At 66.9% G+C, this 112107-nt stretch carries 102 protein-coding genes and 4 pseudogenes (1 of these 106 only partly in view); 57 read left to right on the top strand and 49 right to left on the bottom strand.

The window, feature by feature from the left end; translation table 11 throughout:
• The first annotated feature begins 251 nt into the window (after window positions 1-251).
• Complete coding sequence (locus AC5Y4Z_RS16370; protein ID WP_499965523.1) at window positions 252-896, top strand: DUF5343 domain-containing protein; 645 nt, start codon at window positions 252-254, stop codon at window positions 894-896.
• Window positions 893-1471 (top strand): Swt1 family HEPN domain-containing protein, encoded by a 579-nt coding sequence (locus AC5Y4Z_RS16375; protein WP_499965524.1) that lies wholly within the window; start codon window positions 893-895, stop codon window positions 1469-1471. The genes AC5Y4Z_RS16370 and AC5Y4Z_RS16375 overlap by 4 nt, the downstream gene beginning before the upstream one ends.
• 329 nt (window positions 1472-1800) lie before the next feature.
• Here AC5Y4Z_RS16375 and AC5Y4Z_RS16380 read toward each other — a convergent pair whose 3' ends face one another.
• The 7 genes from AC5Y4Z_RS16380 to AC5Y4Z_RS16410 form a co-directional block, all read right to left on the bottom strand.
• Window positions 1801-4536, bottom strand: coding sequence for an ATP-binding protein (locus AC5Y4Z_RS16380; protein ID WP_499965525.1), 2736 nt, complete (start codon window positions 4534-4536; stop codon window positions 1801-1803).
• Window positions 4537-5171: 635 nt separating this feature from the next.
• Window positions 5172-5567, bottom strand: a complete 396-nt coding sequence (locus AC5Y4Z_RS16385) for a nitroreductase family deazaflavin-dependent oxidoreductase (RefSeq protein WP_499965526.1) — start codon at window positions 5565-5567, stop codon at window positions 5172-5174.
• 43 nt (window positions 5568-5610) lie between these two features.
• A complete protein-coding gene (locus tag AC5Y4Z_RS16390; RefSeq protein ID WP_499965527.1) occupies window positions 5611-6024 on the bottom strand; it encodes a limonene-1,2-epoxide hydrolase family protein in 414 nt (137 codons plus the stop codon).
• A 66-nt stretch (window positions 6025-6090) separates the two neighbouring features.
• Window positions 6091-7206, bottom strand: coding sequence for an NDMA-dependent alcohol dehydrogenase (locus AC5Y4Z_RS16395; protein ID WP_499965528.1), 1116 nt, complete (start codon window positions 7204-7206; stop codon window positions 6091-6093).
• Complete coding sequence (locus AC5Y4Z_RS16400) at window positions 7203-7403, bottom strand: ferredoxin (RefSeq protein ID WP_499965529.1); 201 nt, start codon at window positions 7401-7403, stop codon at window positions 7203-7205. The genes AC5Y4Z_RS16395 and AC5Y4Z_RS16400 overlap by 4 nt, the downstream gene beginning before the upstream one ends.
• Window positions 7404-7406: 3 nt before the next feature.
• Window positions 7407-9755 carry a CaiB/BaiF CoA transferase family protein gene (locus AC5Y4Z_RS16405; protein ID WP_499965530.1) on the bottom strand — a complete coding sequence of 783 codons (2349 nt, stop codon included), beginning with the start codon at window positions 9753-9755 and terminating at the stop codon, window positions 7407-7409.
• Between the two features lie 210 nt (window positions 9756-9965).
• Entirely contained in the window at window positions 9966-10655 is a 690-nt protein-coding gene (locus AC5Y4Z_RS16410; protein ID WP_499965531.1) for a TetR/AcrR family transcriptional regulator, read from the bottom strand.
• Between the two features lie 199 nt (window positions 10656-10854).
• On the opposite strand from AC5Y4Z_RS16410, the gene AC5Y4Z_RS16415 reads away from it, so the two are divergent.
• The 5 genes from AC5Y4Z_RS16415 to AC5Y4Z_RS16435 all read left to right on the top strand — a co-directional run bounded on the left by AC5Y4Z_RS16415 (window position 10855) and on the right by AC5Y4Z_RS16435 (window position 18728).
• A complete protein-coding gene (locus tag AC5Y4Z_RS16415) occupies window positions 10855-12081 on the top strand; it encodes a cytochrome P450 (RefSeq protein ID WP_499965532.1) in 1227 nt (408 codons plus the stop codon).
• Between the two features lie 65 nt (window positions 12082-12146).
• The gene (locus tag AC5Y4Z_RS16420) at window positions 12147-13352 is read left to right on the top strand and encodes an amidohydrolase family protein (RefSeq protein ID WP_499965533.1); all 1206 of its coding nucleotides are present in this window, start codon (window positions 12147-12149) and stop codon (window positions 13350-13352) included.
• Between the two features lie 31 nt (window positions 13353-13383).
• Entirely contained in the window at window positions 13384-14907 is a 1524-nt protein-coding gene (locus AC5Y4Z_RS16425; RefSeq protein WP_499965534.1) for an aldehyde dehydrogenase family protein, read from the top strand.
• A gap of 17 nt (window positions 14908-14924) precedes the next feature.
• Window positions 14925-16097, top strand: coding sequence for a CaiB/BaiF CoA transferase family protein (locus AC5Y4Z_RS16430; protein WP_499965535.1), 1173 nt, complete (start codon window positions 14925-14927; stop codon window positions 16095-16097).
• A 96-nt stretch (window positions 16098-16193) separates the two neighbouring features.
• Window positions 16194-18728, top strand: coding sequence for an excinuclease ABC subunit UvrA (locus AC5Y4Z_RS16435; RefSeq protein WP_499965536.1), 2535 nt, complete (start codon window positions 16194-16196; stop codon window positions 18726-18728).
• A gap of 53 nt (window positions 18729-18781) precedes the next feature.
• On the opposite strand, the gene AC5Y4Z_RS16440 is transcribed toward AC5Y4Z_RS16435, so the two are convergent.
• From AC5Y4Z_RS16440 to AC5Y4Z_RS16450, 3 genes and pseudogenes are all read right to left on the bottom strand, one after another.
• A complete protein-coding gene (locus AC5Y4Z_RS16440; RefSeq protein ID WP_499965537.1) occupies window positions 18782-20863 on the bottom strand; it encodes a serine/threonine-protein kinase PknH/PknJ in 2082 nt (693 codons plus the stop codon).
• A 196-nt stretch (window positions 20864-21059) separates the two neighbouring features.
• Entirely contained in the window at window positions 21060-21422 is a 363-nt protein-coding gene (locus tag AC5Y4Z_RS16445) for a DUF732 domain-containing protein (RefSeq protein WP_499965538.1), read from the bottom strand.
• 191 nt (window positions 21423-21613) lie between these two features.
• Window positions 21614-21694 (bottom strand): annotated as a pseudogene (locus AC5Y4Z_RS16450) (hypothetical protein); the annotation flags it as partial.
• Between the two features lie 329 nt (window positions 21695-22023).
• Between AC5Y4Z_RS16450 and AC5Y4Z_RS16455 the strand changes: the two are divergent.
• From AC5Y4Z_RS16455 to AC5Y4Z_RS16470, 4 genes are read left to right on the top strand one after another with little or no spacing between them, the layout of a single operon-like run.
• On the top strand, window positions 22024-22899 hold the full coding sequence (locus AC5Y4Z_RS16455; protein WP_499965539.1) for an alpha/beta fold hydrolase: 876 nt from the start codon (window positions 22024-22026) through the stop codon (window positions 22897-22899).
• Window positions 22886-23110 carry a hypothetical protein gene (locus AC5Y4Z_RS16460; RefSeq protein WP_499965540.1) on the top strand — a complete coding sequence of 75 codons (225 nt, stop codon included), beginning with the start codon at window positions 22886-22888 and terminating at the stop codon, window positions 23108-23110. The genes AC5Y4Z_RS16455 and AC5Y4Z_RS16460 overlap by 14 nt, the downstream gene beginning before the upstream one ends.
• A 22-nt stretch (window positions 23111-23132) precedes the next feature.
• Window positions 23133-23621 carry a hypothetical protein gene (locus AC5Y4Z_RS16465; RefSeq protein WP_499965541.1) on the top strand — a complete coding sequence of 163 codons (489 nt, stop codon included), beginning with the start codon at window positions 23133-23135 and terminating at the stop codon, window positions 23619-23621.
• Entirely contained in the window at window positions 23618-23956 is a 339-nt protein-coding gene (locus AC5Y4Z_RS16470) for a hypothetical protein (RefSeq protein ID WP_499965542.1), read from the top strand. The genes AC5Y4Z_RS16465 and AC5Y4Z_RS16470 overlap by 4 nt, the downstream gene beginning before the upstream one ends.
• Here the strand turns inward: AC5Y4Z_RS16470 and AC5Y4Z_RS16475 are convergent.
• Complete coding sequence (locus AC5Y4Z_RS16475) at window positions 23953-24957, bottom strand: glycoside hydrolase family 6 protein (protein ID WP_499965543.1); 1005 nt, start codon at window positions 24955-24957, stop codon at window positions 23953-23955. The genes AC5Y4Z_RS16470 and AC5Y4Z_RS16475 overlap by 4 nt on opposite strands.
• Window positions 24958-25633: 676 nt before the next feature.
• Window positions 25634-25984, bottom strand: a pseudogene (locus AC5Y4Z_RS16480) (PE family protein); the annotation flags it as partial.
• 134 nt (window positions 25985-26118) lie between these two features.
• On the opposite strand from AC5Y4Z_RS16480, the gene AC5Y4Z_RS16485 reads away from it, so the two are divergent.
• From AC5Y4Z_RS16485 to AC5Y4Z_RS16500, 4 genes and pseudogenes are all read left to right on the top strand, one after another.
• Window positions 26119-27015, top strand: a complete 897-nt coding sequence (locus AC5Y4Z_RS16485; RefSeq protein ID WP_499965544.1) for a TPM domain-containing protein — start codon at window positions 26119-26121, stop codon at window positions 27013-27015.
• Window positions 27016-27222: 207 nt separating this feature from the next.
• Window positions 27223-29688 (top strand): SpoIIE family protein phosphatase, encoded by a 2466-nt coding sequence (locus AC5Y4Z_RS16490; protein ID WP_499965927.1) that lies wholly within the window; start codon window positions 27223-27225, stop codon window positions 29686-29688.
• Window positions 29688-30005: an STAS domain-containing protein gene (locus AC5Y4Z_RS16495; RefSeq protein WP_499965545.1), complete on the top strand. Its 318-nt coding sequence runs from the start codon at window positions 29688-29690 to the stop codon at window positions 30003-30005. Before AC5Y4Z_RS16490 ends, AC5Y4Z_RS16495 begins: the two co-directional genes overlap by 1 nt.
• Window positions 30006-30014: 9 nt before the next feature.
• Window positions 30015-30344 (top strand): annotated as a pseudogene (locus AC5Y4Z_RS16500) (type II toxin-antitoxin system VapC family toxin); the annotation flags it as partial.
• Between the two features lie 21 nt (window positions 30345-30365).
• On the opposite strand, the gene AC5Y4Z_RS16505 reads toward AC5Y4Z_RS16500, so the two are convergent.
• The 5 genes from AC5Y4Z_RS16505 to AC5Y4Z_RS16525 all read right to left on the bottom strand — a co-directional run bounded on the left by AC5Y4Z_RS16505 (window position 30366) and on the right by AC5Y4Z_RS16525 (window position 43285).
• Entirely contained in the window at window positions 30366-40034 is a 9669-nt protein-coding gene (locus tag AC5Y4Z_RS16505) for an ATP-binding protein (protein WP_499965546.1), read from the bottom strand.
• A 179-nt stretch (window positions 40035-40213) separates the two neighbouring features.
• Window positions 40214-40840 carry an RES family NAD+ phosphorylase gene (locus tag AC5Y4Z_RS16510; RefSeq protein WP_499965547.1) on the bottom strand — a complete coding sequence of 209 codons (627 nt, stop codon included), beginning with the start codon at window positions 40838-40840 and terminating at the stop codon, window positions 40214-40216.
• Window positions 40837-41337, bottom strand: a complete 501-nt coding sequence (locus tag AC5Y4Z_RS16515) for a hypothetical protein (RefSeq protein ID WP_499965548.1) — start codon at window positions 41335-41337, stop codon at window positions 40837-40839. The genes AC5Y4Z_RS16510 and AC5Y4Z_RS16515 overlap by 4 nt, the downstream gene beginning before the upstream one ends.
• A gap of 58 nt (window positions 41338-41395) precedes the next feature.
• Window positions 41396-42313 carry a DMT family transporter gene (locus AC5Y4Z_RS16520; RefSeq protein WP_499965549.1) on the bottom strand — a complete coding sequence of 306 codons (918 nt, stop codon included), beginning with the start codon at window positions 42311-42313 and terminating at the stop codon, window positions 41396-41398.
• 102 nt (window positions 42314-42415) lie between these two features.
• On the bottom strand, window positions 42416-43285 hold the full coding sequence (locus AC5Y4Z_RS16525; RefSeq protein WP_499965550.1) for an oxidoreductase: 870 nt from the start codon (window positions 43283-43285) through the stop codon (window positions 42416-42418).
• Window positions 43286-43475: 190 nt separating this feature from the next.
• Here AC5Y4Z_RS16525 and AC5Y4Z_RS16530 point away from each other — a divergent pair, with 190 nt between their 5' ends.
• Window positions 43476-44474, top strand: coding sequence for a diacylglycerol/lipid kinase family protein (locus tag AC5Y4Z_RS16530; protein ID WP_499965551.1), 999 nt, complete (start codon window positions 43476-43478; stop codon window positions 44472-44474).
• Window positions 44475-44478: 4 nt separating this feature from the next.
• On the opposite strand, the gene AC5Y4Z_RS16535 is transcribed toward AC5Y4Z_RS16530, so the two are convergent.
• Complete coding sequence (locus tag AC5Y4Z_RS16535) at window positions 44479-44787, bottom strand: hypothetical protein (protein ID WP_499965552.1); 309 nt, start codon at window positions 44785-44787, stop codon at window positions 44479-44481.
• Window positions 44788-45356: 569 nt separating this feature from the next.
• Here AC5Y4Z_RS16535 and AC5Y4Z_RS16540 point away from each other — a divergent pair.
• Genes AC5Y4Z_RS16540 through AC5Y4Z_RS16555 form a run of 4 tightly spaced genes read left to right on the top strand, consistent with a single transcriptional unit; the run spans window position 45357 to window position 51528 of the window.
• The gene (locus AC5Y4Z_RS16540; RefSeq protein ID WP_499965553.1) at window positions 45357-48596 is read left to right on the top strand and encodes a thioester reductase domain-containing protein; all 3240 of its coding nucleotides are present in this window, start codon (window positions 45357-45359) and stop codon (window positions 48594-48596) included.
• A gap of 1 nt (window position 48597) precedes the next feature.
• Window positions 48598-49518: a metal-dependent hydrolase gene (locus AC5Y4Z_RS16545; protein ID WP_499965928.1), complete on the top strand. Its 921-nt coding sequence runs from the start codon at window positions 48598-48600 to the stop codon at window positions 49516-49518.
• Window positions 49519-49537: 19 nt separating this feature from the next.
• Entirely contained in the window at window positions 49538-50443 is a 906-nt protein-coding gene (locus AC5Y4Z_RS16550; protein ID WP_499965554.1) for an alpha/beta fold hydrolase, read from the top strand.
• A 5-nt stretch (window positions 50444-50448) separates the two neighbouring features.
• Window positions 50449-51528, top strand: a complete 1080-nt coding sequence (locus tag AC5Y4Z_RS16555) for a PDR/VanB family oxidoreductase (RefSeq protein WP_499965555.1) — start codon at window positions 50449-50451, stop codon at window positions 51526-51528.
• 2 nt (window positions 51529-51530) lie between these two features.
• On the opposite strand, the gene AC5Y4Z_RS16560 is transcribed toward AC5Y4Z_RS16555, so the two are convergent.
• Window positions 51531-52538 (bottom strand): YihY/virulence factor BrkB family protein, encoded by a 1008-nt coding sequence (locus AC5Y4Z_RS16560; protein WP_499965930.1) that lies wholly within the window; start codon window positions 52536-52538, stop codon window positions 51531-51533.
• Between the two features lie 149 nt (window positions 52539-52687).
• Between AC5Y4Z_RS16560 and AC5Y4Z_RS16565 the strand changes: the two genes are divergently transcribed.
• The 3 genes and pseudogenes from AC5Y4Z_RS16565 to AC5Y4Z_RS16575 all read left to right on the top strand — a co-directional run bounded on the left by AC5Y4Z_RS16565 (window position 52688) and on the right by AC5Y4Z_RS16575 (window position 54666).
• Window positions 52688-52954 carry a hypothetical protein gene (locus AC5Y4Z_RS16565; protein ID WP_499965556.1) on the top strand — a complete coding sequence of 89 codons (267 nt, stop codon included), beginning with the start codon at window positions 52688-52690 and terminating at the stop codon, window positions 52952-52954.
• A gap of 146 nt (window positions 52955-53100) precedes the next feature.
• Window positions 53101-54034, top strand: a pseudogene (locus AC5Y4Z_RS16570) (SAM-dependent methyltransferase).
• Window positions 54031-54666 (top strand): class I SAM-dependent methyltransferase, encoded by a 636-nt coding sequence (locus AC5Y4Z_RS16575; RefSeq protein WP_499965557.1) that lies wholly within the window; start codon window positions 54031-54033, stop codon window positions 54664-54666. The pseudogene AC5Y4Z_RS16570 and the gene AC5Y4Z_RS16575 overlap by 4 nt, the downstream one beginning before the upstream one ends.
• On the opposite strand, the gene AC5Y4Z_RS16580 is transcribed toward AC5Y4Z_RS16575, so the two are convergent.
• Window positions 54663-55151 (bottom strand): hypothetical protein, encoded by a 489-nt coding sequence (locus tag AC5Y4Z_RS16580; protein ID WP_499965558.1) that lies wholly within the window; start codon window positions 55149-55151, stop codon window positions 54663-54665. The two genes, AC5Y4Z_RS16575 and AC5Y4Z_RS16580, sit on opposite strands and share 4 nt — an antisense overlap.
• A 1-nt stretch (window position 55152) precedes the next feature.
• Complete coding sequence (locus AC5Y4Z_RS16585; RefSeq protein WP_499965559.1) at window positions 55153-55473, bottom strand: helix-turn-helix transcriptional regulator; 321 nt, start codon at window positions 55471-55473, stop codon at window positions 55153-55155.
• Window positions 55474-55538: 65 nt separating this feature from the next.
• On the opposite strand from AC5Y4Z_RS16585, the gene AC5Y4Z_RS16590 reads away from it, so the two are divergent.
• Window positions 55539-56459 carry a TIGR03619 family F420-dependent LLM class oxidoreductase gene (locus tag AC5Y4Z_RS16590; RefSeq protein WP_499965560.1) on the top strand — a complete coding sequence of 307 codons (921 nt, stop codon included), beginning with the start codon at window positions 55539-55541 and terminating at the stop codon, window positions 56457-56459.
• Window positions 56460-56521: 62 nt separating this feature from the next.
• Here the strand turns inward: AC5Y4Z_RS16590 and AC5Y4Z_RS16595 are convergent, their stop codons facing one another.
• On the bottom strand, window positions 56522-57181 hold the full coding sequence (locus AC5Y4Z_RS16595; RefSeq protein ID WP_499965561.1) for a chitin-binding protein: 660 nt from the start codon (window positions 57179-57181) through the stop codon (window positions 56522-56524).
• 181 nt (window positions 57182-57362) lie between these two features.
• On the opposite strand from AC5Y4Z_RS16595, the gene AC5Y4Z_RS16600 reads away from it, so the two are divergent.
• The 3 genes from AC5Y4Z_RS16600 to AC5Y4Z_RS16610 all read left to right on the top strand — a co-directional run bounded on the left by AC5Y4Z_RS16600 (window position 57363) and on the right by AC5Y4Z_RS16610 (window position 60498).
• Window positions 57363-58076: a VIT1/CCC1 transporter family protein gene (locus AC5Y4Z_RS16600; RefSeq protein WP_499965562.1), complete on the top strand. Its 714-nt coding sequence runs from the start codon at window positions 57363-57365 to the stop codon at window positions 58074-58076.
• Between the two features lie 128 nt (window positions 58077-58204).
• Window positions 58205-58987: an acyl-CoA thioesterase domain-containing protein gene (locus AC5Y4Z_RS16605; protein WP_499965931.1), complete on the top strand. Its 783-nt coding sequence runs from the start codon at window positions 58205-58207 to the stop codon at window positions 58985-58987.
• Window positions 58984-60498: a class I adenylate-forming enzyme family protein gene (locus AC5Y4Z_RS16610; RefSeq protein WP_499965563.1), complete on the top strand. Its 1515-nt coding sequence runs from the start codon at window positions 58984-58986 to the stop codon at window positions 60496-60498. Before AC5Y4Z_RS16605 ends, AC5Y4Z_RS16610 begins: the two co-directional genes overlap by 4 nt.
• On the opposite strand, the gene AC5Y4Z_RS16615 is transcribed toward AC5Y4Z_RS16610, so the two are convergent.
• The gene (locus tag AC5Y4Z_RS16615) at window positions 60493-61113 is read right to left on the bottom strand and encodes a TIGR03085 family metal-binding protein (RefSeq protein WP_499965564.1); all 621 of its coding nucleotides are present in this window, start codon (window positions 61111-61113) and stop codon (window positions 60493-60495) included. The two genes, AC5Y4Z_RS16610 and AC5Y4Z_RS16615, sit on opposite strands and share 6 nt — an antisense overlap.
• Window positions 61114-61206: 93 nt before the next feature.
• Here AC5Y4Z_RS16615 and htpG point away from each other — a divergent pair, with 93 nt between their 5' ends.
• Complete coding sequence (gene htpG / locus AC5Y4Z_RS16620; protein ID WP_499965565.1) at window positions 61207-63132, top strand: molecular chaperone HtpG; 1926 nt, start codon at window positions 61207-61209, stop codon at window positions 63130-63132.
• 60 nt (window positions 63133-63192) lie between these two features.
• Window positions 63193-63408: a hypothetical protein gene (locus tag AC5Y4Z_RS16625; RefSeq protein ID WP_499965566.1), complete on the top strand. Its 216-nt coding sequence runs from the start codon at window positions 63193-63195 to the stop codon at window positions 63406-63408.
• 18 nt (window positions 63409-63426) lie between these two features.
• On the opposite strand, the gene AC5Y4Z_RS16630 is transcribed toward AC5Y4Z_RS16625, so the two are convergent.
• Window positions 63427-64176 carry a sensor domain-containing protein gene (locus tag AC5Y4Z_RS16630; RefSeq protein ID WP_499965567.1) on the bottom strand — a complete coding sequence of 250 codons (750 nt, stop codon included), beginning with the start codon at window positions 64174-64176 and terminating at the stop codon, window positions 63427-63429.
• A gap of 155 nt (window positions 64177-64331) precedes the next feature.
• Between AC5Y4Z_RS16630 and AC5Y4Z_RS16635 the strand changes: the two genes are divergently transcribed.
• Window positions 64332-64691 (top strand): bleomycin resistance protein, encoded by a 360-nt coding sequence (locus tag AC5Y4Z_RS16635; RefSeq protein WP_499965933.1) that lies wholly within the window; start codon window positions 64332-64334, stop codon window positions 64689-64691.
• Here the strand turns inward: AC5Y4Z_RS16635 and AC5Y4Z_RS16640 are convergent.
• From AC5Y4Z_RS16640 to AC5Y4Z_RS16650, 3 genes are read right to left on the bottom strand one after another with little or no spacing between them, the layout of a single operon-like run.
• Entirely contained in the window at window positions 64677-65588 is a 912-nt protein-coding gene (locus AC5Y4Z_RS16640) for a DMT family transporter (RefSeq protein WP_499965568.1), read from the bottom strand. The two genes, AC5Y4Z_RS16635 and AC5Y4Z_RS16640, sit on opposite strands and share 15 nt — an antisense overlap.
• Window positions 65589-65645: 57 nt before the next feature.
• On the bottom strand, window positions 65646-66035 hold the full coding sequence (locus AC5Y4Z_RS16645) for a DoxX family protein (RefSeq protein ID WP_499965569.1): 390 nt from the start codon (window positions 66033-66035) through the stop codon (window positions 65646-65648).
• Between the two features lie 53 nt (window positions 66036-66088).
• On the bottom strand, window positions 66089-67216 hold the full coding sequence (locus AC5Y4Z_RS16650; RefSeq protein ID WP_499965570.1) for an NDMA-dependent alcohol dehydrogenase: 1128 nt from the start codon (window positions 67214-67216) through the stop codon (window positions 66089-66091).
• Between the two features lie 114 nt (window positions 67217-67330).
• Between AC5Y4Z_RS16650 and AC5Y4Z_RS16655 the strand changes: the two genes are divergently transcribed.
• Window positions 67331-68506 carry a thiolase family protein gene (locus tag AC5Y4Z_RS16655; protein WP_499965571.1) on the top strand — a complete coding sequence of 392 codons (1176 nt, stop codon included), beginning with the start codon at window positions 67331-67333 and terminating at the stop codon, window positions 68504-68506.
• Between the two features lie 52 nt (window positions 68507-68558).
• On the opposite strand, the gene AC5Y4Z_RS16660 is transcribed toward AC5Y4Z_RS16655, so the two are convergent.
• Window positions 68559-69113 carry a hypothetical protein gene (locus tag AC5Y4Z_RS16660; RefSeq protein WP_499965935.1) on the bottom strand — a complete coding sequence of 185 codons (555 nt, stop codon included), beginning with the start codon at window positions 69111-69113 and terminating at the stop codon, window positions 68559-68561.
• A gap of 161 nt (window positions 69114-69274) precedes the next feature.
• Between AC5Y4Z_RS16660 and AC5Y4Z_RS16665 the strand changes: the two genes are divergently transcribed.
• On the top strand, window positions 69275-70003 hold the full coding sequence (locus tag AC5Y4Z_RS16665; protein WP_499965572.1) for a 3'(2'),5'-bisphosphate nucleotidase CysQ: 729 nt from the start codon (window positions 69275-69277) through the stop codon (window positions 70001-70003).
• Window positions 70004-70076: 73 nt separating this feature from the next.
• Here the strand turns inward: AC5Y4Z_RS16665 and AC5Y4Z_RS16670 are convergent, their stop codons facing one another.
• Window positions 70077-70970 (bottom strand): haloalkane dehalogenase, encoded by an 894-nt coding sequence (locus AC5Y4Z_RS16670; protein WP_499965573.1) that lies wholly within the window; start codon window positions 70968-70970, stop codon window positions 70077-70079.
• A 109-nt stretch (window positions 70971-71079) separates the two neighbouring features.
• Between AC5Y4Z_RS16670 and AC5Y4Z_RS16675 the strand changes: the two genes are divergently transcribed.
• Window positions 71080-71808 (top strand): DUF2652 domain-containing protein, encoded by a 729-nt coding sequence (locus tag AC5Y4Z_RS16675; RefSeq protein WP_499965574.1) that lies wholly within the window; start codon window positions 71080-71082, stop codon window positions 71806-71808.
• A 30-nt stretch (window positions 71809-71838) separates the two neighbouring features.
• Here the strand turns inward: AC5Y4Z_RS16675 and AC5Y4Z_RS16680 are convergent, their stop codons facing one another.
• A complete protein-coding gene (locus tag AC5Y4Z_RS16680) occupies window positions 71839-72975 on the bottom strand; it encodes a MalY/PatB family protein (RefSeq protein ID WP_499965936.1) in 1137 nt (378 codons plus the stop codon).
• 67 nt (window positions 72976-73042) lie between these two features.
• Window positions 73043-74137, bottom strand: a complete 1095-nt coding sequence (locus tag AC5Y4Z_RS16685; protein ID WP_499965575.1) for an NAD(P)H-dependent amine dehydrogenase family protein — start codon at window positions 74135-74137, stop codon at window positions 73043-73045.
• Between the two features lie 90 nt (window positions 74138-74227).
• On the opposite strand from AC5Y4Z_RS16685, the gene AC5Y4Z_RS16690 reads away from it, so the two are divergent.
• From AC5Y4Z_RS16690 to AC5Y4Z_RS16705, 4 genes are all read left to right on the top strand, one after another.
• Window positions 74228-75187, top strand: coding sequence for an LLM class flavin-dependent oxidoreductase (locus AC5Y4Z_RS16690; RefSeq protein ID WP_499965576.1), 960 nt, complete (start codon window positions 74228-74230; stop codon window positions 75185-75187).
• Window positions 75188-75198: 11 nt separating this feature from the next.
• Window positions 75199-76260 carry an NAD(P)H-dependent amine dehydrogenase family protein gene (locus AC5Y4Z_RS16695; protein ID WP_499965577.1) on the top strand — a complete coding sequence of 354 codons (1062 nt, stop codon included), beginning with the start codon at window positions 75199-75201 and terminating at the stop codon, window positions 76258-76260.
• 69 nt (window positions 76261-76329) lie between these two features.
• Window positions 76330-77325 carry an LLM class flavin-dependent oxidoreductase gene (locus AC5Y4Z_RS16700; protein ID WP_499965578.1) on the top strand — a complete coding sequence of 332 codons (996 nt, stop codon included), beginning with the start codon at window positions 76330-76332 and terminating at the stop codon, window positions 77323-77325.
• Window positions 77322-78518: a cytochrome P450 gene (locus AC5Y4Z_RS16705; protein ID WP_499965579.1), complete on the top strand. Its 1197-nt coding sequence runs from the start codon at window positions 77322-77324 to the stop codon at window positions 78516-78518. The genes AC5Y4Z_RS16700 and AC5Y4Z_RS16705 overlap by 4 nt, the downstream gene beginning before the upstream one ends.
• Before the next feature lie 66 nt (window positions 78519-78584).
• Here the strand turns inward: AC5Y4Z_RS16705 and AC5Y4Z_RS16710 are convergent, their stop codons facing one another.
• Window positions 78585-79370 carry a spirocyclase AveC family protein gene (locus AC5Y4Z_RS16710; protein ID WP_499965580.1) on the bottom strand — a complete coding sequence of 262 codons (786 nt, stop codon included), beginning with the start codon at window positions 79368-79370 and terminating at the stop codon, window positions 78585-78587.
• Window positions 79371-79503: 133 nt separating this feature from the next.
• Between AC5Y4Z_RS16710 and AC5Y4Z_RS16715 the strand changes: the two genes are divergently transcribed.
• Window positions 79504-80154 (top strand): TetR/AcrR family transcriptional regulator, encoded by a 651-nt coding sequence (locus AC5Y4Z_RS16715; RefSeq protein ID WP_499965581.1) that lies wholly within the window; start codon window positions 79504-79506, stop codon window positions 80152-80154.
• Between the two features lie 13 nt (window positions 80155-80167).
• A complete protein-coding gene (locus AC5Y4Z_RS16720; RefSeq protein WP_499965582.1) occupies window positions 80168-81355 on the top strand; it encodes a cytochrome P450 in 1188 nt (395 codons plus the stop codon).
• Window positions 81356-81423: 68 nt separating this feature from the next.
• On the opposite strand, the gene AC5Y4Z_RS16725 is transcribed toward AC5Y4Z_RS16720, so the two are convergent.
• Genes AC5Y4Z_RS16725 through AC5Y4Z_RS16745 form a run of 5 tightly spaced genes read right to left on the bottom strand, consistent with a single transcriptional unit; the run spans window position 81424 to window position 86626 of the window.
• Window positions 81424-82410 (bottom strand): alpha/beta fold hydrolase, encoded by a 987-nt coding sequence (locus AC5Y4Z_RS16725; RefSeq protein WP_499965583.1) that lies wholly within the window; start codon window positions 82408-82410, stop codon window positions 81424-81426.
• Between the two features lie 21 nt (window positions 82411-82431).
• Window positions 82432-83442, bottom strand: a complete 1011-nt coding sequence (locus tag AC5Y4Z_RS16730; protein WP_499965584.1) for a zinc-dependent alcohol dehydrogenase — start codon at window positions 83440-83442, stop codon at window positions 82432-82434.
• Window positions 83439-84632 (bottom strand): sulfotransferase family protein, encoded by a 1194-nt coding sequence (locus AC5Y4Z_RS16735; RefSeq protein ID WP_499965585.1) that lies wholly within the window; start codon window positions 84630-84632, stop codon window positions 83439-83441. Before AC5Y4Z_RS16735 ends, AC5Y4Z_RS16730 begins: the two co-directional genes overlap by 4 nt.
• A gap of 3 nt (window positions 84633-84635) precedes the next feature.
• Entirely contained in the window at window positions 84636-85385 is a 750-nt protein-coding gene (locus AC5Y4Z_RS16740; protein ID WP_499965586.1) for an SDR family NAD(P)-dependent oxidoreductase, read from the bottom strand.
• On the bottom strand, window positions 85382-86626 hold the full coding sequence (locus AC5Y4Z_RS16745) for an alkyl sulfatase dimerization domain-containing protein (protein ID WP_499965587.1): 1245 nt from the start codon (window positions 86624-86626) through the stop codon (window positions 85382-85384). Before AC5Y4Z_RS16745 ends, AC5Y4Z_RS16740 begins: the two co-directional genes overlap by 4 nt.
• Window positions 86627-86668: 42 nt before the next feature.
• On the opposite strand from AC5Y4Z_RS16745, the gene AC5Y4Z_RS16750 reads away from it, so the two are divergent.
• Window positions 86669-87439 (top strand): SDR family NAD(P)-dependent oxidoreductase, encoded by a 771-nt coding sequence (locus AC5Y4Z_RS16750; RefSeq protein WP_499965588.1) that lies wholly within the window; start codon window positions 86669-86671, stop codon window positions 87437-87439.
• On the top strand, window positions 87439-88059 hold the full coding sequence (locus AC5Y4Z_RS16755; protein WP_499965589.1) for a TetR/AcrR family transcriptional regulator: 621 nt from the start codon (window positions 87439-87441) through the stop codon (window positions 88057-88059). Before AC5Y4Z_RS16750 ends, AC5Y4Z_RS16755 begins: the two co-directional genes overlap by 1 nt.
• A gap of 23 nt (window positions 88060-88082) precedes the next feature.
• On the opposite strand, the gene AC5Y4Z_RS16760 is transcribed toward AC5Y4Z_RS16755, so the two are convergent.
• Genes AC5Y4Z_RS16760 through AC5Y4Z_RS16770 form a run of 3 tightly spaced genes read right to left on the bottom strand, consistent with a single transcriptional unit; the run spans window position 88083 to window position 90138 of the window.
• Window positions 88083-88583 (bottom strand): lipoprotein LpqH, encoded by a 501-nt coding sequence (locus tag AC5Y4Z_RS16760; RefSeq protein ID WP_499965938.1) that lies wholly within the window; start codon window positions 88581-88583, stop codon window positions 88083-88085.
• Window positions 88584-88628: 45 nt separating this feature from the next.
• On the bottom strand, window positions 88629-89351 hold the full coding sequence (locus tag AC5Y4Z_RS16765; protein WP_499965939.1) for a hypothetical protein: 723 nt from the start codon (window positions 89349-89351) through the stop codon (window positions 88629-88631).
• A gap of 7 nt (window positions 89352-89358) precedes the next feature.
• On the bottom strand, window positions 89359-90138 hold the full coding sequence (locus AC5Y4Z_RS16770; protein ID WP_499965590.1) for an SDR family NAD(P)-dependent oxidoreductase: 780 nt from the start codon (window positions 90136-90138) through the stop codon (window positions 89359-89361).
• Between the two features lie 35 nt (window positions 90139-90173).
• On the opposite strand from AC5Y4Z_RS16770, the gene AC5Y4Z_RS16775 reads away from it, so the two are divergent.
• Window positions 90174-91004 (top strand): 5'-methylthioadenosine/S-adenosylhomocysteine nucleosidase, encoded by an 831-nt coding sequence (locus AC5Y4Z_RS16775; RefSeq protein ID WP_499965591.1) that lies wholly within the window; start codon window positions 90174-90176, stop codon window positions 91002-91004.
• A gap of 8 nt (window positions 91005-91012) precedes the next feature.
• On the opposite strand, the gene AC5Y4Z_RS16780 is transcribed toward AC5Y4Z_RS16775, so the two are convergent.
• Window positions 91013-91867 carry a sulfurtransferase gene (locus tag AC5Y4Z_RS16780; protein ID WP_499965940.1) on the bottom strand — a complete coding sequence of 285 codons (855 nt, stop codon included), beginning with the start codon at window positions 91865-91867 and terminating at the stop codon, window positions 91013-91015.
• 192 nt (window positions 91868-92059) lie between these two features.
• Between AC5Y4Z_RS16780 and AC5Y4Z_RS16785 the strand changes: the two genes are divergently transcribed.
• Window positions 92060-92386 carry a DUF732 domain-containing protein gene (locus tag AC5Y4Z_RS16785; RefSeq protein WP_499965592.1) on the top strand — a complete coding sequence of 109 codons (327 nt, stop codon included), beginning with the start codon at window positions 92060-92062 and terminating at the stop codon, window positions 92384-92386.
• A 33-nt stretch (window positions 92387-92419) separates the two neighbouring features.
• On the opposite strand, the gene AC5Y4Z_RS16790 is transcribed toward AC5Y4Z_RS16785, so the two are convergent.
• Window positions 92420-94012: a Na+/H+ antiporter gene (locus tag AC5Y4Z_RS16790; protein WP_499965593.1), complete on the bottom strand. Its 1593-nt coding sequence runs from the start codon at window positions 94010-94012 to the stop codon at window positions 92420-92422.
• Between the two features lie 167 nt (window positions 94013-94179).
• Between AC5Y4Z_RS16790 and AC5Y4Z_RS16795 the strand changes: the two genes are divergently transcribed.
• Window positions 94180-94614: a protease inhibitor I42 family protein gene (locus AC5Y4Z_RS16795; protein ID WP_499965594.1), complete on the top strand. Its 435-nt coding sequence runs from the start codon at window positions 94180-94182 to the stop codon at window positions 94612-94614.
• A 2-nt stretch (window positions 94615-94616) separates the two neighbouring features.
• Here the strand turns inward: AC5Y4Z_RS16795 and AC5Y4Z_RS16800 are convergent, their stop codons facing one another.
• Window positions 94617-95891, bottom strand: a complete 1275-nt coding sequence (locus AC5Y4Z_RS16800; protein WP_499965595.1) for an alpha/beta hydrolase fold domain-containing protein — start codon at window positions 95889-95891, stop codon at window positions 94617-94619.
• Between the two features lie 38 nt (window positions 95892-95929).
• Between AC5Y4Z_RS16800 and AC5Y4Z_RS16805 the strand changes: the two genes are divergently transcribed.
• From AC5Y4Z_RS16805 to AC5Y4Z_RS16815, 3 genes are all read left to right on the top strand, one after another.
• Window positions 95930-96559 (top strand): TIGR03085 family metal-binding protein, encoded by a 630-nt coding sequence (locus AC5Y4Z_RS16805; RefSeq protein WP_499965596.1) that lies wholly within the window; start codon window positions 95930-95932, stop codon window positions 96557-96559.
• Window positions 96560-96653: 94 nt separating this feature from the next.
• A complete protein-coding gene (locus AC5Y4Z_RS16810; protein WP_499965597.1) occupies window positions 96654-96884 on the top strand; it encodes a FitA-like ribbon-helix-helix domain-containing protein in 231 nt (76 codons plus the stop codon).
• A complete protein-coding gene (locus AC5Y4Z_RS16815) occupies window positions 96838-97278 on the top strand; it encodes a type II toxin-antitoxin system VapC family toxin (RefSeq protein ID WP_499965598.1) in 441 nt (146 codons plus the stop codon). Before AC5Y4Z_RS16810 ends, AC5Y4Z_RS16815 begins: the two co-directional genes overlap by 47 nt.
• On the opposite strand, the gene AC5Y4Z_RS16820 is transcribed toward AC5Y4Z_RS16815, so the two are convergent.
• Complete coding sequence (locus tag AC5Y4Z_RS16820; RefSeq protein ID WP_499965599.1) at window positions 97275-98657, bottom strand: FAD-binding oxidoreductase; 1383 nt, start codon at window positions 98655-98657, stop codon at window positions 97275-97277. The genes AC5Y4Z_RS16815 and AC5Y4Z_RS16820 overlap by 4 nt on opposite strands.
• Before the next feature lie 72 nt (window positions 98658-98729).
• Between AC5Y4Z_RS16820 and AC5Y4Z_RS16825 the strand changes: the two genes are divergently transcribed.
• Entirely contained in the window at window positions 98730-99011 is a 282-nt protein-coding gene (locus AC5Y4Z_RS16825) for a type II toxin-antitoxin system Phd/YefM family antitoxin (RefSeq protein WP_499965600.1), read from the top strand.
• Window positions 99004-99243, top strand: a complete 240-nt coding sequence (locus AC5Y4Z_RS16830) for a type II toxin-antitoxin system Phd/YefM family antitoxin (protein WP_499965601.1) — start codon at window positions 99004-99006, stop codon at window positions 99241-99243. Before AC5Y4Z_RS16825 ends, AC5Y4Z_RS16830 begins: the two co-directional genes overlap by 8 nt.
• On the opposite strand, the gene AC5Y4Z_RS16835 is transcribed toward AC5Y4Z_RS16830, so the two are convergent.
• A complete protein-coding gene (locus tag AC5Y4Z_RS16835) occupies window positions 99240-100097 on the bottom strand; it encodes a phytanoyl-CoA dioxygenase family protein (RefSeq protein WP_499965602.1) in 858 nt (285 codons plus the stop codon). The genes AC5Y4Z_RS16830 and AC5Y4Z_RS16835 overlap by 4 nt on opposite strands.
• A gap of 187 nt (window positions 100098-100284) precedes the next feature.
• Between AC5Y4Z_RS16835 and AC5Y4Z_RS16840 the strand changes: the two genes are divergently transcribed.
• From AC5Y4Z_RS16840 to AC5Y4Z_RS16855, 4 genes are all read left to right on the top strand, one after another.
• Complete coding sequence (locus tag AC5Y4Z_RS16840; protein WP_499965603.1) at window positions 100285-100494, top strand: helix-turn-helix transcriptional regulator; 210 nt, start codon at window positions 100285-100287, stop codon at window positions 100492-100494.
• Window positions 100491-101720: a type II toxin-antitoxin system HipA family toxin gene (locus tag AC5Y4Z_RS16845; protein WP_499965604.1), complete on the top strand. Its 1230-nt coding sequence runs from the start codon at window positions 100491-100493 to the stop codon at window positions 101718-101720. The genes AC5Y4Z_RS16840 and AC5Y4Z_RS16845 overlap by 4 nt, the downstream gene beginning before the upstream one ends.
• A 217-nt stretch (window positions 101721-101937) precedes the next feature.
• Window positions 101938-102234, top strand: coding sequence for a FitA-like ribbon-helix-helix domain-containing protein (locus tag AC5Y4Z_RS16850; RefSeq protein WP_499965605.1), 297 nt, complete (start codon window positions 101938-101940; stop codon window positions 102232-102234).
• The gene (locus AC5Y4Z_RS16855) at window positions 102231-102665 is read left to right on the top strand and encodes a type II toxin-antitoxin system VapC family toxin (RefSeq protein ID WP_499965606.1); all 435 of its coding nucleotides are present in this window, start codon (window positions 102231-102233) and stop codon (window positions 102663-102665) included. The genes AC5Y4Z_RS16850 and AC5Y4Z_RS16855 overlap by 4 nt, the downstream gene beginning before the upstream one ends.
• On the opposite strand, the gene AC5Y4Z_RS16860 is transcribed toward AC5Y4Z_RS16855, so the two are convergent.
• Window positions 102662-103924: a cytochrome P450 gene (locus tag AC5Y4Z_RS16860; protein ID WP_499965607.1), complete on the bottom strand. Its 1263-nt coding sequence runs from the start codon at window positions 103922-103924 to the stop codon at window positions 102662-102664. The genes AC5Y4Z_RS16855 and AC5Y4Z_RS16860 overlap by 4 nt on opposite strands.
• An 88-nt stretch (window positions 103925-104012) precedes the next feature.
• On the opposite strand from AC5Y4Z_RS16860, the gene AC5Y4Z_RS16865 reads away from it, so the two are divergent.
• Window positions 104013-104465: a VOC family protein gene (locus tag AC5Y4Z_RS16865; RefSeq protein ID WP_499965608.1), complete on the top strand. Its 453-nt coding sequence runs from the start codon at window positions 104013-104015 to the stop codon at window positions 104463-104465.
• A gap of 31 nt (window positions 104466-104496) precedes the next feature.
• Here the strand turns inward: AC5Y4Z_RS16865 and AC5Y4Z_RS16870 are convergent, their stop codons facing one another.
• A complete protein-coding gene (locus tag AC5Y4Z_RS16870; RefSeq protein WP_499965609.1) occupies window positions 104497-104997 on the bottom strand; it encodes a hypothetical protein in 501 nt (166 codons plus the stop codon).
• A gap of 549 nt (window positions 104998-105546) precedes the next feature.
• Here AC5Y4Z_RS16870 and AC5Y4Z_RS16875 point away from each other — a divergent pair.
• Window positions 105547-108651, top strand: coding sequence for a DEAD/DEAH box helicase (locus AC5Y4Z_RS16875; RefSeq protein WP_499965610.1), 3105 nt, complete (start codon window positions 105547-105549; stop codon window positions 108649-108651).
• 231 nt (window positions 108652-108882) lie between these two features.
• Here the strand turns inward: AC5Y4Z_RS16875 and AC5Y4Z_RS16880 are convergent, their stop codons facing one another.
• Entirely contained in the window at window positions 108883-109080 is a 198-nt protein-coding gene (locus AC5Y4Z_RS16880) for a hypothetical protein (protein WP_499965611.1), read from the bottom strand.
• Window positions 109081-109835: 755 nt separating this feature from the next.
• Here AC5Y4Z_RS16880 and AC5Y4Z_RS16885 point away from each other — a divergent pair.
• Window positions 109836-110003, top strand: a complete 168-nt coding sequence (locus tag AC5Y4Z_RS16885; RefSeq protein WP_499965941.1) for a DUF3761 domain-containing protein — start codon at window positions 109836-109838, stop codon at window positions 110001-110003.
• 699 nt (window positions 110004-110702) lie between these two features.
• Here AC5Y4Z_RS16885 and AC5Y4Z_RS16890 read toward each other — a convergent pair.
• Entirely contained in the window at window positions 110703-111857 is a 1155-nt protein-coding gene (locus AC5Y4Z_RS16890; RefSeq protein ID WP_499965612.1) for an FIST signal transduction protein, read from the bottom strand.
• Between the two features lie 65 nt (window positions 111858-111922).
• On the opposite strand from AC5Y4Z_RS16890, the gene AC5Y4Z_RS16895 reads away from it, so the two are divergent.
• A protein-coding gene (locus AC5Y4Z_RS16895) for an SMP-30/gluconolactonase/LRE family protein (protein ID WP_499965613.1) crosses the window boundary here: on the top strand, window positions 111923-112107 show its start. Its footprint extends 775 nt past the window's final position; the window shows 185 of its 960 coding nt (coding positions 1-185); the start codon lies at window positions 111923-111925; the stop codon falls past the right edge of the window.

Here is a 112107-nt window from a genome sequence, read left to right on the forward strand (position 1 = left end):
CCCCACAACCTAAAAGCCCCACAACCTAAAAGTCCAGCTCAAGGGGCTAAAAGTGCTGCCAGACAGTTGCGCTTCCACGGCCAGAAAGGCCCACGTCCACATAGTGTCCACATTTGAAGGTGGCCTACGCCAAGCATGCTGTCACGCTGCTGGCGGTGTGGCGTGGCATCTTGACTCATCGAATGAACACGTAATGATGGGGAGCCTAGGGGCGGACTTGTCGCCACGCCCAAATACGCAAAGGCAGGCTGATGCCAGCGGACATCCCGTACATGGCGAGCGTTAGCAACATCGCTGAGATCATGGCCAAGATCAAATCAGCCGGTACACCTCCCAAGTTCACCCATGACTTCCTTAAGTCAAACCTGGGTTTTGCTTCGTCCAATGACCGCGCCGTGATCAAAATTCTCAAGTCGCTAGGTTTCCTGACGTCGGACGGCACACCCACTGCGAGATACAACGCCTACCGGGGGCATGAGTCCGGCAAGGCCTTGGCGGCCGGACTGCGCGAGGGATGGGATTCGTTCTTCCTCAGTGATCAAAGCGTCTATGAAAAGAACACTGGTCAGATCCAGGGAATCGCGAAGAACGTCACAGGTGCTGGTGACGCGGTCGCCATGAAGATGGCGTCGACATTCAAGGCACTCGCGGATCTTGCCGACTTCACTGGGCCCATCGCATCGACCTCCGCACCGTCCGAAGGGCACCCGACAGAGTCTGAGCGCGAGAATGTCGCGGACGGGCGGGTCGCGCCGCTGTCGGCGCCGGAATCCGGGGATCAAGAGCAGCGCGGGATTCTTACGCTGAGCCACGATATCCACCTACACCTTCCACCAACTTCAGATGTGAGTGTGTATCGCGCCATCTTCCAGGCGATGAAGAGCGAGCTGATGTGAGCCAACAAGCTACATTGCGCGAGTTCCTGTTTAAAGGTCTTGCCGTCGAAGACGCCCTGAACGAACTTGAAAAGGAAGGCCTCGGCGTCCGTGCGCCGACAGACACTCAAGCGCTGCAACGGGTTGTATCACTCGAAGACTTTCCTGCGAGCTTGCGCAATGCTGCGATGCAAGCGCTGCCAGCGTACTTGGCGTTCTTCTGCCTAGAAAATTCTGCGAGGGAACTCATCAGCGAGAGGATGGCTGAGCGTCACGGCCCCGATTGGTGGAACCACGTGTCACGGGGCATCCAGGACAAGGTGGAGGGCCGACAGAACAAGGAAGGTAAAGACCGCTGGCACATGAAACGTGGTGCTACGCACATTTATTACACTGACTTTGGTGACCTCAAGGCGATCATCCAGCAGAACTGGCCGGACTTTGAAGACCTGTTTCCAGACGTCAACTGGGTGATAACTCGGTTCACCGAGCTGGAGGCGTCGCGTAACATCGTCGCCCACAACAACGTCCTGGAAAAGAACGAAATTGACCGCATCAAGATGTACCTAGTGGATTGGGTGCGCCAGGTCGGCTAATCACTATCTCTTCAGTGGACACCATCATGTCTTGGCTTGAGTTTGGCGTTCAGGTGTCGCAGGCGTGGGCCTGCCCTGCCGTCACGACTGGTGCGCTCATCTTGGCTCCAACTACTAGCTTGCATTCTGAAGTCCGTTGTTGAGCACCAAAATATCAGCGTTATTGAAAATACACGACAATCGCCGTGTGCGAAATGCGTTGATCGCGGGTTCGGGGCCCGCCTTCAGTTCTAAGCAATTTTGCGCCATGAGTGATTAGAGATAGAGATACTTCTCGCCGCACTTGTTAGCGCGTGCTACCGCGCCACCGGATCCTCTTTAGCAGCCCTTTAACCCATGCCGAGTGAAGCTTTGATTGCGGCCACTGCCAAGCCCGCGCCAATCGATGTAGCCACTCCTGCCGCCCAGCCGCCAGCCCGCGCTAGCTTGCCCTTCGTTTCGTCGGCATCCTGTCGATCAGCGGCGTCGATCGCGGCGTCTACTTCGCTAAGCGACGCGAACTCCTCGTCAGTCCGAGCCTTCTCCGCCATGGCCGCGCGCACACTGCGCAGTTCGTTCGCCAATTGGCTTAATTGAGCATCAGCAGGCCCCTGCAGAAAGACCGGATTGTTGGCGATCGCGCCATCACCCACCGCCCCAGCTTGCCCAACATTGTATTCAGCCATTCTATCTCCTACTTGTATCGTCACTAGGGGTTTATGCATATCGTCGACCACAAGTTCGTCATTGGGTTCGATGTCATGCCTGGTATTGTGCGGAAACCATACGTTGCTAGCATCCAGACCTCCAAGCGCGCTATAGCTACTAAAGGATTTACGCAGATCCCGATCGAGTCCGGTCAGTGAGCTGGGCAGGGTGGGGAAGTAGAACGAGGGGTGCGCATTTCCGTACCCTCCATGCTCGTCCCATATTGATACGAGGTAACCAGGAATGTCGGTATCGGCAATGTTAACGGTTCGGCGCTCCAATTCTTCTAACATCTCGCGACACAGCTCCTTGCGGTAGCCGCAATAGTAGACGCACGCTCTCAGCCATGTACTAGCCGAATTATTCGGCAATGAAATATTTGATACTGCAATCTCTGCTTCTTTTACTTCCCCACAACACAACCAGCAGAACGCTTCCTGACCTGCCAGGGCTGGGGATTTTTTGGATGCGGTCCGCGCGTGCTGGCGTGCCGATTCCGCAGCGGCACGATAGTTGCTAGACTGCTGATGTAGCAAGCATTGAACAAGCGCTCTGAAAGAATCGGCGAATTCAGACGGGAGTATCGATTCTTTCACGTGGTTTAGCAAAGTAGAGTCACCCTGAGCGTGTGCAATAAATAAGGCTTGTTCAATCGGTCGCCAATAGAAAGGCACATTACTGCTATGCGCACTAACTGCTTCTTGGTAGATCAACACCAACCGCTTAACGGCTTCCGCGGACCGACCAGACCGTGACAGTAATCTGCCGAGAACCGGTGACAAGAACACTTTGGCCGCAATGTCGAGCGACTCCAGGCCCTCATCTAAAAACCGGAGAGCATCGGGCAGCATATCTTCACGGCGATAGGCTTCGACTACGGGCTCGTACAGATTCGCGTGATGCATGTCCGTAATAACCGCAAACCCCCGTCGGGCGGCACTTTCTGCCGCGTGGGCACCGTCCAGCCTAGCTGTCAAATCCACGTACATCTTCCATACATCGTGGTGACGAGATTGCTGGACAGCCACTCGAAGGTGACGAAGTGCTAGCCTATCGTCATCCCTCGAGTTCCGCTCGATTAATAGTTTCGCAAGTATTCCTCGAAGGGTATGATAATCGCCTTCCTGGCCGGCTAATGCGCCGTTAATCATTGTTAGCAGCTGCATCCGCTCTTCCTTCTTGCGAGGAAGGCGGGGGGTGGGGCCCAACGATCGCACGATCTGGCGACGGAAGTTGCCTGCAACGTTTTCAAATTCGTCGATTCTATCTGCAAACCACAGGTGGTATCGCGCTTCAACGAATTCCATAGAATGGTTGGTCAATGATTGGTTAGGGTTGACATTCTTGAAATGACGAACATAGTGGTCGGCGGCTCGATTGTGAGCGAAAGTTTTTCTGCGGCCGCTGGCGCTTATATTTTGTAGGCATAATTCTCGTATTACGGAATTCATCCCATACCAATTTTTCCGCCGATGAAGCAAGAAACGTGCAACAAGCTCGTTACGAATAGAGCCGACATCGACTACTTCCGAAGACAGGCGCTCTATCGCGTCCATTCGAAACGGCCTTCGATAAACCGACAGAAACTCTAGAAGAGATTTCGAATTTTGGTCCAGCCGTTCTAGAGTGCGGTCTAAAAATTTTCGTTCAAGAGACTTAATTAATTTCGGAGATACGACTTGCTCTCGTAACTCCCAGCCTTCAGGGTCAAGCATGATCAGCTCGTCCATGGACTCATAGTGAAGGCATTGAACAAAGCTGGCCATAGCTGAAAAATTGCCACCAAGCCACTGGACAATTCCTAGCTTATCGTCACCGGACAATTCGTTTCCGAGGCCCTCTCGGGCGAGAACTTCGGTTAGCCACTCGCTTGCCTCATCGTAACCAGGAGCGTTGAGTACCGTGGTAGTGACCTGGTTTAACTCCCAGATACTCTCCGGCATTATTCGATCGACGACAAGAAGTAGTCTTAGTTTTGTCGACGCCTGCGGAACTAGGTTCCTTATGAACTCGACGAAACGCGCCGGCGGCAAGCCGGTTTTGCTATCAAGTAGGTAGTCGAAGTCATCGATAATAATGAGCTGAGGAGTCGCTTGGCTAGCAGCAAGCGAATTCAGCATGTCACTTCCGACATCGTTGGCCATCTGAGGCAGTCCGGCCACCTCAAGTTCGCCCGCAAGCACAAGAATCAAGTCATCGAAGCTCAGATTCTCGCTCGCGGGGATGTAGGCGCTAGGTATATTTGCATTATCGATTAAGTGATGACAAACGGCAGTTTTTCCTAAGCCCGAGAAGCCGCTCAGGACGCAAACAGGCGGGCCAGCTGGGATCCACTCATCTTGGAGCCAGGTAACTTTGTCAGCGGCGTTACCGCGCACTCCAAGCCTCCTCCCAATTACCCGCGAACGGCGTACAAGGGTAGTCCTGCGCAGCGGACAACAGCTACGAGGGTGAACAGTTCCTGCGTTCCGGAACTAGCCTCTCACGCCAGTTCGTGGCAGGGAAGCGTGAGTGGCTCCGCGTGGACCGGATCTGGATTTGGGTCGACTCAATGCTTGTGCCGATGTTGTACCAGGGCAGAAGTGCGTCTCAGCGGCAATAAGCTCGTCGGAGCAGAGTCCAGCCGCCGGTCATGGACCGGGGCTGCAGCTTTCGGCGACATCGAACGAACGAACGGCGAGGCAGGCCCTGGTTTAGCAGTCATGAATGACTGAGAATTGCTCGGACGTCGCCGCCCTTCGCCGCTCGACCAAGATCTTTAATGTTATTCACGTTTTCGAGATCATCGACTTACAAATCCGTTGGTCGCGGGTCGAGCCCCGCCCGCCCCACTCAGTACCTATATGACCTCGGTTGATGCGTGACAGTTCTCTTCGGCTGATGCCTGACAGTGTTTCGGCTGATGTGTGACAGTGGATTCGGTTGATCCGCGACACTCCTGGCGAGCCTCTTGGAGCTGCGGCGTTCGCGTCGGTACTGGGGCACCGCGCACTGGGTAGTTGTGATCCCGAAGTCACTGCGTGGAATCGACCTTGGTCAACACCATCGCCGCTTCGTTGTACGGAAACAGGCGGTAGAACATCCCTGATGGTCCCGAAACGATCGCGGCGCCCTCGGCCTTGCTCACAAGACGAGGATTGACCAGCGCGATGCTACTGCCGCGCCTGTGCAATACCGCCTGTCCGCCGGCCAAAACGTTCTTCACCCAGTCCGAATGCAGCCCGTACCCGATGAGGACGACGAAGCCGTCGGGGGTGGGAAAGACCAACAGCGGCGTTCGATAACGCCTGCCTGATTTCCGCCCGACATGTTCGAGCGTCCCTTGGTACGGAAGCCACGGCGTGATCGACCGAGCCGCTGGATTGGTGACTCGACGATTGAATTTGGCGACGGCCCTTGGCACCCGCATGGCTCCTCATCCTCAGCTAAGTTCGAATCATCGATGTGCCAACTCATGCGGTCGTGGGCACCAGGGCGCTGATGTCCTCGCCTTGCAGGAGCTTGATCGTCAGATTCAGGTCGAAGTAGTCGGTCCAGCGAGTGATCCTCCCATCGTCATCGACGACGAAGGTCCCCATTACCGGGATGGCCGGCTTGCTTCCGTCGGGAACCTGGATGTAGTCCAGGCGTTCGGTGAGCACCACGGCACCCTCGCTGGCGAGGTTGACGATTTCGAAGGCGTAGGCGTCGGGAAACATCGCAAACTGGGCGGCCATGTTCTCCACGATGGCGTCTGGCCCGGCGAAGGCGGGCATTCCCACATTCTGATAGACGGCCCCTTCGGCGAGCAGGGGACGCAACGCTTCGGCGTCCCGCTGCTCCATCAAGGAGCAGAAGTGGCGGACGACATCGGCTGGCGATGGCATGCGTGGAATCCCTTCGACGAGTAGGTGATCGACTGTGCGGCCTAGAAACCGACCTTCCCCAAAGGCTCAGTGCTCGTGGATGATCACCCCGCGGATGTTGCGTCCGGCGAGCATGTCGTCGTAGGCCTCGTTGATGTCGTTGAGCTTGTACTCGGTGGTGACGGTTTCGTCGAGCAGCAGCTTGCCACTCCGATACAGGTTGATCAGCCGTGGGATGTCGGCCCGCGGGTTGGCTTCGCCGTAGAGGCTGCCCAAGAGACGCTTCTGGAACAACGTGAACAACGTCAGCGGCAGCGTTGGTGTCACGTCCGACATCGATGCCAGCGCGGTGACCACCACGGCACCGCCCTTTCGCACCGCGTTGAGCGCGTCGTTGATCATCGCGCCCTCGAGCACGCCCGGCGTCAGGATGACCGAATCCGCCATGACTCCACGCGTAATCTCGCCAACCAACTGGGTTGCTTCCTCCATCGAGGTGACAAAGTGCGTGGCCCCGAACTGAAAAGCCTTGTCGCGCTTGCCCGGCTCGATATCGACCACCACGATTTGCTCCGCCCCCGCCAGGCGAGCGCCCTGAATGGCGCCGCTGCCGATCCCGCCGCAGCCAACCACGACGACGACGTCGCCGGGACTGACGTTCGCGGTATTGACGGCCGAACCCCAACCGGTGGTGACGCCGCAACCGAGAAGACACACGCGCGACAACGGCACATCGTTGTCGATCTTGACCACGGAGGCCTCCGACAACACACCCCACTGAGCGAAACTGCCTACGCCGGATAGCGCTCCGATGCCCTGTCCGCGGGCTCGCCGCCGAAAGGTCCCGTCGGCCTGGACTCCTGCGAGGATGATCGCCCCGTAATCGCAGAGGTTCTGGTGCCCCGTGGCGCACCAGCGGCAGCGACCGCACGCCGGCAGGAACGATGTGACCACGTGGTCGCCCACCGCCACATCGCGCACTTCCGGACCGACCTCGCGAACGATGCCCGCCCCTTCATGTCCGCCGATCAAGGGAAAGCTCACCCCGAACATGTCACCGGTGCGGATGTGGTGATCGGAGTGGCACAATCCGGTGGCTTCGAATTCGACCAGTAGTTCGCCGGATTGCGGAGGATCGAGTTCGATCTCTTCCACCGACCACTTCTCGTTCAGGCCCCACAGAACTGCTCCGTTGGTCTTCATGGCGCCTCCTTGACGATGTGTATGGCACGCTCCGGACAATTCGCGATCGCCCGGTGCGCCCGATCCTCCCACTCGGGCGGTATGTCGCCGACGGTGACGAAGGCGATCCCGTCGTCGTCGATATCGAACATCTCCGGATAGGTTGCGTAACAACGGCTGTGCCCCTGGCACAGTTCTGGGTCGACACGAAGCTTCACCGTTCAGTCCAATCCGCCCAGTCTGATCCCGATGACGCCTTGGTCTGTCAACGCCGCGATCGACGAGGCGTCGAGGCCGAGGAGCTCACCGAGGATGGTCTCGTTGTGCTGTCCCAAGGTCGGCGCCGCCGACCGATACCACTTTTCAACGCTGCGGTACTTGAAGGGAAGCGCCGGCACGTGATGCCGTCCCACGACGGGGTGGTCGAGACCCTCGAAGAAGCCCCGAGCGGCCAGTTGGGGATGCATCGAAGCGACCCTGGCGTCCGCCAAGTCCGCTGCGGGGACGCCGTGGTCGACGAGCAACTGCGCGGCAACTGAGGAATCGCATTGTCGAGCCCATTGCTCCACGTGCTTATCGATCAGATCATGTGACCCCACACGCCCGTCGTGCGTATCCAACGCGGGATCATCCGCCCAATCCGGATTGCCCAGAGCCGACTTCAGTTGCCGCCACTGCTCGTCCGTGGCGACCGAAATGGCCAGCCACCGCTCAGTTCCCGCGCATTGATAGAGCCCTTGTGGGGCGGCGTCGCGACTGCGGTTTCCCAGTCGCGATATCAGGTTGCCGTAGGCGGTGAATTCGACGACCTGCTCGGCGGCCGCGTTGAGTGCGGCCTCAACCATCGAGACTTCGATGAACGACCCGCGGCCCGTTTCATCCCGTTGCCGGAGGCCGGCGAGCATGGCGAACGCGGAGTGCATTCCCGCCAGCGGGTCACAGGGACCGCGGGGGATTCGCGGCTGGTCGTATTCATGGCCGGTCACCCACGCCATCCCGGTCATCTGTTCCATCGTCTGCGCGAAGCCCACGTTGTTGCGCCATGGTCCGTCGAGCCCGAACGCGGGCATTCGAACCATGACTATTCCAGGGTTGAGCTCACTGACGGTTTCCCACGTGATGCCGAAGTTGTCGAAGACGCGTGGCGAGAAGTTCTCGACGAGGATGTCGGAGCACTTGACGAGGCGGAAGAACAGCTCCCGCCCGTCGGGAGTGGAAAGGTCGAGGGTGAGTCCGCGCTTATTGGTGTTGGTCGCCAGGAACATCCCCGACCGCTCCCACCAGTCGGGCTGACCGGCGAACGCCGCAGCCGCCATCCGTGCGCCGTCGGGATGGCGGATCGATTCCAGGTGAATTACCTCGGCCCCCAGTGCGGCAAGCACGTGGGTGGAGGAGGGGCCAGCCCACCACGCTGTCGCGTCGAGGACTCGTACGCCGTTCAGCGGGAGTCCTTGTGCGTGGTCGTCAGTGGTCGCAGTCCTGTTGTGCCCCGGCACTTCTGACGATTCGCCGAGTGGGGGGGCGCCGACGGTGGGAGCGGGTCGCTGACCATTGATGCGGTAGGGCGCCAGCGGGTGGGTGAAGCCGCCGTCGGCGTACGTGCCCCACATGCCGCGCGCCGTGAACTGCGGGTGGTCCAACACGGTTTGGCCATTGTTGACCGGTGACACGGGAATCCGCAGATCGGAGGCCAACGCGACGATCTCGTCCGTGGAACGTTGCGTCGTCCATTCCCGCACAATCCGATTCCACTCGTCCCGGCGTTCCCACCGCGTCGTGGCGAGGGCCCACGCCGGGTCCTCGTCGAGTAGGTCCAGCCGGCCGATCATCGCGAGGAACGATTCAAATTGTTGGCGGGTATTGGTATTGAAGCCCACCCATCCGTCCGCGGTCGGTTCGATGGATGGGATCTCAATCTGTCGGGCAGGGAAGGTCAACGCCGGACGTCCGGCCAGCTCGTGGTAGAGGTCGGCGAATCCGCTGGCGCTGAGGTGACAAGCTTCCAGCAGCGAGCAGTCAACGATTTCGCCTGCTCCGCCGAGTTGCACTCGCCGCAGTGCGGCAACCGCCGCGACCGCGGCATAACTGGCCATGACCCATTCGAAGACTCGACCACCCGCCTGAATGGGCGGTTGGTCCGGACGACCTCGCAACGCCAGGGTCCCGCTCTCGGCCTGGATCGTGAACTCCGTCCAGGGCCGGTCCCGGTACGGTCCGGTCAACCCGTACGGAGACAACGCCACGATCACCAGGTGTGGCGCACGCCGTAACAGCGCTTCGCGGTCGAGGGCCCCCGGGCCGAGCGAATCGACGAACACATCGGCGGAAACGATCAGCGCCTCCAGGTCGGCCAGCGAAGTGTCAACGACTGAACGCTTGCCGGCGTTCAAGAATTTGAACAGCGCGCCGCCTTCGCTTCGGCCGCCAAATACCCTGCCGCGAAACGGATCCCCTTCTGGCGGTTCGATCTTGATGACCTCTGACCCGAGGTCAGCGAACAGCTTGCCGCAGTAGGGTCCAGCGATTTCCGTCGCCCACTCGACAACACGAACCCCCCGCAGAGCGTTCATCGCCATACTTTCCGCGTCAATGTCTTCGAAGGTGAGTTACTCGGCCCGATGAGTGCACACACGCCACTTCCTGTCCTCACGCTCGTGCCGATCAAGCACGGTGCTGCATCCGCACGGCAGCCGCCCGGCTGGCAACGACGCTAGCGACGGGAAAGAGGAAGTGTCAAGTGCGACTCGATAACCACGGCGGCGTTGAGTTCGTCGGAACTTTTAGTCGGCCGCGCGCACCTTCGCGGCCCGTCGGACCCGCCCACCTCGCTTGGCGGGCGGTGTCCCACTAGATGTGCTTACGCCTTTGGCGAGGATCTGCGAACCCAGTTCGATCTGCGCGCGGATGTCGGACTCGCCCGTCCCAAACCACCGTGGTCCCAGGCTCGTTGTGAAGATGATGAAGTTAGCCAACAGCTCGGCGAACAGGTCGGCGTCGACGTCGGCCTTGATCTGCCCCTCGGCTTGGTAGTGGCGAACGCCTTTGGCAATAACGGCCGTACGGCGTGCGTGATTGGGTTGCAGCACCCGCATCGAGAAGTCCGGATCTGATAACGCCCGACCGGAAATATCCCAGCCGGGAACGCCGCTGTCCCGGTCGTCGATCCGTAATCGCGCATAGAACAGCTGCTCGATATAGTCCTCGAAGCGCGCAGGCAGGGCCGCCACAACCTGCTCCTCGGCCTCAGTCACGAGGTCCGCGATCTGTCGAGAAACGACTTGCTCGAAGATGCCGCGCTTGTCCCCGAAGTAGTGGAAGAGCATTGCCTCCGAACAGTCGGCGCGACGGGCGATCTCCTTGGTTGCCGCGGCCGCGTATCCCGCTTCGGCAAAGACCTCAGCAGCCGCTTCAAGGAGAGCTCGTTGTTTGCCGTCCTTGTCGCGAACTCGCCGCCGCGCGCCTGTCGTCATCACACATACTGTAGCGAGCGCCCCGCACGTCACCCAGCCCTCACATAGTTATCGAGTGCGACTTGACTCCGCGCGGCCGGCGATTTACTGTGCTGCCAAAGCAAAGTGGACGGCCCCTCGGTGGGGCTGTCTTTTGGGGCTGACCGCTGGCGTTGTCCCGAGGTCGGCATGCCCGCGTCCGGGGCGGAAAGGACTACCCATGGTGAGCAAATCACCGGAGGAACACGCCCGGAACCTCGATCTTCGTCACGAAGACTTCAACGACCAAGAATTCCTCTACGAGGTCTACGCAGTGATGCGGGAGACCGGACCGTTCAGCCACCAGGATGTCCCTTTTCTGGGCCCGACGCCGGGGGGCGCGTGGGTCGCCACCCGCTACGACGACTGCTACGAGATCTTGCGTGATTGGCGCAGCTTCTCCAGCAAGCCCCTGGGCCTCGAGGGCAACCCGATGTCGTTCGGCGACATCGTGATCACCCTGGATCCGCCACGGCAGCAACAGCTTCGCAAGGTTCTCAACCCATATTTCTCTCCGGGCCGGATGAAGGACTTGGAGCCCCAGGTGCGCGCGGTGACGGACGGGCTGATCGACAACTTCATCGAATTGGGCCGCGGCGATCTCGCCGACGTCGCATGGCAGCAACCCGGGATCGTGTTCTTCCGATATTTACTCGGCATGCCCGTTGAGGACGTGCCGCTTTACATCGAGACAGCGGACCTCGCGATCAATGGTGAGAGCGAAGAGATCCGAAACGGTTCGATGACGAATCTCTACCTCCGCGTCCGCGAGGAAATCGACAAGCGTCGTGCCGAACCGCCGCGCGACGACCTGATCGACGTCCTGCTCGCCGCCGAGATCGACGGCGAGAAATTGAGCTTCGACGACGTTGTCGCGAACGTGATGCTGCTGGTGCAAGCCGGCCTCGAAACAACCTCTAGTGCAATGTCGTTCGCCTTCTTCTATCTGGGCACCCATGCTTCGGAGCGCGACCGGCTCGTACGCGATGCCGAGTTGATGCCCACGGCGATAGAGGAGTTCATCCGGTTCGCCGGTTCGGTTCACGGACTGCACCGCTCGGTCGCGGAAGAGGTTGAACTAAGCGACCACACGTTCTGTCCTGGTGAGACGGTCGTCGTGAACTATGCGGCCGCCAACCGCGACGCGCGCGAGTTCGACGAGCCGAATAAGTGCATTCTCGACCGGCAGACGAACCGCCACCTAGGGTTCGGAGCCGGCGTCCATCGCTGCCTGGGCTCCAATCTCGCCCGGCTCGAGTTTCGGGTAGGCGTCGAACAGACCCTGAATCGGATACCCGACTACGCCATCCCCCCTGGGGCAAAAGTTGATTTTCACGGGAACTCGGTCACCCGGGGCTACCGCGCCCTGCCCGTCGTCTTCACGCCGGGTGCCCGCCTCGGCCGCTGAGAGGCCGCAGGCGACCGCCGATATCGTCTCGCAGCCAACGTAATAGCGAAATCAGGGAGGAACCCGTGGACAAGCAAGATCTTCAGTGGATGATCTCTGTCGATGACCACATCATCGAGCCCCCGAACCTATGGGTCGACCGCGCATCGGCCGCCGACCGCGACCGGGTGCCACACGTGGAGCGCATCGACGGCGTCGACACGTGGATCTACGACCAAGCCCGCGCGTCGGTGCTGGGCATCTTGGTCGCGGCTCACCAAAGGCCGGCCGAGTATTCCCCGCTGCCAGTGAATTACGACGAGATGCCCCGCGCCTACTTCGACCCGGTGGCCCGCATCCCCGACATGGACGAGGATCACGTGATCGCGGGACTGAACTTTCCGTTCTTCCCCCGGTTCTGTGGTCAGATGTTCGCCCACCTCGGTGACCGCGACCTAGGTCTCAAGTGCGTGCGGGCGTACAACGACTTCGTCATCGATGAGTGGTGCGCGGCGGCGCCCGGTCGCTACATCCCCATGGTCATCGTTCCGTTGTGGGATACCCGACTCGCCGTCGAGGAGACGCTACGGTGCGCCGGCAAGGGCGCCAAAGCCATTGCCTTCTCGGAAAACCTGCACCCGCTGGGATTTCCGTCCATCCACTCGGGAGCATGGGACGACTTCTTCGCGGTGGTGAACGAGACGAAGATGCCGCTGTGCACACACATCGGATCTTCCTCGGTCAGCCCGACCACGTCACCCGACGCACCTTTCGGGGTTCAGGCGGTCAACATCAACCTCAACCTGGCGAACTCAACCACCGACTGGCTGTTCTCGGGCAAGCTGCAGAAGTACCCCGATCTCAAGATCGTGCTGGCCGAGGGCGGCATCGGCTGGATCCCCTACCTCATCGAGCGTGCTGAACATGTCGCCGCCGACTACCAGTACCTGCGTGCCAACAACTGGGCGGTTGATCCGGCCACGATGCGCTTGACCCCGGTCCCCACCGACCCCGCGATTTTCCCCGAGTCACCGCGCCAGCTCTTCCGCGACCACATGTATGGGTGCTTCATTGAGGATGACTTCGGGGCGGCTAACCTCGACTCCATCGGCGTCGACAATGTGATGATTGAAACGGATTATCCGCACACCGACAGCCTCTGGCCCAATTCCCTTCAGGCCGCTCACAAGGCACTCGAAGGCCGGTCCGACCTCGACAAGTACAAGGTGCTGCAGGGTAATGCTCGCCGGGTGTTCGACTTTGAGCCCGCCCCGTATCCGACGCTGACGTAGCAACGGTTTCAATGGCTGACGGATTCGCTTGATGCGGGAGTACCAGAGCTTCATCGACGGTAAGTGGTTGAGCGACAACGCCCTCGGCACCATCGATGTCATCGACCCGGCCACCGAGGAGTTGATCGGACGAGTCGTCGACGGTGGACCAAAGCAGGCGGCCATGGCGATCGAGGCCGCCCGGCGGGCTTTCGACGAAGGTCCGTGGCCATGGATGTCCGTCCGGGAACGGGCAAAGATCATCAAGCGATTCGCTGAGATCCTCGATGAGCGCAAAGCGGAGCTTCGCGAGCTAGTCGTCGCCGAGATCGGCTCGACCGGCTTCATCGCGGATCTGATTCAGGTGGGCGGCGCCATCGAGGCGGCCCACTACTACGGCGAGTTCGTCGAACACGATGTGACGTGGGTGGAGACACCGGCCGGACCCATAGTTTCGCCGACCGGCCTGGGCGGCGTGACGGTGGTCCGCGAACCGGTCGGGGTGGTCGGAGTCATCACGCCATTCAACTTTCCTTTCTCGATCAACATCCAGAAGTGCCTGGCCGCCTTGGCCGTCGGCTGCACCGTGGTGCTCAAGCCCCACCCGTGGACTCCGATGAACGCCCTGGAGCTGGCCAAGATCAGCGAGGAGGCCGGCGTCCCGCCCGGCGTGTTCAACGTCGTCGTGGGCGGTGCCGACGTGGGAGAGGAGCTGTGTACCCATCGAGGCGTCGACATGATCGGCTTCACCGGTTCGACCGCGACCGGCCGACGCATCCGTGAACTGTCGGCGGCAACCATGAAACGCGCACAGCTGGAACTCGGCGGCAAGAGCGCGCACATCGTACTCGACGATGTCACCGAAAGTGACGTTGCGGGAATAGGATTCGGACAGGTGCTGATGCATGCCGGACAGGCATGCACCGTCACGTCGCGACTTCTGTTGCCCGAGCACCTGCTCGACGCCTATGTCGAGGGTCTCAAGGCCATGGCCCCAATGATCACGGTCGGGGACCCGCGTGATCCCACCACGGTCGTCGGTCCGCTGATCAGGGATCAGCAGCGTCAGAGAGTTGAATCCTTCGTTCGGGCGGGCCTACAAGACGGCGCGCGGCTGGTGGCCGGCGGCAAACGACCCGAACACCTTCAACGCGGCTTCTACTACGAACCGACGGCATTTGTCGACTGCCGCAGCGACATGCGCTTATGTCAGGAGGAGGTGTTCGGGCCTGTGCTGGCGGTGATGACCTATCGTTCCGAAGACGAAGCCATCCGCGTCGCGAACGACTCCATCTACGGTTTGGCGGGTCTGGTAATGACTCGCAACGCCGCAAGGGGATTCAACGTCGCGAGGCAGGTCAGAACCGGCACCATCATGGTGCAGACTGCCGCACCCGGTGTCGATCTAGGTAGCAATCCCGGGGGAGGGCAGGGCCCAGGCTGGTCTCTACCGGCGCGCGGCATGTTCAACGGCGGGGGGCCTTTCGGTGGCTTCAAGCAAAGCGGTCTTGGCCGAGAGCAGGGTCGCTGGGGCTTCGAGGAATACACCGAGCTGAAATCAATCACCATGATGTAGCGGGGAAAGGTCACGTGATGGAACTGCTCAGGGACGTCCGGGTCCTCGAGGTGTCACTCTTCTCCGCGGATGCACTGGGCGGGCATCTGGCCGACCTCGGCGCAGAGGTGATCAAGGTGGAGCCGCCCGGCGGCGGCGGTTTCCGCGGTGCGGCGGTTTCCGGCGGCGAACTGCAGGACTCGCACTGGAATCGCGGCAAAAAGAGTGTGGCGATAAATCTGAAAACGCCTGAGGGTCAAGAGGCGTTTCGCCGCCTGGCCGCGACATCGGCGGTGGTGATCGACGGACTACGCTACGGAACCGCGCACCGGCTCGGCTTCAGCTACGACGACATCGTCGCCGTCAACCCCGCGGTCGTGTACTGCGTGCTCAACGGCATGGGCAGCTATGGGCCCTACACCCGATTACCCACACACGGGCTGTCCTTCGACTGTTTCGCCGGCTTAAGCCCGCCGATCATCGATGCGGATGGAACGCCACGCCTGTCGGGGGCGGCGACAGGGACGACAGGTGTTCTGGCGGGGCCGCTGTACGCAGCGATGGGTGTACTCGCCGCGTTGCACGCCGCCGGGCGCGACGGCAAGCCGCAGTACGTCGAAGTGGCGCAGGTCGATGCGGCGATCAATTGGAACTTTCAACACCTCTCGGCGCTGGCCAATGGTCAACCGGCCTACGGCGAGGGAATCCGCGCTTCGCTTAGATACCAGTACTACGAAACGCGCGATGGCAACTACGTGGTGTTCAATGCCCTCGAGGACAAGTTCTGGCTGAGATTCTGCGATTCACTCGACAGGATGGATCTCTACGAACCGGGGCGCCAGAAGCCGGCAGAGGATGTCGAGGCAGAGGCTTGGCTGCGCAACGAGTTGACGGAAATCTTCAAGTCCCGCACGCGCAGGGAATGGACCGACTTCTTCATTGCGACTGACATCGCAGGAGCACCAGCATTTTTGGGCGCCGACCTCTTCGACGACGACCACGCGAAGGCTCGCCGACTTGTCTACGAGCAGGCTCACCCTAAAGGGACCTCGAAGAGGATGGTGGGCACGTGCATCAAGACCAAACCCGACGAACTGTTTGAACCGCCAGCGGCGCCGCGCGTCGGGCAGCATACGGAAGAGTTACTCGGCGCCCTGGCGGGCTACGACACGGCCGGAATTGAGCAGCTACGTTCGACGGGCGCGATCTGAACACCGGCGCGTGCCGGCTCACGGTTCAAATAACTGCACCGCGACAGCCCCACTTGTGCTTTGCGCAGCCGCAGCACGGGTACCCGTCTGAGCACGATGACGAAAATGCCCAACCGAAGCACGGACGAAATCGACCCTTGCGTGCGCGTTCACGGGGCGCGGGTCCACAATCTGCGGGGCGTCGACGTCGTCGCGCCGCGTGACGCACTCGTCGCGTTCACCGGAATCTCCGGATCCGGCAAATCGTCGTTGGCCTTCGGGACCATCTATGCCGAGGCCCAGCGCCGCTACTTCGAATCGGTCGCTCCGTACGCCCGTCGCCTGCTGTTGCCCACCGGCGCCCCAAAGGTCGATGACATCACCGGGCTACCGCCTGCCGTCGCACTGCAACAGCGCCGGGGATCGGCGACGTCGCGGTCAACGGTCGGCACCGTCACCACCCTGTCGAACCTGCTGAGGATGCTGTTCTCCCGCGCCGGGACCTACCCGCGCGGGGCCACTGAACGACTGGACTCCGATGCGTTCTCGCCGAACACCGCGGTCGGGGCGTGCCCTGAATGCCACGGGCTGGGACGAATCCACCGGGTCACCGAAGAGACCCTGGTACCCGACCCCTCGCTGACCATCCGCGAAGGCGCCGTCGCCGCATGGCCGGGTGCGTGGCAGGGCCAAAATCTGCGCGACATCCTCGTCACGCTGGGGTACGACATCGACAAGCCATGGCGGAAACTGCCCAAGCGTCAACGCAATTGGATTCTTTTCACCGATGAGCAACCGACAGTCGAAATCGATCCCAGTCAGCACCCCGTGCAGGCCGACTATTACTACAACGGCACGTTCTCCAGCGCCGAACGCCACGTCCGCCACACGTTGGCCAACTCTCATAGCGCGATGATGCGTCGCCGCGTACTGCAGTTCGTCGACAGCGTCGAGTGCCCAGTATGCGACGGTTCCGGGCTGCGGCCGGAGGCGCTGAAGGTGACATTCGCCGGACGCACCATCGCCGACTACACGGCGATGCCGTTGGCCGACCTCGCTGACACGTTGCGCCCGACGGCTGCTCGGACCGATGCCGCCGCCGCGTACGAGTCAACGCAATCCGGTGAGCTGACCGAAGTCGCGACCATGATCGCCGCCGACCTCGTCGCGCGCCTGCAGGTACTCATCGATCTCGGCCTCGGCTATCTCACCCTCAGCCGCCGCACCCCGACGGTGTCACCCGGCGAACTGCAGCGGCTGCGCCTCGCCACTCAACTGCGCGCCGGCTTGTTCGGCGTGCTCTATGTGCTTGACGAGCCGTCGGCCGGACTGCACCCCGCCGACGCCGAACCGCTCCTCGAGGTGCTCGATCGCCTGCGCCGCGCGGGCAATTCGTTATTTGTGGTCGAACACGACATGGACGTGGTACGCCGTGCCGACTGGATCGTCGACGTGGGACCCGGGGCGGGGGAGCTTGGCGGGGACGTGCTCTACAGCGGGCCGGTGCCGGGCCTGGCCGACGCCGAGGAGTCGGTCACTCGTAAGTACCTATTCGACGGGGTCACGCCGCCGCCTCGTCAACCTCGCGCCCAGTCCGGGTGGCTGCGGCTGCGCGGGATCTGCTTCCACAATCTGAGAGACCTCGACGTGGACCTGCCACTCGGGGTGTACACCGCGGTCACCGGAGTGTCCGGTTCAGGCAAGTCGACGCTCGTCGTCAAGGTCCTCGGCGATGTCGTGCACAGCCATCTGGGCACCGGACGAGCAGCCGAGCCGGCCGAAGCCGACGACGACGAAACCGACAGTGGGATCGCCGATCTCGATCACGATGCAAGTATCGGGGTGACAGCGGAGGGGACCGAGGAGATCAACCGGCTGGTATCGGTCGACCAGCGCCCGATCGGACGCACGCCGCGCTCGACGCTGGCGACCTACACCGGCTTGTTCGACGCCGTGCGCCGCGAATTCGCGGCGACCCCAAAGGCGCGTCGCCGCGGCTGGACGGCGGGCAGATTCTCCTTCAACGTGTCCGAAGGTCGCTGCCCCACGTGTCAGGGGGAGGGGTTCGTCTCGGTCGAATTGTTGTTCCTGCCAGGCACATACGCGACCTGCCCGGCGTGTCAAGGAGCGCGTTACTCCGACGAAACACTCGAGGTGCGCTACCGCGACCATACGATCGCCGACGTGCTCGCGATGACCGTCGACGAGGCCGCGGAGTTTTTCGCCGACGTCGCCACCGCCGCGCGCAGCCTGACCACGCTGCAAGAGGTCGGACTGGGGTATCTGCGTCTCGGGCAGCCCGCGACCGAGCTGTCGGGCGGCGAGGCGCAGCGGATCAAGCTCGCCACCGAACTGCAGAGACCCCGGCGAGGGCATACCCTCTACGTCCTCGACGAGCCGACCACCGGGCTGCACCCCGCCGATGTGGATCTGCTCGATCGTCAACTGCACCGGCTGGTCGACGCGGGAAACACCGTCGTGGTGGCCGAACACGACATGCGGATGGTCGCCGGGGCAGACTGGGTGATCGACCTGGGACCCGGAGCCGGCAGCGACGGCGGCCGGGTCGTTGCGGCGGGCCCGCCGAAGAAGGTGGCACGCGCGAAACACAGTCGGACGGCGCCGTATCTGGCGAAGCGGTTGCGCCCGTAGTGGCCGCTGTGCGAGCCAAAGCGGTGGCGTATTAGTCCGTCTGCACTGAGATGCTAGAGCTTGACTCGGCTGAGGATGTCGGTTGCTAGCCGTTCGGCCGCTTGGCCTGCAAGGCCAGGGTCGGCAACGGTCGCACTTACCGGAATCCCAGGAGGGTCAACGCAACTCCGTACACCCACGACTACGTTGCCTCGAACACCGAGCGCTTGTTGACAAGCGCTGTTGCCGCTCTCCCTGTTAATGCCTGCCATCGAGACGGTTAGAACGTTATCGCGGAGCCGAACGCCGCCGAAGTTGTAGGTCCATCCGACTTCATTGTTCGTATTCGGCACCCTGTAGGACACCAGGCCGCGTGCACATGATTGCCACTGGCGTTGAGACGCTGTGAGCATTGCGTGGGCCTGTTCCGACGTGGGAAACACGACGACGGTCTGTTCCACGTGTGTCGGTGCGGTTGAATTGTACGGGTATGCTTCTGGCTCCAGTATTTGATCGCGGACCGCAGCGAAGCCTGAATCCGCGTACACATCACGTTCGTTGCCGAAGATGACGCCGACGCACGTCGACGGCGTCACGAGGCTGGAGTTGTCGGACAGTTGATCAGTCGATGCCTTGATTTGCAGAGAGGTCCCACCTACGACGCGTACGACCTCCGTAGGGGTGGGTACGAGGCGGTCGACTGACGAAGCCGGGTACCCGTGCTGTTGGGGCGATTCTGAAGTGGATGCCGCCCCTACCCGTCCAGATTCGTCGAGCAGCATTGTGCTATTCACCAATGCCATCTTCAGCCAGCGGTCCTCGGTGTCGGACGTACCGTTGTGCCGGACGTACGTGAGCCGGGCAACGACGCTCGTGTCGTCTCGTGGACTGACTGAAATGACCGTCACTGATTGGATCGTCGCCCAGAAGTTGGTGAACTCGGCGAATCCGGTCTGCTGCTTGCAATGGTCATCGAGCTTTGCCCATGCACCATCGGGGCGTGCCGGAAGGTCGCTGTAGTACGCAGTGACAAAGTTGCGCATGGCATCAAAGGTGATTGGTGGCATCACGGATGTAGTTGTACTGGTGGGTCCTTTTGCCGACTGGTCGTCCGGTTGCCACGGCCGCACTACGAACCCAGCAGCGGCGAGGAACAGCAGCGCCACGATAGCACCAACCGTTATCAGCCAGCGTGACCGCGAACCATTGGGGTCACTCACTTCTCTTGGGACAGATACCAAGTCGTCATTGGGAGGTCCAGCTGGGGGCGGGGATGTCTCCGGTCGGATGGCGCGGTCGTTGGCTTGGTGCGGCCCGCTGCCGGTGTCGCCGATTGGGTGGAGTGTCCCGCTGTGGCTGACGGCCCACGCCCCGCGTTGCGCCAACGCCAGAGCTTGAGCGAACTCCTTGCAAGTCGAGAAGCGGTCTTCGGGCTTCTCGGCCAGCGCAGCTTTCAGAATCGCATCGAAAGCGGTGTGTCCAACTGGTTTTTCAGCGATCGAATGTGGGAATAGTTGTGAGCCGGTCAGCAGATGGTAGGCGGTTTTGGCCAGCGCGTATTGGTCGGCACGGCCGTCGGTCTTTTGGCCTGTTAGCTGCTCAGGTGCCGCGTACGGGACTGTTGCCACGACGAAACCTCGGGCGGTGAGCGAGAGGGTTTCCTTAAGGCTGCGAGCGATCCCGAAGTCAGTTAGTAGGATTTGCTGTTCGTCGGTAGTGATCATGATGTTGGCCGGTTTGACGTCGCGGTGCACTAGGCCGTGACCGTGTGCATAGTCCAGTGCACTCGCCACGGCGGTGACGATCTTTACAACTTGTTGTGGGGGCATGCCGCTCGGGAATTTGTCGGCGAGCAGGCGCGCCACATCGAGACCGTCAACGTAGTCCATCGAGATCCACAACTGGTCGTCATCTTCGCCCCGGTCGTGAACGCCAACGATATGCGGGTGGTAGAGCTCGGAAGCCAGGTCAGCTTCGAGGTTGAAGCGGGCGCGGTATTCCGCGTTGGCGGAGAGGTCCGGTGCCAGCACCTTGAGCGCATTCTTCTTGCGTGGCAGGTTGGGGTGCTGCGCCAGGTATACCTCGCCCATCCCACCGGAGCCCAACAGACGCACGATTCTGTATCCGGCGAATGTCTGACCGTTAGCCAGCGGCATGCGCGGCATCCTACAGTCAGCCGCCCCCAACAGTGGCTATAACGCCAGGTCAGCCTCCACCCGCTGTGCTCGCCCACCTGGTCCTCCAAATGTGGACATCCGGGATGGGGGTGTATTTGGCCAGCAGGTGAATACACCTCGCGACTATCGGAATCGCAGCAGACCTAGGTGATCGAACACGCAGTAAACAGAAGGGCTAAGTTTCAGTGTCTCCGCCGGTCGAAGCTAGGCTTTTGTCCCATGGGCAGTAGTTGACGATGGAAGCGGCTACCAAATCTACGGCCTGCGCCCGGTTAATCCAGCCGTCGCCAACGTCGACAACCTTATCGGCTGCCTGGACAGGGGTCTGGCCGTTGACGTCGATATCATGGCAAACAGCATGGCCAATTGCTATCAGATCGTCGGCGCTCTGGCATTTGAATGAGCCTTCGCCACAGCCCATCCCGTGCTCGGTGAGGAACTGGATGAAGTCGGCATCGTCTGCCCGCGCCGTCGGTGCTATTGCTAGTCCTAGCACAGCGATGGCAACGGTTATCAATACCGCGGACAGCTTGCCCATGATCCACCTCTTCTCCCAAGAGGATGCGCCAATGTGACTTGCCCGATGCTCCTACGCTAACGCTAGTCAGCGATCAGGTGTTCGGATTTATACAAATGGGCGTGGAAGATGTTCGGCCAGATTGAGCGCGCCGGCCAGATGCATCGGACCGCGTTGGCGGCGGTTGGTGATGAATCGTCGGTGTCGGAGATGCCCGCGGTGGCCGTGGTCGGCTGAGTGCCCAGCGCCCGGCCGCTGGGGTTGCACCAGTTGAGGTCGGAGTCGGGCGCGGGGCACTCGGACGGAATTTTCACCAGAAACGGACTACTCGGATAGCTGGCGCTCAGGTCTAGCGTCAACAGGCGCGTGGCAAACATGTTGACGCAGGGGACTAGCTCCTGCCCGGTAGCCGTCCATTGCTAATCCGTTGGTCGGGTTCGGGCCCGCCCGCCGCGCTTCAGCCCTGTCCCTTGATGAGCTAGTTAAGCGTCCCGCCGGCCCCGTCATCGCAAACTCGACGGATCTGTACAAGCCGCACCGGCGCTGCTGCGTCAAGCTTGGCGTCGTCGGGAGCGCGCGGAACTTTCACCTCGCGAACGCCAGTCGTGAGCGAGGAGAAGCGTTGAAGGACTCATTCGCCGAGGACGCGATCGGCCTCGGGCGGGATCGCATGCTGAGCGTTGATGGCCACAACATCCATGTCGTCGACCATGACTCGTCGAGCGGCCCCACGGTGCTGCTCATCCACGGCTATGCGGGCTCGACGAGTTGGTGGGATCTCCTGGTCCCGGGCCTGGCTTCCGATCATCGGGTCATCTGTGTCGACTTGCTCGGGCACGGTCGATCCGACAAGCCCGCCGACGGCTACGCCATAACAGCGCAGGGACGGCTGCTCGCCCGCGTTCTGGTCGATTTGGGCTTGGATCAGGCCATCGTCGTGGGTCATTCCACCGGCGGGTTGGTGGCGGCGTCGCTCGCCGAGCAGCGACGCGACCTGGTGCGCGCGTTGGTGCTCATCGACACCGGGCCCAGCGTCGGTGCGTTTCTCCGCCCGGGCGGACTCGGTGCGTTGGTGTCGCTCCCGCTGATCGGGCGACTGATGTGGGCACTGCGGACAAAATCCACCATCCGCAAAGCCCTCCGTTCGGCGTTCAGCCGCGACGTCGACCTTCCCGCGCGGATCCTCGACGACGTCCGGGCGATGAACCATCGCGCCTTCACCAGCACACCGAAAGAAACCATGCGTTACCTGGCGCAGCGCAGCCTGCCCGAGCGGCTGCGTGAGTTGGGACTACCGGTGTTGGTGATATTCGGGGTCGAGGACCGGCGCTGGCGATCGTCGTCGACCACCGAATACGCGGACGTGCCCGACGTCACCGTCGAGCTGCTACCCGGTGTCGGACACAGCCCACTCCTCGAGGAACCCGGCCGTACCTTGGAGCTGTTGACCGCATTTATCACCAGCAACGACGGCGAGGTGCCGCATGGCCGAGACTGACGCCCGGGTCGAGCAGCACCGCAACGAGGCATTGCGGCTCCTGGGGAGCGCTCTCGGCGCGGACGCGTCCGCATCTAGTGCGGCGCAACGCAATTTGATCGCGGCCGCCCAGGTGCACGCGGCGCTTGCCCAGGCGGTCGCGCAGGATCTCACGCGCCGAGCGGTCGACCGCGTCGACCCGCATCGGACAAGCGGAACATTGAGATCTTGAGGCGTCCAGGAAGGAGTCGGGCATGACGAGCGATCGCCCACGGGACGAGCGACTCACGGTAGCGAGCATCGCCTTCGTCGGCTACACGGCGGTCATGCTCGCGCTGGAACGTCGCATGCGCCGGACCGGCGGTCCGGGGATCATTCCGTTTGAGCTGGCGGGCAGCGCATCTCGGGCCGAGGACATCATGGCCCGCTGGGGCAGCGAAGGCCAGCGCGCCGCCCGGCTATCGCTGTGGCTCGATTTCGGCTACATGGCAACCTACGGCACGCTCACGGCACTCCTCGTCGACCGGGTACGTCGACGCCGCGGCGACCCCGCTGTCCTGCCCGCGATGGTGATCGTCGCCGTCGCCGCTGACGCGGTAGAGGGGGTTTCGCTGCTCAGGGTCCTCAAAGATGCACACGGTGGGGCCCATTCGCGTCGCGCGCAGGCCGCGGCTCGGGTCAAGTTCGCGGTTCTTGCCTGCGCTCTCGGATACGTCGCCACCAGACATACCCGGGTGCCATGAGTTGGACACTGCTCGTCGGGGCGGCGCTGAATCTGGCTGGCGCCGCGGCCTTTTTACTCTTTGAAGGCCGTCCCACAAACGGCGAGTGGGCCTTGTTCAAGTGGTTTACCGCAGGGGTGGCTGCGGCATTCGCCTGCCTGTACCTCTACCTGTATTGGCACACCGCATACGTACACCCTTTTCTCTACTTCGGAGCGGCCCTCAAGACCTGGGCTTGTCTGATAGCCCTGGTGTTGTTGGCGCGCCGGCAGATTTCCGGTCGACGGTTCGTCGATTTCGGATTGACGAATGGCGTAGTCGGCGTGGGGTTTTGGATATATCTGGCGAACCCCTAATGGCCCGCTTTGCGCGCCAAATCGATCGCGTACTGATTGACGAATGTGCCCGCCGCCGGATCGCCTTTGCCGCATGTTCCGTCGGATTCCCCGGGACGCTTGATCCACAGGTAGGCATCGGCGTGCGCGCCCGCGGTCGCGACGGTGGGCAGAGTGCCCAGCGCCCGGCCGCTCGGGTTGCACCAGTTGAGCTCGGAGTCGGGCGCGGGCCCGGCGCCGTTGCGTGACGTGTCGATCACATAGTGCGAACCGTTCGTCAACCCCGAAATCGCCTCGCCGTAACCGATTTCGTCCTCGGTGGTGAAGAAGTTCGCGGTGTTGAGGCTGAAGCCCCGCGCGTGGCCGACACCGGCCTGATTGAGGCGAGCGGCCATGTCGTCGGCGCTGTGCCACCGCAAGTGACCGGCATCGACGTAGACGGCCGCGTTCGGGTCCCGGGTCAGCGTGTCGACGGCGTAGCGAATCAAGTCGTAGCGTTCCTGGCGCTGATCGCCCGACAGGCAGTCGGCCATCGCGAGCGCATCGGGTTCGACGACGACCGCCACCCGCGAGGCACCGATCCCGTCGGCGATGCCGTCGATCCAGCTCCGGTAATCGGCACCAGACCCCATGCCGCCCGCGGCGAAGCTGCCGCAGTCACGGTGGGGGATTCCATAGATCGACAGCACTGGGATGGCGCCGGCGGCATTCGCGTCGCCGACGTACTTGCCTACCGTTCCGGCCGAACCGCCCGGGACGATCCAGTACGCCTGCGGTGTGTTGGCGATGGCGGTCAGCTCGGGGCTGGGCGGATCGGCGCCCTGCGCGGCCCGCATCGCCGCGGAGGTGGGATTGACGTAGAACGGCGCGCCGGCCAACGGGTTGGCGTCACTGGCCAAGCGCACCGCCGGGCCGCGACCGACGTGCGTCGGGTCGCCAATGAAAGCCATGCCGGCGAAGGTCGCGATCGTGAGCAAGGGGGCGATCCACCGCGCGACCGCGCCAGCAGCTGAGAACATCACCGGAGGAAATTAGCATTGCGCTGAAATCGACGGCGGTCAGCGCGTCAAATGCCCGTTACCCGTACAGAAACGGCGCGAGCGGGTCGGCACGGGCCGGCCAGAGCAGCACCGGGTCGGTCCACGCCGGCCAGAGCAGCGCCGGGTTCGCGCCCGGCGGCGGCCAGTTGTTGTCGTTGGCGTAAGCCCAGACCTCCCAGGGGTTGTCGTAGTACGCCGCCGTCTCGACCAGGCTGAACCAGTCCTGGTTCGGGTGGGACAACCAGTAACCCGTCCCGACCAAAAAGCCGCCGGCCATCCACCCGATGTAGCTGGTCTGAAAGAGAGGTCCGAAGATCCTGTTCTGCCAGACGTGCACTTCTTCGTGGTTGATCATGATGTCGTCGGCGCCGGGCCCGGTCCCGAGATTAGTGGTGACGTTGCCCATCGTGGTGGTAAAGCCCGGCAGCCCGATGCCGCCGCGGTACACGTGGGAACCCACCAGCGCGCTGAGGGCGGCGTCGTAGTTGGCATTCGGATAGAAGGCGTTGACGAGTTGCACGCCGTAGCCCAGCGCCGTGCCGGGGAAGCCCCACGTGTAATCCAGCAGGAAGGCGACCCATCCGCGCCAGTCCCGGAAGTTGTAGATGCCCAGCTCGCGCTGGATGAGCAGATTGACGTCGTTGATCGCGGCGTCCAAGGCGCCGGTCCCGACGGTCGGGTTGACCGCCGCGAGCAGGTTCTGCTCCACCGGCTGCAGCAGCACGACCGCCGCTTCTTCGGCATTCACGTACGAACCGGCCGCCGAGTTGAGAGCCTGCAGGAACTGTTGTTGGAACGCGCTTGCCCGCGCGCCCAGCGCCCCATACTCCTGGCCGTATTGGGCAAATAACGCCGCCACCGCCTCCGATACCTCGTCGGCGGCTGCCGCCGCGACCCCCGTGGTCGGCGCGGCGGCCGCAAGATGCGCCGCAGTCAGCGCCGAGCCGATGCTTTCCACATCCGCTGCCGCCGAGGCCAACGACTCGGGAGCCACGACAAGAAGTGACACGCCGGTTCCTCCGCGTCAGACGATCAGCTGCGCATGAAGCGTATTCATGCCTCGCCTGGGCGCGTGCGGTTTTCGCGCATCGGCCGCGCGTTCGAAGCCTGCCCGGCCACGGAAACGACGGCTAGATTACCCCTATGCGCGTCGTTCGCCTGTTCGGTGCACTCCTGACGGCCCTCACGGCGGGCTTGCTGTTGGCAACCCCCGCCGCCGCGCAACCGCCGCCCAAGCTCACGGATCACCTCACCGACAGCGCCGGGGTGTTGACGGGTTCGGATCGAGCCGCGATCAGCTCCGCCATCGACCGGCTCTACCGCGACCGCCACATCCAACTGTGGGTGGTCTACGTCGACAACTTCTCCAAGTTCCAACCCGACAACTGGGCCAGCCGGACCCGAGATGCCAGCGCGATGGGCGACCACGACGCGCTGCTCGCCGTGGCCACCAACACCAAGCGCTACGCGTTAGCCCCGCCGCCGCAAAGCCTCACCACCGACGAGCAGAACAGCTTGCGCAGCAGACAAATCGACCCGGCGGTCGCCGCCAAGGACTGGAGCCGCGCGGCGATCGCCGCGGCCGACGGGCTGGACAAGCCGGCGGCAGAGTCGAAGCGGAGCTGGCTGCCGCTCGCGATCGGCGTCATCGTCGCGGTGGTCGTCCTCGTGCTGCTGGTCATGCTCTATCGCGCGTACCGCCGCCGGCGCGCCGCGCGGCGGGCCGGCCGTGGGGGGCAGATGACCGTCGACGGTCCCCAGCTGGGCCAGGCGCTGGCCACCGCGGAGGCCAGATTGCGCCAAATCTCCGACTACGTCGCCAGGCATAACGACAGCGTCGGCGTCGAAGCCAAGGCCCGCCTCGACGAGGCGAAACGGCATTTGGCGGCGGCGCACGGCAAGCAAGCGAGCAACGAGCGCGAGGCCATCGCCCACGCCAACGGGGCGTCGACGCTGGCCGCCCAGGCCCAAACGCTGGCCAACGAAGACGTGCTCGGTGCCCGCCCGCGACGGCGGCGGGGCACCACATCGACGCGATGATCGATCCGACATCGGGCTGTCGCTGAGAGGCGAGCATGCGTGTGCATCTAAAGAGGTCCGTCTTCGTCCTCGACGATGCGCCGACATGGGCACCCAACCGACCTATAGGTTTGTAGCTATGGACAGCCACGGGGAGGACTCGACGGGCAGGACCGGTGCGAACCCGTGAGCCGGGACAACGAACAGCTGGCGGCGGCTCATGACCAGATGGAACAACTGGTCCGGGTCATCGTCGAGATCGGTTCGGACCTCAACCTCGACGTGACGTTGCATCGGGTCGTCAAGGCGGCGATGGAACTGTCCGATGCCCCCTACGGCGCCCTGGGCATCCGCGCGGCCGACGGCAGCCTGGTCTCCTTCATCCGCGCGGGAATCGGCGACGAGACCGCGCGGCACCTCGGCGAGCTGCCGCTGGGCGACGGTGTCCGCATCGACGACCTGAGCGCCGATCCGCGGGCCGGCGACCTGCACGCCCACGAGCCTGCGCTGCGGGCACTCCTCGGCATCCCCATCATGGTGCGGGGCACCGAGTTCGGCAGCCTGTACCTGATCGACGACCGGCCCGGCCGAGCGTTCTCCGACTCCCAGGAAGCGGCCGTGCGGGCGATGGCCACGGCCGCGGCCGCGGCCATCGACAACGCGCGGCTCTTCGAGCGCGAACGCGAGTCGGCGAAATGGACGAAGGCCAGCCGCGAGATCACGACCGCGCTGCTGTCCGGCGACCCCCAGACCGGGCCGTTGCAGCTGATCGTGAACCGGGCGCTGGAGCTGGCGGACGCCGAACAGGCGATTTTGCTGGTGCCCTGGGAGCCCGACTCGCCGGCCGAGGAAGCCGACACGCTCGTCGTGGCCGTGACCGCGGGCCGCTACTCCCAGGAGGTGATCGGTCGGCAGGTGCCGATGGACGGCTCGACCACCGGCGGCGTCGCCCGTCGCGGCCTGCCGTTGATCACGGACTCCTTCCAGTACCCGATCGAGGGGTTCACCGATGTCGGTGAGCGTTCGGCGGTCGTCATGCCGCTGATCGCCGACGGCGCGGTGCTCGGTGTGATCGCGGTGGCCCGCGACCCGCAGCGGCCGCCGTTCGGTCACGACTACCTCGATCTGGTCAGCGACTTCGCCCGCCACGCCGCCATCGCCTTGGCGCTGGCGGCCGGTCGCGAACACGCGCTCAACCAGGAACTCGCCGAGGCCGACAACGTCGACGACGCGGTGAACGCCGCGGCCGAAGAACTGCGGCGGCTATGGCGGGCGCGCCGCGTGCTGGCGGTCACCTTCCCGGCCCACGGTGCCGCCGCCGAAAACGCCTTTGGCGCACCGCAAGTCGTGTCGGTGGGCGAGCCCGTGCAGTGGGCCGACCTGCCTTCGGAGACACGACTGATGCTCGGTTCGTTGCGCGACGGCGACCTCCTCACCCCCGACACGTCACAGCCCGGCAGCGCGGGGATCGCGCTGCGGCATCCCGAGGGCGTGCTCGTCGTCTGGATCGATCTGGCCGAGCAGCGGGCGTTCACCCTCGAGGACCAGACCTTGCTGACCGTGCTGGCCGGTCGCCTCGGCCAGGGTCTGCAGCGGGTGCACCAGGTCGACCAGCAGCGCGAGACCGCCCTGGCGCTGCAACACGCCATCCTTGGCCCCGCTCAGTTGCCGAGCGGGTTCGCGGTGCGCTATCAGGCCGCCACCCGGCCGCTACAGGTGGGCGGCGACTGGTACGACATCGTCGACCTGGAGGACGGGCGCATCGCCTTGATCGTCGGCGACTGCGTCGGGCATGGCCTCGACGCGGCCACCGTGATGGGGCAGGTGCGCAGCGCCTGGCGCGCCCTGCTGTTCGACTATCCGAACCCCGCCGCCGTACTTTCCCGGCTGGACCGCTTCGCCGCGCGGCTGCCCGGCGCGCAATGCACGACCGCCGTCTGCGCCGTGCTCAACCCCGAGACCGGCGAACTGGTGTACTCGAGCGCCGGGCACCCGCCGCCCATCCTGGTCCACCCGGACGGCACCTCCGAGATGCTCGACGGGGGCCACACGATTGCGTTGGGAGTGCGACCCGACTGGTCGCGCCCCGAAGCTCATGTGACCATTCCCGCGCGCGCGACCCTGTTGCTCTACACCGACGGCTTGGTCGAACGTCGTCGTGTTGCGTTGAGCGACGGCATTTCCCGCGTCGTCGACGTCGCGCAGGACGGCCGCGCCGCCGGGCTCGATGATCTGGCGAGCGAGATCATGTCCCGCCTCGCACCGGACGGCGGCTACCAGGACGACGTCGTCCTGTTGCTCTACCGCCATCCCGCCCCGTTGGAGCTGACTTTCCCCGCCGACGTCAACCAGCTCGCCCCGACCCGCGCCGCCTTGCGCACCTGGTTGACCCGCGCCCGGCTGCATCCTGATCAGACAATGGACGTACTCATCGCGGCCGGCGAAGCCGTCGCCAACGCCATCGAGCACGGCCACCGCCATAGACCCGGCGGCACAGTGACTCTGGGCGCGACCGTCCTTGTCGACGAGGTGCAGTTGACGATCACTGACACCGGCTCGTGGAAGACGCCACAACCGCCCACCTACCCGGGTCGCGGCCGCGGCATCACGCTCATGCGAGAGCTGATGCACGACGTCGACATTCAGCCCGACGCCACCGGAACCACCGTTCATCTGTCCGCGAGGATCACCTGATGACCACGTTGCTCACCCTCGACACCGCCCGAGACGGCGACGGGAGACTGAAGCTGATCGCCTCGGGGGAAATCGATCTCAGCAACATCGATGCGTTCAACCAAGCGCTCACCGCCGCCATCACCGAGTCCGGTGACAGCGGCGAACGGCTCACCGTCGACCTCGGCGCCGTGGAGTATCTGGACAGCGCCGCCATCAACTCCCTGTTCAGCCACGCCGACCACATTCGGCTTCTCGCGCATCCGCTCTTGATGCCCATCCTCAGGATCAGCGGCCTCACCGAACTGGTCACCACCGAATCGGCTGCCGAGGGCTGAGGGCAAAAAGCTCAACGCCTCTTGGAATCAGCCGTGTCTGCTGGCGAGCGTTTGGTCACCGATGCTGAGGTGCTCCAAGTAATCTGCCATCGCAACGGCGCTATCAACAGGCGCGAAGCGATTCAGCCGGCATTCGATGCAATCCTTGCTGTCGTGGACGATGTCCTACCGATCACGCGTATCGGCGTCGAGCACTCCAAGGACATTGTGTTGCGATACCAAAGCGTATCTGCGAGGGACGCTCTGCACCTCGCCGTGATGGCGCGTCATGACATCACCCGCCTGATGAGCTTCGATCGCGGCTTCGACGACTATCCGGGGATCAGTCGCCTGAGCTGACGCGCGTTTTGAACCTACCGGTCAGTTCAGCTCGTCGAACCGCGCGAGCGCTACGTCAAGGTCTTCCGCGTCGAATACTTCCAAGCGGCTGATCAAGTTGTCTTCGACCGTGAGAATGTTGATCACCCGCCACTCGGCGTCCACGGCATCTTGCGACGTTTCATGCGACACGGAAGCGATTACTGCTCCAAAGTCGTTCAGGCGATGCACAACCTCGACGGAGCTGTACGTGTCGGGTGCCAGGAGCCACGAGTCGAGTAACGCAGGTAGTTCACCGGAGCCAAACGACACGCCAACCCGATGGTCGATGTTGACCCAGTCCGACGTCGTCAGAAGTGCCTCGCGCCGGTTGAGCGCGGAGTACGCCCGCGCGACGACCGACCATGTATCCGCGTGGGCCGCCGCTTCGCCGGCGAGATATCGCGCATCGAGTTCCTCGAAAGCGGCATCGGGATCGTCAGGGTCGAACAGGAGGCGCGCAGTGACCCGGTTGTCGGCATCGATCTCTACCACCCCGAGGGCCTCATTGGTGAACGAGTCGGGGCCTTCGACCAAGAGGAGGAAACGGCAGAGGGCCAGATGCTCGCCGCGAGTTGCTATCACGGGCGCGATCATGTGTTTGACGCCAACGTCGGCGATCGCCCGCATATCGGCGATTTCGGCGTTTCGGCCCCGACGAATGCCGGCATTCACCACTGGGCGACGATCCTCGGAGCAAATGTCCTCCGCCACTAGCTCAGCCAGGGCAGTCCAGTCGCGGGCCGCGAAGTACGTGGAGACCCGCTCAATCACCCGGCTCGCCGCGTTGTCCAACCGCCGCGCCTGTGGGTGCAGTTCGTCGAAGTGGGCGAGCGCGGCGTCGAGGTCCGCTTCATCGTAGGTTTCGCAGCGGCTGATCAGCTCACCGTCGACGGTGTAGATGTTGATCATCCGCCACTCCGCGTCAAAGCCCTCGTGCGACGTCCCCTTCAGTGCCTGGGTGACGACGGCTCCGAGTTCGGAGAGGCGATGGACCGCCTCGATGTAGACGCCGGCATCCGGAATGAGATCCCACACCGTGCGAAGGTATGCCGCCAGGTCGACCGCCTCAGTCGTGACGAGCCGTCGATGGTCGATGAAAACGGGATTCGGCGTCGTCGCCGGGAGTTCGTGGTGAATGAACCCCGCTTGGGCGCGCGCTATCCCCGACCAGACGTGCGACTGAGCCGCCGCTTCACCGGCGAGGTAGCGGGCGTCGAGTTCGGCGAAGGCTGAGTCGATGTCGTCGAGATCGAACGCGAGCTGCGCCGCGATGCGCTCGTCGGTGTCGATCTCGGCGAGGATGAGCATGTCGCTGCTGAAGTCCCCTTGCCCCTCGTCGCGGTTGGGGGAACAGATGCGAGTGAGGGCAAGGCGCTCACCACGGGTCGCGACGACGGCCCACGATACCGGTGCGGCCTCGGCCAGGGCTCGCAGGTTGGCCAGCACGGCATCGTGACCGCCCCAAAACCCGGAGCTCGTCAGGCGGCGACGGTCGTCGACGAAGGTGTCGGCGGCCAGGACTTCGTTGATCGCCGCCCAGTCGCGAGTCCGGAAGTACGCGTAGTGCCGGTCAACTATCCGGCTGGCCGCGTTCACGAGCCGCCGTGCCGGAGGGTGCAGTTCGTCGAACCGGGCGATCGCGGCGGCAAGGTCCGTCTCGTCGAACAGCTCCCAGCGGCTGACCATGTCGCCCCTGATCGTCAGAACGTCGACGTCCTGCCATTCGGCATCGAGGCCCTCTCGCGAGGTGGCCTGCGACCGGTGGGTGAGGACCGCCCCGAAGTCGGTCAGGCGATGCACGGCCTTGATGCGGATGCCGACGCGGGACGTGGCCTGGAACGTGGCACGAAGATAGTCCTTCATGCCGCCGGGTTCGATCATGACGAGCCGACGGCGGTCGATATCGGCGAAGTCCGGTGTCGTCGCGAATAGCTCGCGCCGGTTGAGCGCGGCGCACACTCCAGTGATGACCGACCAGGTGTGTGCGTGGGGTTGGGCCTCACCGGCGAGGTAGCGGGCGTCGAGTTCGGCGAAGGCGGAGTCGATGTCGTCAACGTCGAACGCGACGCGCGCCACGATCCGGTTGTCGCCATTGATCTCGATGACGCTGAAAAATTCCATGCGGAACGCCTCGGGCTGATCTTGTCCCGAAACGCACGTACGGCCGAGCTCGAGACGATCACCCCGGGTCGCCATGACGGTGAACGAGATATCCGTGAGGCCCACGTCGATGGCGCCCCGCAGGTAAGCGACGACGGCGCCTCGACCGCGTTGAACCCCGGAGTTCACGGTTCGCCGGCGATCGTCGAGTGCCACGTCGTCGGCGAGGAGCTCGCCCACCGCGTTCCAGTCACGCGCGGCAATGCGCGCCCGGATGCGCGAGTGTGCCTGGCTTGCCGCGTTTTCCAGTCGCCACGCTTCTCGGTGTAGTTCGTCGAAGTGGGCGACGGCGGCGTCGAGGTCTGCCTCGTCGAATATCTCGCAGCGACTGATTAGGTCACCGTCGACTTGATTTGCCGCATTGTCCAGTCTCCGCGCCTGTGGTCGAAGTTCTTCGAAGCGGGAAAGGGCGGCGTCGAGGTGTGCTTCGTCGAACACCTCAGTGCGGGTGATCATGTCGCCCTCGACAGTGAAAACCGCGGTCCCGCGCCACTCGGCATCGAAGCCGTCTTGCGACGTTTCGTGTGCGGCGTACGTGACGACTGCTCCGTAGGTGCTCAGCTCATGCAGTTTCTCGACATAGACCGTGGTGCCTTCGTCGAGTTCCAAACCGGTGCGCTTGTATTCGGCTATGTCGCCCGGTCCGAACGCGGTCTCCCGCCGATGGTCGATGTTCACACAGTCTTGAGTGGTCAGCGGCGGCTCCCGCCGGTTGAGCGCGGCGTAGCTGTCCGCGACGGTCGACCACACGTGCGAGCGGTCCGACGCTTCGCCGGCGAGGTAGCGCGCATCGAGCTCCGCAACGGCCGCGTCGAAATCGTCCAGGTCGAAGGCGAGATGGGTTGCCAACCGGTCATTGGCATCGACCTCGACCACGCTGAGAAAGTCGACACGAAATTCCTCATTTTGCCGGCCGTGCCCGAGGATTGACGAACGACATAGCGCCAGGCGCCCGCCGCGAGTCGCGATAACGGTGGACGCAAGTTCCTCGCCGCCGATTTCCACAAAGGCTTGACCGTTGGCGATTTCGACATCCCGGCCGCGCCGGATGCCGGAATTCACCGTGTGGCGACGGTCGTCGTTAAGCATGTTCTCCGCCAAGACGGTTGCCATCGCATCCCAGTCCCGGGCCGTGAAGTATGACGTCACGAGGCCGTACACATGGCTCGCGGTGTTTTCCAGCCGTGGTGCCGGCCTGCTCAGTTGTTCGAACTTTGTGATCGCGGCGTCAATGTCCGTCTCGTCGAATATCTCGCCGCGGTTGATCAGGTCGCCGTCAAATGTGGCCAGGATGACTTCCCGCCATTCGGCATCGAAGCCGTCGTGCGAGCTTCCACGCACCACGTGAGTGACGACGGCGCCGATGTCGCCCAGCCGATGAACAGTCTCGATGTAGCCCCTGACGTTTGGCGCGATGTGCCACGTGGCGTGCATGTATTCCGTTAACTCACCGGGCGCGAACGCTCTCGCTCGCCGGTGATCGATGCTCACACAGTCGGGCGTTAATAGCAGGTGTTGCTTGTTCGTTGCAGCGTATGCCCTCGATACGACCGACCATGAGTGTGAATAGGCGGCCGCTTCACCGGCGAGGTATCGCGCCTCGAGGTCCGCGAGTGCACCGTCGACGTCATCGGGGTCGAACATGATGATTGCCGCGAGCCGCTCGTCGTCGCCGATCTCGGCTATCTGGAGGGCTTCGGCGTGGAATGTGTCGGTTCGCTCGTCACCCTGCGAAAAGCGGGCACGGGCAAGGACGAGCCGCTCCCCGCGGGTGGCGATGACGCTTGACGTCGCGTGCGTAATCCCCAGATCGGCCGCCGACCGCATCGTGTCGACCGCGGCATCTCGGCCCCGTAGGACGCCCGCATTCACCACTCGACGGCGATCTTCGTTGTGGAAGTCGTCAACAAGCGTGTCCGCCAAGGCGTCCCAGTCGCGGGCGGTAAAGCACGCCTGCATGCGCTCGAACGATCGGCGGGCCGCGTTATCCAGCCGCGCTGCCGGCCGGCTGAGCTGTTCGAACTTCGCGATCGCGACGCCGATGTCTTCCACGTCGAAGACTTCGCAACGACTCATCAGGTCGCCCTCGACCCCCAGCAGCGTGACCTCTAGCCACTCGGCGTCGAAGCCATCCGGCGACGTCCCGCGCGTCGACTGGGTGACGACCGCGCCGAGGTCGCTCAGCCGATGCACCGATTCGACATAGATGCTCGCTTGCGGCGCGACTTCCCACGTGGCGCCGATGTATTGAATCAAGTCACCGGGCGAGAACGCCCTCGCTCGGCGGTGGTCGATATTCACCCAGTCGGGCGTCGTCGAGGGGAGCTCGTGCCTGTTGAACGCGGCGAAGGCACCTAACAGAACCGACCAGGTGTGTGCGTGGGCTACCGCTTCGCCGGCGAGGTATCTCGCGTCGAGTTCGGCCATGGCGGCGTCGAAGTCGTCCAGGTCGAAGGCGACCATTGCCGCGATCCGATCCTCGGTGTCAATCTCGACGATCTGAAGGAAATCGACGCGGAAGCCGTCTGGTTCCTGGCCACTTCGCGCGTAATGGGAACGAGTGAGGGCCAGGCGCGCTCCACGCACGGCGATGACATCTGACCACGCCTCTGTGACCTCGATGTCGGCGGCCGACCGATAGTCTTCGATCGCAGCACCCGGGCCGAGTCGGATTCCCGCGCCTACCACCGAACGACGATCGTCGCCGTAGTAGTCGTCGGCGAGAAGCGCTGTTATCGCGTCCCAGTTGCGAGCCGCAAAATACGCGTGGAGGTGCTTGTATACCTGGCTCGCGGTGTTCGCCAAGGGCGCTCGGGCGTGCAGCTGCTCGATCCGCGCGTGCGTTGCGTCGAGCTCGGCCAGCGCGGCTTCCATGTCGTCGACGTCGAACCACACCTGCAGACAGAGTCGACCCTCCTGGTCGACGCCATATAGCTGAAGCAACTCGTCCCGCGGCGCTCCTGCGCTGACGTCGGTGGTACCGACTTCTAGCCGGGTGAGAGCCAGGCGCTCGCCACGGACGGCAAGAACCACGTGGCGGTAGCGCACCGCCGCCAACGTTTCGCGATATTGTCTTGCCTGGCATTCCCATTCGCTATAGGGAAGATCACCAAGGTTGAAGCCGACTATCTTCCGGTGGCTGTTACAAGACACGACGGCTGCAACGTGCTGCGCGATCTCGTCCCAGGCTTCGCGATCGTAGGCGGCATCGAGCGCGCGAACCGTGCGCACGCATGCGTTGTCCGGCTCGATGCTCGGCGTTTCCAGCGCCCCACCATGTGACTTCTCGAACCGGGCGTACGCGGCATCGAGTTCGGCCAGCGCGGTGTCCATGTCGTCAACGTCGAACGACACCTGCAGCGCGATTCGTCCGTACGCGTCAAGGCTAAATAGGTGAAGCAGCTCGTCCGCCGGCGCCCCAGGGCTCTCGTCTGCTGTGCTTAGCACCGTGCGGACAAGAGCCAGGCGTTCGCCTCGCGCGGCGACAAGTGTCCGACGACACCGCACTATGCCAATCTCAGGAAAGCGCGTCGCCTCGCTCATCCACTCGCTCGGCGAGAAGTCGATCCGGGAGAGGCCGACTATCTTCCGGTGGCTCTCGACCGAGATGCTGGGGGCGAGCACCCGCTCCAGCTCCTCCCGGACATTGCGGGCGGCGGCCTCATCGAGCCGGCGAACCGCACGCACGCAAGTGTTGGCCGGTTCGACGTTCGGCACTTCGGAAGGAGCTGGTGGCGCAGGGCGTTCGCCAAGAACGCCGTGCGCCCTCTCCGCAAGCGCCACAGCGCCTTTCCGTTCGTACAAGTCCGTCGCACGCTCGGCCGCCGTGTGCGCCCCGGCGCGGTCGCCGGCGGCGCTCAACACCGTCGCCAGTGTCAGGCACGCGTCGCCGTGGTCGACCAATGCGTCCGTACGCTCGGCCAGGCTGACAGCGTCCTGTGCCACGCGCCGAGCCTCATCGTGGTCACCGCGACGAGAAAGCAGCTGCGCCCGAAGCGTGCGCCAGGCGATCGACGGCTTCAACGCATGGCCGGCGAGCCCCTCGCTCTGCGAACACAATTCGTCGGCCTCGGCGTCACGGCCGAGCGCGAGACACGCGCGGCCCAACAGCGCGGCGGTCTCCGCGGTGTCGGCGTCGAGCCCCATGCGGCGAAAGCCGTTGTACGCCTTGCGCAGATGCGGCTCGGCCGCGGCGGGATCGGCCACGACCAGCTCGACGATGCCGGCAAACTGCTCGACCTCGAGAACGGAATGGCGAAGGCCGAGCTCGGTCACCATGCGCCGCGCCGAGTCGATCATCCGTCGCGCCGCCTCGGCGCGGCCGCGGAAGGCCTCCAACACGGCCTGGCATCGCGTCGACGTCGCCTCGACCGCCGGGGAGTCGGTCGTGATCCGCAGCAGCCGCACCACGTCGAGGCACCGCCCGCCGGCGCGCGGAACCGGGTTGGGTCCCCACAGCGCGGCGAGCGGCGCGTTCGCCAACACCGCGTTGACCCGGCGATGTTCACGCGCGCGCCGCGCCGCCGTCAACGCATCGTCCAGCGCGATCTCGCAGTCGCCGATGCGCCCGAGCCGGGCGAGGCACCCCGCACGAACGGTGTGCGCCTTGGCTTCCCCAGCGGCATCGTCGATTTGGGCCAGTTTCCCGGCGGCCTCCGCCACCGCGGTCTCGATTTCGTCCAGTCGCTCGGGATGAATCAGCATCGACAGCTGGCCGTCAAAGCACGTCGCCCACGCCGCCAGCCGCGCCGAATCAACCGTCGCTTGCTGCAACTGGGAGACCGCGCCCGCCGCCGTCGCCACGTCGCCCGCGGCCAGCAGCGCCTCGCAGCGCGCGATCAGCAGCTCGGCGACTTGGTCGCCGCGATCGGGAAGCTCGTCGTCGATCTCTTCCAGCGCGTGCAGGGCTCGGTCGTAAAGGTCGGCGGCGCCCTCGTAGGCAAGGCGGGCCATCGCCTGGTCCGCGGCGCGCCGGCAATACTCGACGGCCTTGGCGGCGTTGCCCGCCCATGCGCATTCGAAGTAGTGATACGCCAGCTCGGCGAGCAACTCGTCGTCGGCGCCGGGCTCACTTTCCAGTGTTGCGGCGATGCGCTGGTGCAGGCGCATGCGGCGCACCGACGGCAGCTCGGCGAGCAGCGACTGTCGGACGATGGCGTGGTTGAACCGGTAGCGCCCGCCGGACTCTTCGATGACGAGGCCGGCCTTGCACGCCTCGTCGAACGCGTCGACGAGGTCCTGATCGACCACCCGCTCGACGAGCTCCAACGCGAACCGGCTGCCGACGACCGCGGCGGCGGCCAGGGCCTTGTTGGTCTCCGTCGTAAGCCGAGACAGCCGGCGGCTCACGGCTTCCCGCACGCCCTGCGGCAACGTGCTCGGATCCCACCGGCCGCCGCTCTCGTCGACGTGACGCAAGGCCTCGATCAGAAAGAACGGGTTGCCTCCGGTGACCGACGCGAGCGCGCGGGCCAGCTCCTCGTCGTCGTAGCCGGCCTCGGCGACGTAGGCGGTCACGTCGTCCTCCTCAAGGCCGCTGAGCTGCAGGCGATTTGCGGTGCCGTCACGGTGCAGGTCGGCGAGCATCGCGGCCAGGGGATGCGAGCGGTCGAGGTCGGTGCTGCGGTACGTGCCGACGATCTGCACGCGGGCGTGCTCGCCGAACCGCAACAGATGCCGCAACAACAGCAGCGTGGGCTTGGCCGCCCAGTGCAGGTCGTCGAGCACCAGGACGACCGGTGCGCTGGCCGAGGCGATGCCCAACAGCGCGACGACGGCGTCGAACAGTGCGTAGCGCTCGGTGTCGGGGTCCGCGCGCGTCGGCGCCGCCACATCGGGCAGCACATCGGTCAGCGCGGGAACGAGGGGGAGCAGGGCTTCGACGCCGCGCAGCCCCCGCAGCCGGTCCGGCCCGACGCAGGGCACCAGCGAACGCAAAGCCTCGGCGAACGGTTGATACGGGGCACCGAGATCCTCGTCGCAGCGGCCGTACAGCACGACCGCGCCTTGCTCGTAGGCCCGCCGCGACCATTCGCCGGCCAGGCGTGTCTTGCCGACGCCCGGTTCACCGGCGATCAGCATGGCCTGCATGCCGCCGGCGAGCGCGGCCTGCCACGCCGTCATCAGCCCTTCGAGCTCGCGGCCGCGTCCGACGAACGGCCCCGGGCCGAGCAGCACCGCGGGCAGGCTCGGGCGCTCCATCGGTGCGTCGCCGGCCTGCGGCGGGGGGCCATCCAAGCCGGTTTCCAGACGAAGCTCGAAGACGTGCTCCGGTCGGGGCAGGTTGCGCAGCTGGCGCATTCCGAGGTCGGCGAGCGTGACGTCGTCGGGCAGCGAGTCGATGACGAGCTCGGCGGTCGCGCCGGAGCACAGGATCTGGCCGCCCTCGGCCAGCGACCGCAGCCGCGCGGCCCGGTTGACCGCGCGGCCGAAGTAGTCGCCGTCGCGCAGCTCGACCTCGCCGGTGTGCAGCGCCACGCGAATTCGCATGGGCTCGGCCAACTCCCAGGGCTCGTGGCCGATCGCGTCTTGTAGTTCGATGGCGGCCGCGGCCGCCGCGGACGGCCGCTCGAACACCGAGAACGTCGCGTCGCCCTCGCCGCGCGTTTTGATCAGCCGCCCACCGCGCGACGTGACGACCTGTTCGACAAGCTCGTCGTGGCGTGCGAGCGCCACCGCCATGGCGTCGGCGTCCGCCTCCCAGGCCGCGGTCGATTCCTCAATGTCGGTGAGCAGAAAGGTCACCGCGCGTGTTACCGACGGAAGTTGTTGTGCCGCGGCGATATCCAGCGAGGAGTCCTGCGCGACGATCGCGGCCTCCAGCCGGCGCAGCTCCGGCCCGGGGTCGACGCCCAGTTCGCCGACCAGCTGCGCCCGCGCCCGCTGATAGGCCGCAAGCGCCTCGCCCTGCCGGCCGGCGCGGTAGAGGGCGAGCATCAGCTGGCCCCAACGCCGTTCGCGCAGCGGCGCCTCGGCCACGGCGGCCTCGAGCTCGCCGATGATCTCCGCGGCGCGGCCGGTCGCGAGCAGCGCGTCGGCCCGGTCCTCGACGAGCGCGGCGTGACCCTCGATCCACCGCGTCTTCTCGGATGTGCCGCGCCGCCCGTCGGGCAATTCGGGGGTTCCGCGCCACAGGGCAAGCGCCTCCTCGAACCGGGCCACGGCCTGACTGGTGTCGCCGGCGGCGGCGGCGTCGCGTGCCAGCCGGGCGGCCGCTTTGTAACGCGAGGCGTCGACGTCGGTCTCGGCCAGGGTCCAGCCGGCGCCGTGGGTCAAGACGAAGCCGTCGCCCAGGGCGCGGCGCAGCGCGGAGATGTGGGTCTGCAGCGCCTTGGCGGCGGTGCGCGGCGGGTCCTCGCCCCAGAGCAGCTCGACGAGCGTGTCCGCCGACACGAGGGAGCCGCCGTGCAGCCCCAGCATGGTGAGAACGGCGCGGGGTTTGGCGCCCGGGATCGTGACCGGCGAGCCATGCTGCCGGACCTGGAGAGGCCCCAAAACCGCCAGTTCCACCTCTCGAAGCGTAGTCATGTCGGCAATCTTCGGCAGGCGGATTCAACAACGGGTCAAGATCGGGTAAAGGCACCACATTTGTCAGCCGGACCTGGTACGAGCGTAACCTGGCTGCGATTTTCGTCGCCAAGTTTCGCAGTGGCGTTACGCTCGCGAGCAAAGCGATTCGATCCGCCGCGTTAAATCGGCGGGACGGGCAGGACGGTGATGCCGGTCTCTTGCTCGAGTTGGTCGAGCAGGTCGGTGCGGTCGGGCAGATGGTCGGTGGCCGCGACCTCGAATCCGACGAGGGGCTTTTTCGGATCGGCGGGCCCGAACAACGCGAGGCACCCTGCGGTGTGTGCAAGGTCGTGCCGCGCCCAGTACCGAAACCCGCCGAAGCCGGCTTGCCGGAGCGCCGACGCCCACAACTGGGTCAGCGTGTAGTCGGTGGTGCTGAAAATCTCCGAGGTGACGCCGTACTGAATGGCCAGGTTCGAGGTCAGGTCGGCCACCGTCGCGCCCTTGTCGAGGCGCAGGCGCGACGAGTCACGTTCCGCCGCTTGGTAATTGGGCACGACCTGGAGACCGCCCCACGCCTCTAGCAGCGTGACCACTTCGGACTCGGCGAGGTAACAGGTGCCGTCGGGGGTGGCGAGGTCAAACCTTCCCTCGCCGGAGCTACTGAACCAGCGGGGGCCCTTTCCGTGGCCGTGTGACCGAAATACCTCGGTGCCCGGCGCGCAGTCCCGGGACGGAAACGCCTTGAGTTGCGCCGGGGGCGGCGGTTTGGCGAGATGGAGGACGGCCCGGGGCGCCGGGCTCACGTCGCTAGCCGCGCCGCCGCCTGTTCGGCCAGCGTCGCGACCTCCTCGGCCATCCCATCCAGCAGCGCGTCTCGCGGCGTCCTGCCGCCGAGTTCCGGCTGCGGCGACAGCAGCCACGACGCCGCGGCCCAGCCGCGTGGATCGGCCGCGGCCAACGCCTTGAGCGCCTGCTTTATCCCGGGCAGTGGGCGCGCCGGCGACTGGTCGTCGAACCCCGCGAGCAGGTAGGCGTGGCTGCCGTCGCTGTCGAGGCGAAGGACGCGGTGGTCGCGCACCGCGTTGCTCAGCGCCTGCTTGGTCCAGTTGGTCAAGTCGAGCACCTGACCGTGGGTCAACAGCGACCCGATGTGGCTTTCCCAGGTGGTCCGCGTCTTGAGCCGTGTCACCAGGCTGCGGATGGCCGTCTCGGCGTATGCGAGGTCGCTTTCTCCCAGCGTGCTGTCATCGATGCCCTGGGCGGCGAGTTCCTTTCCGAGCAGGGCCGGCAATGCGGTCATCGCTCTAGCGTACTCGAGTCAACAAGGTCAATGATCACCCCTGACCCGGGGTGGAGGGTCAGGCTTGCGACGCCGGCTGCAACGGGTCGGTGGCCGTCGCGTCGCGTCCGGCGCCGGCGGCCATGGTGGCGGCCTCGCCGCGGGCCAGGCCCACGGTCGCGACGAACACGGCCACCGTCGCGAGCGCCAGGACGAACCATTGGCTGCCGCCGGCGACCACGGTCTCGCCGAGGACGGCGATCCCGAGCACCCCTCCGACCAGGGGCTTGGCGGCGATGATCGTCGGCAACGAGGCCGTCAGCGCGCCGGCGCGATACGCCGACTGGTGAAAGATCATCCCCGCCACCCCGCAGAACACGAAGCCGTACAGCTCGGGCGTGTGCCACAGCTGGCCGGGGTGGTGTCCGATGATGTCGACGACGCCCTTCATCAGGACCGCGAACGCGGCCAGCAACGAACCCGCGACCGCCGCCAGCAGCACCGCCGCCACCGGGCGATTCGACCAGATCCGGGCGGCCAGCAAACACAACACCAGCGCCGGTCCCATCACCACGGCCACGATGATCCACGTGTGCAGCGGTGCGCGCTGCTGGCCGCCGGTCGGGTCCCCGACCGCGATCACGACCGCCAGCGCCACCGCCAGCAGGATCGCCCACAGCCACTCGCGCCGCGTCACCGGATGACGCGTCACCCGCGCGTAGATGGGCAACGCGAACAGCAATGCCGTCACCTGCAGCGACATGACCAACAACACCGAGCCCTTGTCGAGGGCCGCCGCGAGCAGCAGGTAGCTGGAGATGTCGCCCAGTCCGCCCACCCACCAGCGGGTGTCGCGCAACAACATGCCGAACAACGTCAGGTGGCCGACCTGCTTGTCGGTGACCTCCTGCGCGGACCGCTGACGAATCACGTTGCCGATCGCCGACGCCAGCGCGGCCAACAGGGCGAGCAGCGCCGCCATATCCGTCCGTGACACGGCCCCGTCTCCTTCCCCGCATCGCCCGCGCGCCGTTAGCTGATTTCACCAATCTAGCCGCGCCGCACGGGGACGGGCGTGCCGGCGAAATCGCCCGCCGGTCTACAGCGGGAATTTCGTATCGGTCAGCCGCTCGGACAGCTCCCACAGCGCTGCGGCGGTGGACGCGCGCTTGGCCGGCCAATTTCGCCAGGTCGGCTGGGTGCGGCCATAGAGGCCGAACCTTGGGCCGACGAAGGTGTTGCCCGGCAGGTCCTGTGATGCCGCGTACAACGTCTGCCTCGCGCCGAAGTCGGCGTCGGTGGACACCAGCCGGTCGACGGCCAGCACCAGCGCGTCGCCGAATTTGCGGCCGGAGTTGCCCTGCAGGTTCGTGTGCGACCAGCCGGGGTGGGCTGCCAGCGCGCGCAGTGGAGAACCGGCGCCGTCGAGGCGCCGCTGCAGCTCGCTGGTGAGCAACAGGTTCGCCAGCTTCGACTGGCCGTAGGCCAGCCACGCCGAGTACGGCCGGGACTCCCAGTTCAGGTCCTTGAGGCTGATGTAGCCGATGTGGTGCATCAGCGAGGACACCGTCACCACGCGGTCGGTGAGCTTGGGCAGCAGCAGGTTGGTCAGCGCGAAATGACCGAGGTGGTTGGTGCCGATCTGGCCCTCGAACCCGTCGACGGTGACCGCGTGTTTGGTGGCCATGATGCCGGCGTTGTTGACGAGCACGTCGACCTTGTCGACGTCGTCGGCGAAGCGGCGCACCGAGGACAGGTCCTGCAAATCGAGCGGCCGGACGTCGACGTGTCCGGCCATGCGCTCGGCGGCGGCGCGCCCCTTGTCGGTGTTGCGGACGGCGAGCACGACGCGGGCCCCGACCCGGGCCAGCTCGCGCGCGGTCACCTCGCCCAATCCGGCGTTGGCGCCGGTGACGATCACGGTGCGTCCAGCGAACGACGGCAGGTCTGCGGCGGTCCAACCAGGCATGCCAGCAACCTTAGCCGCACCTCTGAAGCGCTCATCGGGCGCTGAGCTGGTGCCCAGCCACCGCGGGTATCGTGCCGGGAATGGCGCCCCTCTTCTTAAGCGCGAGCGTGAAATTCACGACGCGACACGCCGGCAACGCGTCGGGAGGTTCACAGTCGCGGCGGGGCATCGTGGGGTCGGGGACGGCCGGATGTATCTAGGCGTCATCGTCAATCCGCTCGCGCGCCAAAACCGTGCCGCGCCGGGCGACCGCATCGCCGACTTGCGCCGCATCGTCGGCCCGTGCGGCGAGGTGGTCGAGACCGGCTCGGTCGAGGACCTGCGCGCCGCTCTGGCGAAGCTGAGCACGCGGGCCACCCACCTGGTGTGCGACGGCGGCGACGGGTCGCTGAACTGGCTGATCAACGAAACCGAGCACTGCGTCAGCGATCCCGGCCGGTGGCCGACCTTCGTGCCCACCAACGGCGGCAGCGTCAACGCCGTCGCGCGCAAGGCCCGCGTGCGCGGCCGGCCCGAAGCGATCCTGCGCGCCCTGGTGTCCGCCGCCGAGGCGGATCGGCCGCCACCCGAGGTGGTCCTGGACAGCCTGACGCTCGACGGCGAAACCGCCGACGGCGCGGCGTTTCACCGGATTTGCTTCGGGCTGGCCGCCGGTGGCGTGGGCAACCGCTTCTACGAGAAGTACTACGACAACCACACCCACGGGCGCGCCGACGTCGTCCGGGTGATCGCCCGCTCGCTGGGCGACTACCTCACCAACAAGGTCGTCCCGCACCACTCGGACAAGCCCAACTACGCGTCCAGCCTGTTCGCCCCGACGCAGGCCCGCGTGGTCATCGACGGCGAGGAGGTCCCGACGCGGACGCACCGGCTCCTGCACGCCGGCGCGATCGACCTGCACATCGGCGGCCCGTTCCGGCTGTTCCCCAAGGCGTCCGAACCGGGCGCGCTGCATTTCCAGGCCGGCGAGATGCGGCCCTCGAAGATCGTCGTGCGTTTTCCGATGGCGCTGACCAACGGCACCCTGCGCGGCGATCGCGTCCGCGACGTCAACGGCAAGGAGATGATCATCGAGGCCGAGGGCGAGCCGCTGGCGCCGATCATCGACGGCGAGCGTTTCCTCAACATCGCCAGGCTGGTGGCCCGCGCCGGGCCGCCCATCCGCATCGCCGAGGTGAGCGGCCGGTAGCCGGTTACCGCCGGGCCTGGAGGCTGCGGATGACCTGCGCGGAAAGCTTCGGGTCGTTCAGCAGCTGGTCGACCAGCGTGGCGAGCACGTCCTGTCCGGTGACGCGGGCGACGCCGAGGCGGTCGGCGGCCTCGCGCTGCCAGATGTCGAGGGCGCGGTGCTGCGCGTGGGTGAGGTCGACCGTTCGTCGCGTTCGCGGCAGGCGCGTGCGTCCGACGGCGAAGGGTTCGGTCAGCGCCGAGGCGACAGCGGGGGTGACGGCCGGGGCGTAGTCGCGGCGGCCGACGTCGGTTGTGCGGTCCGTGGGGCTCATCGGCAACGGCTTTCTCGGTCGCGTGGTACGTGAATCAGTAAATCAGTTTCAGTATATGCGGAGATCTCAGGGCTGGCCGGGCCGGCGGCAGCCGGGGTGGCCGGCGCCGGCGGTCGGGCCGGAGCGACGGCCAGGGCACTTTGTTCTCAGCTCGTCAATTCGATGACTGCCCGAGTTCCTGCGCGGCGGGGAACGAATGCTCTCGAATGCCCGGCCGCCATTCAGGGCGTGCGACCGAATTGTGAAAAACAAGCGCCCTATTTGGCGCGCGCTCATTTGAATGTCATCGACTACGGAAAGGTGCGGATACGGAGATCAGTATCCACGTAACAGGCTGACAAGCTGGACGTACCGAGGATCAGAACGTACTGAGCTACTGAAGCCAGTATCTACAAAAGGCCGCCGTCATTCGGCCGAATGTGCGCTGGATCACGCGATGCCTGTGAAATTAATGTGCACTCGAAAAATGGCTTTGCATGACATTGATTGGCGGCGCTATCGTGGTATTAGAAATCTTTGTCAAGTTTTTAAATTCACCCGGTGACCTGGAAGGGGGAGTGGCTCCCGCCATGGAGACGCTTATCGACTACTTGCAGATGTGGGCAGCGCGCAAGCCGCACGAGACCCTCTTCCGTTTCGTCGACGCCGACGGCCGCGAACTCGAGCACTACACCTACGAGAGCTTCGCCGAACGGACGCGTGAGCTGGCCGCCTACCTGTCCGCAGAGGCCGGCCTCAAGGCGGGCGACAGGGCGCTGCTGGTCTACCCGCCGGGTCTGGAGATGGTGGCGGCGTTCTACGCCTGCGCGCGGATCGGCGTGATCGCGGTGCCGGTCAGCCCGCCGCTGCCCATGGCCTTCGAGTCGGGGCTGGCCAAGCTCGGCTTCATCGCGCGCGACTCCCAGGCGACGGCCGTGCTGTCGACCAAGGAACTCGAGTACGGCTTCCGCGAACTACTCGGCCACCGCCAGGGCGCGCTGCCCTGGGCGGACGCGGAGCGGCTGCCCGAGCTGCCGTGGGTCGCCACGGACAGCACCCGCGACTTCGGCGGCCCCCGGGTGGCCGACGCCCCCGGCCGGGTGCTCTTCCTGCAGTACACGTCCGGGTCCACCAGCAACCCCAAGGGCGTCGTGGTCAGCCACGCCAACGTCATCGCAAACGCCTCGGCCTTCCGTGACAGCGAGGTGGCGGTCAGCTGGCTGCCGCAGCACCACGACATGGGCCTGATCTCCGCCTACCTGTTCGTGGTGGTGATCGGCGGGTGCACGCACGGGATGTCGCCGGAGGACTTCCTCAAGCGGCCGTCGGCCTGGCTGCGGCTCATCAGCGAGGTGCGCGGCACCCGCACGCCGGCGCCGAACTTCGCGCTCGAGTACTGCCTGCGCGAGGACAAGCTTCCCGCGTCGGAGCTGGAGGGCATCGACCTGAGCAGCCTCGAGTCCATGGTCATCGGCGCCGAGCCGCTGCGGGCCAAGACGTTCGCGCGCTTTCGGGAACGCTTCGCCCCCTACGGCCTGCGACCAGACGCGGTCACCGGCGCGTACGGCCTCGCAGAGAACACTCTGGCAGTAACCCTGCGGGGGCGGCAGACCCTGGCCGTGAACAAGCGGGCGCTGCAGAAGAATTACGTGCGGGTCGAAAAGGCCATGCCCGAGAACAACAACCAGGCCCCGCTGGTGAGCAGCGGCAAGCCCGTCTCCGGCAGCATCGTCCGCATCGTCGACCCGCAGTCGCGGGAGGCGCTGGGCGAGGGCCGCGTCGGCGAGATCTGGGTGGACGGGCCGTCCAAGGCCGGCGGCTACTGGCACCGCCCGGACGTCACCGCCGAAACGTTTTCAGCCCGCATCGCCGGCGACGACGAACACACCTACCTGCGCACCGGCGACCTCGGCTTCCTCTACGAGGGCGAGCTGTTTGTCTGCGGCCGCACCAAGGACCTGATCATCATCCGCGGCGTCAACTGCTATCCGTCGGACGTCGAGGCCGTCGTGGAACGCTCGGCCGGGCAGATCCGCAACGGCTGCGTGGCCGCGTTCTCGGTGGAGCGCGACGACCAGGAAACGCTGGTCGTGGTGGCCGAGGTGCGCGACGAGAATTCCCTGCCGGACGGCAAGGCGCTGGCGCGCGCGATCCGCCGGCATTGCCACATCGATCCGCACACCATCCTGTTCGCGCCGCCGCGCAGCATCCCCAAGACCACCTCGGGGAAGATCCGGCGCGCGCACACCCGCCAGCTCTGGCTGGACAACAAGCTGCCCGTGCTGGCGACCTATACCCACCACACCCACGACGGGCCGGACGCCAGCGCGGGCCCCATCGGCCGCTTCCGCCACCTCATCGAGAGCTACGACCTCACGGGTCACGAGGACTGCTCCTTCGCCGACCTCGGCATCGACTCGTTGGCCCTGGCCGAGCTCCGTGCGGACCTGCAGGCGCTGCTCGAGGAGCACGGTGCCGGGGAACTGGCGGAGGAGGTCAACACCCGGCTGCTGCAACGCCTGACGGTCGCCGAGTTCTTCGGGCTGATGCGTCAGTTCGGCGAGGGGTCCGGGCAGCCGCTCGACGCGTTGCGGCAAGCGCTGGACCAGATCTCGGCGGAGTACGAGGCCTACGAGATCACGCAGATGCGCGCCGACGCGCGGCTGCCGCTGCCCGAGCTGCCGCCGGCGCGGCCGGGGGCGGTCAGTGACGTTCTGGTCACCGGCGTCACCGGGTTCCTGGGGCCGTTCCTGCTAAGCAGCCTGCTGGGCAACACGTCGCACACCCTGCACGCGCTGATCCGCGCGACGGACGCCGAACACGGCCTGGACCGCATCGTCGCCGGGCTGCGCAAGGCGCAGCTGTGGTCGCCGGCGCTGGAAGCCAAGGTCCGCTCGCGGGTGCGGGTGGTTTGCGGCGATCTCGCCGAGCCCCACCTCGGCCTCGGTGAGTCGGGGTTCCAGCGGCTGGCCGAGAGCGTCGACGCCATCGTGCACAACGGCGCGCTGGTCAACTACGTCCGGACGTACGACGCCTTGCGGCCCGCCAATGTGCTTGGTACGCAACAGCTTTTGCGCCTGGCGATGACGTCGCACCGCAAGGCCTTCCACCTGGTGTCCAGCACCTTCATCTACGGGTGGAGCGTCAAGCCGGTGGTCGGTGAGGACGACGTGAACGCGGAGATGAACGCGTTGGACTTCGGCTACTCGCAGACCAAGTGGGTCGCCGAGCAGCTGACGCTGGCCGCCCAGCACAAGGGGCTCGACGTGCGCATCTACCGGCCGTCGCTGATCTCGCCGACCGGCGCCGGCTTCGGCAGCCAGGACGACATCCTGGTGCGCACCATGGCGTTCATGATCGAGCACGGCATCGCCGCCGACGCCCTCAACCAGCTCAGCCTGCTGCCGGCGGACCTGATCGCCGACCACATCGTCGCGCTGATGGATCTGGCGCCCGAGGCTGGGACGATCTTTAACATGACGGCGGATGACTACTACAACCTGACGGACATCACCCGGATCCTGTCCGAACGGTACGGCTACCGCTTCGACTACTACGACATCCCGGCCTTCGTCGAGCAGATGAACCGGCGGTGCACGCCGCGCGACCCGATCTATCCGCTGGTCGATTTCCTCACCCGCTCGGCGGACAAGATCGCGGCCATGCGTGACAAGCGTTATGGCAACGGCCAATACCGCCACGCGCGCAGCCTGGTCAAGGTCCGCGAGCACGAGGCCCCGCTGACCGAGACCGTCGACAACCTGGTCCGGTTCTTGCGGAGCGAGCGGCTGATCACGGAGGCTGAGGCCGAGACGCAACGCAGTGCCTAACATGGAGTCCACGATGTTCACGGTCGACGACAAGGCAACGGGTCCGCATGACGCGTCGCTGGATCACGAGCGGATCGTCCTGCAGGCCCGTGACGTCGAGTTCGATTGGGCGACGCTGCCGTTCTACTACGTGCCCAACGAGCCCTTCGCCACCCACTTCTGCAACATCCTGCACCTGCTGCTGCCCGCGGGCGAGGAGTGGATCGTCGACACGTTCAAGACATCGTTGCCGCTGATCCAGGACGACCAGCTGCGGCTGGATGTGCAGGGCTTCATCAGTCAGGAGGCCATGCACTCCCAGGCGCACTCCGGCGTGCTCGGGCACTTCGCGGCCAACGGCATCGACGTGACACCGTTCACCAACCAGATCCGCTGGCTGTTCGACAGATTGATCGGCGACCGCCCCCACTGGAGCGCGCGACGGCGGGCGAGCTGGCTGCTCGAGCGGGTGTCGATGGTGGCGGCGCTGGAACACTACACCGCGATCCTTGGCGAATGGATCCTCGACACCCCGCAGCACGACGCCATGGGCACCGACCCGGTGATGCTGGACCTGCTGCGCTGGCACGGCGCCGAGGAGGTCGAGCACAAGGCGGTGGCGTTCGACACCATGAAGCATCTGCGCGCCGGCTATTGGCGCCAGGTGCGCACCCAGCTGCTGGTGACGCCGTCGCTGCTGTGGTTGTTCATCCGCGGCGTGCGCTTCATGTACTCCGTCGACCCGAACCTTCCGCCGGGGACCAAGCCGCGCTGGCGCGACTACTTCCGCGCGGCGCGACGGGGTTTGGTGCCCGGGCCGTTCGAGTTCCTCGGGGTCATCGGCGCGTACTACAAGCCGAACTTCCATCCGTCGCAGCTGGGCGGGGTCGGACGCGCGGTCGACTACCTGGCCCGGTCGCCCGCCGCCCGCGCGTCGCACTGAGATCAGGGACGATGACCCTATGAGCACTGTGACCGCGACGGACGGCGTCACGCTCGCCGTCCACACCTACACCGAGATCGACGGTCGCCGCCCGACCATCCTGGCGATCCACGGCTACCCCGACAACCACCGCGTGTGGGACGGGGTCGCCGAGCAGCTGGCCGACCAGTTCAATGTCGTCGCCTACGACGTGCGCGGGGCCGGCGAATCGTCAACGCCGGCAAGCCGTTCGGGCTATCGGCTTGCCCAGCTGGCCGCCGACGTCGGCACCGTCATCGACAGCCTGGGCGTCGGCCCGGTGCACCTGCTGGGCCACGACTGGGGCTCGATCCAGGGCTGGGCGGCCGTCACCGACCAGTCGGTGGCGCCCAAGATCGCCTCCTACACATCGATTTCGGGGCCGCACCTGAACTACGCGGGCCGGTTCCTGCGGTCACCGCGCAGCCCGCGCGCGGCGGCCGACGTGGTGCGCCAGTTCCTGGCGTCCGGATACATCTGGTTCTTCCTGTGCCCGGTGGTGCCGGAGCTGGCGATCCGCTCCGGGGCGACGATGAAAGTCTTTGCGGCCGTTGAGCGCATCGGACGCTCGGGCGCCGCCAGTCCGCGCGCGGCCGCCTCGCTGCGGTCGATCGGTGACTACCTCAACGGGCTCAACCTGTATCGCGCCAACATGCCCGGCCCGATCCTGGCGCCGGGAGCGAAGCTGCCGCAGACGAGCGTGCCGGTGCAGGTGCTCGTCGCGCGTCAGGACCACTTCGTGACGCCCGCCCTGCAGCGGTTCACCGGCTCGATTCCGGACGGCGGCAGGGTGCTGCCGATCGAGGGCGGGCACTGGGTAGTGGCCTCGCACCCCGACGTGATCGCCCGGCTCACCGGCGAGTGGGTCGACCTGGTCAGCGTGCGCAGCGGCGTGCGCGGAGCGTGAGGACGATGGTGTCGCAAGGTATTTGGGACAGCAGGCCGGCCGACCTGTACGGCCGCCGCAAGCGCGACCGCCTCTACACGGCGCTGTGGGGCGTGGGCGCGCTGTTCGGCGGCCTGGCGTCGGCGTCGCGGTGGACGCCGTCACGGGTGGTGCCGGTGCGGCGCACCAGCACCGCGGTGGTGACCAAACGCGAACTTCTCACGCCCGACGTGGTCGCGTTGACGCTGGCCGATCCCGACGGCGGGTTACTGCCGTCGTGGACACCCGGCGCGCACATCGACGTCCGGCTGGCGTCGGGCCGCCGCCGGCAGTACTCGCTGTGCGGCCCGCCCGGGCGGCGCACCGACTACCGCATCGCCGTGCGCCGGATCCCCGACGGCGGCGGCGGTTCGATGGAGATGCACGACACCTTCGACGTCGGCGACAGCTTCGTGTTCGAGGGCCCCCGCAACGCGTTCTATCTCGTGACCGACGAGCAGGACGTGTTGTTCGTCATCGGCGGCATCGGGGTGACGCCCATCCTTCCCATGATCCAGGTGGCCCAACAGCACGGGATCAATTGGCGCGCAGTCTATGCGGGCAGGAGCCGCGACTACATGCCGCTGTTGGACGAGGTGCTGGCCGTGGACGCCGATCGGGTCACCGTGTGGGCCGACGACGAGCGCGGCCGGTTCCCGACCATCGACGAGCTCCTGGCCGGCGCGGGTCCCAAGACCGCCGTGTACGTGTGCGCGCCGACCGCCGTGCTGGAAGCGGTCCGGGCGGCCCGCGACGAATGCGTCGGCGCGCCACTGCATTACGAGAGGTTCAGCCCGCCGCCGGTGGTCGACGGGATCCCGTTCGAGCTGGAACTCGCGCGCTCGCGGCGGGTGCTCAGCGTGCCGTCGAACCGGTCCGCGCTGGCCGTCATGCTCGACGGCGACCCGGCGACCCCGTATTCGTGCCAGCAGGGGTTCTGCGGGACCTGCAAGGTCAAGGTGCTCGCCGGGGACGTCGACCGCCGGGGACGCCTCGTGGAGGGCGACGACGAAATGCTGGTCTGCGTCTCCCGCGCGAAGAGCGGTCGCGTGGTGATCGACGCCTGAGATCAGCCCGTCGGCCCGCCGCCGACGGTCGGCGTGGGCGGCGGGGTGGTCTTGTGGGTGAGGTCGCGGAATCGGACGCTCACGCGCTGAAACCCCTTGACGCGCTCGGCCTTCGCCTTCTTGGCGTAGGTTCGGCGGTCGGCCGACGTCAGATCCACGTCGTCGATGAACGGGGTGAGCAACGCGCGCGGGTACAGACGCTCGACCAGCACCACGTTGACCTCGGCGCACAGCACCAGCGTCGTCGACACCAGGTACAGGAAGGCCAGCAGCCCCAACACCAGCGCGAAGACGCTGTTGGTGGCGCTGGCCGTCTTCACCGTGTGCTGGACATAGCCGGCGCCGAACCGCTGCAGGATCTGCCAAACGATCGCCGCCGCAAGCGCTCCCGGCCAGACCTGACGGTAGGTGAGTTGCCGGGCGGTGGTCACCCGAAAGATCACCAGGCAGATCAGCCCGTTGATCGCGATGGCCGCCAGCGCGACGCCGATCTGGCCGAGCACGCCCAGCCGCCCGGTTGCCTGGCCGATCGCGGACAGGACGGTGGCCGCGATGGCGGCCGAGCCGAGCACCAACAGCAGCATCGAGCTGCGCAGCCGGGACCGGATTGGGTTGGGGCGGTTGTTCTTCGGGACGGCCCACACTGAGTCCATCGCGTTCTGGATCGCCTGCCCGACGCCCAGCCCGCCGTAGAGGGCGCCCGCGATGCCGACGACCACGGCCACCGTCCCGCCGCTGAGCCCCTCGGGCTGATGCAACTGGCTTCCGATGACGGGGAATTGGCTCAGCGTGCTGTGCACGACCTGCTCCTGCAGGTCGGGCCGCCCGGCCAGGACCACCCCAAGGCCCGTGGTCAACAGCAGTAGCAGCGGGAACAGCGACACGAACCCGTAGTAGGTGATCAGTGCGGACAGATAGCCGCCCTGATCGTCGAGGTATTTGTAGATGACCGCGACCACCACACCGACCGCGCGGTTGCGTCGCTGCAACCTGTCCAGCCAGCCGACCATTTCCGGGACATACCCGAATCCCACCCACGTCAACCGCGCTGGTTGAGCCGACCCGCGCCACCGAAAATCTGAAAACTCCGGTAGCCAAAGCCCCGCGGCGCTTAAATCAGTATCGGCGGCCATCGAGCCATCGGCAGGAGGAGGACCGAATGACGAGGCATTTTCTGACGCGTTGCGCGATCGGCGCGTTCGCCGTCGCGGCTTCGGTTTTGCCGGTGACCGCCGTTGCGGCCCCGGCGATCGGCAGGGCCGACCCGGCGTGCGCCCCCGGGTGGGTGTGGAGCGTGGACCTGAACCAGTGCGTGTTCTGGCTTCCGACCGCGAACGGCCCCGGCGGGCCGGGAGGTCCCGGCGGTCCCGGCGGACCGGGCGGTCCCGGCGGCCCCGGCGGCCCCGGCGGCCCCGGCCCGCGCTAGCACCGACGGCGAGCAGACGCAAAAGCACCCGACACACCGACGAAAAGGGGGCTTTTGCGTCTGCTCGCCAGCGGAACCGGCCTCGCCTCCATCAGTTGTTATACTGGCTAAATAAAAGCTTGATACGACACTGGAAGAGCAGGCGCATGCCACGCACTGACAACGACACCTGGGATCTGGCCACCAGCGTGGGCGTGACGGCCACGATGGTGGCCGCGGCCCGGGCCATCGCCACCAACGCCGACAACCCGCTGATCGAGGACCGGTTCGCCGAGCCGCTGGTTCGCGCCGTCGGCGTGGAGTTCTTCACGCGATGGGTCGACGGCGACCTCGACGCCGCCGACGTCGACCACGACGAGTCCGGCTGGAAGCTCGGGCACATGCCCGATGCGATGGCCGCACGCACCCGATTCTTCGACTCGTTCTTCAAGGACGCGACCGAGGCCGGGATCCGCCAGGCCGTGATCCTGGCCTCGGGTCTCGACGCGCGCGCCTACCGGTTGGCGTGGCCGGCGGATCTGACGCTGTTCGAAATCGACCAGCCCCCAGGTCATCGAGTTCAAGGCCGAGACCCTGCGGGATCTCAGCGCGGCGCCGGCGGCCGATTTGCGCACCGTGGCAATCGATTTGCGCCACGACTGGCCGAAGGCGTTGCAGGAGGCGGGTTTTGACCCCGGCCGGCCCACCGCGTGGATCGCCGAGGGCCTGTTCGGCTACCTGCCGCCGGAGGCGCAGGACCGGCTGCTGGACAACGTCACCGCGCTCAGCGCCGACGGCAGCCGGCTGGCCTGCGAGGCCGTCCCGGACCTGCCGCACGTGGACCGCGAGCGCGCGCGGGAGCTGATGCGCCAGGCCGCCGCCAAGTGGCGCGAGCACGGCCTGGACCTGGAGTTCGCCGATCTCGGCTTCGAGGGCGAGCGCAACGACGTGGAAGCGTATCTGCAGAACCTGGGGTGGCGCACCGTGGGCACTCCGATGCGCGAGCTGCTGGCCGATTTCGGCCTGTCGGCGATCCCGCAGACCAATGACTCGGTCTCGGCTGCCGACACCGTTTACTACACGTCCATACTGAACGGATGACGTCAGCGCAACGCCGCGGTCTCAACGACGCGATCACCCGGATGTGGAGTTTCCTGGCCCCGGCTTACGACCTCCCGTTCTTGCAGCAGTGGGTGTACCGGCCGCCGCACGACGAGGTGATCGCGCAGCTGCGCGCCCATAACTCCAACAAAATCGCCGACATCGCTTGCGGCACCGGCATTCTCAGCGACCGGATCGAGCGCGAGCTGCATCCCGAGGCGATCTACGGGGTCGACATGTCCGACGGGATGCTCGCCCAGGCCCGCGCCAGGTCCAGCCGGGTGCAGTGGATGCGCGGGCCGGCCGAGCAGCTGCCCTTCGACGACGGGGCGCTCGACGCCGTCGTGACCACCTCGGCGTTCCACTTCTTCGACCAGCCGGCGGCCCTGCGCGAATTCCATCGCGTCCTGGCGCCCGGCGGGCTGGTGGCCGTCTCGGCGCTCAGCACCCGGCAACCGCTGTTGCAGTCGCCGGCGTCCAATCGATGGAAACCGCAGCACAACGCGTCGCCGGCCGAAATGCGCAGCCTGTTCGAGGGCGCCGGGTTCACCGTCACCGACCAGCACCGCATCCCGCGACCGGTGTGGGCGCGACTCGTGTCCGACCTGATCACCGTCGGCACCAAAAGCTAACCTCGTCGCCGGGCCAGGATCTCGCGCAGGGTTGGTAGCGTGCGCTGGTCCTTGGGTCGGTTGGCCGCCTGCTTTGACCGGATGACATCACGGAGTGACGCGATCCGCACGCTCACCCCATAGAGTTCGACTTGACCCGCGTCGCGGCGCAGGTCGCGGTATCCGCTTGTGCCGGAAGGCTCGAAGGCCACGTCGAGATCGCCGGCGTCGGTGGTGAGGTTCCAGGTTTGGGCTGCGGCTAGGGTTTCGGCATCGCATGCGAATGCCAATCCGCTCGGCTCCGAGTCTGTGCGGACGCGTGCGTTGAGTTCGCGCAGCGCGGCGGCGAGCCTGTCGAGGTTTCGCCGGTCCACGTCGGGCGTGATGTCGGCGTCTTCCGTGGGGAACGGGGAGCCGTGGTAAACCGCGGCGAGGCCGCCGATGAGGATGTAGTCGACTTTGTTGCGGTGCAGCGCCTCGAGGATGCGGGGCAGGTCGAGCTCCATGTCAACTCCGTCCGGCCGCGCGGAGCGCCGAGAGCTGCCGCGCCACCCGGGCGTGGCGATTCATCCGCTCCTCGCCGCTCAGGCCCGCAAGCCGTGCGGCCTGAGCCAGGTCGCTGTCGTCGCGCGGCACGAGCATGAGCTCGAGGTTCAACCCGCAAAAGCCCACCAGTCGGCGGACGTCGTCAAGGCTGACGGCGGTGCGGCCGGATTCCCAACGGGCGATGGCGGATTGGGTCGTGCCGGCCCGGCTCGCCAGTTGGGCCTGCGTGAGGCCCGCGCGCCGACGCGCCTCGCGAATCAGATCGCCGCCATAGGACGACACCTCACTAGTATAGCAGTTCTGCTATATCGACGCCCACTGGCCCGTCGACCAGTCAGACTGCAAGGGTGAAATTCGCCTTCCCGCTCCCGCACATGCTGCGCCTCAAGGCGCTCACCCAGCCGTGGGAGGCGGGGGTGACCGGCGCGGATCAGACCCGGATGGTCAAGCGCGCCGAGGCGATGGGCTACGACATGATCGCGATCCCCGAGCATTTCGTCATCCCCAGCGACCACGTCGAGCTGTCCGGCCCGCACTACCTGCAGTCGACCGTCGCCCAGGCCTACATCGCGGGTGCCACCGAGAAGATCCGGCTGAATTCCTGTGTCACGATCCTGCCGCTGCAGCATCCCATCGTGCTGGCCAAGGCGCTGGCGACCGCCGACTGGATGAGCAGCGGTCGGATGATGGTCACCTTCGGAGTCGGTTGGCTGGAACGCGAATTCGACGTGCTCGGGGTCCGGTTTCGCAAACGCGGCCGCATCGCCGACGAGTATCTCGCCGCGATCATCGAGCTGTGGACGAGCGAGTCGCCGCGATACGACGGCCGATACGTGTCGTTTCGGAACATGGTCTTCGAGCCCAAACCCGTTCAGAAACCCCATCTTCCGGTGTGGGTCGGCGGCGACGCCGATGCCGCCCTCAAGCGCGCCGCGCGATTCGCCTCCGGCTGGTGGCCGTTTTTGACCCCGCCCGAAAAAATCGGCGAGCGTGTTGAGTTCATCAAGAGCCAACCCAGCTACGACGGGCGGCCGTTCGAGGTCATGCACGGGCTGGGCACCACCCGCGTGGGGGAGGGCCATCGCGTCGTCAAGGATCCGCGCACGCGTGCCGGCACGAGCGCGCAGGAGATCGTCGATCGCCTCAGCACGCTCGCCGCGCAGGGCGTGACCTACAGCGCGGTGCCCGTCCCCGCCGTCGGCGGGGTCGACGAGTACCTCGACTACGCGCAGTGGGTGATCGAGGAGATCAAGCCGAAAGTGCCCTGACGCCAACCGAACCCGGCGATGCCCGCCTCAGCGGTGAGGCGGGCATCGCGTGGCTCCGCTGTTTACAGCGGGATCCAGACCCCGAAGAACCAGAAGCCCCACTGGTTGAAACCCGGGTCCCAGACGGGAGTTTCGTTGTAGCCGTAGTAGTTGATCGGGCCGTATCCCCAGTGCCCGCCGGGCGGCGGAAGCGGCCTGTCGAACGCCGGTCGTGGCGGCGCGCCGTATCCCCACGGTCCGGGCCCGTCGCCCCACGGGGCGCCGTGGAAGTAGCCGCGCTGAGGATCCCCGCGCCAGGGGCCGCCGGGCCCACCGGGTCCGCCAGGCCCACCGGGCCCACCCGGGCCGTCCGGGTGGCCGGGCGGCGGTCCGCCCGGACCACCAGGCCCACCGGGACCACCAGGCCCGCCGGGACCGCCGGGTCCGCCCGGGTGACCGGGTGGCGGCCCACCGGGTCCGCCGGGTCCACCGGGCCCGCCCTGGGGACCGCCAGGTCCGCCGGGTCCGCCGGGTCCGCCCGGTTGGCCCGGTCCGCCCGGGCCGCCGGGGTCATTGGGCCCGGTCGGGGCGTGGCCGCCGCCGGACGCGGGGCCGCCGTGGCTACCGCCGGGTGCCGGCGGCGGTCCCGGCGCGGCGAACGCCGAACCGGCGCCCATACCCAGCGCCGCGGCGCCGAGGGCGCCCGCGATGGTTCCCCCCGCGATCAGTTGCTTCAGATTCATGGTCGTTCACCTATCTATGAAGTGAGTCGCTCGAACCCCCCGACAACCCCGAAGCTATTTAGCGAAGCTATGGATCGGCTGTGCCCGGCCCATGTAGACCTTTTGGGGCAGGTCCAACCCCAAGTTTGGTAAGGCTATATTTGCTGGTCAGCCCCCGATTCCCCGGTATATCGTGGCGGCCGTGTCGACAACGTCCCATCCCGCCGAGCCCCACGTGGGTTCGGTGTGGTCGAAGCTGAACTGGCTGCGCGCGGGGGTGCTGGGCGCCAATGACGGGATCGTGTCCGTTGCGGGCATCGTCGTCGGCGTCGCGGCGGCGACGGTGCAGCGCGGCCCGGTCCTGACCGCCGGCATCGCCGGGCTGACCGCCGGGGCCGTGTCGATGGCGCTGGGTGAATACGTCTCCGTCAGCACCCAGCGCGACACCGAGCAGGCGCTGTTGGCCAAGGAGCGCCAGGAGTTGCGCGACGACCCGGCCGCGGAACTCGACGAGCTCGCCGAGCTCTACGAGGGCAAGGGCCTGTCGCCGGCGACCGCGCGCACGGTGGCCGAGGAGCTCACCGACCACAACCCGTTTCTCGCGCACGCCGACGTCGAGCTGGGCATCGACCCCGAGGAGCTCACCAACCCCTGGCAGGCGGCGTTGTCGTCGGCGCTGTCGTTCACCCTGGGTGCCCTGCTGCCGCTGATCGTGATCCTGGTGCCGCCGACGACGTGGCGGATCCCGGCCACCGTCGCGGCCGTGCTGCTGGCGCTGGTGCTCACCGGCGCGGTGTCGGCGACGGTGGGCGGCGCACCGCCGGGCCGGGCGGTGGTCCGCAACGTCATCGGTGGCGGGCTTGCGCTGGCGGTCACCTACGCGATCGGCCATCTGGTGGGCGCCGCGATTGCCTGAGCGCGGCGCATCCCGGAACAGAAACTGTAATATCTACTGTTGCTGTCCCCACCCGAAAGAGCCGTGCCTTGACCCAAACGAATGTCGCGCCGCAACACGTTGATTCCGCGACGCCCGCCCCCTACTTCCTGCGCGACGAAAACCGTTTCGTGCCAAACGAAATCGCGCGCGGTGGCTGGGGGCCGTCGCTCAGCGGCCACGTCGTCGGCGGCCTGGTGGGCTGGGCCGCCGAACGCGCGGTCGACGACCCGGCGTTCCAGCCCGCGCGGCTGACCGTGGACCTGCCCGCCCCCACCGCGCTGGAGCCGATCGAGGTGCGCACGCAGGTCCACCACGAGCGCAAGCGACTGCGGCTCGTCGAGGTGGTCCTCACCCAGCGCGGTGCCCCGGTCGCGCGGGGCAGCGCGCTGTTCCTGCGGCGCGGCCCGCAGCCCGACGGGCAGGTGTGGTCACCGCCCGTGCAGATGCCGCCGCTGCCCATCGTGGACGGTCCCGCACCTTCGCTTTTCATGCGCACCTACGGCTGGGGCACCGACCTGCAGAATCCCGATCCGGAATGGGCGGACACCCCGGGACCTAAATACACCTGGCTGCACGACACGCGCTCGCTGATCGACGGCGAACCGCTCAGCCCGTTCACCCGCGCGGCGATGTCCGCCGACATCACCGCGTCGCTCGCCAATTGGGGCACAAACGGATTGCAGTTCATCAACGCCGACTACACCCTCACCCTGACCCGGCTACCGGACGGGCCGTACATCGGCCTGGCCTCGCTCACGCACTACAGCGACGACGGCGTGGCCACCGGCTCGGCGGTCCTCGTCGACCAGAAGGGCCCGATCGGCAGCGCGGTGTCCGTCGCGATCGCGCATTCCGGATTCCGGCCCACCACCAAACTGCCGGAAGGATGAGCGACGTCACCTTCTGGCGGCTGATCGCCGACGCCGCGCGGCGCGGGTCGGACCGGCCGCTGCTCGCCGACGCGTACGGACGCGCCCTGACCGCGCGCCAGTTCCACGATGCCGCCTGCGCGACGGCCGCCGCCTTCGCTAAACGGGGGATAGGGCCGGGCGCCGTCGTGTCGTGGCAGCTGCCCACCTCGCTGGAAACCACTGTCGTCATGGCGGCGCTGGCGCGCCTGGGCGCGGTGCAAAACCCGATCATCCCGATCCTGCGCGAGCACGAGGTCGGCTTCATCACCGCGCAACTGTCCTCCGAATACCTTGTGGTGCCGCAGCTTTGGCGCGGATTCGACTACGACGAGCTGGCGCGGGCGCTGGCCGCGGACAGGGGATTCGACGTCATCACCGTCGACCTGGCCTCCCCGCCGCGCTCCGGCGAGCTCCGGCTGCCCCGCGCGGCCGCCGACGCGCTCGCACCGCCGCCGCAACCCGCCGGCGACACCCGATGGATCTACTACTCGTCGGGGACCACCGCGGCCCCCAAAGGGATCCGTCATACCGACGCGTCGGTGATCGCCCCCGCACGCGGGCTGGCCGACATGATCGGCATCACCGACAGCGACGTGGATCCGATCGCCTTCCCGATCGCCCACATCGGCGGCGCCGTCATGCTGGCCACCGCGCTCCTGACCGGCATGCGGTTGGCGCTGTTCGAGGCGTTCGACCCGGCCGCCACACCGTTCGCCATCGCGGCGCACAACCCGACCTTCCTGGGCACGGCGACCCCGTTCTTCGTCGGCTTCCTGGAAGCCCAACGAGCACATGGGGATACGCCGCTGTTCCCGCACGTGCGGGGCTGCCTGGCCGGCGGGGCCCCGATCACCGCCGAGCTGGGAAACCAGGTCCGCGAAACCCTTGGCCTGCCCGGCATCTCCAACGCGTGGGGACTCACCGAGTTCCCGGTGGCGACCTCACCGTCGCTCACCGCCGCGCCCGAGGTGCTCGACCACACCGTCGGCAAACCGGGACCCGGGGTCAGCGTCCGGGTGGTCGACGGGGAGCTGCGCCTCAAGGGGCCCCAGTGCTTCCTCGGCTACGCCGACGCCGCCCTCGACGCCGACGGCTTCGACGCCGAAGGCTGGCTGCGCACCGGCGATCTCGGGATGGTCGACGCCGACGGCAACGTGCGCGTGACGGGCCGGATCAAGGACGCGATCATCCGCAACGCGGAGAACGTCTCGGCCCTCGAAGTCGAGAACGCGCTCGCCACCCATCCCGCGGTCGCCGACGTCGCCGTCATCGGGGTGCCCGACCCGCGCACCGGCGAGCGCGTGTGCGCCGTGGTGGTGCCTGCCTCGGCCGACGTGGTGTCGCTGGAATCCCTGGTGCAGCACTGCCGTTCGCGTGGGCTGAGCCGCTACAAGCATCCCGAACGCCTGGTGATCGTCGATGCGTTGCCGCGCAACCAATTCGGCAAGGTCGTCAAGAAAGACCTGCGCGAGGCCTACGGCCGCCTATAGCCCCTTGGGCGCGTCGCGCACCGCCTGTATCGCCGCCGCGTCGCCGTCGAACTCGACCCGCGCCGCACGCCCGACGGAGAACAGCAGCAGCTCCTCGGGCAGGCCGGTCACCACGACCGTCGGCCCGGAGCCCGCCGTCAGCACCGTCTTGCCCTCGGGCGTCCGCAACGCCACCCGCCCGGGGACCTTCGAGAGCGTCATCCGGGCCATCAGGCGAAGCGTGCGGCGCAGCGAACCGGCTAGCGCCTGTTCGAGCACGCGGGGCTCCCAGCCCGGCTGCGCGCGGCGCACGTCCTCGTGATGGATGAACATCTCGGCGACGTTGGCCACTGGGTCGAGCAGCTTGAACGGCGAGTAGATCGGGGGACCGGACGCCACCTTGTCCAGCAGCTCGGCCCAGTCGTTGCGTCCGGCCACCTCGTTTTGCACCTTCTCGGTGTGGCCGGCGAAGAACGGGATCATGATGCCCGGGGCGGCGTCGGGCCGGTACTCGCGGATCACCAGGTGGGCGGCCAGGTCCCGGGCCGTCCAGCCCTCGCACAGGGTGGGCGCGTCCGGCCCCACCGCGCGCATGGTCTGGACAAGGGCGGCACGTTCGCGTTGCGCAACGGACATGCTGTTCAGGGTAGGGCCAGCCCCCGGGCGCGCACCATCGGCATCTCGGTAAATTTGAGGCGTCGTGTCCGGAAGGAAAGTGCAGGGAATGTCATGAACGCGCGTGTCGAGCAGCTGGAGTTTCAGGCGGAGGCCCGGCAACTGCTGGATCTGATGGTCCACTCGGTCTACTCCAACAAGGATTCGTTTCTGCGGGAGCTGATCTCGAACGCCTCCGACGCGCTGGACAAGCTGCGCCTGGAGGCGTTCCGCAACAAGGACCTCGACGTCGACATTTCCGATCTGCACGTCGAGATCGACGTCGACAAAGCCGCCAGGACGCTCACCGTGCGCGACAACGGCATCGGCATGACGCGCGACGAGGTGGTGGACCTGATCGGCACGCTGGCCAAGTCGGGCACCGCCGAGCTGCGCCAGCAGCTGCGCGAGGCCAAGAACGCCGCGGCGTCCGAGGAGCTGATCGGCCAGTTCGGCATCGGCTTCTACTCGAGCTTCATGGTCGCCGACAAGGTCGAGCTGCTCACGCGCAAGGCCGGCGAGAGCGACGCGACCCGGTGGGAATCGAGCGGCGAGGGCACCTACACCATCGAGTCGGTCGAGGGGGCCCCGCAGGGAACTTCCGTCACCCTGCACCTCAAGCCCGAGGACGCCGAGGACGAGCTGCACGATTACACCGCGGAGTGGAAGATCCGCAACCTGGTCAAGAAGTACTCCGACTTCATCGCCTGGCCGATCCGGATGGAGGTCGAGAAACGAGAGGCCCCCGCCGAAGATGGCGGCGAGGAGACCGTCACCACCGAGGTCGAGACCCTCAACTCGATGAAGGCGCTGTGGGCTCGGCCCAAGGACGAGGTCTCCGACGAGGAGTACAAGGAGTTCTACAAGCACATCGCACATGCTTGGGACGATCCGCTCGAGGTCATCGCGATGAAGGCCGAGGGCACGTTCGAATACCAGGCGTTGCTGTTCATTCCGTCGCGCGCCCCGTTCGACCTGTTCAACCGCGACGCCACCACCGGGGTCCAGCTCTACGTCAAGCGCGTGTTCATCATGGGCGACTGCGACGAGCTCATGCCCGAGTACCTGCGCTTCGTCAAGGGCGTCGTCGACGCACAAGACCTGTCGCTCAACGTATCTCGGGAAATCCTGCAACAAGACCGGCAGATCAAGGCCATCCGCCGCCGGCTGACCAAGAAGGTCCTGTCCACCATCAAGGACATCCAGTCCGAGCGGCCCGACGACTACCGCACCTTCTGGACCCAGTTCGGCCGGGTCCTCAAGGAGGGCCTGCTGAGCGACTTCGACAACCAGGACACGCTGCTGCGGGTGGCCTCGTTCGCCTCGACGCACAGCGACGACGAGCCCACCACCCTGGCCGAGTACGTCGAGCGCATGAAAGAGGGCCAGACGCAGATCTTCTACGCCACCGGCGAGACCCGACAGCAGCTGCTCAAGTCGCCGCACCTCGAGGCCTTCAAGGCCAAGGGCTACGAGGTCCTGCTGCTCACCGACCCGGTCGACGAGGTGTGGGTGGGAACGGTGACCGAGTTCGACGGCAAACCGCTGCAGTCGGTGGCCAAGGGCGAGGTCGACCTCGACTCCGGCGACGACACCAGTGAGGCCGAGCGCGAGGAGCGGCAAAAGGAGTTCTCCGACCTGCTGGCCTGGCTGACCGAGACGCTGAGCGAGCACGTCAAGGAGGTGCGGCTGTCGACCCGGCTGACCGACTCGCCGGCCTGCCTGATCACCGACGCCTTCGGGATCACCCCGGCGCTCGCGCGGCTCTATCGCGCGTCGGGACAGGATATTCCGGTCGGCAAGCGGATCCTCGAACTCAACGCGAATCACCCGCTTGTGACGCGGCTGCGGGACGCGCACAAGGAGGCCGCCGACGATGCGGCGGTTGCCGAGACGGCCGAGCTGCTTTACGGCACAGCGCTTCTCGCCGAAGGCGGCGCGCTCGAGGACCCGGCGCGATTCGCCGAGCTGCTCGCCGACCGCCTGGCCCGCACGGTCTGAGCACTAGCCAGCCGGCCCGAAATGCGATTAGATGCCGGGTGGAAGGGATAACCACACCGCATGGCCAAGTTCCGGATTCTCGACCCACACGGCCAGGTTGTGGCGACGAAGAATTTCGACGGCGCCGAGGCCGCACACGCCTGGTTCACCAACGCCTGCGCCGGTAGCACGGAGCTGGGCTGGCGCATGGAGGTCGAGGACGCCGGGCGTTGGGCGTTCTTCGACGACACCGAAGGTTTCACCGCCCCGGCCAGCCGCCGTCCGTTGCCGCGCTGAGGAATTCAGCCGCACGCCCTACTGTTTGTCGACCTTACCGCCGATCTGATTGGCGACGGTGACCGCGAGGTCACCCGGGTCCTTGCGGCACGCGTCGACGTCAATCACGACGTTGTTGCGCACGATCAGCGCGCGCTGGCAGTTCTGCGACAGCGTGGTGCCGTTTTTGGTCGCGGTCACCGCGGTGGTGGTGCTCAGCACCCCGTTGGCGTTGGAGACCGCGCCGACCTTCCACACGATTTCCGGGGTGTCCGCGTCGCCGGGAATGGTGTCCTGGCGGTTGGCGCAGGCGGGCCAGCGCTGGGTGGAGGTGGTGAAGAAGGCGCTGGCCTCCTTGGCCGAGGGGAACAACACGACCACCTGAGTCACCTCGGGGTCTGGATCATTCGACGCGGGCGCAAGCGTCGTCGACGTGCGTTCCCGGTGCGACGCGGTGTTTCCGCTGCCGGCGTAGACGGGCGCCTCCCCGGGATGCTGAACGTAGAGGCACTCGGCCGGGAATTTGTATCCCTGCGGATAGGGCGAATTGCTGTCGTCGGCCAGGGTGTCGGACTTGTCGACGACCGTCGTTCCGGTGGCGCCCAGCGCGCTGTCGATCTCGGGCGGGGTGAGCATGAGGCTCGCCAGCGCGGTTTGAGCGACCGGCGGCTTAGCGGGGGTCGTGGTGGTCGTCGACGACGAGGCGGTGCCGCCCCCGTCGCCGCTGTCGCAGCCCGCGAGAAGTAATCCGGCGGCGACGGCGACGGCTGCGGCCTTGTGCGTGCGCATGTTCAGGTGCCCTTCGTGCTTGAGTCGGCTCCTCAAGCGGTCGCGCACCCCCACGCGTCAGCTGTTCAGAGGTTGTTTGCGGGAGGAGCATACGACAGGGTCGCGCCTCCCGCATGATTTGGACCTGACACCTGAGAAACTCTGGTGTGCCCGAAATCGCGTTCGACTCCGTGTCACCGATCGTCCCCGTCCGGGATCTGGACGCCGCCCTGGAGCGGTACCGAAGACTCGGATTCGACGCCCACGGCTACGCGGGCCCCGAGCGTTACGGGTTCGTCGACCGCGGGTCCGTCTCGCTGCACCTCACCGAATGGGACGAGCACGATCCACTGCGCACCGCGGCCAGCGTGTACCTCTACGTCAGCGACGCCGACGCGCTGCACGCGGAATGGCAAGCGCTGGAAGGCCTCGACGGCCGCCTGATCGCGCCGCACGACACGCCCTATGGCTTAAGGGAATTCGCCTACATCGATCCGGATGGCACCCTGCATCGCGTCGGTTCACGGCAGGCCTGATTTTGCCGCCGGGTGGTGGGGGTCGGCGGGCTCGCCGGTCGCCGGGGCGGCGGCGGCCTGGCTGTGCGCCAGCGCGACCGTCGCGGCGATCACCACCGCGGCCGATATAGCGAGCGGGATCAGGCCGGCGCCCTTGGCGCTCAGGGTCTCGCCCAGCACGGCGACGCCGAGCAGCGACCCGACGAGGGGCTCGGCGACCGTCACGGCGGGCAGCGACGCAGTGAGCGGGCCGGCCCGAAACGCCGACTGTTCCCAGGCCGTCGCCGCGATCGCCAGCACCGCCAGCACATACAGCTCCGGTAGGCGCAGCAGCGCCGGGATGCCGCGGTCGAGCTGGTCGACCACGCCCTTGGTCAACACCGAGAACAGGCCCCACAGCGAGCCGGACAGCAGCCCGAGCAGCAGCGCGCTGGCCCAGCCCGAGAAGACGCGAGCGCCCACCACGCACGCGATGGCCGCCGGGCCCATGACCAACGCCACGACGGCCCAGGTCCCCAGGGACCCGCGCGGGTGCCCGGCCTGCGGGTTGCCGACGATAACGACGACGGTCACGGCGGCGGCTAGCAGCACGGCCCAGATCCCTTGTGAGCGAGTGATTCTGCGGTGGTTGGCCCTCGCGCTGATGAGCAGCGCGAACAGCAACGAGGTCACCAGCAGCGCCTGCACCAGCACCACCGAACCCACGCCGAGCGCCGCGGCCTGAAGACCGAACCCGGCGGCGGCCACCAGGCTGCCCGCCCACCACCGCCGATCGCGCAGCAGCCGGCCGAACAGGGCGACGGTGCCGACTTGTTGGTCGGTGACCTGCTGGGCGGACCGCTGCTGGATGACGTCGCCGATGCCCATCATCAGCGCAGCCGCCACCGCGAGCAGAACCGCGAGCCCCGTCCTCCCCACCGCAACCTCCCGTGCGACCGTCGATTATCCGGTTGTATGCCAAAGAGTTTGAGACGATCAGCTGTTGCGCCGGATCTTGAGCGCGGCGGTGATCATCGGAATCTGCAGCGGCAGCCGGGCCAGAGCCACAGCGCGCATCGGCCACGGCTTGCCCCACCACAGCCGGACCATGTTGACATTGGCCGGGAACACCCCGACGAACAGCGCGACGGCCGCCAGCGCGGCCAACCGCCGGGTGCGGCGCGGCAACAGCAGCGCGCCGATCGCCACCTCGGCGACGCCCGACGCGTAGGTGTACAGCCGCGCATCGCCGGGCAGCTCGGCGGGAACGATGTCGTCGAACGGTTTGGGCGCGAGGAAGTGGACGGTGCCGATGCCCATCAGCATCGCCCCGACGCGGCGGGCGGCGGTCCGGGTGTCTCGTGCAATCAGCGGGGTGGTGGTCATCGACCCATTGTGTCGTGGGCACCGGGCGACCCACCAGGGAGCCGGTCACATCGTCAACGGTCGGCGTCGGTGAATCGGATGACGCCGCGGATGTTGCGGCCCTCGAGCATGTCGCGGTAGCCGTCGTTGATCTGCTCGAGCGTGTACTCGCGGGTGACCATGTCGTCGAGGTTGATCTGACCCAGCTTGTAGAGCTCGAGGATCTCGGGGATGTCGTGTTGCGGGTTGCCACCGCCAAACAGGCTGCCCTGCAAGCTCTTCTGCAGCAGCGACAACCCCGCGAGGTTCAGCGTGACGTCGGTGGCCATCACGCTGCCCATCGAGGTCAGCACGCACACCCCGCCCTTGGCCGTCAGCCCCATCCACGACTCGACCTCGTGGCCCTCACACCGGCCCGCGGTGACGATCACCTTGTGGCACATGCGACCGGAGGTGGCCTCCGCGATCCGGGCGAAGGCCTCGGTCACGTCCGCGAACGCCTCGGTGGCGCCGAACTTGAGCGCCTGCTCGCGCTTCCACTCGACCGGGTCGACGGCGAACACCCGCCGGGCCCCAGCGATCCGCGCGCCTTGCAGCGCGGCGACGCCGACCCCGCCGATGCCGACGACGGCCACGTCCTCGCCCGGCGCGACCCCCGCGCTGCGCACCGCCGAGCCGTAGCCCGTCGTCACCCCGCAGCCCACCAGGCAGGCCACCTCGAAGGGGATCGCGGGATCGACCTTGACCACCGAGGTCTGGTGCACCACCACATACGGCGCAAACGTCCCCAGCAGCGACATCGGGATGACGTCGCGGCCGCCGGCCGTCACCCGGAACGACCCGTCGGACACCGAGGCCCCCGACAGCAGGCCCATGCCGAGGTCACACAGGTTGCGCAGCCCGGTCTGGCACGGAATGCACGTGCCGCACGACGGGATGAACGACATCACCACGTGATCGCCGACCGCGAGATTCTCCACCCCTTCGCCGATCTCGGTGATGATCCCGGCGCCCTCGTGGCCGCCCAGCACCGGAAAGCTCGGGATGGGGAAGTCGCCGGTCAGCAAATGGTGGTCGGAGTGGCACAGCCCCGCGGTCTCCAACTGGACCGTCACCTCGCCGCGGCGGGGATCGCCGATCTCGATCTCCTCGACCGACCACGGCCGGTTCGTCTCCCAGATCAACGCACCCTTGGTTCTCACCGGTCGACCTCCGCCCTGCTCAGGAACTTAGCCCGTTACTATTGCTCATACAGTATTTGATACGATTCGCGGCTACGAGGTCCACAAACGCCGCCTGATGCGATGAGGTAGAACATGGCTACACCCGTGATCGTCGGAGCCGCCCGGACGGCGATCGGCCGCTCCTTCAAGGGAACGCTGGTCAACACGCCGCCCGAGACGCTGATCACGACGCTGCTGCCCGAGATCGTGCGCCGCTCCGGCGTCGACCCGTCGGCCATCGACGACCTGATCTTCGCCGAATCCCATTACGGCGGAGGCGATTTGGCGCGGTACGCGGCCGCGGCGACGGGTCTGGAGGACATCCCCGGCCAGTCGGTGAACCGGCACTGCGCGGGCAGCCTGACCGCCATCGGCAACGCCGCCGCCCAGATCGGCTCCGGGATGGAGCGCGTGCTCATCGCCGGCGGCGTGCAGTCGCTGTCGATGACCCCGCTGATGAACCAGCGCATCCCCGGCCCCGAGCTGAAGTTCGAGGAGCGCTGGATGCCGCCGACCCACGTCGAGGCGCCCGACGCACCCACCAAGGACATGTCGATCACCGTGGGGTGGAACACCGCGCAGGCGGTCGGCATCAGCCGCGAGGAGATGGACGCCTGGGCCGCCCGCTCGCACCAGCGCGCCATCGCCGCCATCGACGCCGGCAAGTTCCTCGACGAGATCATCCCGCTCAAGATCACCCAGCCCGACGGCTCGGTCACCGAGTTCTGCGTCGACGAGCACCCCCGCCGCGACACCACCGTCGAGAAGCTGGCCGGCCTCAAGGTGCTGCACCCCGAGATCGAGGGATTCTCGATCACCGCGGGCAACAGCAGCGGCACCAACGACGCCGCCGCGGCCGTCGCGCTCGTCGCCCGCGACTACGCCGAGGCCGAGAAGCTCAACGTGATGGGCACCGTCCGCGCGTGGGCAGCCGCCGGCGTGGCGCCGCGGGACACCGGCCTGGGCGCGGTCAAGGTGATCGGCAAGGTGCTGGAGCGGGCCGGGCTGTCGGTGAATGACGTTGCGCTGTGGGAGATCAACGAGGCGTTCGCCTCGGTGCCGATCGCGGCGTGCCGGCAGTACGGCATCGACGAAGAGAAGGTGAACTTCTCCGGGAGCGGGTGCAGCCTCGGGCACCCCATCGCCGCCTCGGGCGCCCGCATGGTCACCACGTTGGCCTACGAGTTGGCCCGCCGCGGCGGCGGCATCGGCATCGCGGCGATGTGCGCGGGCGGCGGCCAGGGCGGCGCCGTCGTCATCGAGGTCTAGCGGCGATCACGAGCGCGGCGGAGCCGGGCGATGTGGGTCGCCGCCGTCAGGCTCAGTTGCAGAACGTGTAGCCGATGAACTGGGCGTCGCGTCCGTTGGCGCCCGAGTAGTCGACGTAGTGCACCGCGGGCATCCCGTTGTATTGGGTGTTCGTCTTCTGCGCCGACGGCGGCGGGGCCGCCTTGGGGAACGCCAGGACCATGTCGGCGAAGATCTTCAGCCCCGCCTGGCAGATCGCGTCCGGCCGCGGCGGCTGCGGATTCCACGCGTGCACGACGACCGGGTCGGTCAGCTGATACCCGGCCGCGCAATTGGGGTCGCAGATCTTGAAAACGGCGGTGCCGCTGCCGTCGGCGCCGTCCGGGCCCCATGACGTCCACGACATGTCTTGCAGCGCAACGGCTACGCTCGCGCACCCCAGCACGTTGAGCTTCTTCGGGCGCTCGGTCGGCGGGACCGACGGGTTGTAACACCCGGGGATGGCGAAGTAGGTCGGGGCCGCCGGTGGGCCCGTGGGCGCCGACGCGCCGTCGTTGCCGTGGGTCAGCTTGACCGCGGCGAACGCGGCCGCAGCGATCAGCAGCACACCGACGACGGCACCGGCCACTCCCAGGTTGCCCCCCGGAAAACGCAACCGGCTCGATGATGAGACGTTGCCCCCGCTCACAATCACCAGGTTAAGTCAGAAACGGCGGGCGTGGGTGGCGTCCGGCGCCCGAGTCATAGCACGGTAAATTTGGCCAAAACTACCAACTTGAGGACATGCGCATGAATGACCACGAACTGGCCGCGCGGTTGGCCACCGAGGCGGGGCGGCTGTTGCTGGCGGTTCGGGAGGAATTCGCCGACGCCGACGCGGGCGAGCGGAAAGCGGCGGGGGACAAGCGATCCCACGATTTCCTGATGGAGGCGCTAATCGGCGAGCGGCCCGGCGACGCGGTGCTCTCGGAGGAGGGCGCCGACGACCCGGTGCGGCTGCGCTCGGAGCGCGTCTGGATCGTCGACCCCCTCGACGGGACGCGCGAATTTTCCGAGCTCGGCCGCGACGACTGGGCGGTGCACGTCGCGCTGTGGGAGGCCGGCGAGCTCGTCGCCGGTGCGGTGGCGCTGCCCGCGCAGGGGGCCACGCTGGCCACGCCGCACGTCGCCGCGCCGCCCGCCGCGCCGGACCAGCCGCGCATCGTGGTCTCGCGCACCCGCCCGCCCGCGATCGCGCTCGCCGTCCGCGACGCGCTGGACGGCGTCCTGGTGGAAATGGGTTCTGCCGGAGCGAAAGTGGCGTCGATCGTCCAGGGCCTATCGGACGTTTACGTGCATGCCGGCGGGCAGTTCGAATGGGACTCGGCGGCCCCGGTCGCGGTGGCCCGGGCCGCCGGGTTGCACACCTCCCGCATCGACGGGTCGGCGCTGGCCTACAACCAGCCCGACCCCAAGCTGCCGGACGTGGTGGTGTGCCGCCCGGAGCTGGCCGCGGCGGTGCTCGCCGTCACCGGTTAGGCGCCCAACGTCGAGTAGTTGTGCCGCCCGGCGCAAAATCGCGACAACAAGTCGACGGTCGGCACCAAAAGAGTTAGCGCCACGCCAGCACGCGCTCGGCCAGTTCGGGTCCGGCGTCTTCCTGGATGAAGTGGCTGGCGTTGATGCGGGCGTGCGGCTGGCCGGCCGCGCCCGGGACGTGGTTGATCAGCGGGCGGTCGGCCTGGCCGAGGATGGGATCGCGCGCGCCGAAGATGGCCAGAAACGGCTTTTCCCAGCCGCCCAAGGCCTTCCAGGCCGCCCTGTTGGCCGGGATCGCCGGATCGTACGGCGACGTCGGCACCAGCTGGGGGAACGCGCGGGCCCCGGCCTGATAGGTCTTGTCGGGGAAGGGCGCGTCGTAGCCGGCGCGCACCTTCGGCGGCACCCGGCGCACGGTGCCGACGGAGACGATGCGTCCGGCGGGCAGCACGGGGGAGTAGCGCGCGAAGGCGCGCCACGCGTAGAAGGCCGGCGGGGTGCGCCGCGACGCCGTGGGCAGGAAGCCGTTCGCCACCACCAGCCTCGCGATGCGGTCGCCCTGCTCGGCGGCGATGCGCAGGCCGATCAGCGACCCCCAGTCCTGCACGACGAGCGTGACGTCCTTCAGGTTGAGCCGCTCGAACCAGGCGGTCACCCACTCGACGTGCCGCTGGTAGGTGTAGTCGGCGATCTCGCCGGGCTTGTCGGAGCGGCCGAATCCGATCAGGTCGGGCGCCAGCACGCGCATCCCGGCATCGGCCAGCGGCGGAATCATCGTGCGGTACAGGTAGCTCCACGTGGGCTCGCCGTGCAGCAGCACGATCGGCGGGCCGTCGAACGGGCCCTCGTCGAGGAAGTGCATGCGCAGGGGCTGGGTGTCGCTGGCCGCCACGTCGAGGTAGTTCGCTACGAACGGATAGCCCTCCAGATTTTCGAATCGGGATTCGGGGGTTCGCAGCACACGCATATTCGGCTCCTCGTGGGTCGCACCTGTGCAAGCCTCTCGCGGCGCGGCGATTTCGTCCAGTGGGAAATTCATTGAGGCGCTGACCGGCAACCACTAAACTGCGCACATCATGGCCATCCGGCGCGCGGTCCTGCTCATCGCCGACATCGGCGGCTACACCCACTACATGCACTGGAACCGCACCCACCTCGCGCACGCGCAGCAGACGGTGGCCGGGTTGCTGGAGTCGGTCATCGACGCCGGCAAAGGCCTGAAACTGGCGAAGCTCGAAGGCGACGCGGCGTTCTTCTGGGAGCCCGACGGAAACGCCAAAGTGCTGGTGTGCGACCGGCTGTCACGGATGCGCCAAGCGTTCCTCGCGAAGCGCGAGCGGTTCAAGCGCGACATCGCCTGCGAATGCGCGAGCTGCTCGCAGCTGGACAACCTCTCGCTCAAGTTCGTCGTCCACCTCGGCGAGGTCGCGGAGCAACGGGTCAAGCGGCACAGCGAACTGGCCGGCGTCGACGTCATCCTGGTGCACCGGATGCTGAAAAACACGGTGCCGGTGCTCGAGTACGTGCTGATGACCGATCCGGTCGCCGCGTGCCTCGACGACCCGGTGCGCGGGCTGTGCAAGCCGCTGGTCCACCACTTCGAGGGCATCGGCGAAACCTCGACGCACTACATCGACCTGGCCACCTCCGAGGTACCGCCCGTGCTGCCCGCGCGCGGCTTCCTCGGCCGGTTCGGGGCGACGGCGAAATTCGAGCTGACCTCGCTGCCGTTCCTGGTGGGCCTCAAAAAACCCGCGGCCGGCTTCCGCAACCTCGACCGCGGCACCGAAGACATTCCCGCGTAGCGAAAAGCGAGGCCCTCGAAGGCGATTCCGCTACCGCCGCAACGCCCCGCCCATGCGCGCTAGGGCCTCCTCGAGAATGGCCCTCGAGGTCGCGAAGTTCAGTCGCACGTGCCCGGCCCCGCCGGTGCCGAAGACGTGCCCCGAGCTGAGCGCGACCCGCGCGTGGTCGAGGAACCAACGCGCCGGCCCGGCCAGGTCGGCCACCACCGCCAGCCCGTCGGACGCCTCCTCCTCGAACCCGAGACCCCGGCAGTCCAGCCAGGCGAGGTAAGTGCCCTGCGGCCACAGGTATTTCACCCCGGGCAGGTGCTCGGCGACCAGCTCACCCAAAAACGCGCGGTTGACGTCCAGGCCATCCAGCAGCGCGTCGAGCCAGTCGCCGCCGCTGCGGAACGCCTCGGCGTGCGCGATGACGCCCAGGTGGCTCGGGCCGTGGCTGACCTCCTCGGGCATGCGGCGCAGGTCGGCGGCGGCCTCCGGGCCCGCGACGGCGAGGGCCGCCTTCAGCCCGGACAGGTTCCACGCCTTGGAGCCCGACGTCAGGGCCAGGGCGTCCTCCGCGCCGGGGACGGTCAGGTACGGCACGAAGCGCGAGCCCGCCAGCACGACGGGCGCGTGGATCTCGTCGGAGACGACGCGGACGCCGAACCGCCGGGCCAGCTCGGCCACCGCGCGCAGTTCCTCGGCGGTGTGCACCGATCCCGTCGGGTTGTGTGGATTGCACAACAGGTAGGCGACCCGGCCGCCCGACGCGCCGGCGCGCACGAACGCCTCTTCCAAGGCGCCCAAGTCGATTCGGCCGCCGGCGCCCAGCGGCGCCTCGATCACCCGGCGGCCGTCGTGCGACACGAACGCGTAGAACGGGGCGTAGACGGGCGGGTTGACGACGACGGCGTCGCCGCGGTCGGTGACCAGGCGCAGCATTTCGACGACGCCCAGCATGACGTCGGGAACCAGGGCGGTGCGGGCGACCTCCAGATCGTGCCATTGCCAACGCCGCGAAGCGAATTCGGAGACCGCTTCGGCGAACGCGGCGCCGCTCGGGTATCCGGTGTCGCCGAGGTCGACGGCGCGGCGCAGGGCGTCGGCCACCGGCGGCGCCAGGTTCACGTCCATCTCGGCGACCCAGAGCGGCAGCACGTCGTCGGCGTGCGCGCGCCACTTCATGCTGGTGCGACGCCGCAGCTGGCTCAGCGTGAGTTCCTCGAGCGGGTTGAACGCCACCCGGGTGAGATTAAGTGGCGAACGCGTGCTTGGGAATCGTCAACGGCAGGTCGACCGCGCTCAACAGCCCGGGTTTGGCGGCGACGACGTACGGCACCGCGTTGACGACGCGCATCGCGGTGGCGACCATGGCGCCCGCCCCGGAGGTCATGCCCGCGATGCCGGCCTTGCGCGGGTCCTTCAGCGTCGCGGCCAGGGTGCAGTCGATGTCGGGGTCGCCGGCGATCGTGATGCGGTAGGACAGGTCGCCGATCCCGGTCGGCCAGTCGGGGGCGACGTCGTGGGCGAGGCGGGTGACGTGCTCGATGACGATGGCCTCGCGGCCGTCGACCACGCCGATCGCCCTCATGCGCAGCGCCCCACAGGTTCCGGCCTCCACGGTGCCCATCGCCACCTCGAGCGTCCGGTTGGTGACCGCGCGGTCGAAATGCTCGCGGACTTCCTGGACTTCCACACCGAGGGCGTCGGCGACCAACCGGATCTGCCCCTGCCATTCGCCGGCGATCGCGCTCGGGAAGCCGATCCAGGGCTGGTAGTCGAGCGGCCGGCCGAAACCCAGTGCGTCGCTCATGATGTCGGGCACGCCGTAGTCGTCGTACAGGCCGATCTCGAACGCGTGGATCTTCTCGATGGACGACGACTGGGTGGACAGCACCAGCGGGAGGTAGTCCGCGGCGAAGCCCGGCTCGATCCCCGACGCGTACAGCGACACCTGGCCCTGTTTGGCCGCGGCGACGAGCTGGTCGCGCCACTCCGCGGGCTCGTAGGCGTGTGGGTTCACCAGCCGCGTGGTGCTGGTGGTGACGACGTTGATCCCGGCCTCCAGCAACCGGACGTAGTCGGGGATCGCCAGTGCATCGCGTTCCGGGCCGCTGGCCGCGTAGACCACGCAGTCGGGCTTCAGGGCGATCAACGCGTCCGCGTCGTTGGTGGCCTTGAGTCCGATCGGCTCGCCGTTGGCGAGCTCGCCGGCGTCCTTGCCGACCTTGTCCTCGGAGTGCACCCACACCCCGACCAGGTCCAGGTTCGGGCGCTGTTGGATGGTGCGGATCGCGATCGACCCGATGCCACCGGTCGCCCACACCACCACGCGGTGAGCCGTCATCGTGTTCCTCCTTGGGTAGTCCGCACTTTCGAGACCTTAAGAAAGCAGACACTATCTTAACGAACAAATCTTAGGTTAGGGTTGCTGCTGATGTTCACGCTCCGGTTCGACATGCGCGCGCCGGGCTGGGCCGCGCCTGCCGCCGACCTCTACGCCGCGGCGATCGACATGTGCGCGTGGGCCGAGACGCGCGGCGCGGTGCGCGCCGTACTGTCGGAGCATCACGGCGCCGACGACGGTCACCTGCCCGCGCCGCTGCTGCTGGCCTCGGCGATCGCGGGTAGGACTAGCAGCCTGGCGATCCTGCTGGCCGCGGTGCCGATCCCGTTGTGGGACCCCGTCCGGCTCGCCGAGCAGATGAGCGTCCTGCACCTGATCAGCCGGGGCCGCGTGTCCTACGCGTTCGGGGTGGGGCACCGCCGCGAGGAATATGACCACTTCGGGATCGACATGGCCACCCGCGGCCGGGTGGCCGACGAGATCCTGGCCGTGCTGGGCCCGCTGGTGCGCGGCGAGCCCGTCGAATACCGGGGCCGCACTGTCCGGGTCACGCCGCCCTGTGACGGGCCGATGATGCTGATCGCCGGGGGGAGCAAGGCCGCCGCCCGGCGCGCCGGCGCCCTGGGGCTGGGGTTCGTCTCGCAGACCGAGCGGCCGGGCCTGCGGGAGTTCTACGAGCAGCAGTGCCGCGCCCACGGGCACGAGCCCGGTCCGAACCAGTTTCCCGCAAAGGACACTCCGACAACGGTTTTCGTCGCCGAAGATCCGGACGAGGCGTGGGCGGCCCTCGGGCGGTACCTGCTGCACGACGCGGTGACGGCGGCGTCGTACCGGCCGCACGACCATTCGGTGGCCAGCATCACCCGCGCCGACAGCGTCGACGCGCTGCGCGCCGAGGGCGGCCCGTACCGCATCTTCACCCCCGACGAGGCGGCGGAGTACGTGCGCGGCGGGCGGCCCCTGCCGCTGCACCCGCTGTGCGGTGGCGTGCCACCGGCGGTGGCGTGGCCGTACCTCGAACGCGCCGCGGCTGCTTGCGGCCACGAGTAAGGAGGATGCCGATGCGTGTTGTCGTGTGGTCGACGGGAGGCGTGGGCTCGATCGCCATCGACGCGATCCGGCGCCGCCCGGATCTGGAACTCGTTGGCGTATGGGTGTATTCGCCCGACAAGGTCGGCAAGGACGCCGGCGAGCTGGCCGGCGTCGGGCCGCTGGGGGTGGCGGCCACCGACGACGCCGACGCGCTGATCGCGCTGGCGCCCGACGCCGTGGTGTACGCGGCGAGCGGTCCCGATCGCGACGGCGCCGCCGTGCCGGATTACGTGCGGCTGCTCGGCGCGGGCATCAACGTCGTGTCGACGTCGTCGACGAGCCTGGTGCACCCGCCGTCGTACTTCGCCCCGGACTGGCGCGAGCAGCTCGAGGCGGCGGCCAAGGCGGGCGGCGCGTCGTTCTACGGATCGGGCATCTTTCCCGGCTTCGCCTCCGACCAGCTGGCGCTGCTGATGACGACGCAGTCGAAGCGCATCCGCACCATCACCGCCAGCGAGATCGCGCTCAACGACCACTACCCGGTGGCCGACGTGATGATGGACGGCCTGGGATTCGCTCGCCCTCTGGACTTCGAGCCCATGATGAGCCAGCCCGGCTTCATCGAAATGGCTTGGAAGGCACCGATACACATGATCGCGACCGGGCTCGGGGTGGAGGTCGAGCGGATCAACGGTTCGCTCGATCGGGAGCTGACCGGTCGGGACATCGAGGTGGCGTTCGGCACCGTCCCGGCGGGCACTTGCGGGGCGGTGCGCACCCGCGCGGCCGGGGTGGTCAACGGCCGCGAGGCGATCGTGATCGAGCATGTCATCCGGATGGCGCGCGACGTCGCGCCCGGGTGGCCGACGTCGGAGTGCGACGCGACCTATCGGGTCGACATCGAGGGCGACCCCGACATCCACTGCGTCATGACCCTCGGGGAGGCCGAGGGCCACGGCGCGGGCCACGCGGCGATGGCCTCCACGGCCATGCGGGTGGTCAACGCGATTCCCTATGTCGTGGCGGCGCCGCCGGGCCTGCTCAGCTCGCTGGACATCCCGACGACTTTGCCGCGCCACGTGTTTGCCTAAACGTTGACGCAGCTCTCGCGGGCCACGTACCGTACGTGGCACAAATATTAGGTTGTCTAGGAGTTGGGTGTGTTCACACTGCGCTTCGACATGCGAGCCCCCTCGTGGGGAGCGCCGCCAGCAGCGCTGTACGGCGCCGTACCCGAGATGTGCGCGTGGGCCGAGGACCACGGCGGCCTGGCCGCGGTGCTGTGCGAGCACCACGGGTCCGAGGACGGCTACCTGCCGTCGCCGATGATCCTGGCGCCGGCCATCGCCGCGCGCACGCAACGGTTGGCGATGAACCTGATCCTGATCCTGCCGTTCTACGACCCGGTGCGGCTGGCCGAGGACATGGCGGTGCTCGACCTCGTCAGCGGGGGGCGGGCGTCCTACACCCTGGCGCTGGGGTACCGGCCCGAGGAGTTCGAGCACTTCGGCCTGGAAATCAGCAAGCGCGGCCGGCTCGCCGACGAAAAGCTCGGGCTGTTGCGCCGCCTGCTCGCGGGGGAATCCGTGCACGACGTTGCCGGGCGTCGCATCACGGTGACGCCCACGCCGCTGACCGTGGGCGGCCCGTCGATGATGTGGGGCGGTGGAACGCTGGCGGCGGCCCGCCGGGCCGGCAGATATGGCCTGGGCATGCTGGGCAACGCCAACGAACCCGGCATGCAGGAGGCCTACGAGGAGGCCTGCCGCAAGCACGGTCACACGCCAGGCCCGACGATGTTTCCCAGCCGCGACACCCCGTCGGTCGTCTTCGTCGCCGACGACGTGGACCAGGCGTGGCACGAGCTCGGCGAACACCTGCTGCACGACGTGCGAAGCTACGCCGCCTGGAATCCCGGGGACGAGACGACGGCCGGCTTCTCGCACGTGCAGACCGTCGACGAGTTGCGCGCCGCGCCGGCATCGCACGTGATCATCTCTGTGCCGGAGGCGATTTCGCGGGTTCGCGCCGGCAAGGTCCTCAACCTGTCGCCGTTGTGCGGTGGGTTGCCGCCGGAAGTCGCGTGGCCCTACCTCAAGCGCGTGGGCGAAGTCGTGTTGCCCGAGGCCCTGTCGGAGAGGAAGGTGCCACTGTGACGGGAGCGAGCACCGCCGAGGTGTACTACGACCCCTTCGATTTCGACATCGACGACGATCCGTACCCGATTTGGAAGCGGCTGCGCGACGAGGCCCCGCTGTACCGCAACGACAAGTACAACTTCTACGCGCTGAGCCGCTACGACGACGTCTCCCGCGAGCTGATGAACTTCGAGGTTTACCAGTCGGGCCGCGGGACCACCATGGACATCATCATGAGCGGCATCGACCTGCCGCCGGGCGTCATCCTGTTCGAGGATCCGCCGATCCACGACGTCCATCGTCACGTGCTCTCAAAGGTTTTCACGCCCCGGCGGATGGAGGCCATCGAGCCGCTCACCCGGGCGTTCTGCGTGCGCGCGCTGGACCCGCTGGTGGGATCGGGGAGGTTCGACTTCGTCGAGAACCTGGGCGCGATGGTGCCGATGCGCACCATCGGGTATCTGCTGGGCATCCCCGAGGACGACCAGGAGGCGATCCGCGACAAGGGTGGCAGCCAGCTCACCCTGAAGGAGGGCACGTTCCGCGCTGTCCCGCAAGACTTTCTCGAGCACAGCCACGAGATGTTCGCGAACTACATCGACTGGCGGGTGGACCATCCCTCCGACGATCTGATGACGCAGTTGCTCAAGGCCGAACTTCCGGACGGCGACGGGACGCGGCGGCTCACGCGGTCGGAGGTGCTGCTGTACACGAGCATGATCGCGGGCGCCGGGAACGAGACCACGACGCGCCTCATCGGGTTCATGGGCCAGCTGCTGGCCGAACATCCCGACCAGCGCCGCGAGCTCGTCGCCGACCCGTCGCTGATCCCGATGGCCATCGAGGAAGTGCTACGCTACGAGGCGCCGTCGCCGGTGCAGGCGCGCTACGTCGCCCGCGATGTCGAATGCCACGGCACCACGGTCCCCGAGGGCTCGATCATGTTGCTGCTCAACGGGTCCGCCAATCGCGACGAGCGCCGGTATCCCGACGGGGACAAGTTCGACATCCATCGCGGCGCCACCCATCTCAGCTTCGGCCATGGGCTGCACTTCTGTCTGGGCTCGGCCCTGGCGCGCATGCAGGCCCGCGTCGCGCTCGAGGAGGTCCTCAAGCGCTGGCCGGAGTGGGACGTCGACTACGCCAACGCCCGCAAGGCGCACACGTCCAGCGTGCGGGGCTGGGAGAAGCTGCCGGTATTCATGCGGTAGGGCGCCGAACGTCGAGTAGTTGTCCGCAATGGGCGGATTTTCCTCAACAAGTCGACGTTGGGCGGGTCACTTGGGTTGGTTCGGCACGCCGGGGTACAGCTGCTCCGTCGGGCCCGCGGTCACGTAGCCGCCCAGCTTGGTAATCAGGTGCGGCGCAAACACCGCGCCGTAGACCAGGTGGCCGATGACGATGACGGCCACGACCGAAAGCACCGCCGACTGGCCCCGGGTTTTCGATCTCTTGTCGGCCCACATGTCGATGACGTTTCGTCCTTCGGCATCCGTGCGCCCGAGCAGATAGGTGAAGAGCATCATCTGGATGCCCATGGCCAGCGAGTCGTACAGCGGGTACTGGTGCTTGGTGCCCTCGAAGATCGCGAGGCCGGGAATCACGTAGCCGTAGTAGAAGTTGCCGAGCTGGGCCCCCGTGTAGCCGTTGAAGAACAGCGCCCAGCAGAAGCCGACTACGAGCCCGACGACCAGCAGGGTAATCGGCCTGCGCCAGTTGAACTTTGCGCTCAGCCAGCGCCCGAGGGCGGCCGCGGTCACCGCGGGAATGATGAAGTAGGAGACATACCCGATCGGCACGGCCAGCGGCAACCCGCCCCACGTCACGTTCAGCGGCCACCAGGACGGCATGCGGGGCAGGCCGGGCGGAAACTGCGCGTACATCGCCCAGTCATACGGTGACTCGATCCAGGAGAACGAGATCGCCGAAATGCCGAGCAGCAACAGCGGGTGGATGCGGCGGCGCCGGTAGCTCAGATAGACGCCGGCGATCAGGAACGCGATGCTCGCGGCGTACGAAAAGTACTGTGCCCCGGCCATCACCGGCGTCATCTGGGCGCTCACCGGCGTCGCGCCTCCGGGTCGTAGCGGAGCACCAACCCGAATATCAGGACGATCAGACCGAACAGCGTGCCGAGCATGATGACGGCGCCCACGTCCGCACCCCTTTCTGGATAGTGGGTGCTATCTTAAGGTGGTGGCTCAGCGAACCGCAACAACCAACCCGACCGAGCCGGCGACGCGGCGCGCCCGCGGCGCGCCGCGCAAGCTGCTGCTCGACACCGCGCGGGCGCGCTTCGCCCGGCAGGACTACCGCAGTACGACGACGCGCGAAATCGCCCAGGCCGCAGGCGTCACCGAGCACCTGTTGTTCCGTCACTTCGGTTCGAAGGCGGCGCTGTTCCGCGAGGCGCTCGTGCTGCCGTTCACCAACTTCGTCGACGAATTCGGCCAGACGTGGCGGGAGGTCGTCCCGGAGGAGACCGACGAGGAGGAGCTGGCGCGGCGCTTCGTCGGGCAGCTCTACGACGTGTTCGTCGAACACCAGGGCCTGCTGCTGACACTGATGGCGTCCGAGGCGCTCAGCGAGGAGGAAAAGGCCGACGCGGGCATCGCCGAGATCCGGCGGGCGATCACGACGCTCGGCCAGATCAGCGCCGAGGGCATGCACCTGCGGGGGTTGCGGTCGGATCACCCTGACCTGCCGGCACATTCGACGGTGGCGATGATCGCCGGCATGGCGGCGCTGCGTTCGACCTACTTCGGGACGAAGCCGCCGTCGCGCGAGACCATCGTCGACGAACTCGTCCAGGCCATCCTGCACGGCTTCCTGCACCGGAACGGTTGAAAGGGAATCGGGAATGACCAGCGCGATCGAGTTGTACTACGACCCGTTCGACGTCGCGATCGACGACGACCCCTATCCGGTCTGGAAGCGGATGCGCGAAGAGGCGCCGCTGTATTACAACGAGAAGTACAACTTCTACGCGCTGAGCCGCTACGAGGACGTGGCGCGCGAGCTGCCGAACTGGGAGACCTACCGGTCCGGTCGCGGCACCACCGCCGACATCCTGTTCAACAACCTTCAGGTGCCGCCGGGCATCCTGCTGTTCGAGGATCCGCCGCTGCACGACCTGCACCGCCGGCTGCTGTCCCGGGTTTTCACGCCCCGGCGCATGCTGGCCGTCGAGGATCTGGTGCGCGGATTCTGTGTGCGCGAGCTGGATCCGTTGGTCGGGGCCGGCGGCTTCGACTTCATCGTCGACCTCGGGGCGATGATGCCGATGCGGACCATCGGCTACCTGCTGGGCATCCCCGAGGCCGACCAGGAGGCCATCCGGGATCGCAACCAGTCGTTCATCGAGAGCCGCGACCCCGGCGAGGTCACCCAGAAGGTGTTCGAGGATTCGATCATCATGTTCGCGGAGTACATCGAATGGCGCGCCAATCATCCGTCCGACGACCTGATGACCGAGCTGCTGCGCGCCGAGATCGACGAGGCCGACGGCACGCGGCGCCCGCTGTCGCGCACCGAGGTGCTGGCCTACACGGCCATGATCGCCGGCGCCGGCAACGAAACCACGGCCCGGCTCATCGGTTTCATGGGGCAGCTGCTGTCGGATCACCCGGAGCAGCGCCGCGAGCTGGTCGCCGACCCGTCGCTGATCCCGGGCGCGGTCGAGGAGACGCTGCGCTACGAGCCGCCGTCGCCGGTGCAGGCCCGCTACGTGGCCCGCGACGCCGAGCACTACGGCCGCGCCGTGCCGGAGGGCTCATTCATGTTGCTGCTCAACGGTTCCGCCAACCGCGACCCGCGACAGTTCCCGGACCCGGATCGCTTCGACATCCACCGCCAGGGCGGCCACCTCAGCTTCGGGCAGGGCGTGCACTTCTGCCTGGGCTCGGCGCTGGCGCGCATGGAGGCCCGGGTCGCCTTCGAGGAGGTCCTCAAGCGCTGGCCGGAGTGGGACGTCGACTACGCCAACGCGCAGCGCGCGCACACCGCCAGCGTGCGCGGCTGGGCGCGCCTGCCGGTCGTCACCGGATGACGTGCTCGAATGTGCGGCCAGCCGCACATTCGAGCTCGACCGTGCGGCCAGCAGCACGCTCGCGGCAGCTAGGAGGCGCTAGCGTCCACCAGGACGGCGCCGTCGGGCTGGTTGCCGAGCGTCTGCAGCGCGACGTCCTCGCCCGCGGCGGTGAGGCGCACGATCTGGGCCAGTTGCGCGGGGGCGTCGCACTGCAGGTAGTGGTCGGCGCCGGGCACCACCCAGTAGCGGTTGCGGCCGGGCTTGTTCTTCAGGTAGGTGTGCCAGACGTAGTTGGGGACGCGCAGCGGCGAGACGTTGTCGTGGATGCCCCACACCACCGTCGTGTTGACCGGGCTGGTGGAAAGCGCCTCCAGCCAACCGGTTTCGTCGGCGGCGCGCTCGTTGAGGTATTGGATCGTGTCGGGCAGCACGCGGATGCCGTCGTTGAAAGCGAAGCACTTGGCCAGCGCGGCGATCTCGGGGTCCTCGAGCGTCCGGCGCGGCATGAAAGTGCTGAACCCCAGGCCGGCCGCCAGCGTCTCCGGGGTCGTCGCGGCCGCGGTGTCGCGCCCGGTGGCGGGGTCGAGCAGGGCGGTCTGGAACACCGTCAGGTTGGACAGCGGGAGATAGATGTTGGCGTTGGTCAGGATGAGATCGACCGGCGCGGGCTGTCCCTGCGCCGCCAGCATCTCGAGCGCGATCATGGCGACGCTGCTGCCGCGGTCGTGGGCCAGCATCCGGAATTCGGTCAGCTGCCACGCCTGGGTGATCGCGTAGACCAGCAGGCGCGCATCGTCGTAAAGCGAATAGGCGTGCGGCGCCGGCGGCTTGTCCGACAACCCGTAGCCGGGGAAGTCCAGGGTGAAGATGTCGAACTCGGAGCCCAGCTCGCGGGACAGGGCGAAGTAGTCGATGCTCGACGTCGGGAAGCCGTGCACCAGCACCAGCGCGGGCGCTCCTGCGGTGCCGCATCGGCGGCTGAAGACGGACAGTTCGCGGCCTTCGTTAGCGGCCGTCGTCGAGCGCCAGCGCAGCTCGGTGCCGCCGTTTTGCCACTCCGCGAAGATGTCCAAGCTGCCAAGCATAGACGCGCGTCAGGGAAAAGTGACGACAACCTTGTCCGCGGCGCCCGGCGTGCTCGCCAGTTCGAGTGCGGCGTCGACGTTCTCGAACGGGACGGTGTGGCTGACGATCAGTTGGTAGCGCTCCCAGTTCGCGACCAGATCCTCGGTGACCTGAAAGATCTCGTCGGGGTATCCCATGGACCCGACGATGTTGATCTCGTTGCTCATCACGTTGACCAGCTCGACGGGCACCGGTTCCTTGTGGACGCCGACGATGCCCAGGGTGGCCCCCTTCTTCGCGGCGGCCAGCGCGGTGTTGACGACGGCGGGCGCCCCGGCGGCGTCGAGGTAGATGTCGGTGCCCGCCTTGCCCGGAAACATGCTTTCGCCCTCGCCGTGCAGCTCGATGAGGCGCTTCACGACGTCCTCGTCGGCGGAGTTGACGACGGCGTCCGCGCCGATCAGCAGCGCCTTCGACAGGCGGGCCGGCACCAGGTCGGCCACCACGACGTGGCTGACGCCAAGGGATTTGAACGCCAGCACCGCGCCCAGCCCCACCGGGCCGGCGCCGAACACGACGACCTTGTCCGACGCCTTGGGCCGGCAGCGGTTGACGCCGTGGCGGCCGACGGCCATCGGCTCGTTGAGCGCGGCGACCTCCCACGGGATGTGGTCGGGGATGACTTCCAAACTCGTTCCGCGGACGGCGTTCTCGATCAGTAGATACTCGGCGAGCCCGCCGGTGGCGCCGCCGTTGCCGATGATGTTGCTGGGGGCGGCCATGGGGTTGACGACCACGTGGTCGCCGACGGCGACGCCGGACACCCCGTCGCCGACCTCGGCGACCTCCCCGGCGGGCTCGTGGCCGAGCGGCATGCGCCCCTGGCGGGGCGGGACGCCGCCGATGGTGATGTAGAACGCGTCGGAACCGCAGATGCCGCAGGCGCGCATCTTGACGAGCACGTCGTTCGCGCCTACTCGCGGGCGGTCCGCGTCGACGACCGCGGTCTGGCCGGGGCCGGTCACCATGGCCACTTTCATGGCGTGCCTTCCATTTCGATGTCGAACGTGTCGAGGTACTCGGCGAAGATCGGCTCGAGCCGCTCTATGGTCAGGCCGTATTCGTCGAGGCGGTAGGAGTTGAGGGCGAACCGGTCCTGCGGATGCCCATCCAGCCAATCCCGCATGCGCGCTTCGGTTTCGGCGGTGAGCGGCTCGTCGGCCCAGGCGTAGATGCGGCGCATGACGCCCATCGGGTCGCGCATCATCTCGTGGTAGTACATGTGGAAGAAGCGGTCGTCGCCGATGCGATCCCGCGCCCGCAGCGGCCGCTCGACGTGGTGGCGCATCTGCTCCATGGCGTTGCGCCCCATGGCGTTCGGGTCGATCGCGTCGGGGTGCAGCACCATGCCCTTGGGCAGCTTCCACAGGTTGCACAGCGAGCCGGTCGCCTTGTAGGGGTCGCGATGGGCCCAGATGAGCCGGGCGTCGGGGAAGACCTTCAGCAGCGCGTCGATGTGCACCGAATGCGACGGCATCTTCAGGCTCCAGGTGCCCGGCGCGGTGGACTGCAGCACCTGCAGGTAGCGCTTCTGGTATTCGTAGGTGCTGGTCAGGTCGGCCTCGTGGCACAGCCATTCGGCATACCGCGAGGTGGACAGGAACGAGTCCCAGGACAGGCCCTTGAAGTCCTGGTTGTGGATGAACATGTCCTCGGTGGGGCCGTCGGCGTCTTCCCAGTGCGGCAGAGCGACTTTCGCCTGCTTGACCATCGCGAGGATGTTGCGCTGTTCCTCCAGCAGGGCCAGGCAGCGCGGGTCGGTGCGCAGCGCCTCGGTGGGCGCCGGGGGTATCGGGTGCACGCACTGCCAATGCAGCAGCGATCGGCGCGCCGGGTCCTGGTCGAGCAGGTAGCTGATGACCGTGGTGCCGGTGCGGGGCATGCCGAGCACGATCAGCGGCCGCTCGACCGGCGCGTCGAGGACCTCGGGGTGCTCCTGGATGTAGGCGTGGACCTGGAGCCGGCGGCCCAGCGCATCGGTGGCGTCGCCCAGGATGCGTTCGCGGCCGAACGGCGTGAACGCCGGCGAGCTGTTCAGGTCGTCGAGGATGAGTTGCAGGCCCTCGCGCCACGAGTCGGAGTCGACCTCGCTGAGCCCGGTGCGCTGCGCGGCCAGCTTGAGGACGTCGTCGGGGGACGCAATGTTGGCAAATTCGTTTAGGTCGCTCATGGTTCAGACCGTCAGGTATCCGCCGTCGACGGCGATGGTGCTGCCGGTGATGTACGAGGCGGCGTCGGTACACAAGAACAGCGCCGCGCCCGCGCAGTCCTGCGGTGTCCCGGGCCGGCCCAGCGGGGTGTGGAAGCCGATCTCGACGTCCATCACCGCGGGAATTCCCATGGCCGGGTGCGTCATTCGCGTGTCGATCAGCCCGGGCGCGATCGCGTTGACCCGGATGCCGTCGTCGGCCCATCGGCGGGAGAGGTTCATCGTCAGCGCGAGCAGGCCCATCTTCGACGAGGCGTAGCCGGGCACGAAGACCGCCGACCGGAACGCGGACATCGACACGACGCTGACGACGCTCGCGCCGCCGGGCGCGTTGCTCGCCTTGAGGCGGTCGTGGCAGCGCATGGTCAGCCGCATCGGGCCGAGCATGTTCTGGGTCACCGACGCGACGTAGCCGTCGGGGTCGTATTCGTCGCCGGCGGGGTAGGGGCCGCCGGCGTTGTTGACCAGGATGTCCAGCTCGCCCAGGCCGTCGGCCAGGGCGTCGACGGAATCGGGGTCCTGGATCTGGCACTGCCGGTAGGTGAACGCGCCCAGGTCGGTTTCGGGGTAGTCCGCGGCCGACCCGCGGGTGCCGGTCACGGTGACCGCGGCGCCGGCCTTGGCGAACGCGGCGGCGATCGCGTTGCCGATGCCGCTGGTGCCGCCGGTCACCAGCACGTTGGCGCCGGTGAAGTCGAAGCTGACGGTGTTCATTCGTGCGCCCTCAATTCCTCGATCGACTTGGTGAGCCAGGCCTTGTCCCAGAAGTTTTCGGTTTCGCCCAGCAGCGCCTCGTGCGCGTCCGCGGCGACCGCGCGCGCCGGCGCATGCCCGGGCTGGGCGGCCAGCACCAGGTCGGTCAGGTGCAGCGCCTGCACGGGCCGCCCGGCGTTCACGTGGGCGCGCGCGGCGTCCACCAGCGCGCCGGCGCCGGCGGCGGCCACCACGTCGGCCGCGACGGAATCCGGTGGGACGCCGTAGAGCTCGGTGGTGGAGCGATGCCGGAACCAGCCGGTGTACATCTCCCAGATGGCGCGCACGTTCCAGGAGGTCTTCCCGTAGCCCTCGCCGATATCGAGGTGTTCGGGCACTGCGACCTCGCGCATGGCGGTGTGCAGGTCGGCGCCGGCATTCATCAGTTCGAGGGTGCGCTCGTGGACGGCCTGCATGGCGTCGCGCATCGCGGTGACCTCCTCGGCGATGCGGTCGGCGCCCTCGATGGGGGCGAAGTGGCCGGTGATCAGCCGCCGCGGCCCGTATTCCAGCACCGTGTTCAGCGACTCGATGTACAGCACGGGGTCGCGGTAGCGGTCGCCGCGAATGGTCATCAGGTTCGGCACGTGCCCGAACAGCGGGCCGAACAGGTTGCCGCTGAACAGGATCCGGTCCTCGGGCAGCCACACCACCAGCGCGTCGGTGGTCTCGCCGCCGGGCGTCCAGGCCAGCTCGAAGGCGCGCCCGCCGATCGTCATGGCGTGGCGCCGGTCGAAGGTCGTGGTCGGTTCGGGGAAGGAGAAGTCGATCGTGGCCGGGTCGAGCGTTTTGAAATGCTCGAGCATCGCGTCGGAGAACTTCTGGAACGCGAACGACGTCTTGGGCACGCGGTAGCCCATCAGCCGCTGGTTGTCGTCGCGCCAGTACCGGTAGTTGCGGTGCATGATCACGTCGGTCTCGTCGTCGCGCAGCGAGTGCACCCCGCCCCAGTGGTCGGCGTGCCCCTGGGTGATCACGATGGCCCGGGCCGGGCCCGGCACGCCGGCAAAGGCCTTGCGGTGCAACGGGCCTTCGAAGACCAGCCCGGTGTTGACGTGGACCCGCCCGTCGTCGGTGGCGACCGCGTAGGCGTTCGAGACGCCGGGCGACACCCAGATGCCGTCGCCCAGGGGAACCGCGGGGGCGTCCGTCGCCGCCGCGAGATCGTTCGCGCCCGGACGCTCCCGATGAATTCCGGCCATGACTGGCGATCCTCTACAGTTCTAGAGGTAAAGTCAATATCCATGGCACTGCAGGGTTTGGCGGACAAGGTCGCGGTCGTGGTCGGCGGCGCGACGGGCATCGGCGCGGCGACGGCCGCCCGGCTCGGCGAGGAGGGCTGCCGGGTGGTGGTCGGCGACATCGCGGCCGACGCCGCGCGCCAGACCGCCGAGCGCATCGCCGCGTCGGGCGGGACGGCGACCCACGTCGCGTTCGACCTGGCGGATCCCGAGTCGGTCGCCCGCCTGATCGACGCCGCCTCGGCCGGCTACGGCGGCGTCGACCTGCTGTTCAACGTCGGCGCGGACATGAGCACGATCCGCGCGGACACCGACGTGGTCACCATCGATTTCGACGTGTGGGATCGCGTGGTGGCGGTGAGCCTGCGCGGGTATGTGGCAGCCATGAAGTACGCGATCCCGTCGATGCTCGGTCGCGGCGGCGGGGCGATCGTCAACATGTCCTCGGCCGCCGCGTTCCAGGGCGAGCCGGCGCGGCCGGCGTACGCCACCGCGAAGGCCGGAATCGGCGCGCTCACCCGGCATGTCGCGTCCCGGTGGGGCAAGGAGGGCATCCGGTGCAACGCGGTCGCGCCGGGGTTCACCGCGACGGACGCCATCCGTTCCGTGCCGCAGTGGCCGGAGCTGGAGGCCGGCGCGCTCAAGCGGATCCGCGGAACCCGGGTGGGCGAGCCGTCGGACATCGCGTCGCTGGTCGCCTTTTTGCTGTCGGAGGAGGGCTTCTGGATCAACGGACAGGTCATCAACATCGACGGCGGGACCGTCCTGCGCTGATGGCCGGCGGCACACCACGCAAACGCGACGGCGACGAACGCCGCCGCGAACTGTGCGACGCCGCGATCCGGGTGCTGGCCGAGCACGGGTCGCGCGGGCTGACCCACGGGCGCGTCGACCGCTACGCCGGCGTGCCCGAGGGCACGACGTCGTACTACTACCGCACCCGCGCCGCGCTGCTGCAGGGCGTCGGCAAGCGCGTCGCCGAGATCGATATCGCCAACCTGAAGTCGGTGATCGACCGGCCGCTCGACCCCGAGTCGCCGTTCGCGCACCTGGCGGAGCTGACCATGATGCAGGCCGACGGCCCTGGGCTGATGCTGAACCGGGCCCGCCACGAACTGCTCCTGGACGCCGTGCGCGACCCCGGGCTGGCCGAGACGTCGCAGGCCTTCGTCGCGCGGATCACCGCGATGGCCCGCGAAGCCGTCGCGCACCTGCAGCCCGACACCGACGACCCCGCGCTGCTCGACGCGCAGACGACGGCCGTCACCACCTTCATCGGGGGTGTGTTCGCCCGGCTGGTGGCCGGCGACCGCACCATCAGCGACGCGGGGCAGTTCGCGCGGTTGTTGCAGGCGGTCGTCATCGCGGTCGAGGCGACCGCTGGCTCCTCGTGAAATACCCGGTGCCGCAGCGGGTTTCACGGACAGGTCACGTGGATCCCGAACGTCACCGGGTGGACGTCGCCCTGATCGGGTGACACGCCGTCGCCCGTCCCGGTCACCGTGTAGCTGTTGCCGTCCTTGGTCGCCTGCACCTGGGTCGCGGACTGCGGCGCCTGGTAGGGCACCTGGTACTGCCCGGAGGCCACCTTGAGCGAGAAGCCGAAGCCGTCGACGGTGGGCGGCATTTCGTCCGAGAGCGCCAGCGACACGGACGCCGAGTCGTCGCGCACGCTGATCCGGGTGGTCAGGGTTCCCGACTCCGACGGCGTCGCATCGGACCGCGCGGCCGAGCGCTGGCAGTCGACCTTGGTCGTGATGGTGTGCTTGTCGCCGCCCGCCATGACGGTCGTGGCGGGCGGGGGCGGGCTCGAACTCGTGGCCGGCGGCGGCTGAGCGCCGTTGCCGGCACAAGCCGACACGACCACGCCGAGCCCCGCCGCGGCGAGCCTGAGCAGCCGCCGGTGCGAGTCGGTCATCTCACGTCCTCCCCTGGTCACCACGAGGACTATAGAGCCCAGTGTTCAGCGCCAGGCGTCCCAGCTGACCATGCTGCGCAACGGCCCGGCGAACACGGGCCGCACTGCGATGGAGCGCCACCGCTGCTCGATGAGGGGAGCCAGGGCGTCGGTGGTGGCGAGTGGGTCGTCGTCGAGGTAGACGACGGTGATGTATTGGTGGTCCGTGCGCCAGCCGCGGGGCAGGTGGCTCCACCCGGCGCTCGACCCGAAGGTCCACGCGCCGGCCGTGCCGGGCTCGGCGAGCAGAGCCGGATGGTGTTCGGCGTGTAGCCATTGCAGCCACTGGTCCGGGCGCCCGTCGGTGGGTTCCTCGACGATCAGCACGACGCCGCGGTGCGGCCGGAACGGCACCACCTCCGCGGACACCAGCGCGTGCGGGGAGGCCTGCCACTGCAGCAGGCGCAGGCCGGCCACCTGCAGCGACGGCCGCACGACGGGGAAGCGGCCGTTCTCCCGCAGCGTGCGCCCGAGCGCGACGAAGTCGTCGAAGGTCTGCTCGACGGGGTCGCCGACCAAATAGTGCACCGCGTTGCCCACCTGTCCCAGCGGCCCGTCGGCCGCCAGGCGGTGGGCCGGATAGTCGCCGTCGGCGATCCAGCGCAGGCCGTGCACGATGCCCGGCAGCTGGTATTGCTCGGGCATGTGATCCAGCAGGTGCCAGCGCAGGTAGCCACCGTCGTCCTCGGACGCGGCGGTGAGGCTGAAAACGCCTGCCCTGACCCGGATCACGCGCTCATCCCTGCATGTACCCGCCGGCGTCGACGGGGATGGATTGGCCGGTGATGGTTCGGCTCTCGTCGCTGGCCAAGAACAGCGCCAGGTTGGCGACGTCCTGCGGTGACGAAATGTCCTGCAAGGGCAGGCCTTTGAGGGTGCGCTCGCGCACGGCGGCGACGTCGACGCCCTGCTCGTCGGCGGTGCGTTGCGTCCAGTTGCGCCACAGGTCGGTGTCGATGACCCCGGGCACGATGCAGTTGCAGCGGATGCCGTGCGGGCCGACTTCCAGCGCAACGGCTTTGGTGAACGCCCGCAGCGACGCCTTGGCGGTGACGTAGTGGGTCTTGCGGACCATGCCGGTGTAGCCGACGGTCGAGGAGAAGTTCAGGATGACACCGCTCCGGCGTTGCAGCATCGACTGGTTGAGCACCTCGCGGGTGCACAGCATCGCCGCGGTGACGTCGATGGCGATGGTGGAGTTCCAGTTGTCCAGCGTCTGTTCCCAGATCCAGCGGTCCCGACCGGGCGCCGCGGCGTTGTTGCACAGGATGTCGACCTGGCCGAATTCGGCGACGGCCCGCGCCACCATGGCGGCGACGTCGTCCTCGTCGGTGACGTCGGCGCGCATCGCGATGGCGCCCGGCCCCGCCGCTTTCGCCGCCTCACGAACCAGTTCCTCGCGCCGCGCGGCCAGCAGCACCCGGGCGCCCTCCGCGACGAACAGCGAGCCCATCACCGGCCCCAGACCGCTGCTCGCCCCGGTGACGATCGCGACCTTGCCTTCGAGCCTGCGCACGCGTCGACACTAGCGATAGGCGAAAATCGACTGTCATGCCAGTCCAGCAGCGGCGCACGCTGGTGCTGTCCGCCTTCCCGGCCGAGGCGGACGCGGTGCTGTCGCACACCGCGCTCGATCCCGATCCGGTGGTGGTGGCCGACCGCCGGCACTTCTACCTCGGCTCGATCGGCGGCAAGAAGGTGATCGTGGCGATGACCGGCATCGGGCTGGTCAACGCGACGCAGACGGCCCAGACCGCATTCTCGTCCCCGTTTTCGATTGAGGCCGTGGTGTTCTCGGGCGTGGCCGGCGGCGGGGCGCGCGTCAACATCGCGGACGTGGCCGTCCCGGCCCGATGGACCAGCGACGGCGGCGCCACCTTCCGCCCGGTCGATCCCGGCATGCTGGCCGCGGCCCGTGCGCTCACGGTCGGCCCGAAGCGCCGGGCGCGGCTGGTGGTCGGTGGCGACGGGTGCAGCGCGGACAACCACAACGGCCGGGCGTTCCCGTGCATCCCGAACGGCGGCGACGTGTTCGGATGCCAGCCCCGCCGCGCGCCCGACCGGTCGATCTTCCACACCGGCAACTTCTTTCGGGCCGCGTGGCCGTGGCTGCGACACTCCTTGCTTTCCAACGCCAACATCGCCTTGACCGGGGACCCGGCGTTCGACGCGACCGACAACGAGACCGCCGCGGTGCAGGCCGTCGCCGACGCGCACGGCACCCCGTTCCTGGGGATCCGCGGCATCTCGGACGGCGCCGGCGACCCGCTGCACCTGCCGGGCTTCCCGTTCCAGTTCTTCCTCTACAAGCGGATCGCGGCGGCCAACGCCGCCCGGGTCACCGCGGCCTTCCTGCGGAGCTGGTCGCCTGAAAAGCCTTGAGGCGCAGGCTAGTCCGGGCCGCGCGCGACGGGCCGGTCCGGATCCGCACACCACTCCGACCACGACCCCGGATACAGGGCGGACTGCCGGCCCGCCGCGGCCAGCGCCGCGATCACGATCGCCGCGGTGACCCCCGAGCCGCAATAGACGCCCACTGGGCCGCCCGGCAACCGCTCAAAAGCGTCCGCGCCGACGAACGTTCCCTCGCCCGACAGCACCGCGCCGCTGGGAAGGTTTGTGGCGCCGGGGATGTGGCCGGCGGCCGGGTCGAGGGGCTCGACGTCGCCGCGGAAGCGCTCCGGTGCCCGCGCGTCGAGCAGCGTCACGGCGCCGAGCTGCTCGGCGGTCAGCGTGGGCAGGGCGCCGGCGTACAGGTCGTCGTGGGGAACGGTCACGTTCCCGGGCGGCGGGTCGACCGGGCCGGCCTCGAGGCCCCGCCCGGTCGCGCGCCATGCCGGCAGGCCGCCGTCCAGGATGCGCACCTCGGGCAGCCCGGCCGCGGTCAGCACCCACCAGGCGCGGGTGGAGCCGGCCCGATTCCAGTCGTCGTAGACCACGATCGCGTCGCCGTCCCGGATGCCCCAGCGGCGCGCGGCGGCCTGCAGGGCGGGCCCGGACGGCAGCGGGTGGCGGCCGCGGCGGGCGACGCCGTGGTCGCTGAGGTCGTCCTCGAGCGACACGTACACCGCGCCCGGCAGATGCCCCTTCAGGTAGGCCGCGCGGCCGTCGGGTTCGTCGAGGCGCCACCGCACGTCGAGGATGGCCGGCGGGTCGCCCGCGTCGACGAGAGCGGCCAGCTCGGCGGCGGTGATCAGCACCCGATCCCGTGCCCCAACAGCGCACCTCCCAGCCGTGAACGCGATCGAAATTGAAGGTGAACTTCTTCTTGCGGGGGCGAGCCGCGCCGCGCGCCCCCTTTAAACTCGATGAGAATTAAAACATGAACTGCGGATTGGACTTTGGCTTTCGACGGGCCTGGCGGCGGGCGGGCCGTTGACCACCGGCTCGCTCGCGCGCAACGATCGATCCAGTCAAACATCGGAAGTGATGGGGGCATGAAAAAGAAGATCTCCGCGTACGCATTCGGCGCGCTGTTGGCCGCGATGGTGGTGCCCACCGGGGTGGCGCACGCCGACCAGACGGACCAGGACTTCACCAACTACCTGACGTCGCACGGGATCAACCTCGGTGCCGCCCAGGAGGTGCGGATGGCGCACGTGATGTGCGACGACCTCGAGGCGGGCTACAGCCAGAAGGACGAGGTCGACCAGCTGACCGGGGCAGACAAGCTGTCGCAGGCGCAGGCCGAGACCTTCATCGGCGCCGCCACCGCGGACTACTGTCCGAACAAGCACAGCGGCGCGAAGCCGGCCGCCAAGTAGGGGTTCGCCGAAGGGCCTGCGGCCCAGCGTCTTTCAGTCGTCGTTGCCGGCGTTGAGTAGTTGCACTTCCTCGAGGTCCATCTCGTTCTGCAGCTCGCGCAGCACGATGTCGTCGATCAGGTTCTGGTTGCGCAGGGCGGTGATCTCGCGGCGCTTGTGTTCGAGCACGCCCAGGCGCACCCGTCGCACCTTCTCCTTGCCCTTGAACAGGCGGGCCTGCGTCGAACTGTCCTCGGTGGCCAGGACGAGCGCGGCCTTCTCCTCGTATTCCTTTTGCAGCCGCCGGCGCAGGTCGTCGCTGACGCCGACCTCGTCGGCCACCGCCGGCAGCGCCTCGAGCGCCGCCTGCACGCCGCGGGTCCGGGCCAGCTGCAGCTCCTCGGCGTGGGTGGTGTCGTCGGGCATCCGGGCCCAGCGCACCACGGCCGGCAGCGTCGTGCCCTGCACCAGGACGGTGACCAGGATGACGACGACCACGATGAAGATCAGCAGGTTGCGGTCGGGGAACGGCGCGCCGCTGAGCGTCGTCGTCGGGACGGCCAGCGCCGCGGCCAGCGACACGGCTCCGCGGAAACCGGCCCAGGCGGTGACGAAACGCTGGCGCACGCTGACGCGGCGCTCCCGCTGCACCGCGCGGCGGTCGAGCAGGCGAATCAGCACGGTGGTGGCTTCGCCCCACAGGATGCGCGACGCGATCACGACGCCGGTGATGGCCAGGGCCAGGTAGGCGGCGTGGCGCAGTCCGCCGCCGACGTTTTCGATGCCGTGTATCGCACCCGGGATCTGAACGCCGACGAACACCCACAGCGATCCGTTGATCAGGAACGTCGCGATGTCCCAGAAGCCGAACGCGGCCAGGCGGGACGGGGCCCGGATCACCACCGGCCCGGCGTAGGCGAGCACCAGCGCCGATACCATCACCGCGACCACGCCGCTGCAGTGGACGGCTTCGGCCAGCAGAAACGCCGCGAACGGGGTCAGCAGGCTCAGGGCGCCTTCCTCCTGCGGCGCGTCGAGCCGTTTGCGCACCAGGGTCGCCAGCCCGCCGACGAGCAGCCCGGCGGTGATGCCGCCGACGTAGGACAGGACGAACCGGCCGGCGACCTCCGGCGGGCTGATCCGCGCCCCGCCGATCGCGACCTGGACGCTCAGCGCGAACAGCACCAGCGCGGTGCCGTCGTTGATGAGGCTCTCGGCCTTCAGCACGGTGAGCGAGCGGCGCGGCAGCTTCTTGGCGAGGCCGGCCACGGCGGCGGCGTCGGTGGGCGACAGCACCGCACCCAGGACGCCCGACGCGTGCGGGTCCATGCCCAGCGAGCGCGCCGTCCACGACACCGCGGCCGCGGTGGCGATCACCAGCACGACGCTGAGGAACACGATGATGCGCGCGTTGGCGCGGATCTCGCGGAAGCTGGTGTTCAGGCCCTCCCAGTACAGGATCGCCGGCAGGAACAGCAGCAGCACGATCTCGCCGTCGACGTGCACGTGACCGAAATGCGGGATCAGGCCGAGCAGCGCGCCGAGCACGATGAGCAGCACCGGGGGACCCACGCGATAGCGCCGGCCGATGACCGTCCCCACGATGACGGTGGAAACCAGCGCGACGACGAGGACGAGGCCAAACACGTGCCCATCCTGCCGGATCGGGTTGGCTTGCGCCCCAGCGGCGCCCGCCCGGGCCGCCGCGCGACGTTGACTCTGCGCCCACGGCGCAAAAGATCGAGTAGGGCGCGCCGTCAACGCAGAGTCAACGACAATATTAGGGTTCGGAGGCGAACCGAAGGGGGAGTGTCGTGAAGACCAGACCGCTGCTGGCCGTCGCCGCCCTGGTGGCGTCGATGGCTGTCGGCTGCGCGTTCGGGTCCAGGAACGCGCCGACGAGCAAGACGCTCGAGGTGCCCATGAGCGAGGTGCTGAAGCAGAGCCCGATCACGCAGAGCGTGACGCTGGGGGTCGGCAACACGCTGACGGTGAAGCTGGGCTCGAACTACACCACCCCGTACCGGTGGACGATCGACACGACGATCGCCGACCCGACGATCGTGAAGCAGACCAGCCACGAGTTCGTCCAACCGACTTCCGACGCGCTGGGCGCGCCGGGCACCGAGGTGTGGACGTTTTCGGCGCTGAAGCCGGGGACGACGACGATCAGCACCGCCTACGTCAGCATCGTGGGCAAGGATGCCAAGCCCGCGTGCACGTACACGGCGAACGTGACGGTGCAGTAGTTTTAGGCGACGTTGGCCTTCAGCTGCGCGGTGTACACCTCGGCCAGGAAGTGCTCGACGGCGACGGCGGTGTGCGCGGCGCGGGCCGAGCCGAAGATGTCGAAAGCGTGTTGGGTGTAGGGCAATTCGGCGTAGACGACGGGGTTGTTGCTGACCTTGCGCAGTTCGGTGGTGAACCGGCGCGCCTGCTCGACGAACGCCAGCGAGTCGTTGGTCCCGTGCAACACGAAAAACGGTGGGGCGTCGGCGTTTACGTGGTGGATCGGGGAGGCGGCGGTGTAGGTCTGCAGGTGCGTCGCCGGCTTTTCTTTGATGATCGACTTGATCAGCAGCCCGGGCATCATCGCGTGCAGCGTCTCGTCGAACTGGGTGAAGTCGTAGATGCCGTAGAACGGGATGGCCGCCTGCACCCGGGTGTCGGCATCTTCGAATCCCGGCTGGAACTGCGGGTCGTTGGGGGTGAGCGCCGCGAGCGACGACAGGTGGCCGCCGGCCGAACCGCCGGTGATGGCGATGAATTCGGGGTCGCCGCCGTATTGCGCGATGTGTTCCTTGACCCAGGCCAGGGCGCGCTTGACGTCGACGATGTGGTCGGGCCAGGTGTTGCGCGGGCTGTGCCGGTAGTTGACCGCCACACACACCCAGCCGAGTTCGGCGAGGTGGCTCATCAGCGGATGTGCTTGTCCGCGTTTGTTTCCCGTCGTCCAGGCCCCGCCGGGGATCTGGAACAGCACCGGCGCCTTGCCGTTGGGGTCGAGGTCGGGGCGCCGCCAGATGTCGAGGTGGTTGGCGCCGCCGAAGGGCCCGTAGCTGATGTCGGAGTCGTGGGCGTAGTCGTTGTAGATCCGCAGCATGCGCAACAGGCCCGGGGCCTTGGCGGTGCCCGGGCCTTGCGGCCGGCGCCACAGGCCCTGGGAGTCGGTGCGCCGCGCGGGTCCCAGGCCCTCGTCGAGCGCCTTGGTGAGCGGCACGTTGGCCTGGTGGCCGGCCCGGCTGAAGTTCAGCAGGCCCAGCGCCGAGAGGGCCGCGGTGAGCCAGGCGACTATGCGCACCGGCCGGGTCAGGCGGCGGGACGTGAGGGCCAGCCCGGCGAGTTGGCTGGCCAGCGTCTGCAGCGGCAGCTCGGTGACGACCAGGCCGAACATCCACGAAAACAGCGACGGGTAGCTTTTGCGGGCCAGCGGTCGGTAGGCGTTGAGCGTGGACGCGGCGGTGATCGCCGTGACTAGGAGGGACGCCGCCTGGCGGGCGCGGTGGACGAGTCGAGCCTTCTGCATTCGGTCACCATACGAGGCGGCCCGTAGACTGCGCTTTCGTGGTCTTGCTCGACGTGCAGGAGCGCCTTGCACTCTGCGACCTTTTCGGCGAGCTCGGCCCGTCCGCGCCGACGTTGCTCGACGGGTGGACCGCTTATGACCTGGCCGCCCATCTGGTGTTGCGCGAACACGACGTTCTTGCCGGCCCGTGCCTGGTGCTGCCCGGGCGCTTCCAGCGGTTCGCCGAGCGGCGCCGGGCGTCGTTGGTGCGGCGTTGTGAGTTCTCCGAGCTCGTCGCGCGGGTTAGGGGCGGCCCGCCTTTTGGGTTCTTCCGGCTCGGGTGGGTGCGTGCGTTGGCGAACCTCAACGAGTTCTTCGTCCATCACGAGGACGTGCGCCGGGCCAACGGGCTCGGGGTGCGTGGGCTCGGTGCTGATATGGACGCCGCGCTGTGGCGCAACGTGTGCCGCGGGGGACGGTATCTATCCCGGCGGCTTGGGTGTGGGCTTGAGGTCGCATGGGGCGGCTCGCGTGTTGCGGTGCGCGCCGGCGCGCCCTCGGCGGTGCTCAGAGGCGCGCCGGGGGAGTTGCTGTTGTATCTGTTTGGACGGCAGGCGGTGGCGGAGGTCGAGGTGAGCGGGGCGCCCGAGGCCGTCACTGCGGTGCGGCGCACGCACTTCGGGATGTAGCGGGGTTGTCCGCCTCTCTTAGCTTCTGGCGACGCATAAGATTCGGAGTAGACGCGCGCTTGTATTTTGGCGCTACCGGCGCCATAATGGCGCCATGCCTAGTGTCCAGATCAAGGACGTTCCGGAGGCCACCCACCGAGTTCTGCGCGAGCGAGCCGCCCGAGCGCATCAGTCCCTCCAGGAATACCTTCGAAGCCGTCTGATTGCCGAAGCGAATCAGCCCACCCTCGATGAGGTTCTCGAGCGCGTCACTACGCGCCGAGGCGGGCGCATATCCTTTGCGACTGCTGCTGAATACGTTCGGGCAGAACGTGATCGTCGTTGATGCCAGCGTATTGGTTGTAGGACTGGGTGATGATGGAACGGATGGCCAGTGCGCCAGGGAACGATTGTCGGACGAGACGCTGGTGGCTCCCGAACTCGTGGACCTGGAGGTCATCTCGGCGTGGCGCCGCCTTGTTGCCGCAAGGCTGATGTCTGCTCGAAGGGCCGCGAGTGCGGTTGAGGACCTAGCAGATTTTCCGCTGAGCCGGTCCTCACACCAGCCATTTCTGCACCGCATATGGGAATTGCGCCATGCCGTTACGCCCTACGATGCCGCCTACATTGCGTTGGCCGAGGCTTTGAATGTTGCACTAGTCACCGCTGATGCACGCCTATCGCGTGCTTCGGGCATGCGGTGCGAGATCGAGGTTGTTGGTGCCGCCCGCGGTGGTTAGTCTTCCGCCGCGAACAGCACGTCCGGGTTCAGAATGCCCGCCGGGTCGAAGCTCTGCTTGATCCGGCGCAGCAGCGCCACTTTCGCCGGGTCCTCGAGCTGCAGAAAGTACGGGGTCTTGGCGCGGCCGAGGCCGTGCTCGCCGGAGATCGCCCCGCCCAATTCCATTGCCAGCGCGAAGATGTCGGCCATCAGCTGCTTCCGTTTGGCCGGGTCCTTGCAGATGATGGCCAGGTGCACGTTGCCGTCGCCGGCGTGCCCACAACCCGCCGCGGCACCGCCGGCCGCCAAGGCCAGGCCCCGCGCGCCGGCGAGGAACTTCGGCATCGCCGAGCGCGGAACGACGGTGTCGATGATGTCGTCGGCGCCGATCGCCTTGGCCGTCCAGAACGCCTTCTCGCGCGCCTCGATCAGCTTGCGCGCCGAAACCCCTTCCAGCACATAGGCATCGACGGCGCCCAGCGAGGCCAGCAACTCGCCGGCCCGCTCGACGTCCTCGTCCAGCCGGTCGGAAGTCCGGTTCTCTAGGGCCACAACGAGATACGCCTGGCAACTGTCACGGACCTCGGAAGGGATGCCGAGCTCGAGGTTCTGGGTGTGGATGAGCGCGGCCATCGTCACGTTGTCGATGTATTCCAGAATGTAGGGCCCCAGCCCACTGGCCAGGACCTTGGGCACCGCCTCCATCACCTGGTCGAAGTCGGCGAACGGGGCGAGCACGGTGGCGTCGTGGTCGAGGCGCGGGTGCAGCTTGACGATGACCTCGGTGGCCAGGGCCAGGGTGCCCTCGGAGCCGACGATGAGCTGGGTGAGGTCGTAGCCGGTGGACACCTTGGCGATCTTGCCGCCGGTGCGGATGATCTCGCCCGTCGGCAACACCGCCTGCAGGCCCAGCACGTTGTGGCGGGCGATGCCGTACTTGACCGCGCGCATCCCGCCGGCGTTGGTGCCGACGTTGCCGCCGACGCTGGAGGACAGCTCGCCGGGGTGCACCATGTAGCGCAGCCCGGTGTCGGCGGTGGCGGCGTCGAGGTCGGTGAGCGTCACGCCGGGCTGGACGACGGCGACCTGGTTGGTGGTGTCGACCTCCAGGACGGCGTTCATCCGCTCGAAGGAGATCACCAGCCCGTCCTTGCGCGGGATCGCCGCGCCCGACAGGCCGCTGCCGGAGCCGCGGGCCGTTACCGGCACGCCGTGTTCGGTGGCGTCCTTCAGTAGCTGCGAAACTTCTTCCGCCGTTGCGGGTTTGGCGACGTACGCCGGTTTCTGGTGCGGCTGCGTCAGCTCCTCGTCGTGCCCATAGTCGTCCGGGATGGCGTCTCCGGTCAGCAGGTTGTGGTCGCCGACGATCTCGGCGAACCGGGCCGTCAAGTCGTTCATCGAAGGCCTCACCTTCTCGGCTGGTACGAGTGAAACTGAAGCATAGATCCAGTTTCGTGCGACACTCGCGGCGTGGACACCATCGGGATTCGCGAGCTACGCCGGAACGCGCGCGCCTGGGTGGCGAAGGCAAAGGCTGGATCGACAATCCAAATCACCGATCGCGGGCGCCCGGTGGCGCGGTTGGTGCCGATCGCACCCGCCGAAGGAAGCCGCGAGCGAATTCCGGCAAGCGCACCACGGTTGTCACTCAGCACCGCGGACCTCATCGAAGGTCCGTCGCTTTCGGCAATCCTCGACGAACAACGCTCCGACCGACGATCGATATGTCGGTTACCGTTGTGGCATGTCTGAAGTGGCGTCTCGCGAGTTGCGCGACGATACGGCCGGGGTGCTCCGCCGCGTGCGCGCCGGGGAGGACGTCACCATCACAGTCAATGGCCGGCCGGTTGCGGTGCTTTCCGCGGTTGGCGTCCAGCGCAGGCGTTGGCTGAACAAAGCGGAACTTCTGTCGCGATTGCGCCGCGTTCAAGCAGATCCCGGGCTACGTCAGGACCTCGCGATACTCGCACGCGACAGGATTTAAGGCTCCTCATCCAACAACCGCAGCGGGTGCAGGCCGTCGACGGCGCCGACGAACGGCGGGTGGATGCTGTAGCCGATCATGCGCTTGATGTCGTCGGAGACGGTGCGGGCGACGTCGCGCGGGATCGACAGCGTGAACGCCTCCATCGGCCGCAGCCACGGTTGGCAGTATTGGGCGGTGACGGCCAGGCGCGCGCGCTCGGTGGTGTTGGCTCCGCCGCCGTGCCAGAGGGTGCCGACGAAGAAGACGCACGAGCCGGCGGGCATGACGACGGGCTGCGCCGGGTCGTCGGGGCCCGGCGGGCGCCGGCCCCAGCGGTGGCTGCCGGGATAGAGGACGGTGGCGCCGTTGTCGGCGGTGAAGTCGTCGATGGCCCAGATCGTGGCGGCGGCCAGCGGCTCCCGGGGCCGCGGGATCGGGTAGAAGCCGTCGTCGTGGTGGGGCAGCTGCGCGGACTCGCCGGGCTGAATGTTGATGGCCTGCAACGCCGAAAGCAGGTAGTTGGCCATCAGCAGCCGGTCGAGCACCGCCAGCACCCGCGGGTGATCGACCAGCCCGTCGCACGCGCGGGTGCGGCTCAGCACGCTGTAGATCCGCTGGGTGCTGCGTCCCTCGAAGGAGTTGCGCCCGGTGGGCCCCAGCCAGGGTGCGACGGTGTCGCGGATCTGTTGGCAATCGTCGGCGGAGAGCAGGTTTTCCCAGATGAGGTAGCCGTCGCGGTCGAGGGCGGCCATGTCGGCGTCGACGAGCGCGGGGTCCACCGAGGCGCCGGCGCTTGTCGTCCACTTGTGCCGGCCGGCCAGGTCGGTCTTGAGGTCGTCCAGCGTCGTGACGGGGTCGTCGTCGATGCTCATATGTCCGACACTGGACTCCGCACGACCCCAGGTCAAGCGGTTCACCCGGCCGCTTAAGCATGGGAATCCAAGCATAGAACCTTGACGCCGACGATCTGGACCCGTCATGCTTGTTATGCCTGTAATTGCAAGCGCAAGGAGCGAGATGGCTGGTCCAAGGCGGACAACGCCCCGCCTCGATGATGTTATGCCTGACATGGCACGCATAGGGCGTGCTTTTGCTGAGCGGCGGATCGCGTTGCGGCTCACCCAACAAACCGTGGCCGACCTGGCGGGTGTCTCTCGCTCCAGCGTCCAGGCGCTCGAGCGGGGCAGCGGCTCGATCAAGTTCGGCTCCGTCGTCGAGATTGCCGACATCTTGGGCCTACGGATCGACTTGAGCGCGAGCGGCGCATGACGAAACCGGCTCGCCTCGACCTGCGAAGCGTCGCCGAAGCCGATGTGTACGTGGGCGAGGATCTGGTCGCCCGTCTGCGCCGTGAACCCGGCGACACGATCAGCTTCGACTACAACGCCGACGAGGGCATGACGGCGGCCCGCGTCCGCGATCGATCCGTGTCGTGGTCGCTGTTGCGGTCCGGTGAGTACCCCGTCGTCACCACGGGGGGCGCCGTTCCACCGTTTTTCGCCGGGCTGCTTCCCGAGGGCGTGCGCCTCGGCGTGGTGACCTCGTCGACGAAGACCTCGGCCGACGATCACCTCACGCTGTTGCTGGCGATCGGCGCCGACACCATCGGCGACGTCCGGGTCGTCCCGGCCGGAGCCGAACCGGCGCGACCTCTGCCGATGTTCGACCCGGAGCGCGACACCAGCTTTCGCACGGTTTTCGCGAAGCTGACCGGCTCCGTCGACGCGGACCCGGTGGGGCTGGCGGGGGTGCAGCCCAAGGTAAGTGCCGCAATGCTTTCGGCCCCGACCCGAACCAGAAGCGGCCCGGCGATACTCAAGCTCAATCCCGTTCAGTACCCGCTGATCGTCGAGAACGAACACTTCTTCATGACCATGGCCGCGGCATGTGGCCTACGGGTCGCACCGACATCGTTGCTGCATGATGCCGAGGTGCGCAGCGCGCTGTTGGTGACGCGATTCGACCGGGCTGGGTCCGAGCGCGTTGCGCAAGAAGACGCGTGCCAAGTCGCCGGGATCTATCCGGCCTCCAAGTACCGCATCAAGGCCGAGACCGCCATCACCGCACTTGCCGATGCCTGCGCACGAGGCGGCGGGTCCAGGCAGGCGGCGGTTCTCGAGTTGCTCAAAACCGTTGTGTTTTCCTGGCTGATCGGCAACGGCGACCTGCACGGCAAGAACCTGTCGATCTATAACTCCGATGGTGTGTGGCAACCCACTCCCGTCTACGACCTGCTGTGCACCCAGCCTTACATGCGGTGGCGGGATCCCATGGCGCTCAACCTTTTCGGCCGGGCGAATCGGCTTGCCCGCGCAGACTTCGTCAAGGCCGGCGAACGCCTCGGTCTGCGCACGCGGGCCATCACGAGGATGATCGACGCGATCGTCGGTGCGGCACAAGACTGGCCGGACAAGTGCGGGGAGATCGGGTTTGACGACCGCCAGACCACGCTTTTGGCGAAGATGCTGCGCACCAGGATCGCCAGCTTGAGATGAGTGCGACGTGATGCGGGCGGACTGGTCCAGCGGCGGACGTACTGGTCGGGATCGCGCCACGGTCCACGGTGCGTCCGGCTGTCGCCAAAGTCGAGCTCGTAGACGATCTGCTCCTCCTAAGTGGGAAGAATCGTCAGCGGGCAGCGGGGGCCGTGCGCTTTGTCGTGACGCCTGAGCGGAATGCTATCACTAAGTGCCTTGTGATAGCATCAACCGTGTGAAGCAGCTGCTACTCAGGGTGCCCGAGGAGATTCATCGCCGGCTGGTTGCGCGTGCTGCTCGCGAGGGGCGCAGCCTGAACGCGGTGGCGACCGAGATCCTCGACGCTGCCGCCGATGCTGACAGTGGCGATCGGCGCGCACAGCTGCGCGCCGCTGCGGCCGCCGCGGGCACGCTACGTCGCGTGAACGCGCGGTCAGTGAGTGCCGAGCGACGGCGGCGGATCATCGAATCGACCCGCGGCCTCGGTCCGCAGATCGACCAGTTGCTCGCGGATGAGCGCGAGCGGCCGTGATCGCCTATCTGGACTCCTCGGTTCTCGCACGTGCGTACCTTGTCGATGAAGACGGACACCGGGAGGCAAGTGCGTTGCTAGCCGACGCTGACGTTGCGACCGTCACCGGAACTTGGACAAGGATCGAGGTCTCGGGCGCACTGGTGCGCGCCGCACGCGCGGGCCGTGGTGATGAGAAGAGCCTGCTCGCGTTGCTGGACGGCGACCTCGCAGGACCGGTGATCGTGCTCGGTGCACCACAAGACCAGGTTGAGCAGGACGCACTGCAACTCGTCCGTCGACACGCCCTTCGGGCGATGGACGCCTGGCATCTGGCCGTGGCGTCCATCGTTGTCCCACCCCTGCTCGAACCCGGTGAGCCGCGAGCCTTCGCGTCGCGTGACGAGGCGCGACGCCACGTAGCCGAAGAGCTCGGGTTCGTTGCCCTCTAACTCGGTGGAACGCGGCGCTCTCCGGGCGTGAAGGTGACGGGCAGCGTGCCCAGCCCGGTCATGCTCGGGTTGCCCAGGTATTGGTGGACGTTGTCGACGTCGACGCGATAGTCGGGGATGCGGTCCAGGACCGCCTTGACCATGGATTCGGACATCGAGCGCGCGAGGTGTGAGCCGATGCAGCGATGCGGCCCGAGCCCAAAGGCGAGGTGGCGGTTGGGTGTTCGGTCGAGAATGATCTCGTCGGGCTTGTCGAATTCTTTCTCGTCGTGGTTGGCCGAGAGCCAGCTGATGACGACTTTGTCGTTCTTGCGCAGGCGCTGGCCATCGAGCTCGACGTCTTTGGTGACGGTGCGGCTCAGGGTCTGGTTGACCGAGAAGTAGCGCAGGAATTCGTCGATGGCGGTGCGGTAGAGCTTCGGATGGTCGATGAGTTGTCGTCTGATCGCCGGGTGCGTGCCCAGGTGGTTGAGCGTCAGCGCGGTCTGGGAGGTGGTGGTGTCCACGCCGCCGCCGATGAGGTTCCAGATGATGTTGAGCAGCTGGTCGTCGGACAGGCGCCGGCCGTCGAATTCGAACTGGATGAGGAAGCTGGTGAGGTCGTCGTCGGGATTGGCGCGTCGGGTGGCCGCGTAGTCGAGGACGCCCTGCATCATGGCGGGGACTTTGGCGATGGCGTCGAGGTAGGCGGGGCTGTCCTGGGGCACGGCCATGACGGAGTGGAACAGGTTGGCGTAGAGGTGCCAGTTGTCGTAGGGCAGGCCCATCAGCTTCATGGTGAGGATGGCCGGGACGGGGCTGGCGTAGTCGAGCACGAGGTCCATGCGTCCGTCGTGGATTTTGGCGTCGAGGAACTCGTGTGCCTTGTCTTCCATGAACGGTTTGAGCTTCTGGACGGCGCCGGGAGAAAAGAACGGGGCCAGGGCGTGCCGTAGGGCCTGGTGGTAGGGGCCGTCGACCTCGCCGATGCCCAGGGCCGGCTGGCCTTCGGGCCGCGGGACGCCCATCTCGCCTTGGTAGTCGACGCCGTCTGTTGAGTTGGGTTCGTATTTGTGGGCGAACGTGTCGCCGTCTCGTGCCGCGTGGCTGACCGCGGCGTAGCTGGCCAGGTACCAGAAGCCGTCGTAGTTGGTGTTCCAGGCGACGGGGCATTTCTGTCGGAGGTCTTTGTTGATGGCTAGTTCGTTGAGGTTGAAGTCGTCGGAGTGATGGTCGAAGTCGACGACGGCGTCGCCGGTGACGTCGGTACGAGTTGTCATCTGGGAAGTCCTCCACCGCGACGACTGGTCGGCTATTTACACTATCTTTGCATTATTACGCGCTGGGGTTCCGTCGAGAAAGGCCGCGATGAGTAGTCACCGGACGACCTTCAACCACGTCGGATTGTGTGTCTCCGATCGCGAGCGGTCGCGGCGGTTCTACGAAAACGTGCTCGGGTTTCAGTTCTGGTGGGAACTCGACCCGCCGGACAATATGACCGCCCAGCTGGTGGGGCTGTCCGAGCCGCTCGGCGTGCACGCGACGTACTTGGTGCGGGACGGGTTCGTGCTCGAGCTGATCGACTACTCGAAGCGTCGGGTTCATGCCGGATCCGAGCGCACCATGGACCAGATCGGGCTGACGCACATCTCGTTTTCGGTGTCAGATCTTCCGGGCGTGCTGGAGAAGGTGGCGGAGCTCGGGGGAGCGGTGGTCGACGCCTCGGTGTCCGACGCGGCCGCGATGATCCGGGATCCGGATGGGCAGCTGCTGGAACTGCTTTCGGAGGGCTGGCTTTCGATGCTGCCGCCGCGACCGTAGCGCAGGAGAATCGGGCCGTCGCGCGGCCGATTCAGCTCGCGATGACCGCCACGGCGAACGCCCCAAGCAGTAACACTCCAAATGCCTGGGCGAACAGGCCCAGCACCAGAAATCGGTACTTGGTGTTGTTGCCTCTCCGCAGGGACCGGATAGCCAGCAAGTTCAGCCCAGCGGTGTAGTTGCGGGCATCGATTGCATCGATGCCCCATAGCTCCTGACCGAGCATCCGGTCCATGTCTTCTGCAGCGGCAACAAAGAATCGTCCGCCGCTCGCGCCAGCGAAGATGCTCAGAACTGCCGCCGCGAGCAGCATGACCAACGACGCGATGAGCAGAAGGATCTGCAGGATCCCGGTGACAACAAAGTGCTTGCCTTTTGCCACCGCCACCACGGCAAGCGATAGCGTGACCAGTGCGGTGGCGCTGGTAATGGCTGTGGACGAACGGGAATTAAGAATGTCGCGGCGATCGTATTCTCGGTCGAGCTCTTTGGCGATGAAGTTGACCCACTCCAGGCCTTGATCCTCATCCATCGCCGTTATCGCCGTGGATCACCTTTCGGACAACGTCGAGGGCAGCGGTACCCAGCGACGATGATGACTGCTCGTTCCTGGCACTCACCTCCGTCTGCCAATGGATGGGGGGCGGCGGGGGTTTGGCGCCCGACGATCCACCTTGCGCAGACGGCGGCGGTGATGGTTCTGGGTGGGCAGATTCTTGATCGGCCACTGCGGTCCTCCCCATACATGATCCGGGTGATACCCGAGGATACGCGGGAAAGGAGGCGTCTTCCCACGGGTCGCATCCGTTTTGTGGATGGCCGCGCAGGACGACGACTTCGGCACTCAAGATGGCGCAGCCAACGTGACAATCGTCTGCGTCTAAATTCGGGCTGAGCCGTCGGCGGCACACCAGTCATTCCATGCGAACTGCGCCGTGATGCCGGATGCGATTGTTGCGTAAGGGGAGCGGTTTGCTTCGCCACGTTCGTGACCGTCCGGCCTCCACCTGCTCAAATGGGTCAGACATGACCAAATGCATTTTCACCGTGGCTGTCGGACCGGTCGGCTACGCTCCCGGGCGTGTGGCAGGGACTCTACGAATCGCTGTTAACTGAACGGTTGCATCGGTCGCTGGCTGAAAGGTCCGACCTGCGTCCCAAAATCGACGCGGTTGATAGCGGCGAGCAGCCGTTGGCGATCGCGCGGCACCTCGCACCGCTGATCGAGCGTTCGCTTCGCGCCGCCGCGACGCCGCAAGACCGCGTCGACCTGGTGCACCGAATCCTGGCCGCGCTACCCGATCCCGACGACGCATTAATCGAAGCATTGCATGAACGCGAGCCCGGGAAAATTGAGCGGCTCGACGAAGTCGTGGCGGCCAACCGGTTCGGTGTCGCTGCTTTGCCCCGGCCCGCCACTCCGCTGTCGGATACGGCACTGATGACCAATGCGCACAACGAGCCGACATTGGCCGCCGAGCTGCGCGCCGAGCTCGCCAGCGCGGACCAAGTGGATTTGCTGTGCGCATTCGTCAAGTGGCAGGGCTTGCGGCTGTTGGAAGACGAGCTCCATGAGCTGCGACAACGCAAGGTGCCGCTGCGGGTCATCACGACGACCTACCTCGGCGCCACCGATGCACGCGCCCTCGACGCATTGGTTGACGAGTTCGGCGCGCAGGTGCGAGTCAATTACGAAACCAACCGCACCCGGCTGCACGCCAAAGCGTGGTTGTTGCGGCGTAACACCGGCTTTCATACCGCATACGTGGGGTCGAGCAATTTGTCGCATGCCGCGCTCGTCGACGGGCTGGAGTGGAACGTGCGCCTCTCCGCCGTGTCGACACCGCACCTGCTAGAGAAATTCCGCGCAACCTTCGAGTCATATTGGGAAAACCGCGAATTCGAGGCCTATCAGCCGTCGGCGGACGGGGGGCGGTTGCGGGAGGCGCTTGACGTCGCCGCCGGCGGACGTCAAAGGGGAGGCCTGACGGTCACGCTGTCCGGCCTGGAGGTGCATCCCAAGCCGTTCCAGGCCGAGATGCTTGAGGAACTCGACGCCGAGCGCTTGTTGCACGACCGACACCGCAATCTGATTGTGGCGGCAACCGGCACCGGGAAGACGGTGGTCGCCGCGCTCGATTACCGACGCCTGGCGCGCGAAAGACACGGACGCGACCTGACGTTGCTGTTCGTGGCGCACCGCAGGGAAATTCTGACGCAAGCGCGGCGCATGTATCAGGAAGTGTTGGCCGAGGCGACATTTGGCGAATTACTCGTCGGTGGCGAGCAGCCGGCCAGAGGGCGGCACGTCTTCGCGAGCATTCAGTCGCTCTCGGCGGAACGCCTCGCCACCATCGAACCCGACCATTTCGACGTCATTGTGATCGACGAGTTCCACCACGCCGAAGCCGCGTCTTATCGCCGGCTGCTCGATCATGTGCGACCCATCGAACTGCTGGGCCTGACTGCGACACCCGAACGCGGCGACCGCGTGGACGTCCGAGAATTTTTTGACGGGCGGGTCGCGGCCGAACTGCGACTATGGGACGCGCTGGAGCAGCACCTGCTCTGCCCGTTCCACTACTTCGGCGTTCACGACGGAGTCGACCTGGGTGACTTGCAGTGGAAGCGCGGCGGATACGACTTGTCCGCGCTGAGCAACCTCTACACCGGCAACGACGCGCGCACGCGGATTGTGCTCAAGGAACTGCGCGATAAGGTTGCCGACGTAGCCGCGATGCGTGCCCTGGGTTTTTGCGTGAGCATCGAACATGCTCGCTACATGGCGGATCGGTTTGTCACGGCAGGGTTTTCTGCCCGCGCGGTGTCGGCGGATACCGTGGCCGGCGAACGGCAGGCAGCGCTGAAAGCTCTGCGCAACAGGGAGATCAACGTCCTATTTGCCGTTGATCTGTTCAACGAGGGACTCGATATCCCCGAAATCGACACGGTGTTGTTCCTCCGGCCGACCGAGAGCGCCACCGTCTTCTTGCAGCAGCTCGGCCGCGGTCTGCGGTTGACCGAGGGCAAAACCGTGCTCACCGCCCTGGATTTCGTTGGACATCAACGTCGCGAGTTTCGCTTCGACCAACGCTTCCGCGCGCTGACGGGGCTCAGCCGCAAACAGCTGATGCGGCAGCTCGAGCAAGGCTTCCCGTTCCTGCCATCGGGAAGCCAGATCGTGCTGGATTCGGTGTCGCGGCAGCTCGTACTGGAAAACATTCGGCAGCAATTGGCGCCGCGTTGGGCGGCGTTGGTCTCTGAGGTGCGCGCGCATCCCAATGACGATCTCCGCTCGTACCTCGATGAGTCTGGTCGTGGCCTGGAGGACGTGTTGCGCACCGGCCGGTCGTGGACGACGTTATGCCGCGACGCCGGCAAGGCGGTGGACGGCCCGGGTCCGCGCGAGCCGGAGCTGGTGAAACGTGTTCGCGTGCTTGCCCATGTCGATGACCGGCAACGTCGTGCTGCATACCACGCCATTCTGACTGGGAGCGCATCTTCAGGTAGCCGTGCGGACCAGCTGCTGGCCGAGATGCTGTTCTTCTCCCTGTTTCCTAACGGCGGCGGATTTCACAGCGCCGCAGCGGGCTTGGCGGCCTTGAGGGAGGAACCTGTGATTGACGAGATGCGCCAGGTGATTGACATCGCGTTCGACAACGCACGGCGTAGCACTTATCCGCTAGCTGAGTTCATTCCTGGATTGGCCGACGTGCCCCTAGCCGTACATGCCAGCTATTCACGCGAGGAAATCCTGTCCGCTCTCGGGTTTGCATCGCTGCGCCGGACGCCGAGCACCATGCGTGAGGGTGTCGCCTGGTGTGAGTCGGCCAACGCCGACGTCTTCCTGATCACCTTGAAAAAGACCGAAACTGACTACTCGCCGACCACGATGTACCGCGACTTCGCGCTGAGCCCAACGCTGTTTCACTGGGAATCGCAATCGACGACATCCTCAGCGTCGCCGACCGGCCAGCGCTACATCCATCATCGCGAGCGCGGTTCGCAGATCCTGCTGTTCGTTCGCGAGTCGAAGACTACGGCGTTAGGCACCTCGCCCTATGTGTTCCTCGGCCCGGCCGACTACGTCTCACATGAAGGCCACCGGCCGATGGCCATCACCTGGCGGCTCCGCCAGCCGATGCCGACCGACGTGTTTATGGCTTCGCGGGCGGCCGTGGCGTGACTTAATCTGGATGGCGTATTAGGTACCGCTTGCACAACCCCGCTGGACATCGTCGAGTGCTTGTCCGTGCGCAACGCGCCGTGCGAGACCTGAACGCAAGGGGGTCGCCGAGCCGTTCCGTCCGACCGACGGTCCGCCGTCGGAATACTAGCGGATCTGTCCGGTCCGAGTTTCGTGTTCGCAGCCCTAACGCGTGAGCTAGTAAGACGAGCAACCGAGGCTTGACCGTAGTCAGGGCTTGGTTACTTTGTGGACCACGGTATCGCCGGCGTCGACGGTCGTACCTGGAGTCGGTTCGATGCCGACCACTGTCCAATTCGTTGGCACGAACACGTTTTGGTATTTCGGAGTCGCAGAAGCAAGTTCGACGTTCGTGAATCCCATGGTTTTCAGTTTATTCTCGGCAATCTTGGCGTTTTGCCCTGTCAAGTCTGGGATCGTAAGTGGACCCGAGGCGGCCGGCGTCGTGGTGGACGGCGCGCTGGCGATCGATGACTGGGCACTACCATTCCACGGCGGGGCGTTGGGAGCGGACCTCGTAATAGTCACCGTCGATGGCGGGCTCGCTGTGTTGCCTCCGCAACCTGCGACGGTCAGTAGAACGACGCATACGGCAGCAGCAAACGTTGCAGTGTTTCGATCCACGGCCGCTGAGCGTATTACAGCCGGCTCCAGCTACGGGGCGATTTGAGCGAGAAACTGGCCGGGCCATTGGAATGCGTTCACTTCTGCCAGCAAAACTCGTCGATAGGCCGTTGCCTGTACCGCGGCGGAGCGCGGTACTCCGCGCTGCTTTGCGGTCGATCGACATGGCCAGTTGCGCAGCTAGGAAACGCTGCGAGCTGACCGGGTGGGCCGCAAGTCGCCATCGGAATTTTGACGATTCTGGATGTAGGTGACCTCGCGCGCGCATAGGCTTTCGTCGACGAATCGGGCAACGTCACCAAACACCAACGTCACCAAACAGAGAGCTTTTGGAGAGCATGGTGTTCCGTGCAATTCTCACCGCCGCGGCCATCGTGACCGCAATGTTGGGTTGGGCACCGGCTGCGGCCGCGGAACCGCCCATCGCATCTTCGGGCGGGATAGCGACTTCGCCGCTGCCCTTCTCGGAATGTCCAGCAGGCCAAATTCAGGAGAGCCCCGGCTGCATCGAAAAGCCCGATTCGAACCCGTCGGGCGCAATGGCCCGGTGTCGCGATGGCACCTTCTCGCACAGTCAAACCCATAGCGGCACCTGCTCGGGCCACCACGGTGTAGCCCAGTGGTGTCCGTGTGGTTCTGCCACGGGGCAGTCCGATTTGGACCGATCGACGGCCAGTATTTCACCGCTTCGTTCCCGTTCGTTATGAAAACCCCGCATCTACGTGCAGGTCGTCCTAGTACGCGTCTGAATGCGTAGCGGCCGCGTGGTGATTAATGGCGATTAACATCGCTGAGATTCTTCACGACCACACGGATTTTCGCGCTGCGGGCGGTGGTGCCGGCCAACTGCCTGTCTGCGGCTAAGCAACCGCCGTCATGTACGCCAGGTTGTTGATCGCGGGGTAGGTCGTCGCGTAGTACGACGGCGGCAGCGCCCGAAGTCGACCAGCGCGTCGGTTACTCCCTGTTGGGCTCCGAGGACCAGCTGCCGGGCGATGGTCGCGGCGTTGAAGTTCGGCGGGGGAAACGGGGCGTACGTGGGCTGGTCGATGGGGACCCGCTGCCCATCACCGTCGAGATCGCCCGAGAGTGGGGCCGACTGTCAGCCGCTGTGAGCACCCGGGGCGGCCAGCCGCGGCGCCGCTCAGTCGATCTCGTGATTGCCGCTACCGCAAACATTCATGGCGTACCACTGCTCACCCACAACACCTGCGACTTCCAAATCATCAGCGATCTCGTCGACGTTCGCCATCCATCCGAAGTTGCGCCACCTGAGCCGGGCGCGACCGAGTGACCCCGACGGTGCTCGCACCAGCTTGTCGCTGAAAAGTCGAGCGGAGGTGGGCATTTCGTCTAGTGGTTCCCGCCGGTTACTTGCTGTGGCAGACGTGACGCACACCAGCGGCTCATTCGACGAACACCACCATCGATGCCGTGAACCCGTGCAACGCATTGCGGCCCGCGATCGGGCCGATCTCCCCGGCCGCGAAGAACCCGGCCAGCGGAATCCCGCCAAGTAGTTCCTCGATCGTCGACGCGTCGTGGTCGGCGACCCCGAACATCCGCCGACCACGCCCGTTGCAGGTGAACAACAACGCGCCAACCGGGCGTCCGGGCAGCTCCGCCAAAGCCCGTTCCACCGTCAGGCGCAGGTCCCCGCCGGCGCCCGCGGCGTCGCGGACCTGAAATTGAACTGTGGCGCCGATTTCGACGACCTCGCCGATTTCGATCGCCCCGGTCGTTTGGTCGGCGCCGAGCAACCCGCGGATCAGGAAGTCGCCCTGACCCGGGGCCGCCAGGTGCTCGTCGACGACGATCCCGACGTGGAGGCCGCGGCTGACCAGTTCTTGCTCGTCGCGCGACAGACCCTCGACGATCCCGCGCAGGCGCTGCAGCGGCGGCCGGCCGCCCAGCTCGGTGATCACCGTGCCGTCTTCCGCGCCGGTGACGATGTACGGCTCGCCGATCGGCCGGCAGCCCTGCGACACGATCGGAACACCGTGCACCCCGGGCAGGCGCACCCCGACGAGGCCCGAGCTGAGCACCCCGTGGTCGCGGAACAGCCGGGTGTCGCCCGGTCCCCGCCCACCGCTGACGACGCCGCCCAGCACCGTCGTTCCGGGCAGTTCGGTGTTGAGGTGTTCGACGAGCAGGCTCGACGGGAATGTGTACGGGTCCGGCAGCAGCAGGTGCAGATCGTGCGCGGCCCTGTCGAACTGGTAACCGGTGATCAGGCCACCCGAGCCGGTGCGGACGAAGTCCAGCTGGAACGTTTCGGCGTCCAGGCCGGACGCCAGCCACACCGCGACCGCGGGTCCGTCCTCCATCTCGCGGCGTCCCGCGACGATCCCCTGGGCGATGCAACCGATCAGCGCGGGCGCCTCGACCATCCGCTGCACCGCGTCGAGCACGTCCACGGCCTGCTCGGTGTGTGAACGCGACCCGAACAGCACGGCCAGCGTCGGCGCCTCACCCGCGAGCTTGTCGCGCGCGTGCGCTGTGGCTTCCACCGCGGCCCGGCGTGCGTCGGGCGCGGTGGAAAGTCCCATTCCGATCCGCACCCTTCCATGATGCTCGGCGCCGCTAGCCTGACATCCAGCTGGTACATCTCAAACAAGGGGCAGCTTTGAGCGGAACGGGCGAAACCACCATCGGAATAACCGGATTGCATCCCGTCGGGCGCGGCGTGGATCGCCCGGAACATGTCGTGCTGGCTGGTGATGGTCGGGTGTTCGTCTCCGACAAGGCCTCAGCTGTCGCAGAACTCGTCGATGAGAACACCGTTCGGCGAATGGGGCAAGCGGGTGGCGA

It is taken from the genome of Mycobacterium sp. NGS63, assembly GCF_059812295.1.

Excerpts from the sequence above, each read along its gene's own strand:
- AC5Y4Z_RS16755 (WP_499965589.1), top strand. The coding sequence starts at position 87,439 with ATGGCCGGCGGCACACCACGCAAACGCGACGGCGACGAACGCCGCCGC.
- AC5Y4Z_RS16390 (WP_499965527.1), bottom strand. The coding sequence starts at position 6,024 with ATGCCATCGCCAGCCGATGTCGTCCGCCACTTCTGCTCCTTGATGGAG.
- AC5Y4Z_RS16845 (WP_499965604.1), top strand. The coding sequence starts at position 100,491 with ATGACGAAACCGGCTCGCCTCGACCTGCGAAGCGTCGCCGAAGCCGAT.
- AC5Y4Z_RS16835 (WP_499965602.1), bottom strand. The coding sequence starts at position 100,097 with ATGAGCATCGACGACGACCCCGTCACGACGCTGGACGACCTCAAGACC.
- AC5Y4Z_RS16675 (WP_499965574.1), top strand. The coding sequence starts at position 71,080 with ATGGCCATCCGGCGCGCGGTCCTGCTCATCGCCGACATCGGCGGCTAC.
- AC5Y4Z_RS16670 (WP_499965573.1), bottom strand. The coding sequence starts at position 70,970 with ATGCGTGTGCTGCGAACCCCCGAATCCCGATTCGAAAATCTGGAGGGC.
- htpG (WP_499965565.1), top strand. The coding sequence starts at position 61,207 with ATGAACGCGCGTGTCGAGCAGCTGGAGTTTCAGGCGGAGGCCCGGCAA.
- AC5Y4Z_RS16405 (WP_499965530.1), bottom strand. The coding sequence starts at position 9,755 with ATGAACGCTCTGCGGGGGGTTCGTGTTGTCGAGTGGGCGACGGAAATC.
- AC5Y4Z_RS16515 (WP_499965548.1), bottom strand. The coding sequence starts at position 41,337 with ATGACCGCATTGCCGGCCCTGCTCGGAAAGGAACTCGCCGCCCAGGGC.
- AC5Y4Z_RS16465 (WP_499965541.1), top strand. The coding sequence starts at position 23,133 with ATGACGAGCGATCGCCCACGGGACGAGCGACTCACGGTAGCGAGCATC.
- AC5Y4Z_RS16885 (WP_499965941.1), top strand. The coding sequence starts at position 109,836 with ATGGCCCGGTGTCGCGATGGCACCTTCTCGCACAGTCAAACCCATAGC.
- AC5Y4Z_RS16615 (WP_499965564.1), bottom strand. The coding sequence starts at position 61,113 with ATGTCCGTTGCGCAACGCGAACGTGCCGCCCTTGTCCAGACCATGCGC.
- AC5Y4Z_RS16490 (WP_499965927.1), top strand. The coding sequence starts at position 27,223 with ATGGAACAACTGGTCCGGGTCATCGTCGAGATCGGTTCGGACCTCAAC.
- AC5Y4Z_RS16760 (WP_499965938.1), bottom strand. The coding sequence starts at position 88,583 with ATGACCGACTCGCACCGGCGGCTGCTCAGGCTCGCCGCGGCGGGGCTC.
- AC5Y4Z_RS16565 (WP_499965556.1), top strand. The coding sequence starts at position 52,688 with ATGACGAGGCATTTTCTGACGCGTTGCGCGATCGGCGCGTTCGCCGTC.
- AC5Y4Z_RS16525 (WP_499965550.1), bottom strand. The coding sequence starts at position 43,285 with ATGCCTGGTTGGACCGCCGCAGACCTGCCGTCGTTCGCTGGACGCACC.
- AC5Y4Z_RS16865 (WP_499965608.1), top strand. The coding sequence starts at position 104,013 with ATGAGTAGTCACCGGACGACCTTCAACCACGTCGGATTGTGTGTCTCC.
- AC5Y4Z_RS16545 (WP_499965928.1), top strand. The coding sequence starts at position 48,598 with ATGGAGTCCACGATGTTCACGGTCGACGACAAGGCAACGGGTCCGCAT.
- AC5Y4Z_RS16430 (WP_499965535.1), top strand. The coding sequence starts at position 14,925 with ATGGAACTGCTCAGGGACGTCCGGGTCCTCGAGGTGTCACTCTTCTCC.
- AC5Y4Z_RS16535 (WP_499965552.1), bottom strand. The coding sequence starts at position 44,787 with ATGAGCCCCACGGACCGCACAACCGACGTCGGCCGCCGCGACTACGCC.
- AC5Y4Z_RS16730 (WP_499965584.1), bottom strand. The coding sequence starts at position 83,442 with ATGAAAGTGGCCATGGTGACCGGCCCCGGCCAGACCGCGGTCGTCGAC.
- AC5Y4Z_RS16745 (WP_499965587.1), bottom strand. The coding sequence starts at position 86,626 with ATGGCCGGAATTCATCGGGAGCGTCCGGGCGCGAACGATCTCGCGGCG.
- AC5Y4Z_RS16595 (WP_499965561.1), bottom strand. The coding sequence starts at position 57,181 with ATGAATCTGAAGCAACTGATCGCGGGGGGAACCATCGCGGGCGCCCTC.
- AC5Y4Z_RS16495 (WP_499965545.1), top strand. The coding sequence starts at position 29,688 with ATGACCACGTTGCTCACCCTCGACACCGCCCGAGACGGCGACGGGAGA.
- AC5Y4Z_RS16830 (WP_499965601.1), top strand. The coding sequence starts at position 99,004 with ATGTCTGAAGTGGCGTCTCGCGAGTTGCGCGACGATACGGCCGGGGTG.
- AC5Y4Z_RS16685 (WP_499965575.1), bottom strand. The coding sequence starts at position 74,137 with ATGACGGCTCACCGCGTGGTGGTGTGGGCGACCGGTGGCATCGGGTCG.
- AC5Y4Z_RS16555 (WP_499965555.1), top strand. The coding sequence starts at position 50,449 with ATGGTGTCGCAAGGTATTTGGGACAGCAGGCCGGCCGACCTGTACGGC.
- AC5Y4Z_RS16445 (WP_499965538.1), bottom strand. The coding sequence starts at position 21,422 with ATGGGCAAGCTGTCCGCGGTATTGATAACCGTTGCCATCGCTGTGCTA.
- AC5Y4Z_RS16735 (WP_499965585.1), bottom strand. The coding sequence starts at position 84,632 with ATGAGCGACCTAAACGAATTTGCCAACATTGCGTCCCCCGACGACGTC.
- AC5Y4Z_RS16655 (WP_499965571.1), top strand. The coding sequence starts at position 67,331 with ATGGCTACACCCGTGATCGTCGGAGCCGCCCGGACGGCGATCGGCCGC.
- AC5Y4Z_RS16425 (WP_499965534.1), top strand. The coding sequence starts at position 13,384 with ATGCGGGAGTACCAGAGCTTCATCGACGGTAAGTGGTTGAGCGACAAC.
- AC5Y4Z_RS16415 (WP_499965532.1), top strand. The coding sequence starts at position 10,855 with ATGGTGAGCAAATCACCGGAGGAACACGCCCGGAACCTCGATCTTCGT.
- AC5Y4Z_RS16810 (WP_499965597.1), top strand. The coding sequence starts at position 96,654 with ATGCCTAGTGTCCAGATCAAGGACGTTCCGGAGGCCACCCACCGAGTT.
- AC5Y4Z_RS16690 (WP_499965576.1), top strand. The coding sequence starts at position 74,228 with ATGTTCACGCTCCGGTTCGACATGCGCGCGCCGGGCTGGGCCGCGCCT.
- AC5Y4Z_RS16720 (WP_499965582.1), top strand. The coding sequence starts at position 80,168 with ATGACCAGCGCGATCGAGTTGTACTACGACCCGTTCGACGTCGCGATC.
- AC5Y4Z_RS16840 (WP_499965603.1), top strand. The coding sequence starts at position 100,285 with ATGCCTGACATGGCACGCATAGGGCGTGCTTTTGCTGAGCGGCGGATC.
- AC5Y4Z_RS16435 (WP_499965536.1), top strand. The coding sequence starts at position 16,194 with ATGACGAAAATGCCCAACCGAAGCACGGACGAAATCGACCCTTGCGTG.
- AC5Y4Z_RS16470 (WP_499965542.1), top strand. The coding sequence starts at position 23,618 with ATGAGTTGGACACTGCTCGTCGGGGCGGCGCTGAATCTGGCTGGCGCC.
- AC5Y4Z_RS16775 (WP_499965591.1), top strand. The coding sequence starts at position 90,174 with ATGCCAGTCCAGCAGCGGCGCACGCTGGTGCTGTCCGCCTTCCCGGCC.
- AC5Y4Z_RS16860 (WP_499965607.1), bottom strand. The coding sequence starts at position 103,924 with ATGACAACTCGTACCGACGTCACCGGCGACGCCGTCGTCGACTTCGAC.
- AC5Y4Z_RS16530 (WP_499965551.1), top strand. The coding sequence starts at position 43,476 with ATGTATCTAGGCGTCATCGTCAATCCGCTCGCGCGCCAAAACCGTGCC.
- AC5Y4Z_RS16410 (WP_499965531.1), bottom strand. The coding sequence starts at position 10,655 with ATGACGACAGGCGCGCGGCGGCGAGTTCGCGACAAGGACGGCAAACAA.
- AC5Y4Z_RS16695 (WP_499965577.1), top strand. The coding sequence starts at position 75,199 with ATGCGTGTTGTCGTGTGGTCGACGGGAGGCGTGGGCTCGATCGCCATC.
- AC5Y4Z_RS16800 (WP_499965595.1), bottom strand. The coding sequence starts at position 95,891 with ATGCAGAAGGCTCGACTCGTCCACCGCGCCCGCCAGGCGGCGTCCCTC.
- AC5Y4Z_RS16645 (WP_499965569.1), bottom strand. The coding sequence starts at position 66,035 with ATGACCACCACCCCGCTGATTGCACGAGACACCCGGACCGCCGCCCGC.
- AC5Y4Z_RS16785 (WP_499965592.1), top strand. The coding sequence starts at position 92,060 with ATGAAAAAGAAGATCTCCGCGTACGCATTCGGCGCGCTGTTGGCCGCG.
- AC5Y4Z_RS16560 (WP_499965930.1), bottom strand. The coding sequence starts at position 52,538 with ATGGTCGGCTGGCTGGACAGGTTGCAGCGACGCAACCGCGCGGTCGGT.
- AC5Y4Z_RS16395 (WP_499965528.1), bottom strand. The coding sequence starts at position 7,206 with ATGAAGACCAACGGAGCAGTTCTGTGGGGCCTGAACGAGAAGTGGTCG.
- AC5Y4Z_RS16630 (WP_499965567.1), bottom strand. The coding sequence starts at position 64,176 with ATGCGCACGCACAAGGCCGCAGCCGTCGCCGTCGCCGCCGGATTACTT.
- AC5Y4Z_RS16575 (WP_499965557.1), top strand. The coding sequence starts at position 54,031 with ATGACGTCAGCGCAACGCCGCGGTCTCAACGACGCGATCACCCGGATG.
- AC5Y4Z_RS16665 (WP_499965572.1), top strand. The coding sequence starts at position 69,275 with ATGAATGACCACGAACTGGCCGCGCGGTTGGCCACCGAGGCGGGGCGG.
- AC5Y4Z_RS16625 (WP_499965566.1), top strand. The coding sequence starts at position 63,193 with ATGGCCAAGTTCCGGATTCTCGACCCACACGGCCAGGTTGTGGCGACG.
- AC5Y4Z_RS16460 (WP_499965540.1), top strand. The coding sequence starts at position 22,886 with ATGGCCGAGACTGACGCCCGGGTCGAGCAGCACCGCAACGAGGCATTG.
- AC5Y4Z_RS16610 (WP_499965563.1), top strand. The coding sequence starts at position 58,984 with ATGAGCGACGTCACCTTCTGGCGGCTGATCGCCGACGCCGCGCGGCGC.
- AC5Y4Z_RS16740 (WP_499965586.1), bottom strand. The coding sequence starts at position 85,385 with ATGAACACCGTCAGCTTCGACTTCACCGGCGCCAACGTGCTGGTGACC.
- AC5Y4Z_RS16370 (WP_499965523.1), top strand. The coding sequence starts at position 252 with ATGCCAGCGGACATCCCGTACATGGCGAGCGTTAGCAACATCGCTGAG.
- AC5Y4Z_RS16385 (WP_499965526.1), bottom strand. The coding sequence starts at position 5,567 with ATGCGGGTGCCAAGGGCCGTCGCCAAATTCAATCGTCGAGTCACCAAT.
- AC5Y4Z_RS16440 (WP_499965537.1), bottom strand. The coding sequence starts at position 20,863 with ATGCCGCTGGCTAACGGTCAGACATTCGCCGGATACAGAATCGTGCGT.
- AC5Y4Z_RS16485 (WP_499965544.1), top strand. The coding sequence starts at position 26,119 with ATGCGCGTCGTTCGCCTGTTCGGTGCACTCCTGACGGCCCTCACGGCG.
- AC5Y4Z_RS16750 (WP_499965588.1), top strand. The coding sequence starts at position 86,669 with ATGGCACTGCAGGGTTTGGCGGACAAGGTCGCGGTCGTGGTCGGCGGC.
- AC5Y4Z_RS16820 (WP_499965599.1), bottom strand. The coding sequence starts at position 98,657 with ATGAACGACTTGACGGCCCGGTTCGCCGAGATCGTCGGCGACCACAAC.
- AC5Y4Z_RS16550 (WP_499965554.1), top strand. The coding sequence starts at position 49,538 with ATGAGCACTGTGACCGCGACGGACGGCGTCACGCTCGCCGTCCACACC.
- AC5Y4Z_RS16580 (WP_499965558.1), bottom strand. The coding sequence starts at position 55,151 with ATGGAGCTCGACCTGCCCCGCATCCTCGAGGCGCTGCACCGCAACAAA.
- AC5Y4Z_RS16540 (WP_499965553.1), top strand. The coding sequence starts at position 45,357 with ATGGAGACGCTTATCGACTACTTGCAGATGTGGGCAGCGCGCAAGCCG.
- AC5Y4Z_RS16870 (WP_499965609.1), bottom strand. The coding sequence starts at position 104,997 with ATGGATGAGGATCAAGGCCTGGAGTGGGTCAACTTCATCGCCAAAGAG.
- AC5Y4Z_RS16680 (WP_499965936.1), bottom strand. The coding sequence starts at position 72,975 with ATGAAGTGGCGCGCGCACGCCGACGACGTGCTGCCGCTCTGGGTCGCC.